We start from the raw sequence: 115,343 nt of genomic DNA on the forward strand, positions 1-115,343 counted from the left end.
GATCCGGCTCGCCCGGGCGGTGCGGCGGCTGGCCGAGCAGGCCGCTTGGCTCGACGGCGAGGTGGAGGCCGCCCTGCGCCACATGCGCGAGCGCGAGGAGGAGATCATCTTCCGGCTCGCCCTGGCGGTCGAGTACCGCGACAACGACACCGGCGATCACACGTGGCGGGTGGCCCGCTACAGCCAGATCGTGGCCGAGGGGCTCGGGCTGGCGCCGGAGATCTGCCGCAACCTCTACCTCGCGGCGCCGCTGCACGATGTCGGCAAGGTCGGCATCCCGGACGGCGTCCTGCTGAAGCCCGGCCGGCTCGACCGGGACGAGTTCGACCTCGTCAAGACGCACCCCGCGATCGGCCGGCGCATCCTGGGCGGGAGCGCCTCCGAGCTGATCCGGCTGGCCGCGGAGATCGCCGAGTTCCACCACGAGAAGTGGGACGGCGGCGGCTACCCGCACGGGCTCGCCGGCGCCGCCATTCCCCTCTCGGCCCGGATCGTTGCGGTGGCGGACGTGTTCGACGCCCTGACTACGGCGCGGCCCTACAAGGACGCGATGCCCTTCGAGGCGGCCCTGGACTGCATCCGCGCCGAGAGCGGCCGCCATTTCGACCCCGACTGCGTGGCGGCGTTCTGCGCGCGATTCCCGGACATCCGCGTCGCCGGCGGGCGGACCCGGGCGGGCATGCGGCCGAGCGCCGGGCCGGTCACGGAACCCTGGGCCCGGGTCCCGACCCTCCTGCGCGAGGTCGCCCCCGCCGCGCCCGACCCGACGGGGTGGCGCGCCGACACCCTCGACAGGATCCTGGAGCCGTCATCGGCCCTGTCGGCGAACCCGGAGACGTTTGCGCCGTTGATCCCCGACCCGCACGGATCACGGACGGAGCCGGACCATGACCCCGACCTGGAAGACGCTGCCGGAGATCGCCCTGGCGCACGGGATCTCCCTGGAGGATGCCCAGCGCCTCGTGGACGGGGCGAACTGCCCGAAGGTCTTCCGCGCGGACGGCACCGTCTACCTCATCTGAGCCCGTCCCATCCGGGCGCGTCCCATGCGGGTGCATCCCATGCGGGTGCATCCCATGCGGGCGCGCCCCGCGAGGCCGTCCCGGGCGGATGACGCGCGGCCCGGCGGGCCCTAACCTGCCGGCATGCGCATCGTCCACACGCCCGATTCGAGCCGGCACGATCCCGAGCGCTACATGCGCCGCGGCGCGCCGATGCCGCATCCCGAGCAGGCGGCCCGCTACGCGATCCTGCGGGACGCGGCCGTCCGGGGCGGCCACGACCTCGCCGAGCCGGCCGATCACGGCCTCGACCCGATCCGGGCGGTGCACGATCCCGACTACGTGGCGTTCCTGGCCGAGGCCTGGGCGCGCCGGGACGCGATCCCCGGCATCGGCGACGAGATCCTGACCGGGGCCTTCGCCCGGCCGCAGATGCACCGGAAGCCCGCCGGCCTCCTCGGGCGCCTGGGCCTCTACACCGCCGACACTTCGACGCCGATCCGCGCCGGCACCTGGGCGGCGGTCTACGGATCGGCGCAGTGCGCGGTCGCGGCCGCCGACGCTGCGCTGGCGGCGGGGCACGCCTACGCCCTGTGCCGCCCGCCCGGCCACCACGCCTACGCGGATTCCGCCGGCGGCTTCTGCTTTCTCAACAACAGCGCCATCGCGGCCGAGCGGATGCGCGCCGCGACCGGCGGCCCGGTGGCGATCCTCGACATCGACGTCCATCACGGCAACGGCACGCAGGGGATCTTCTACGCCCGCGCCGACGTGCTGACCGTCTCGGTCCACGCCGACCCGTCCGACTACTTCCCGTTCTTCGCCGGCTACGCCGACGAGACCGGCGCCGGGGCGGGGGCGGGGTTCAACCGCAACCTGCCGCTGCCGCCGGGCTCGGGGGACGCGCCCTGGCTCGAGGCCGTCGAGGCGGGCCTCGCACTGATCGCCGCGCACCGGCCCCGGGCGCTCGTGGTGGCGCTCGGCCTCGACGCCGCCGCGGACGACCCGATCGGCGCCCTCGCGGTCTCCCGGGGGGGCTTCGTCGGGGCGGCGGAGCGGATCGCCCGGGCCGGGCTGCCCACGGCGCTGGTCCAAGAGGGCGGCTACCTCTGCGCGGCCCTGCCGGACAACCTCGCGGCCTTCCTCGCCGCCTTCGACGCCGCGCGCTAGGCCGAACGCCGCGGGCGCGCAGAAGGTGCCCAGTGCAAGGTGCGCAGTGAAGCTGCGCAGTGAAGGCGTGATGCGATCGTGATCGCCGGGGCGCCGGATCGGCCGCCCGGATATGGTCGACCCGATGCCACAACCGACCTATCAGGGCGGGGCGGGCGCCGCAGACGCGTCCCGGGCGGGAGGAGCGGGCGACGGACGCGGGCGACGTGGGCATGCGCGAGGCGGCCGGCGCACCGTGGCACGCGGGTCTCACCCGGCGCCACTGGCGGATCCTGTGGGGCAGCTATCTCGGCTGGATCTTCGACGGCTACGAGGCGGTGGCCCTGGTCTACGCCCTGCGCCCGGCGCTGGCCTCGATCCTCACCCCCGAGCAGGCCCAGGCGCCGGCCTTCTACGTGGGCCTCGCCATCGGCATCACGCTGCTCGGCTGGGGGATCGGCGGCCTGATCGGCGGGATCGCGGCCGACTACATCGGCCGCAAGCGCATGATGATGGTGTCGATCCTGGGCTACGCGCTGTTCACGGGGCTCACCGCCTTCGCGGAGAGCTTCACGCAGCTCGCCGTCCTGCGCTTCATCACCGGGCTCGCCATCGGCTCGGAATGGTCCACCGGCATCGCCCTCGTGGCCGAGACCTGGCCGAACCGGGCCCGCCCGAAGGGCTGCGGCTTCCTGCAATCGGGCTTCGGCGGCGGCGCGGTGCTCGCCGCCATCGTGTGGGCCGTACTCGCCGCCACCGAGCCCCTGGGCGCGGAATCCTGGCGGATCCTGTTCGCGCTGGGCGCGCTGCCGGCCTTCGTGTGCCTGTACCTGCGCCGGGCGCTGGAGGAATCCGAGCAGTGGATGCGGGCGCTCAAGGCGCAGCGCTGGGCGGCCACCGCGGAGGACGCGGACCGGGCCCCGCGGAGCGCGCGGCGCCCGTTCTCCCTGACGGAGATCTTCCGCGAGCCCGAGAGCCGGCGGCGGGTCCTCCTCGCCACGCTCCTGTCCTTCGCCACCACGGTGGGCTGGTGGGCGGTCTCGTCCTGGCTGCCGGCCTACACGGAGGGGCTCGCCAAGGCCGCGGGCGCGCCGGCCAATGTCTGGGGCCCGCGCATGGGCATCGTCTACAATATCGGGGCGATCGCCGCCTACGTGATCTCGGGCTTCGTGGCCGACGCGATCGGGCGCCGCGCCTTCCTGCTCGTGACCTATGCCGGCTGCATCGCCACGTCGCTCGCCTGCTACCTCTGGACCGGCGGGCTCGTGCCGTTCATGGCGCTCGCCTTCCTGAACGGGTTCTTCACCCTGGGCTTCGCCTTCTCGTGGATGGCGATCTACCTCGCGGAGCTGTTCACCCCGGCGGTCCGGGCGACGGCGTCGAGCGCGGTCTTCAACGGCGCGCGGCTGATCGCCTGGATCTTCCCGATCCTGGCCGGGCAGATCGTGACCGCCTTCGGGGGCGTCGCCGCGGCGGCGCTGACCCTGTCGAGCGTCTACGTGATCGGCCTCGTGGTGCCGTGGTTCATGCCGGAGACGCGGGGCCGACCGCTGCCGGAATAGGCCGGTCCGGCCCCCGCTCGGTCGGAGCGGGGGCCGGTCCTAGTCCTGGTCCTAGTCCTCGTCGTCCTCGTCCTGGTGCCGGCCCTTGAGCTTGGCGAAGACCGAATCGGCGTCGAGCCGCTCCTCGCGGCCGCCGTGATCGTCCTCGTGGTCCCGCTCGTCGGCGTCGCGGGCCGTGGAGACCTCGGTCGGCAGCAGCGAGGCGCCGGATTCGGCCGCCACCGCGGCCGGGCGGTCGGCCGCCGCGCGCTGGACCTCGAAATCGAGGTTGATCTGGGTGGTCAGGCCGAGGGTGACCGGGTCCATCGGCTGGAGCGAGCCCGAGTTCCAGTGGGTGCGCTCGCGGATCTGCTGGATCGTCGACTTGGTGGTGCCCACGAGCCGGATGATCTGCGAATCCTTCAGCTCGGGGTGGTTGCGCAGCAGCCACAGGATGGCGTTCGGCCGGTCCTGGCGGCGGGAGAGGGGAGTGTAGCGCGGGCCCTTGGTGGTGCGCTTCACCTCCGGCAGCTTCACCTTCGAGACGGCGGGCTTGAGCTTGTAGTGCGGCGCCTTCTGGGCCTTCTCGATCTCGTCGCGGGTGAGCTGGCCGGTGGAGACCGGGTCGAGCCCCTTGATGCCGGCCGCGACCTCGCCGTCGGCGATGCCCTTCACCTCCAGCGGGTGCAGCTTGCAGAAATCGGCGATCTGCTCGAAGGCGAGCGAGGTGTTCTCGACCAGCCAGACGGCGGTCGCCTTCGGCATCAGCGGACCCTGGGACATGCTTCTCGTGCTCCGGCCTGGCGGGACGGGGGCCGGGCATCGGGCCGCGGGCTCCGGATGACCGATCCGGATGTCCCGTCTCACGCTGTCGAATGGGGATGACGCACTATAGGCCCGGGCGGGGAGGGGCGCAATCGCGGGCTCGAGGCGCCGACGCGGATTCTCCGGGTCCCGGGAATAATGGCTAAGCTCGTGCCGTGAGCCTGACCGACTCACCCGCGAAGGCCGCGCACGGCCGGTCGCGGCCGGGAGTGCAGAGGATGGTCATCTCTCTGGCATGGTCCAGAAAAGCGAATGGCGAGTGGAGATTGACGCTCCGCCTCGCCATTCCTCTCTGGCCTCGGCAACACCTGAAACGGTGAATGCCAGGGACCGGCGGTAGCCGCCGTCGGTCCCACTCCCGAAGATAACGCAGCCCTTGCGGCGCAACAACGTTCCGGTCCGCCCCTCAGCGGGGGCGCACCCCGTCGAGGAACAGCCGCACCGCCGCCTGCCGCCGCCGCTCCTGCGCCTCCGGGTCGGTGGCGATGCCGTAGAGGGTCGCCTGGGACGACCGGCCGAGGACGAGGCTGAGGAACAGGTCGGCCGCGATCTCCGGATCCGCCACGGCGATCCGCCCGCGCCGCGCGAAGGCGTCGAGCAGCTGCGCCACCGCGCGCACGCCGCGCAGCCAGCCCTCCTCGTGGGCGAGGCGGGCGAGCTCGGGGAACTGCAGCGCCTGGGCCACGAGGTTGCGCTTGAGCATCGCCGCGCCCGGCGACTGCCCGTGGGCCAGCAGGGTGCGGCTGAGATCCTCCAGGGCGGTCTCGAGGTCGTCGCTCCCGCCCTGCGCGGCCTGGGCCTCGGCGGCCGCCGAGAGCGGCGCCAGCCACGCGGCGATCCGCTCGCGCAGGACCGCCTCGAACAGGGCCCGCTTGTCGCGGTAGCGCGCGTAGACCGTCGGCTTGCTCATCCCGGCGGCCTCGGCCACCGCGTCGATGGAGGTGGCGTCGAAGCCGCGCTCCAGGAACAGGGTCGTCGCCACCGCGATCAGGTGCGCCTCGCGCCGGGCCGCCTCCGCGCGGGTCGGCCGGCCGCCGCGCCGCGGGCCCGCCTCCGCCCGCTCGATCTCCGTGACCGTCACCCCGCGATCCTCCTTGCTCACCACCGCCGTTCGTCCTATTAAAACGATACCGTACCGTTTTGATTCTGGCCAGACCCGATGGACGCACGTCGCAGCGACAGCTTCAAGAGCGCCGACCCGGTCGCGGGTGCGCCGGTCACCGCCCCGACCACCGCGGCTGTCACGCCCCCGGTCTCCGCGCCGGTCCCGGCCACCGTCTCCGCACCGGCGCCGCGCCGCCGCCGCGCGCGGATCGTGCTGCCCCTCCTCGGCCTGCTCGCGCTGGGCGGGGTCGGGACCTACGGCTGGCACTGGTGGAGTGTCGGGCGCTTCCTCGAGGTGACCGACGACGCCTATCTCCAGTCCGACAAGGTCACGGTGGCGCCGCGCATCGCCGGCACCGTCGCGGCGGTGCTGGTCGGCGACAACCAGCCGGTGAAGGCCGGGGACGTCATCGCCCGCCTCGACGACCGGTCCTACCGGGTCCAGCTCAGGCAGGCCGAGGCCGAGGTCGAGAAGGACCGGGCGCAGATCCTGGGCGTCGCCTCGGCGATCGTCCAGCAGCGGGCGCAGGTCGCCTCATCGCGGGCCGACCTCGCCAACGCCGAGGCCGCCCTCACCTTCGCGCAGCAGGAATACACCCGCTACCAGAACCTGCTGCAGACCGGGTCCGGCACGGTGCAGCGCCAGCAGCAGGCGGAGTCCGACCTGCGCCAGCGCCACGCCGCCCGCGACAAGGCCGCCGCCTCCCTGGACGCCGCGCAGAAGCAGATCGACAGCCTGCAGGCGCTCGAGGCCAGCACCCGCGCGAGCCTTGAGGGCGCGCAGGCCAAGGTCGAGGGGGTGAGGCTCGACCTGAGCTACACCACCATCGTGGCGCCGATCGACGGCGTGGCCGGCGACCGGGCGCTGCGGATCGGGCAGGTCGTCTCGGCCGGCACCGGGCTCCTGACCCTCGTGCCGATGGGCCGCGACATCTACCTCGTGGCGAACTTCAAGGAGACCCAGACCGGCCGCATGGTCGAGGGCCAGCGCGTCACCTTCACGGTCGACGCCTTCGGCGACCACGCGTTCCGGGGCCGGATCGAGAGCTTCTCCCCGGGCACCGGCTCGCAATTCGCGCTGCTGCCGCCGGAGAACGCCACCGGCAACTTCACCAAGGTGGTGCAGCGCGTGCCGGTGCGCGTCGCCCTCGACCCGTCGGATCCGCTCATCGCCCGCCTGCGCCCGGGCCTGTCGGTGGAGGCCACGGTCCACACCCAGGATCCGGTCGAGCCGGTGCGGCCCGCCCGGCCGAGGCCCGCTCCGGCCCTCGTCAGCGAGGCCCTGCCCCGATGAGTCCGGCCCCGATGAGTCCGGCCCCGACGAGCCCCGTGCCGGCCGTGGCCGTGCCCGAGGCGAAGGCGAGCGCCCGGGACTGGCTCGCCGTGTTCGGCGCGATCCTCGGCGCCTTCACGGCGATCCTCGACATCCAGATCACCAACGCGTCGCTCGCCGACATCCAGGGGGCGCTCGGCGCCTCCACCGAGGAGGGCAGCTGGATCTCCACCGCCTACCTGATGGCCGAGATCATCGTGATCCCGCTCACCGGCTGGCTGTCCTCGGTGATCGGCCTGCGCCGCTACCTCGCGGTGAACACCATGCTGTTCACCGCCTTCTCGCTGGCCTGCGCGCTGTCGACGACCTTGGGCCAGATGATCCTGTTCCGGGCCGGCCAGGGCTTCACCGGCGGCGTGCTGATCCCCACCGCCATCGTGATCGTGCGCACCCGGCTCTCGAAGGCGCAGCAGCCCATCGGCATCGCGCTGTTCGGGCTGACCGCGACCTTCGCGCCCGCGATCGGCCCGACGGTCGGCGGCTGGCTCACCGACAACCTGTCGTGGCACTACATCTTCTACCTGAACCTGATCTTCGGACCCGTGGCGGCGGCGATCCAGCTCGGCGCCTTCGACAGCGTGCCGGCGCGCTGGGGCGAGCTGCTCAAGGGCGACTGGATCGGCATCGGCCTGATGGCGATCGGCCTGCCGGCCCTGACCTACGTGCTGGAGGAGGGCCAGCGCAAGGACTGGTTCGGCTCGCAGGTCATCGTGAACATGTCGCTGCTGGCGGCGGCCGGCATCGCCGGCTTCATCGTCCGCGAGCTCACGACCGAGCGCCCGTTCATCAACCTGCGGGTCCTGGCCAACCGCTCGGTCGGCGGCGCCTGCGTGCTGATGACCGTGCTGGGCGCGGTCTCGTTCGGGTCGATCTACATCATCCCGGTCTACTGCGCGCAGATCCAGGGCTACAACGCCCAGCAGATCGGCTACGTGGTGATGTGGTCGGGCCTGCCGCAGCTCGTCCTCTTCCCGATGATGCCGCTGCTGATGCGGACCTTCGACGCCCGGGTGCTGGTGGTCACCGGCACGCTGTTCTTCATCGCGAGCTGCTGGATCAACGTCGGCCTGACCCACGATGTCGGCGCCGACCAGCTGATCCTGCCGCAGCTGATGCGGGCCGTCGGCCAGCCGCTCTTCACCATTCCGCTGTCGCAGCTCTCCACCGTCGGCCTCGCCCCGCGCGACACCGCGGACGCCTCCGCCCTGTCGAACATGATGCGCAACCTCGGCGGCTCAATCGGCATCGCCATGCTGTCGACGATGATCGACCGGCGGGAGCACTTCCACTTCTCGATGCTGGCCGAGGCGATCACCGTCAACGCCACCCGCACCCAGGACCGGCTCGCGGCGCTCGCCGCCGGGATGCACGCCCGCATCGCCGACCCGCTGGCCGCCAAGGGCGTCGCGCTGGGCCAGCTCGCCGCCCAGGTCCGCCGCGAGGCCTACGTGATGGCCTACGCGGACGGGTTCTGGCTGGTGGGCGTGAGCCTCGTGGCGAGCCTCGCCGTGGTGGCCATCCTCAAGAAGCCGCAGCGCGCCGCCGGGCCCGTGGAGGCGCACTGAGCGGCCGGGGTCCTACCGCCCCGGCAGGTTGTGGACGATCGGGAAGAACGTGTCCTTCCAGTCCTTGGGCTCGGTCTTGATGGTCTTCATCGCGTAGAAGTGCCGGGCCTGGAGCATGATGCCGTAGGGCGTGGTGGAGAAGTTCGTCCCGGGCTCCTTCATGATCTCGACCAGGGTCTCGGGGGGCGTCTTCTCGTTGGTGGCCGCGACGTAGTCCTTGGCGGCCTTCAGCGGATCCCGGGCGATCTCGGCATTGGCCTCGTCGATGGCCGCCACGATGGCGGCGGCGAGCTTCGGGTTGCGGTTGTACCAGCCGGTCCGGGCGTAGAAGATCGCGTTGCTCACCGGCTCGCCGACCATCTCGTAGGAATTGAGCACCTTGTGGATCGCCGGGTCCTGCAGCTCGCGCTGCTGGAACGGCGGCAGCGAGAAGTGGCTGTTGACCTCGTTGTGCGGGCTCGCCAGCGCCGCCACGGCGTCGGGATGGCCGAGCTGGACGGTGAGCGGGTCGAGCTTGGTGGCGTTCTCGGGCCCGAACGCCTTCTTGGCGGCGATCTGCAGCAGCACAGCCTGGGACGAGACCTTCACGGAGGGCAGGGCGATCTTGTCCTTGGACGAGAAGTCCTTGAGTTCCTTCACGTCCGGATTGCGGGTGAGCAGCATCATCGGCGTGGTGCCGACCCCGCACAGGCCCTTCACGTCGCCCTTGGTGCGGTCGTTGAGCAGCAGCATGTTGGTCGAGCCGCTGTCGACGATGTCGATGTTGCCCGAGAGCAGCGCGTCGTTGCCGGCGGCGCCGCTCGTCAGGTTGACCCACTCCACCGTGACGTCCCCGAGGCCCGCGGCCTTGGCGTGCTTCTCGATCAGCTTGTGCTGCTCGGCCAGCACCGCGGGCAGGTAGACGAAGCCCGGCTGCCGGCTGATCCGGACCTTGGCATCGTCGGCCCGGGCGGGGGTGGCGAGCGCCAGCCCGGCCAGCAGGAGGACCGATCCCGCCCGCAGGAGCCGACGGCGGCCCGGCAGCAGCGAGCCCGTCCGAGACGTACGCACCATGACGCTTCTCCCTGTGGCCCGGCGCGATCCTGAGCGGCGCCGGGCTTTCGTTGGACGGGGAGTGGACAGGCTCGGGCCGGCGCGCGCAAGGCCGTCTTCACGCTCCGCTAACGCAGAAGCTGCAAAATATCGCAGGTTGAAATCATCTTCTTGCAATCATCATCGCGGGGGCGCGGGTGAAGATCGGGCTCGGAGCGAAGCTCCACACCATCACGGCCACCGCGCTGGTCGGCATCGTCGCGGTCTCGGGCATCGGGCTCGTCAGCCTGAAATCCCAGGTCGAGCAGGACCGGATGGCCAAGACGCGGAACCTCACGGACGTCGCCTACGGGGTCGCGGCCTATTTCGAGGGCGAGGAGCGGGCCGGGCGCCTGTCCCGGGCGGACGCGCAAGGCGCCGCGATCCGGGCCCTCAAGGCCCTGCGCTACGACGACAAGGAGTACTTCTGGGTCAACGACATGCAGCCCCGCATGGTCGCCCACCCGATCAAGCCCGAGCTGGAGGGCAAGGATCTCGCCGCCGTGCAGGATCCCACCGGCAAGCGCCTGTTCGTCGACTTCGTCGAGACGGTGAAGCGGCAGGGGCAGGGCTTCGTCGACTATTACTGGCCGAAGCCCGGCGCCGACGCCCCCGTGCCGAAGCTCTCCTACGTGCGCGGCTTCGCCCCCTGGGGCTGGGTGATCGGCACCGGCATCTACGCCGACGACACCGCGGCGATCCTGCGGGACGCGGCCTGGAAGGCGGCGGCCGGCATGCTCGTGGTGGTGGCGCTGATCGGCCTGCTCGCGGCGCTGATCGGCCGGCGGCTGACGCGGCCGCTGCGCGCGCTGAACGGCGCCATGCACCGCCTCGCGGCCGGCGAGACCGCCGTGCCGGTGCCGGCACGGGAGCGCCGGGACGAGATCGGCGCCATGGCGGGCGCCGTGCAGGTGTTCAAGGACGCGCTGATCGCCAAGGCCGAGACCGACGCCCGCGCCGCCGCCAGCGCCGACGGGGATGCCCGGCGGGCCGCCGCCCTCGACCGGCTGACCCGGTCCTTCGAGACCCGGGCCGGGACCCTGAGCCGCGGCCTCGCGACGGCGGCCGCCGACCTCGAGGCGACGGCGCGGACGCTGACCGTCACGGCCGCCCACACCACCGAGCGCACCGGCGCGGTGGCCGCGCAGGCGGCCGGCACCTCCGCCGACGTCCAGACCGCCGCGGCGGCCACCGAGGAGATGTCGGCCTCGGTCCAGGAGATCGCCGGGCAGGTGAACCGCGCCTCGGAGATCGCCGGGCAGGCCGCGATCAGCACCCGCCAGGGCGAGGCGACCGTGCGGGCGCTCGCCGCCGGCACCGAGAAGATCGGCGACGTGGTCGGCCTGATCGCCTCGATCGCCGGCCAGACCAACCTGCTGGCGCTCAACGCCACGATCGAGGCGGCCCGCGCGGGCGCGGCCGGGCGCGGCTTCGCGGTCGTCGCCTCCGAGGTGAAGGCGCTGGCCGAGCAGACCGCCAAGGCGACCGAGGAGATCTCCGGCCAGATCGGCCGGATCCAGGGTGAGACCCGGGACGCGGTCGCGGCGATCGGCGCGGTCGGCCGGACCATCGAGGAGATGCGCGGCATCGCGGTCGGGGTCGCGGCCGCCATGGAGGAGCAGAACGCCGCCATCCAGGAGATCGTCCGCGGCGTGGCGAGCGCCGCCACCGGGGCGCAGGGCGTGTCCGAGAACGTCGTCGACCTGCGCCGCGGCGCCGACGAGACCGGCAGCGCCTCCGAGCAGGTGCTGGCGGCCGCACGCGACCTCACCCGCGGCTCGGACGAGCTCGACCACGCCGTGAAGGCCTTCCTGGCCGAGGTCCAGGCTGCCTGAGGGCGCGGCCTGAGGGTGGCCTGAGGGGCGGGGCCCCCGCGGGCGGGCGGGCGGCGCTCAGCCCGCGGAGAAGCCCCGGACCGCGGCCCGCACCAGCGCGTCGATCATCGGCCGCACGTCGCTGACCCCGAGGGGACCCAGGCTGCCGAGATCGGCGAGATAGGTCATGCCGTGGACGCTGGACCACAGCGCCCGCGCCATCACGGGGATCGCCGCCTCGCCGAGGCGGCCACCGTCGCGCAGCACCCCCTCCAGGATCCCGAACAGGGCCGCGATGTCGGCCTGCACCGAGTCCGGCGCCGCCACCGTGCGCCGCTCGAAGATCGCCGCCCAGGCGGCGTGGTGCTCGGCCGCGAAGGCGAGATACGCGTCGGCCAGGCACAGGAGCCGCGCCTCCGTCTCCCGCGACGGACAGGCCGCTAGCGCCCCCACGAGGGTGTCCCGGAGCCGGCGCATGGTGACGGCGTTCGCCTCCAGGCGCAGCACTTCCAGGCTGTCGAACTGCGTGTAGACCGAGCCGACCGCCGTGCCGGCCCGCTCCGCGACGCCGCGGGCGGTCAGCGCCGCCGCGCCGCCCGCGTTCAGGATCGCCACCGCGGCCGCAATCAGGGCCTGGCGATCGGCCGCCCGATCGCCGGGCTCCTTCCGCGGCCGCCCCCTCACTTTTTTATGAACCTCGTTCATTTTATCCCTTGCGGCCCGGCACGTCCCGTGTTTACTTGTTTCATGAACGACGTTCAATCAAATCCGGACGCGGTCCGGCCCGTCGTTCCCGCGAGGTGAACCGTGATGAGGACCCTCTCCTTCCTGATGCGCGGCGTGATCGCCGACAACGCCCAGGCGATCCACGACGCCCATGCCGTGACGATCCTGCGCCAGCAGATCCGGGACGCCGCCGGCGCCCTGGCGACCGCCCGACGGGAACTCGCCGTCGCCATGGCCTACCACGCCGCCGAGGCGCGCGCCCTCGACGCCATCGGCACCCGCATCGACACCCTGTCGGACGGGGCGCGGCGGGCGCTCAGCGACGGGCGCGAGGATCTCGGGACCGAGGCGGCGATCCACATCGCCGCCCTGGAGGACGAGCGGGCCGACCGCCGGGCCGCCGCCGAGCGCTTCGCCGCGGAGGTCGAGCGGCTGAAGGGCCTGGTCGCGCAGGGCGGCGAGCGCCTGCGGGACCTCGACCGCGGGCTCCAGACCGCCCGCACCACCGAGGCGCTGCGGCGGGCCGGACTGGAGGGCCGCCGGGTCACGACCCTGTCGGCGGGGGCGCTCGGGGAGGCCGAGCGGACGCTGGCGCGCCTGCGCGAGCGGCAGGCGGCCGAGGCGGACGTCGCCGCCGCGCTGACCGCGCTCGAGGCCGAGGCCGCGGGCGGGATCGAGGCCGATCTCGAGGCGGCGGGCTACGGCCGCCCCCGCACCGACCCGCGGGCCGTGCTCGACCGCCTCAGGGCCGGCGCCTGACCGGCGCCGCACCGCTTCCCCTTCGATCATTCCTCAGGAGACCGCACCATGACACCGCAGATGCCCCATACCGGCGCCTGGAAGACCTTCACGCTGGTCAGCTTCGCCGTCGCCGCCGCCATGTTGACGTTCGGCATCTTCTTCCTGCCCGCCGACATCTGGATCAAGGGCTACCTCGCCATGGCGTCGCTGTTCCTCACGGGCACGACCTTCACCCTGGCCAAGACCCTGCGCGACGAACACGAGGCGAAGCGGCTGATCAACAAGATCGAGGATGCCGCCACGGAGCGCGTCCTGCGCGAGGTGGTGCCGGGCCGGCTCTGAGGCCCGGCAGGCCCGCGCCCCGACCCGGGCGGCGCGCGTCCGGGGTCGGGGAGGCGGCGCGCGGCGGAGCGCGGCACCTCCCCGGATCGCTCACGCCGCGGCGTCCAGGAACCCGGCCACGACCCGGGCGAATTCCGGGGTCCGCAGGTAGCCGTAGGATTTGTGCCGGTTCTCGGCGCCGTCCGGCCTCCGGTAGGCGTTGATCACCGGTACGTCCCGCACCCGCACCCCGGCGGCGTTCGGCGCGTAGAGGGCCGCGAGGTCGTCGCCCACCGTGGCGATGTCCTGGCGATCCATCAGGTTGGTCCAGGCGGCGAGCGCCGCAGGCACCCGGAGGTCGCCGTGCTCGTCGGCGAGCTTCAGCTTCAATTCGGCGAGCCCGAGGGGCGCGCCGAGGGTGACGAGGTCGCAGCGGGGCATCGGCGTCCCGTCCGCCTCGGCGGCGCGCAGCACGTCGTAGGCGATCAGGCCGCCCATCGAGTGCGCGGCGATCAGCACGCGGTCCGCCGCGGCCGCCGCCAGGGCGTCGCGCAGGCGCGCCCGCGCCGCCGCCCGGAAGTCCGCGTCCTCGTAGTAGCCCCAGAGGTCGTCGAGGCGGTATTCCAGGATCAGGTCGTCCACCGGCGTCAGACCGGCGGCCTCCTGCAGGTGCGACAGGCCGCGGTAGATCCGGTCGGTGAGGGTCGGCTCGGCGCGCTCCGGCTCCCCCGCCGGGGAGGGGAACGGCCCGAGGCCGTGATCGGGGCGGTAGGGCTCGCGGTTGCGGTCGCCCGCGAGCGGCTGCGGGTAGCGCAGGTCGGCCCAGTAGACGAAGGTGAAGGGCAGGTCGGGCTCCGCGACCCGGAGCCCGAGATTGCGGTCGAGCCCCTCGCGGATCGCGGCGCGCCACCAGGCGGCCTTCTCGTCCCGGGGCGGCTTGTTGGCGAGCCCGTGGATGCCGATGATGTGCGTCCGACCCAGTGTCCGCTCCCAGACCGAAGAGAGTGCCGGCCGGGCAAGATAGGGCCGCCCCGCGCGGACGGAACTGCGGCTTAGTTTCCGCGCGGCCCGCCGTCACGCCGCTACCCTCCGCCGTCACCTGGCCGTCACCTCGCCGTCACGCCCGCCGATACCCCATTGCCACGCGGCCGCTCCGCCATAGCTGCGCTGCGGGAACCGGATCGGGCCCGGGGCCTTCTCCCACGACAGATGATCCTGCCGCGCTTGCGTCCCGGTCGCGCGGCCAATGACGAGGACGGTGGCCCGATGCGGCGCGCCCACAGCATGGATTTCGGGGCCGAGATGGTCGGGGGCGGCGTCCGCTTCGCCCTCTGGGCGCCCACCGCCCGGAGCGTCGACCTCGTCGTCGACGGCGTCGACCACCCGCTGCCCGAATCCGGCGGCGGCTGGCGCCGCACGGCCCTGCCGGGGGTGAAGCCCGGCGCCCGCTACGGCTTCCGCGTCGACGGCGACCTCGTCGTGCCCGATCCCGCCTCCCGCTTCCAGCCGGACGACGTCTCGGGCCTCAGCGAGGTGATCGACCCGCGGAGCTTCGAGTGGTCCGACGCGGGCTGGACCGGGCGGCCCTTCGAGGAGGCGGTGATCTACGAGTGCCATGTCGGCACCGCGACGCCGGAGGGCACCTATGCCGGCCTGCAGGCCCGGCTTCCCGACCTCAAGGCGCTCGGCGTCACCGCCCTCGAGCTGCTGCCGCTCGCCGACTTCAAGGGCTCGCGCAACTGGGGCTACGACGGCGTCCAGCCCTACGCGCCGGACGGCGCCTACGGTCGACCGGACGACCTCAAGCGCCTGATCGACGCCGCCCACGGGCTGGGCCTGATGGTCTATCTCGACGCGGTCTACAACCACTTCGGGCCGGCCGGGAACTACCTCCACGCCTATGCCGGGACGTTCTTCACCGAGCGCCACCAGACCCCCTGGGGCGCGGGCATCAACTTCGACGGCAAGGAGAGCGGCGCCACGGTGCGGCAGTTCTTCATCCAGAACGCCCTGTACTGGCTGGAGGAGTATCATTTCGACGGCCTGCGCTTCGACGCCGTCCACGCCATCCTCGACGATTCGCCCCGCCACTTCCTGGCCGAGCTCGGCGAGACGGTCCGGAGGATCTTCCCGAACCGGCAGATCCACCTGATGCTGGAGAACGAGGCCAACCAGGCCCGCTGGCTGGAGCGCGACGCCGCCGGGCGCCCGAAGATACACGACGCCCAGTGGGCCGACGACCTGCACCATTGCTGGCACGTCCTGCTCACCGGCGAGGACGCCGGCTACTATAAAAGCTTTGCCGACAAACCGGTCGCCCACCTGGCCCGCTGCCTCGCCGAGGGCTTCGCCTACCAGGGCGAGCCCTTCCCGACGCTCGACAACCACCCGCGCGGCGAGCCCTCCGGGCACCTGCCGCCCTCCGCCTTCGTGACCTTCCTGCAGAACCACGATCAGGTCGGCAACCGGGCGCTCGGCGAGCGGCTCAACCACCTCGCGGATCCCAAGAAACTCGACCTCGCCCGGGCCGGGCTCCTCCTGGCGCCGCAGATCCCGATGCTCTGGATGGGCGAGGAATGGTCGGCCTCGGCGCCGTTCCTGTTCTTCGTCGACTTCGCGCCCGACGCGGACCTGAACAAGGCGGTGCGCGACGGGCGCCGCCGGGAGTTCAAGAGCTTCGCGGCCTTCGCGGACGACACCTCCAAGATCCCGGACCCGACCGAGGCCGAGACCTTCGCGGCCTCGAAGCTCGACTGGTCCGAGCGGGAGCGCTCGCCCCACCGCGAGGTGCTGGCCGAGACGACGCGGCTCCTGGGGCTGCGCCGCGACGTGGTCGTGCCCCTGGCGAAGTCCGGCTACGACGGCGCCGCCGCCGCGATGCCGCGCCCGGACGTGGTCGACTGCACGTGGCGCTTCGGCGCCGGCACCCTGCGCTTCGTCGCCAATGTCGGGACCGAACCCTTCGCGCTGGATCCGGGCGGTGCCCGGCCGGTCTGGACCAACGCCCCGGACGGGGCCGGACGCGATCTCCCGTCCTGGACGGGCGTGTTCCTGACGGAGTCCCGCGCGTGAGCCGCCTCGAGACACTCGCCGACCTCGTCGGCGTCGCCCCCGGCTACACCGACGCCTTCGGCCAGCCCGTCGAGACGTCGCTGGAGGTGCGCCGCGGCCTGCTGGCGGCCCTCGGCTTCGCGGTGGAGGACGAGGCGGCGATCGCCGCGAGCCTCGCGGAGGTCGAGCGCCTGCGCCGCGGCCTGATCCCGCCGCTCCTGCCGGTGGAGGCCCGCCGGGCCGCCCGGGTGCCGGTGCGCCCGCAGGACGGCGCGCCCCACACCCTGGTCTGGCGCCTCGTCGACGAGCGCGGCGCCGCTCGCGAGGGCCGGGCCAACCCGCAGGGGTCGGAGCCCGGCTTCGAGCTGCCGCCGCTGACCCCGGGCTATCACCGCCTCACCGTCCAGGCCGGGCAGACCCGCGCCGAGGCCTGGGTGATCGCCGCGCCGCAGCGCTGCTGGCGCCCGCGGCCCTACACGGAGGAGGGCGCCTCCGACTGGGGCATGGCCGCCCAGCTCTACGGCCTGCGCTCGGCCACCAATATCGGCATCGGCACCTACGCGGATGCCGGCGAGGCCGCCCGCGAGGCCGCCCTGCGTGGGGCGGCGTTCTTGGGGCTCAGCCCGGTCCACGCCCTGTTCGGCTCCGACCGGACCAAGATCTCGCCCTACTCGCCCTCCTCGCGGCTGTTCCTGGAGACGCTGTTCATCGCCCCGCGCAGCCTGCCGGGGCTCGCGGGCTCCCGGGCCGAGGCGCTGCTCGCCGAGCGCGCGGACGCGATCACGGCTTTGCGCGAGGCCGCCCTCGTCGACCACCAGGGCGTCCACGACGTGCTCGACCCGGTGCTCCGGGCGCTCTGGGCCGAGTCACCGGCCCGGGCCGGCACCGACGCGGGCTTCGAGCAGTTCCGCCAGGAGGGCGGGGAGGATCTCGAAGCGCACGCCCTGTTCGAGGCGCTGTCCGAGCATTTCCGGGGGCAGGGGGCGCACTGGCTGGGCGACTGGCCGGAGGCGTATCGCCGCGTCGGCACGGAGGCGGTCCGAGCCTTCGCGGCGGGGAACGCGGACCTCGTCGGCTACCACGCGTGGCTGCAGTACCTCGCCGACCGGCAGCTTGCCGAGGCCTCCGCGGCGGCGCTTGGGGCCGGCATGCGGGTCGGGCTCTACCGCGACCTCGCGGTCGGCGCCGACCGGGGCGGTTCCGAGATCTGGTCGCATCCCGAGCGCTTCGCCGACAAGGTCTCGATCGGCGCGCCGCCGGACCTGCTCGCACCGAAGGGCCAGAACTGGGGCCTGCCGGCCTTCGATCCGCTGGCGATGGAGCGCGACGGGCTCGCGGCCTTCCGGGCCCTGGTCCAGGCCAACATGCGCCACGCCGGCGCGATCCGGATCGACCACGCCTTCCAGCTCGCCCGCCTGTTCCTGATCCCGCTGGGGGCGGGGGCCCAGGCCGGCGCCTACGTGGCCATGCCGTTCGAGCCGATGCTGGCGGTGCTGCGGCTGGAGAGCCACCGCAACAAGTGCCTCGTCATCGCGGAGGATCTCGGCACGGCGCCGGAAGGCTTCTCCGACGCGCTGATGCGGGCCGGGGTGCTGAGCTACCGGATCCTCGCCTTCGAGCGCGAGGCCGACGGACGCTTCAAGCCGCCCTCGGCCTACCCGCGGGACGCGCTCACCGCCATCACCACCCACGACCTGCCGACCTTCGTCGGCTGGTGGCGCGGGGTCGACACCGACACCCGCCAGTCGCTCGGCCTCTACGATCAGGAGCGGGCCGAGGTCGAGCGGGGCGAGCGCGTCGTCGAGCGCCGCCGCCTCGCCGAGGCGCTGGCGGCCGAGCAGCTGCTGCCCTCCGCCGAGCCGCCGGATTCCGCGCCCTTCGAGGCCGCCGCCCGCTACCTCGCCCGCGCGCCCGCGATGCTCACCGCCGTCCAGTACGAGGACGTGGTCTCGGAACTCGCCCAGGCCAACGTGCCCGGCTCGACCGAGGGCTACCCGAACTGGCGGCGCAAGCTCGACCGGGATCTCGTGGACATCGCCGCCCCCGGCGGGCCGCTGGCGAAGCTCGCGGCGTCCCTCTCGGCCGAGGCGCGGGGCCCGCGCTCGGGCGCCGCGCGGCTCGCCGCGCCGCCGCCGCGCGCGACCTACCGGCTGCAGTTCCACAAGGACTTCACCTTCGCGGATGCGGGCCGGATCGTCCCCTACCTGCACCGGCTCGGGATCAGCCACGTCTACGCCTCGCCGCTCCAGAAGGCGCGGCCCGGCTCGACCCACGGCTACGACATCGTCGATCACGGCGCGATCAACCCGGAGCTCGGCGGCGAGGCGGGCTTCATCGCGCTCTCCGAGACGCTCCACGCCCACGGGATCAAGCTCCTGCTCGACATCGTCCCGAACCACATGGGCGTCGGCGGCTCCGACAATCCGTGGTGGCTCTCGGTGCTCGAATGGGGCTCCCTGTCGCCCTTCGCCGACGCCTTCGACATCGACTGGCAGCGGCTCGGAGCCGGGCGCAACCTCGTGATCCCATTCCTCGGCGACCGCTACGGCGAGGCCCTGGAGAAGGGCACGCTGGAGCTGAAGTTCGACCCCGAGACCGGCGCCTTCAGCGTCTGGCACTACGAGCACCAGCTGCCGATCCGCCCCTTGAGCTACCCGACCATCCTCAACCGGGTGATCGCCGCGATCGGGGCGGTGGACGACGACACCACCGCGGAACTGCTCGCCATCTCCGAGCGGCTGCGGGCGATGTCGATCGATACCGACGAGACCCGCCGCAAAGGCTTCCCCGAGGAGGCCGAGGGGCTGAAGCGCCGGCTCGCCGAGATCTACGGCGTGTCGCCGCTGATCCAGGAGGCCACCGCCAGCACGCTGGCGCTGCTCAACGGCTTCAAAGGCCGCCCGGACAGTTTCGGGCCGTTGCACCGGCTGCTGGAGGCGCAGGCCTACCGGCTGGCCCACTGGCGGGTGGCGTCGAGCGACATCAACTACCGCCGCTTCTTCGACGTGAACTCGCTCGCCGGCCTGCGGGTCGAGCTGTCCGACATCTTCCACCGCTCGCACGAGACCGTGTTCCGGCACGTCCGCGAGGGCCAGATCGACGGCCTGCGCATCGACCATATCGACGGCCTCGCCGACCCGCTGGGCTACGCAAGGGCGCTCCAGGCGGCTGTCGGACCGGGCTTCTACGTCGTCGTCGAGAAGATCCTGGAGCCGGGCGAGCGGCTGCGGCCCTGGCCGGTGGCCGGGACCACGGGCTACGACGTGCTCAACCAGCTCGACGGGATCCTGGTCGACAAGAGCCGGCGCGGGAAAATCGAGCGGCTCTACACCTGGGCCACGGGCTTCGACGAGCCCTACGGCTTCCAGCTCCGCGCCGCCAAGGCCGAGATCCTCGAGATCAGCTTCGCGAGCGAGCTGGAGGTGCTGACCACCGACCTCAAGGAGGTCGCCGACGCCGACCGGCGCACCCGCGACTTCACCGTCAACGCGCTGCGCCGGGCGCTGATCGAGATCATCGCGCGCTTCCCGACCTACCGGAGCTACCTGCCGTCGGATCTGGAGGAGGGCGAGGTCGAGCCCGAGGATGTCCGCCTGATCGAGGGCGCCGTCGCCAAGGCCAAGCGCTGGTCGAGCCTGCCGGACCGCTCGGTCCACGACTTCGCCGCCGACGTCCTGCTCGGTCGGGTCGAGACGGCGGGCCCCGGCCGGCCGGACCCGCGGGTGGTGCTGCGCTTCCGCCGCCGGTTCCAGCAGCTCACCGGCCCGGTCATGGCCAAGAGCCTGGAGGACACGCTGTTCTACCGCTACGCGTGCCTCCTGGGCCTCAACGAGGTCGGCGGCGATCCGGGCGAGTACGGGATCGACGCGGAGCACTTCCACGATCTGCAGATCGCCCGCGCCCGGGACTGGCCGAGCGCCATGATCACCACCGCGACCCACGACACCAAGCGGGGCGAGGATGCCCGCACGCGGCTGCTCGCCCTCTCGGAGATCCCCGAGGAATGGGCCAAGGCCTGGGACTTGTGGCAGCGGGTCGCCGGCCCGCACCTCGCCCGGATCGACGGCGAGCCGGCCCCGGACGCCAACGACCAGTGGATGTTCTTCCAGGCGATCCTGGGCGCCTGGCCGCTGGAGCTTCTGGAGCGGGACGAGGCCGGGGCGATCGCGGATTTCCGGGACCGGCTGATCGCCTACGGCGAGAAGGCCATGCGGGAGGGCAAGCGCCGGTCGAGCTGGGTCAACGTTGACGAGGTCTACGAGGGCGCGGTCAAGCGGCTGTTCACGGCGCTGATCGCCCCGGGGTCGGATTTCCTGAGCGAACTCCGGCCCTTCGCCCGACGGCTCGCCCATCTCGGCATGCTGGCGAGCCTCGGCCGGACGGTCCTGAAATGCACCCTGCCGGGCCTGCCCGACACCTACCAGGGCACGGAGATCTGGGATTTCTCCTTCGTCGACCCCGACAACCGCCGCCCGGTGGATTACCCGGCCCTGGAGCGGATGCTGGAAGAGGGCGGGGCGCCCGCGGAGCTGCTGGGCCACTGGCCGGACGGGCGGGTCAAGCAGGCGACGCTGACGCGGCTCCTCGCCGAGCGGGCCGAGCGCCCGGATTTCTACGCCAGCGCCGCCTACGAGCCCGTCGCGGCCACCGGCGCCCGGGCCGACCACGTCATCGCCTACCGGCGGACCGACCCCGTCCAAGAGGGCGGCGACCTGTTCGTGGCGGTGCCGCGGCTGGTGGCGGGCTTCGTCGGGGAAGCCGTCTGGTCGGGCGAGGCCTTTGCCGGCACCCGGGTCGATCTCGGGGCGGGGACGCGCTGGCGGGACCTCGCCTCGGGGCGGGTGGTGGAGGGGGAGGGGGCCGATCTCGGCGCTCTCCTGCGCGACCTCCCCTACGCGGTGCTGCGGCGGGAACCGTGACCGCGCCGTCATCGCGAGCGGAGCGAGGCGACCCAGGGCAGCGCGACCTGGATCAGCGTGGCGCCGCTCGCAGAGACGGCGGCGGTCCGGGCGCGTCTTCCGGTGGCCCCTCCGCAGCCCTGTCACGCGACTCTGCTGAGACACGTCGGACCGGATCGCGCGGCACAGCCCGGCGGTTCGGGCGTTACGACACTGGGAACGGGAGCCGAGAGGCAGCATGAACGCACCGACCAAAGCCGCTGCGACGTCCGGGGCCGCGGCCGTCCTGCCGGCCGCGCTGGCCCCCCGGGCCGAGGGGCCGCGGATCTACAACCTGTTCCCGCTCCTGGTCGGGCGCGTCTCGGACTGGACGGCCGAGCTGCCGCGGATCGCCGCCCTCGGCTTCGACTGGGTCTACCTCAACCCGTTCCACCAGACCGGCGGCTCGCGGAGCCTCTACGCGGTCGCCGATCCCGAGCGCCTCGACGAGCGGTTCCGCGACCAAGACGGCACGCCCGACGACGAGCAGATCCGCCGCTTCTGCACCGCCGCCGAGGCTCTGGGCCTGTCGGTGATGACCGACCTCGTGATCAACCACACCGCCGACAACGCCCGGCTCGCCACCGAGCGGCCCGACCTGTTCATGAAGGAGCCCGACGGCTCGATCATGCACCCGGCGGCCGTCGACCCGGACGACCCGTCGATCCGCACCGTCTGGGGCGATCTCGCCGAGCTCGACTACCACACGCCCGCCGCCCGGGACGAGCTGACCCGGATCTGGGGTGCCTACGTGGCGCATCTGCAGGGGCTCGGCGTGACGGGCTTCCGGTGCGACGCCGCCTACAAGGTGCCGCCGGAGACTTGGCGCGTCCTGATCGGGGAGGCCAAGGGGCGCGATCCCGCCTGCCTGTTCGCCGCCGAGACCCTGGGCTGCACCTTCGAGGAGGCCAAGGCGACGGCCGGCGCCGGCTTCGACTACCTGTTCAACTCCTTCGCGTGGTGGGACCTGAGGAAGCCCTGGGCGCTCGAGCAGTACGAGCGCCTGCGGGTGCTGGCCCCCTCGATCGCCTTCCCCGAGAACCACGACATGACGCGGCTCGCCGCCGAGATTGGCGGCGGCCCGGAGGCGGTGGCGGCGCACCTGCGCACCCGCTACGCGCTCGCGGCCTTCTTCTCGGCCGGCGTGCTCATGCCGATCGGCTACGAGTGGGGCTACCGGCGGGCGCTGCACGTGGTCGAGACCACCCCGCGCGACCGCGAGAATGAGACCGGCATCGACATCTCCGGCTCCATTCGGGCGATCAACGCCCTGCGGGCGGAGCTGCCGGCCGCCAATGTCGAGGGCGCGCAGATCCGGATCTCGGCCCCCGACAGCGATCTGGTGGCGCTCGCCCGCTTCGACACCGGCCACCCGGCCTCGGCGCGGCACGGGTTGATCGTGCTCTACAACCCGACCGACCGGCCGGTGCCGGTCGAGGCCGGCGCGCTCGTGGCCCGCACCGGCGGGATGCTCGGCGCCTTCGTCGACCGGACCCCGGAGGCCGAGCCGATCGCGTTCCATCCCGGCAGCGCCATCGACCTGATGCCGGGCGAGTTGCGCATCCTCGCGGCCAGCGCCCAGGAGGTCGCCCGCCAGCCGGCGCGCGGCACCCCGGACGGGGAGGGAAGGGTGGTGATCGAGGCGGTCAGCCCCGAGATCGACGGCGGTCGCTCGGCGGTGAAGCGGATCGTCGGCGAGTCCCTGCGGGTCGAGGCCGACATCTTCTCCGACGGCCACGAGATCATCGACGCCGCGATCCTGTCGCGGGTCGCCGGCACCGAGGCGTCTGGAGGCGAGACTTGGCGCGAGGACCCGATGGTCTTCGTCGACAACGACCGCTGGGCCGGGCACTTCCCCCTCGAGCGGAACGCCCGCTACGAGTTCACCCTGATCGCGTGGCGCGACGCGTTCTCGTCCTGGGTGCGCGACACCCTGAAGAAGCGCGCCGCCGGCGTCGACGTGCGGCTCGAGACGATCGAGGGCGTGGCGCTCGTCGGGACCGCGGCCTCGCTCGCCCGGACCCGCGGCGGCCGCGACGCCGAGCGCCTCGCCGCGCTGGTGGCGGCGCTCGCCGCCGAGGAGACCGGCTCGGCGGCCCAGCTCGACCGGATCCTCGCCCCCGACGCGGCGAGCCTCGTGCGCCGGAACGCCGAGCGGGTGAACCTGACCCGCTATCCCGTGACCCTGCCGGTGATCGCCGACCGCCTCGCGGCCCGGTTCTCCGCCTGGTACGAGATCTTCCCGCGCTCCCAGTCGATGGACGTGAACCGCCACGGCACCTTCGACGACGTGATCCGGCGCCTGCCCGAGATCCGCGAGCTCGGCTTCGACGTTCTCTACTTCACGCCGATCCACCCCGTGGGTCGGACCAACCGCAAGGGGAAGAACAACACCCTCAAGGCCGAGCCCGGCGATGTCGGCTCGGTCTACGCGGTCGGCGCGGAGGAGGGCGGCCACGAGGCCGTGCATCCCGACCTCGGCACGCTCGCGGATTTCGAGCGGCTGGTCGCGGCGAGCCACGCCTACGGCATGGAGATCGCCCTCGACTTCGCGATCCAGTGCTCGCCGGACCATCCCTGGATCAAGAACCACCCGGAATGGTTCGAGTGGCGCCCCGACGGCACCCTGAAATTCGCCGAGAACCCGCCGAAGAAGTACGAGGACATCTCGAACGTCCACTTCTACGGGGGCGCCCTGCCCTCGCTCTGGATCGAGCTGCGCGACATCCTGCTCGGCTGGTGCGCGCGCGGCGTGCGCATCTTCCGGGTCGACAACCCGCACACCAAGCCGATCCCGTTCTGGGAATGGGTGATCGGCGAGGTCAACGGCCGCTACCCGGACGCGATCTTCCTCGCCGAGGCCTTCACCCGGCCGAAGATGATGAAGAAGCTCGCCAAGGCCGGCTACCAGCAGAGCTACACCTACTTCACGTGGCGCAACACCAAGCAGGAGCTCACCGACTACGCCCTGGAGCTGGCCGGCGAGATGGGCGAGTACTACCGCCCGAACTTCTTCGCCAACACCCCCGACATCAACCCGTACTTCCTCCAGACCAGCGGGCGGGCGGGGTTCGTCATCCGCGGCACGCTCGCCGCGACCCTGTCGTCGGTCTACGGCATCTACAACGGCTTCGAGCTGTGCGAGGCCGCGCCGTACCCGGGCAAGGAGGAGTATCTCAACTCCGAGAAATACGAGCTCAAGGCCTGGGACTACGACCGGCCGGGCAACATCCGCGAGCACATCGTCAAGCTCAACAGGATCCGGCGCGAGAACCCCGCCCTCTGGGACTTCCGCAACGTGACCTTCACGGGCGCCTGGAACGACAACATCATCGCCTACGCCAAGGCGACGCCGGAGCGCGACAACTGCGTCTTCACCATGGTCAACCTCGACCCGAAGAACCGCCAGGAATGCACCTACGAGGTGCCGCTCTGGCTGTTCGGCCTGCCCGACGACGGCGCCGTCGAGGTCGAGGACCTGCTCCAGGGCTACACGTTCGAGTTGCGCGGCAAGACCCACCGCATCGCCCTCGATCCGGCCGAGCGATCCTGCGTGATCTGGCGCCTCCGGGCGCCGCGGCGGGTTGCGGGCTGAGGCCGCGCGTGGCACTCGGCCATGGCCCTTGAATGCGGCGGCGGGAATTCCCGTCGCCGACCCTCGCACCCGCGCGGCGGCCCGCCGCCCGCGCCCCGGCCGGGTCCCCCGCCGGTCCCGTCAGACTCGACCGATGAGGCAGCGACGCGATGATCGATCGCAGCGACCCGCAATGGTACCGTGACGCCATCATCTACCAGATCCACGTCAAGTCGTTCTTCGACTCGAACAACGACGGGATCGGGGATTTCGAGGGCCTGACCCAGCGCCTCGACTACGTGCGCGATCTCGGCGTGACGGCGATCTGGCTGATGCCGTTCTATCCCTCGCCGCTGCGCGACGACGGCTACGACATCGCCGATTACCGGGACATCAACCCGTCCTACGGGACCATGGAGGACTTCAAGGCCTTCGTGGAGGCGGCGCACGAGCGCGGTCTGCGGGTCATCACCGAGCTCGTCATCAACCACACCTCGGACCAGCACCCCTGGTTCCAGGCCGCCCGCGAGGCCCCTCCCGGCTCGCCCGAGCGCGACTTCTACGTCTGGTCGGACACCGACGAGCCGTACAAGGACACGCGGATCATCTTCCTCGACACCGAGGCGTCGAACTGGACCTGGGACCCGGTCGCCAAGCAGTATTTCTGGCACCGGTTCTACAGTCACCAGCCGGATCTCAACTTCGACAACCCGAAGGTGCTGGAAGCGGTCATCGACGTGATGCGCTACTGGCTCGACATGGGCGTCGACGGCCTGCGGCTCGACGCGATCCCCTACCTGATCGAGCGCGACGGCACGAACTGCGAGAACCTCGCCGAGACCCACGACGTCATCAAGGCGATCCGCGCCGCGCTGGACGCGAGCTACCCCGACCGGATGCTGCTCGCCGAGGCCAACCAGTGGCCCGAGGAGACCGCGCAGTATTTCGGCGACGGCGACGAGTGCCACATGGCGTTCCATTTCCCGCTGATGCCGCGGATGTACATGGCGATCGCCCGGGAGGACCGGCACCCGATCACCGACATCATGCGCCAGACCCCGGAGATCCCGGAGGGCTGCCAGTGGGCGATCTTCCTGCGCAACCACGACGAGCTGACGCTCGAGATGGTCACGGCCGAGGAGCGTGACTACCTCTGGTCGTTCTACGCCGCCGAGCGGCGCGCCCGGATCAACCTCGGCATCCGCCGACGCCTCGCGCCGCTCCTCGAGAACGACCGGCGCAAGATCGAGCTGATGAAGTCCCTCGTCCTGTCGATGCCCGGCACGCCGGTGCTCTACTACGGCGACGAGGTCGGCATGGGCGACAACATCTACCTCGGCGACCGCGACGGCGTGCGCACGCCGATGCAGTGGTCGCCCGACCGCAACGGCGGCTTCTCGCGGGCGAATCCCCAGAAGCTGTTCCTGCCGGCGATCCAGGACCCGATCTACGGGTTCGACGCGATCAACGTCGAGGCGCAGACCCAGGCCCAGACGAGCCTGCTGAACTGGACGCGGCGCATGATCGCGATCCGCAACAACAGCGTCGCGCTGGGGCGCGGCACCATCCAGTTCCTGTACCCGTCGAACCGGAAGGTGCTCGCCTGGATCCGCGAGCACGAGGACGAGCGGATTCTGTGCGTGGCGAACCTGTCGCGCGCGCCGCAGGCGGTGCAGCTCGACCTGTCGGAGTTGCGCACCGCGGTGCCGATCGAGCTGACCGGTGGCACCGAGTTCCCGCCGATCGGCGACCTGCCCTACCTGCTGACCCTGCCGTCCTACGGCTTCTACTGGTTCTCCTTGAGCGCCGCCCGGTCGGGGGTGATCGGCCCGCAGCAGGAGCCGCCCGAGCTGTTCACCCTGGTGCTCACCGGCGGGATCGAGACCCTGATGAGCGGGCGCGAGCGCGTCGCCTTCGAGCGCACCGTGGTGCCGCCGTTCCTGACGAGCCGGCGCTGGTTCGGCGCCAAGGGCTCGCGGATCAAGGCCACGAAGGTCGTCGACTGCGCCGCCCTGAAGGACGTCGACGGCAGCGCGCGCTTCCTGCTGCCGCGGCTGCAGGTGCAGCTCGCCAGCGGCGAGACCCAGGAATACTTCGTGCCCGTGGGCGTCGAGGAGGGCCGCGAGGACGAGACCCTCATGCCCTTCGCGGTGGCGCGGGTGCGCCGGGGGCCGCGCACCGGCCTGCTCTACGGGGCGGCCGGCTCCAACGACTTCGCCGCCTGCCTGATCGACGACATGCGGCAGGCCCGCGAGATCCCCACGGAGACCGGGCGGCTCGTCTTCGCCGTCACCTCGGCCTTCGACCCGGACGTCACGGTCGACGTGGCCGACATCCGCCGGCTCTCGGGCGAGCAGAGCAACACCTCGATCGCCATCGGCTCGAAGATGATGCTCAAGCTGCTGCGCCGCCTGCAGCCGGGCCTGCATCCCGAGATCGAGGTCGGGCGCTTCCTCACCGAGAAGGCGGGGTTCTCGAATACACCCGCCCTGCTCGGCACCCTGGAGCATGTCGCCGAGGACGGCACCCGGACCGCCCTGGCGGTCCTGCAGAAGTTCGTGATGAACCAGGGCGACGCCTGGACCCTGATGCTGGAGGGCCTGCGCCGGGACTTCGAGACCGTGGTGCTCACGCCCGAGAGCGAGGCCGCGACCCCCGAGGAGGCGTTCCAGGCCCACCGGCCCTGGGCCGACCTGCTCGGCCGGCGCACCGCCGAGCTGCACGCGGCGCTCGCCATCGAGACCGACGACCCGGCCTTCGCGGCCGAGCCGTTCACCGGGGACGACCTCGCCGTGCTGGCGCGCGACGCCCGCCACCAGGCCGAGCGCGCCTTCCGGGCGCTCAAGGGCCTCGCCGACCGCGGCCTCGACGCCGGCAAGCCGGCCTGCGCGGAGCTCGGCCAGCGCCGGGGCGAGGTCGAGGCGCTGATCGCCGCGCTCACCGAAGCGCCGGTCCGGGGCGCCCACAAGACCCGCATCCACGGCGACTACCATCTGGGCCAGGTGCTGGTCGCCGAGAACGACCTGATCATCGTCGACTTCGAGGGCGAGCCCTCGCGCCCGGCCGACGAGCGCCGGGCCAAGTCGATGCCTCTGCGGGACGTCGCCGGGCTGATGCGCTCCTTCGCGTACGGCGCCGAGACGGTGATCCGGGAGATCACCGCGCGGTTCGCCGATTCCGAGGAGCGGGCGCGGGACGCGGCGACCGCGTGGCGCGGCATGATCGAGGCGGCGTTCCTCGCCGGCTACGAGACGGCGGTCGAGGGCTCCCGGGCGGCGGTGACCGATCCGGAGAGCCGGACCCGGCTGCTGCGCCTCTGCCTGCTGACCAAGGCGCTCTACGAGGTCGACTACGAGGCCAACAACCGGCCGGACTGGATCGAAATCCCCGCCCGTGGGGTTCTCACCATTCTGGACACGGACGGACACGAGCCCGGAGCATCTGAATGACGGCGATCGACGAGACCTTCGCACGACGGGCCGACCCGGGCACGGGGACGGCGCGGACCGCGGATGTCCCGGGCTCCGGCGCCGCGCAGCCGCCGAGCGTCCACCCGGACGCGGTCGCCGCGCTGATGGCCGCCAACCACGGCGACCCCTTCGCGGTGCTCGGGCCCCACCGGGTCGGGCCGAAGGCCTGGGAGGTGCGCGCCGTGCTGCCCGAGGCGCGGGCCGCCACCCTGGTGATGGACGGCCGCACCGCGCCCTTCGAGAAGCGCCATCCGGACGGGTTCTGGGTCGCCAAGGTCGAGGGCGAGCACCGGCCGCTCTACGAGATCGAGGTCGAGTCCTGGGACGGGACGAAGCGCCGCCGCTACGACCCCTACGGCTTCGGCTCCTCGATCGAGCAGTACGACGTGGCGGCGCTCCGCGAGGTTGGCACCAACCTCGTCTACCGGATGCTCGGCGCGCAGTCGGGGCAGCTCGACGGCATCGACGGCTTCCGCTTCGCCGTCTGGGCGCCCAACGCCCGCAAGGTCAGCGTCGTCGGCGACTTCAACGACTGGGACGGGCGGCGCCACCCGATGCGCCTCTGGCAGGACGGCGGCATCTGGGAGCTGTTCGTGCCGGGCCTCAAGGCCGGCGTGCGCTACAAGTTCGAGATCCGCGGCCCCGACGGGTCCCTGGTCCCGCTCAAGGCCGACCCGGTCGCCTTCGCGGCCCAGCACCCGCCGGAGACCGCCTCGGTCACCCACGGGACGGGCGACTTCGACTGGCGCGATTCCGGCTGGATGAGCACCCGCGGCGCCAAGGACCCGCGCCACGCGGCGATCTCGATCTACGAGGTCCATCTCGGCTCCTGGGCGCGGGTGCCCGAGGAGGGCAACCGCTACCTCACCTACAAGGAACTCGGCGACCGGCTGATCCCCTACGTCAAGGATCTGGGCTTCACCCATATCGAGATGCTGCCGATCACCGAGTTCCCGTTCGACGGGTCCTGGGGCTATCAGCCGGTCTCGCTGTTCGCGCCGACGAGCCGCTTCGGAAGCCCTGAGGACTTCGCGGCCTTCGTGGACGCGGCCCACGAGGCCGGCATCGGCGTGCTGCTCGACTGGGTGCCGGGTCACTTCCCGCTCGACGCCCACGGGCTCGGCCTGTTCGACGGCACCCACCTCTACGAGCACGCCGACCCGCGCCAGGGCTTCCACCAGGACTGGGGCACCTACATCTACAATTTCGGGCGGACCGAGGTCGCGACGTTCCTCGCCGCCAACGCCCGGTTCTGGCTGGAGCACTACCACCTCGACGGCCTGCGCGTGGATGCCGTGGCGTCGATGCTCTACCTCGACTACTCGCGCCGCCAGGGCGAGTGGATCCCGAACCGCTATGGCGGCAACGAGAACCTCGACGCCATCGACTTCCTGCGCAAGACCAACGAGGCGACCTACAGCCACGCCCCGGGGACGATCACGGTGGCGGAGGAATCGACCTCCTGGCCGGGCGTCTCGCACCCGACCTACACGGGCGGCCTCGGCTTCGGCTTCAAGTGGAACATGGGCTGGATGCACGACACCCTGCATTTCATGCAGGAGGATCCGATCCATCGCCGCTACCACCACCACAACCTGACCTTCGGGCTGCTCTACGCCTTCTCGGAGAATTTCATCCTGCCGCTCTCCCACGACGAGGTCGTGCACGGGAAGGGCTCGCTGCTCGGCAAGATGCCGGGCGACCGCTGGCAGAAATTCGCGAATCTCCGGGCCTATTACGGCTTCATGTGGGGGCATCCCGGCAAGAAGCTGCTGTTCATGGGCGGCGAGTTCGGCCAGGAGCGGGAGTGGAACCACGACAACAGCCTGGACTGGCACCTCCTGGACGATCCCCTGCACAAGGGCGTCCAGAGCGTGATCCGCGACCTGAACCGGCTCTACGTCTCGACCCCGGCCCTCTACGGCCGCGACGTCGAGCATACTGGCTTCCAGTGGCTGGTGGCGGACGACCAGGACAACAGCGTCATCGCCTGGGCCCGCAAGGGTGCCAAGCCCGGCGAGGTGGCGATCGTGGTGTCGAACTTCACACCGGTGCCGCGCGAGGGCTACCGGATCGGCGTGCCGCAGGCGGGGTTCTACCGGGAGGCGTTCAACTCGGATGCCGGCGTGTACGGCGGGTCCAACCTGGGCAACCAGGGCGGCCGCCACACCGACGATCAGGCGAGCCACGGCCAGGGGCAGAGCCTGTCGCTCACCCTGCCGCCGCTCGCCACGATGATCTTCCTGCTGGAGGGGTGAGCCCCTCGTCCCGCCCGCGGGGGAAGGCTCCGCGGGCATCCCTCGCGGGCGAGGCGGGTGCCCTCCCCCGCACGGGAGGGGGCATGGCGCGCTCCGTCATCGCGGCCTGCGTCGGCCCTACGCGGCCCTACGCCGCCCGCCAGCGCAGCCCGACGCTGTTGCCGATGGCCCGGCCGTAGAGCCCGGCATAGTCCTCGGCGGCCCGGTCCCAGCCGAAATGGGCCGCCATGGCCCGCCGCCGCATGGCGTTGAGCCGCTTCTTCTGGCCGAAGGCCTCCAGCGCCCGCCACACCGCCGCCCCGAAGGACGCGGCCGAGGCCTCCCCGAAGGTGAAGCCCGTCACGCCGTCCTCGACCGTGTCGGCGAGGCCCCCGGTCCGCCGCACGATCGGCAGGGAGCCGAAGCGCTGCGCGTACATCTGGGCAAGGCCGCAGGGCTCGAAGCGCGAGGGCATCAGCAGGAAGTCGCTGCCGGCGAACATCCGCCGGGCCTGCGCCTCCTCGAAGCCGACATGCACGCCGACCGCGTCGGGATGGCGCTTGGCCAACCCCTGCAGCGCCTGCTCGAACCGGCCCTCGCCCTGGCCGATCACCACGAGCTGGCCGCCCCCGGCCACGATGGTCTCGGCCGCCTGCAGGCTCAGGTCGATGCCCTTCTGGTGCACGAGGCGCGACACGATGGCGAAGAGCGGCCCGCGGGAGACCGCGAGGCCGAATTGCTGGCGCACCGCCTCCGTGTTGGCGCGCTTGCCCTTCCAGTCGTCGATCTCGAACCGCGTGGCGAGGTGCGGGTCGGTTGTCGGGTCCCAGGTCTCGTCGATGCCGTTGAGGATGCCGGCGAGCCGGCCCTGGCCGGCGCGGGTGCGCAGCAGCCCGTCGAGGCCGCAGCCAAGCTCGGGCGTCTGGATCTCCCGCGCGTAGGTCTCGCTCACCGTGGTGACCTGCGAGGCGTAGAAGATGCCGGCCTTGAGGAAGGAGAGCTGCCCGTAGAACTCGGCGCCGTCGACCTGGAAGGCCGCGTCCGGCACGCCGAGCCGGGGCAGGGCGTCCCGGGGGAACAGGCCCTGGTAGGCGAGGTTGTGGATCGTCAGCACGCTCGGGACCCGCCGGCCGCGCCACGCGAGATAGGCCGGGGCCAGAGCCGCCTGCCAGTCGTTAAGGTGCAGGATGTCGGCCGCCCAGTCGGGATCGGCGCCGGTGGCGAGGTCCGCCGCCGCGAGGCTGAGGCGGGCGAAGCGCAGGTCGTTGTCGCCGAAATCGCCGTGCTGGTCGCCGTAGGGCGTGCCGTCGCGCTCGTAGAGGTCGGGGCTGAGCAGGACGTAGATCCGCAGGCCGTCGGCCGCCTCGACCAGGCCGAGGTCGCAGGCGGGAATGCCCGCGAAGCCCTCGAGGCGGGCGACGACCGGGATCTCCGGGAAGGCGGCCCGGACCTGCCGGTAGCCCGGGATCAGGACGCGGATGTCGTAGTGCGGGACCAGGGCCCGGGGCAGGGCGGCCGAGACCTCGCCGAGGCCGCCGGTCTTCACGAAATCCGCCATCTCGGGCGTCGCGTAGAGGATGCGGCGGCGCAGCGAGGCCGGCCGGGCCGGAACCGGCACGGGACCGACGCCGTTCCCCTCGCCGGACGACCACTCGGCGAAGGGACCACCACGGCGCGCATCGAGCATCAGCATTGATCCTGGCCGGGCGGAATGCCCCGGTCTGGCAGTCGACCGGGCAGGCACGGCTGTCACGATCTCAACCACGGCCAATGCTCCTTCGCCGCGACGGTTCCGTTGCGACGCACAAAATAGGCCACCGTGGTGATTAAGCGTCACTTACCTATGTGGCATCGCAGCGAGAAATCGCGCCGCCACGGCGGATTTCGGCCGCTGGATACAGATCTTCGGCCCGGAACGACGGCGCCCGGCGTAACCGGACGGGTCCCGCTCGTCCGTCTTCGCCCGATCGGCGGTGTCCGCCGAGCCCCTGATTCGGTCCCCGGCCTGACGGGTGCCGGAGCCGGGGCGGCCTCGCGTCACCCGGCGCGGCGCAGAATCACCCCCTCGGCGGGCTCCAGCGCGAGGGTGAGGCCGGCCGGCTCGCCCGCGCGCCCCGGACAGGTCGAGAGCAGCACGGTCCAGGCCCCCTCGGGCAGCGGCAGGTCCTGCGACGCCGCGCCGAAATTCAGCAGCACGCGCAGGACGTCCCCGTCGGCGAAGCGCTCGTAGGCGAACACCTCGGCGATCCCGAGCGGCACCTCGCGGTAGCCGCCCACGGCGAGCGCCGCGTGGTCGCGGCGCAGGGCGAGCAGCCGCCGGTGCAGGGTCAGCATCGAGCCCGGATCCGAGCGCTGGCTCTCGACGTTGCAGGCTGCCCAATCCGCCGCCAGCGGCAGCCAGGGTTCGGCCGTGGAGAAGCCGGCCTGGGGACTGTCGTCCCACTGCATCGGCGTGCGCTCCGGGTCGCGGCCGTGCCCGGGCTCGTTGTGCTCCCAGGGATCCCGGGCGCGGTCGGGCGGGATCGGCACGTGGCCGAGGCCGATCTCGTCGCCGTAGTAGAGGGTCGGCGTGCCCCGAAGGGTCAGCAGCAGCATCGCGGCGATGCGGGCCTGGGCCGGCCCGACCCGCGCGGCGATGCGCGGCTGGTCGTGGTTGCCCAGCACCCAGTTCGGCCAGCCGCCCTCGGGCAGGGCCGCCTCGTACTGCGCCACGAGGTCGGCCACCGCGTCGGCCCGCCACGGGGTCTGGATCAGCTGGAAATTGAACGGCAGGTCGGCCCCGGTCAGGTCCGGGCCGTAATAGGCGACGAGCCGCTCCACCGGCAGGTAGATCTCGCCGATCAGCACCCGCTCGCCGTACTGGCGCAGCACCCCCCGCATCCCGGCGATCACGTCGAAGATCTCGGGCCGGTCGGCGGAGTAGACCTGGGTGAAGCGGTTGATCTCGGGCGAGCCCGGCGCGTAGTCGGGATTGGCCGGGTTGTCGCGGAAGCCCGCATCCTTCATCAGGTGCCAGATCACGTCGACCCGGAACCCGTCGACTCCGCGCTCCAGCCAGAAGCGGAGCACGTCGTGCATGGCCGCCCGCACCGCGGGGTTGCGCCAGTTCAGGTCCGGCTGCTCCGCCAGGAAGGCGTGGTAGTAGTACTGGCCGGTGGTCTCATCCAGCGTCCAGGCCGGGCCGCCGAAGTTCGACAGCCAGTTGTTGGGCGGGCCGCCGCCGGGTGCCGGGTCGCGCCAGATGTACCAGTCCCGCTTCGGGCTCGCGCGCGACGACCGGCTCTCGGAGAACCAGGGATGCGCGATCGAGGAGTGGTTCGGCACGAAGTCGAGGATCACCTTCAGCCGGCGCCGATGGGCCTCCGCCACGAGGGCGTCGAAATCGGCCAGCGTGCCGAACAGCGGGTCGATCCCGCAGTAATCCGCCACGTCGTAGCCGAAATCGGCCATGGGCGAGGGGTAGACCGGCGAGATCCACACGGCGTCGACCCCTAGCCATGCGAGGTAGTCCAGCCGCGCCGTGATGCCCGGCAGGTCGCCGACACCGTCGCCGTTCGTGTCCTGAAAGGAGCGCGGATAGACTTGGTAGACGGTCCCGCGCTTCCACCAGACGGTGTCGGTCATGCTGCGCCCCTCGCATCGGCGGCCCACGCTTAAACGCTGACCCGCGCCCTGGCGACCGGCGATGGTTGCGCCGAGAGCGCGCGTTGCGCGCGAAACGCCCCGACGCGGCGTCGCCCAGGGAATGGCTGCGGCCCCCAAAACCTGTGCGCATGCCCCTCACGCAGGGCGACGCCGCGCGGCTGTGCCTGGAATGTCACGCCGCCCTGCCATATCTCCTCCGCCGTGCCCGTGCGCTCCGCCGGAGCGGCGCTGCCACGACTTCGCCGGAACCCGACCGCATCGTCGGACGCTTCGGGGCACGGATCGCCCGTCCGTTCATGCGGCGGCAATCCATCAAAAGAGATAATCCGCCCACGATACCCCCGGCGCTAGAATCCGGGGCGACGACTTTGGGGGACCCGCACGTGTTGAACGATGTTCTGACCCGGCCTGTGCCACAAGATGTCTCGCGCGACGAGCGCGCAACCGAGGCGCCCGCCCCGGCCGCCTGGACCGCCCCGGTGCTGTCCGGCAGCGGCGACGCGGTGGTGGACCTGCGCGAGGCGATCCGCGCCAAGCTCACCTTCATGCTCGGCCGCACGCCCGAGACCGCCCGCCCGCGCGACTGGTTCGCCGCGACGGCGCTGGCCCTGCGCGAGCGGATCGTGGCCGCCGCGCTGGCCTCCGAGCGGAGCGTGCCGAACAAGCGCGTCTACTACCTGTCGCTGGAATTCCTGATCGGCCGGCTGATGTCGGACGCGCTGAACAATCTCGGCCTCACAGAGACGACCCGCGGCGCGCTCCGGGAACTCGGGATCGATCTCGACGCCGTGCAGGACGCCGAGCCCGACGCGGCGCTGGGCAATGGCGGCCTCGGGCGGCTCGCCGCCTGCTTCATGGAGAGCATGGCCAGCATCGGCATCCCGGCCATGGGCTACGGCATCCGCTACGACCACGGCCTGTTCCGCCAGTCCTTCGAGGACGGCTGGCAGCGCGAGGCGCCGGAGACCTGGCTGGCCGAGGGCAACCCCTGGGAATTCGCCCGGCCCGAGGCGACCTACGCGATCGGCTTCGGCGGCACCGTCACGCTGTCCTCGCCGGAGGAGGGCGTGATCCGGCGCCACTGGCAGCCGGCCGAGACCGTGCGGGCGGTGGCCCACGACGTGCCGGTGGTCGGCTGGCGCGGCCGCCACGTCAACGGCCTGCGCCTCTGGAAGGCCGAGGCCGGCGAGCCCGTCGACCTCGCCCGCTTCAACGGCGGCGACCACGTCGGCGCGGTCGCGGCGCGGATGCGCGCCGAGGCGATCTCGCGGGTGCTCTACCCGAGCGATTCCTCGGCCGAGGGCCAGGAGCTGCGCCTGCGCCAGGAATACTTCTTCACCGCGGCCTCGATCCAGGATCTCGTGGCCCGCCACGTGGCCGAGCGCGGCGACGTCCGGTCCCTGCCGGACCACGCGGCGATCCAGCTCAACGACACGCACCCGGCCATCGCGGTGCCGGAGCTGATGCGCGTCCTGCTCGACGTCTACGGCCTCTCCTGGGAGGATGCGTGGCACGTCACCACGCACACGCTGCACTACACGAACCACACCCTCCTGCCCGAGGCCCTGGAGACCTGGCCGGTGGAGCTGATGGAGCGGCTGCTGCCGCGCCACATGCAGATCATCTACCTGATCAACTGGATGCACCTGGAGGAGCAGGCCAAGCACGGCCGGCAGGAATCGGCGGATGCCGCGGCCTACCTCGCGTCGATCTCGCTGATCGACGAGTCGCACGGGCGGCGGGTCCGGATGGGGCACCTCGCCTTCCACGGCGCGCGCCGGGTCAACGGCGTCTCGGCCCTGCACACCGACCTGATGCGCTCGACGGTCTTCTCCGACCTGCACGCGCTGGATCCGGACAAGATCGTCAACAAGACCAACGGCATCACCTTCCGCCGCTGGTTCCACAACGCCAATCCCGGTCTCACCCGGCTCGCCGTGGAGACGGTGGGCGCGGGCGTGCTCGACAATCCCGAGCTGCTCCGGGGCCTGGAGGCCCACGCCGAGGATCCGGCCTTCGTGGCGCGCTACGCGGCCGTGCGCCGGGAGCGCAAGGAGGCCCTGGCGGCGATCATCGCCGAGCGCACCGGCATCGACGTCGATCCGGCCGCGCTGTTCGACATCCAGGTCAAGCGCATCCACGAGTACAAGCGCCAGCTCCTCAACGTGGTCGAGACCGTGGCGCTCTACCAGGCGATCAAGGCCGAGCCGCACCGGGACTGGACGCCCCGGGTGAAGATCTTCGCCGGCAAGGCGGCGCCGAGCTACGTCCAGGCCAAGCTGATCATCAAGCTCGCCTGCGACGTCGCCAAGGCGGTGAACGACGATCCCGAGGTCGCGGATCGGCTGAAGGTGGTGTTCCTGCCGAACTACTCGGTGAGCCTCGCCGAATCGATCATCCCGGCCGCCGACCTGTCCGAGCAGATCTCCACCGCCGGCATGGAGGCCTCGGGCACCGGCAACATGAAGTTCGCCCTCAACGGCGCGCTCACGGTGGGGACCCTCGACGGCGCCAACATCGAGATCCGCGACCATGTCGGGGCGGACAACATCTTCATCTTCGGCCTGGAGGCCGACGGCGTCCGCGCCCGGCAGGCCGAGCCGGACTACGCGGCCCGGGCGATCCAGGCCTCGCCGCGGCTGGCCGCCGCCCTCGACATGATCGCCTCAGGGCGGTTCTCGCCGGAGGAGCCGGGCCGGTTCCGGCCGCTCACCGACGACCTGCGCCGGCGCGACCAGTACCTGCTCACCGCCGATTTCGACGATTACTGGCGGGTGCAGCGGTCGATCGACGCCGCGTGGCGCGATCCCCGCGGCTGGTGGGCGAAGGCGATCCGCAACACCGCCCGCATGGCGTGGTTCTCCTCCGATCGCGCCATGCGCGAGTACGCCGAGGAGATCTGGCGGGTCCGCCTGGGCTGAGTCGCCACCGGCCCGCTCCCGCGCGGGAGCGGGCCTGCGCCGCCCTCAGGCCGCGCGCACGTCGGCCAGGAACCGCCCGACCTCCGCCGAGAGCCCCTCGGACTGACGGGACAAGGCGGTGGCGGCCGTGAGCACGTGGTCGGCCGCGACCCCCGTCCGCTCGGAGGCCTCGGCCACCCCGGCGATGGTGCCGGTCACCTCCGCGGCGCCCCGCGTTGCCTGAGCGACGGTGCGCACGATCTCCCGGGTCGCGGCGCCCTGCTCCTCCACGGCCGCGGCGATCGCGATCGCCACCCCGTTGATCTCGCGGATCCGGTCGATGATCGTGCCGATGGCGCCGACCGCGGATCCGGTCACGCCCTGGATCCGGCCGATCTGCGCGGCGATCCCGTCGGTCGCCCGCGCGGTCTTCTCGGCCAGGGCCTTCACCTCGCCCGCCACGACCGCGAAGCCGCGGCCGGCCTCGCCGGCCCGCGCCGCCTCGATGGTGGCGTTGAGGGCCAGCAGGTTGGTCTGCTCGGCGATGGACGCGATCAGCCGCACCACGTCGCCGATCTCGGAGGCCGCCTGCCGCAACTCGGCCACGAGCCCGGCGGTCTGGTCGGCCTCGCCGACCGCCTGCTGGGCGAGTTCGGACGAGCCGCCCGCCTGACGGCCGATCGCCCGGATGGCGCTGCCGAGCCGCTCGGTCGCGGCCGCCACCGCGCCGATGTTGACCGCCGCAGCCTCGGCCGCCAGCGCCACCGCGCCGGACTGGCTGGCCGTCTCCTGGGCGGTCGCGGTCATCTGGTGGGCGGTGCCTTCGAGTTCGCCCGCGGCGGTCGAGACCCGGTCCACGATCCTGGCCACCGCCGCCTCGAAGGTCCGGGCGAGGCCCATCGTGGCGTCCTTGCGGGCCGCGGCCGCGGCGGCGTCCGCGCGCCGCCGGCCCTCGGCTTCCGCCTCGGCGTTGCGGATGATCAAGCTCCGGATCGCCTCGACCGCCCGGCCGACCGCTCCGATCTCGTCGCCGCGCCGCGCCTCCGGGATCGTGGCCGCGCCGTCGCCCTGCGCCACGCGCCGCAGCGCGGCGACGAGGCGGTGGAGCGGCCGCGTGACACCGACCACGACGATAGCCGCGGAGAGTCCCAGGGCGACGAGCAGGCCCGCCACCGTGGCGCCGATCAGGACCGTCCGGGCCTGCTCGGCCCCCTGCTGCGTGGCGATCTTCGCCTCGCCGAGGCGGGCCGCCGCCGCCGCCTCGTACGCCTGGGCCGCGCGGTCGAACTGCGCCCGGACCTCCCGGCTGGCGACCACGCCGACCTGGATCGCCGCCGGCCGGTCATTCCGGAGCGCGAGGTAGTTGGAGCGGTCGAGCAGGTCGAAATAGTCCCGGGCGACGGTGCCGATCTGGCGCTGCAGCGCCGCGATCTCAGCGCGCCGCGAGCCCTGTTCCAGCGTCTCGATGCCGTCGGCCACGGCCTTGACGGAGGCGTCGTAGCGCTTGCGGAAGAGGGGGATGTCGCCTTTCGGCTCGCCGATGATGAGATTGCGGTTCATGAGCGCCGCATCGACGAATTTTTCGCGGACACGTGAGAAGATCTCGAGCCTCGCGAAATAGTAATCCACCAAAAATCTATTTCTCTCCTCGATCGCTCTGAGTTCTCTGAGCGAGTACGCGGCAGAGGCGGCGCACACGATCACCATGAACAAGAGCGGCGCGGACATTTTTACATGCAGGTTCGCATCGCGCAGGATCCGCATTCCGTTCGATCTCCGCCGGCGTCACCGGCACAGCTTATCACACGCCGCGAAGAGGAATCCACGATCGATCACATCACTCTTCGCGCGCACGAGGACACGAACCGATACAGAGACTGAATTGATAAGTATAGAGATCGAGAAATTGAATGCCATAAAGGTGCGTTATTCAAACGCTCGTGCCTGCATGACTATGCCCGAACGGGGCCGGGGTCAGGCGCCTCGGACGAGCCCGAGCCGCAATCCGACGCGGCACAGGCCGCGCCGCAGCCGGTGAAGCTGGCGCGCGGCGCGCGGGGCGAGGCCGAGTCTGCGCCGGCAGACGACGTGCGACACGCGCCCGATCCGCGGGCCCGGATCCGGCGCGCCCTTGCGCAGGGCGATGTCCGGGCGCTCCGCCGACTGCGCGATCGTCAGCGCGCGCGCCGCCGGGAGAGTCACGCTGCGGAACATCGCGCGCGTGTAGTAGGAGAACGCGTCGTAGGCGACGAGGGTCCGCGCCCGCCCGGTCGCCGGGTCCTCGACCGTCAGCGTGCCCGCCCGCGGCCCGTAGGTCACGAGGAGCCCGATCACGTCGCGGGGGCGCCCCAGGGGAACGGCGACGCGCGTGCCCTCCGGGATCTCCAGGAAGTCCAGCGGGATGCCGTTGCGGCGCAGGGCGAACCCGCAGGTCAGGCCGGGGAGGGCGCGCAGCGGCAGGGCCTCGAACCGGCCCGGCAGGGTCCGGAACCGGTCGATATAGGCCCGGCCCGGCGGCGGCGCGCGCAAGAAGCTGTAGACCAGGGTGCCGTAGAGGTCGGCGCCCGCCGGCGTGACGTGGGTCGCGTCCTTCAGCAGGTAGGTGATGTCGCCCGCGCCCGCGGCCGCCACCGGGGCGGCGATGTCGAGATAGGGGATCCCGTAGAGGGCGCGGTACTCCGCCAGCAGGCCGGCGACGGGCTCGGCCGCGTAGTCGACGCCGCCCTGGTGGAGGTTGAGGAAGGCGACAGGCAGGTCCCGCCGGGCGGTCGCCGCGAGGATGTCGTCGAGATAGGCCCGCATCGTCGCGCCGTCGAAGTAGCGGACGTTGCCGGTGAACAGCTCGAGGAGGACGCGGTCGCAGGGGAGCGCGTCGAGGATCTCGTCGATCAGGGCGGCGATGGAGGGCAGGGAATGGCCGCCCCAGCCGCTGCGGAGGAAGGTGACCGGGCGCCCCTCGGCCTCGGCCAGGGCGTTGGCCCGCTCGACGTAGCCCGGCAGCTCCGTGACGCTGTAGCCGAGGCAGAGGACGCGGATCATCGGGGCTCGGATCGGACTCAGGATCGGCCCCGTGCGGCCGCTCCGGCGCCGGTAGCAGCCGGGCGCCGCCGCGTCGAGGCGACGCCGGTCAGTCGATCACGATCGGGTAGCAGCGGGCGCCCACCGCGGCGGCGAGCACCTGCACGGCGCCGACCGTCGAGTGGTCGCCCGCCACGTGGACCACGTCGGTGGCGCGCAGGCTCGGCAGGTGGGCGCTGAGCGGGCCGGAGCGCACGTCCGGCGGCCGCTGGCGGCCGCGATCGGCGCAGAGCACGATCCGGCCGACGCCGGTGCGGCGCAGCCAGTCCAGGCTCTCGCGCATGTAGAGGTCCAGGGCGTCGCGGGCGCCGACGGCCAGGGCCATCTCGCGGGCGGGCTCGACGTAGCGGGCCGCCCGGGCGATCGCCCAGATCGCGCCGAAGCCGGCGCCGGCCGCCACCAGCACGAGCCGGCCGCCCCCGGGGCGGTACTGCCCCCGGCCGACGGGGCCCTTGAGACGCACCGGCTGGTCGAGGCGGAGCCCGTCGAGGGGATCGCCCTCGGGGTCGCGGGCGACGTGGAACACCACGTCGTTGATCTCGGTCGTGCCGTCGAGCCGCAGGGTCGGGGACAGCGTCCGCGTCGGCAGACCCGCGAAGGTCACCAGTGCCTGGTGGCCGGGCTCGCCGGTCGGGCGCCGGGTCAGGGTCGCGACGATCTCGAGGATGCCGGGACTGAGCCGGCGGATCTCCGTGACCGTGCCCTTGCGGACGGCGACCGGCGGCGGCGGCGCCTCCTCCTGGCCCTGGATCGGGGCGCCGGGCAGGGCCGGGCGCAGGGCCTCGGCCCGGGCCCGCCGGGCCGGGTGCCGGCGGCCGGACGGCGCCGCGCTGCCCTGAGCGATCCCCTGAGCGATCCCCTGGCCGGCGAGCAGGTTGCCGGACTGCGCCTGCAGCGGCGCGATCATGCCCTCGGCCAGCGCCGCCTCCAGCGGCGTGTCGCCGGTCGAGACGCGGACCGACCGACCGTTGACGACGAGCGAGCAGCGCGCCCCCATGGCTCTCCCCCGCATGCCCTGGTGACGGATCAGCGGGCGCGGATCAGGAGCGAGTCGACCAGGGCCGCCCAGCGCTCGCGGGTCGCGCGGACATCGTCGGTCGGGGCCGATTCGGTCAGGAGCTGGCGCTGCGCCCGCAGCGACTCGACCTCCTGCCGCTGGGCCCGGAGTACCGCCTTCATCACCTGCAGCTCGGTCTCGAGGCGGGCGATCGCGTCGGCCTCGTCCCGCGCCTCCGCGTCGTCCGCGGCCTCGTCGGCGTAGGCGTAGGCGTCGGCGAACGCGTCGACGCGGCGCGGGTCGCGGAGGGGCAACCGGGTCCGGACCTGCTGCTCCAGCCGGACCGGCCGGGCCATCAGGCGACGCACGAGGTCCGAGCCGCCTGCCTGCTGGTAACGCCGTGCCGCCTCGGCCATCCGACCCATCCCCTGCGCGGGCGCTGAAGGGCCCGTCTATCAACAGGAGCTTGATCGGACATGGTTAAGGCGAACTTAAACCGATCCGCGACTTTCGCCGGATCGGAGCCCTGCGGCGGCCCTCAGGCCATCCGCACGCGCGCTCGCGCGCCGCTCATGCGGCGTCCGCGGCCGCCGCCTTCATCACTTGGGCGACCAGCGCGTAGGTCTGGGTCCAGGCCTCCCGGACCTCCGGGGTGAAGTCCGCGCCGAGGCCCTGCTCGAGGGTCCACAGCAGGGCCGCCCCCACAGGCGCGTAGTGGGCGTCCTGCGTGCCGTAGGCCACGTGCTTGCGCCCGAGATCCTGGAGCGCGGGCACCACGGTCTCCGGATGGTTCAGGTTGGCCACCGCCAGCCCGAGCATGGCCATCAGCTTCTGCTTCTGCTCCGTCATGTCCGCGGGGAAGAGGGGGCGCACCTGCGGGGCGACCGCGAACAGGCGGCCGTAGAACAGGTCGGCCGCCGTCCCGGCGATCGGCCGCACCTTCGCGAAGCTGTCCTGCACGAGCCTGATCTGGTCCGGAGTCATCGCGTCACCTGCCGCCGCGTGGATCGTTGGTTGGCAGGATACCGGACTGGCCCGTCGGGACCGAATCTCAGGCCGCTTCCGGGGCGGCCCCGACGATCTGGCGGGCCTGCAGCATGGTCATCGGCTCGCCGAAGGCCGGGCCGAGGGCGTACTCGCAGCCGAGACCGGCGAGCGCCTGGGCGTCGGCCTCGGACTCGCAGCCCTCCGCCACGATGGCGAGGTTCAGCTCGCTCGCCATGCGCACGATGGAGCGTAGGATCGCGGTCTGCCCGGTGCCGATCTGGCGCACGAAGGTCGCGTCGACCTTGATCGTGTCGAACGGGAAGCGCTGGAGATAGGAGAGGGCCGAGTAGCCGGTGCCGAAATCCGACAGGCACAGGCCGGCGCCGAGGTCGTGGATCCGCGCCAGCATCTGGGCGGCGTATTCCGGGTTCTCCATCACGAGGCTCTCGCTGAATTCCAGCTTGAGCGAGCCGGGCAGGGCCCCGGAGCGGGCCAGCACGGTCTTCACGTCGTGCAGGAGGTCGTGGCGCAGGAGCTGGCGCGAGGACAGGTTGCAGGCCGCGAAGATCGGCGGCTCGACCTCCAGGGAGCGCTGCCACGCCGCGAGTTCGAGAGCCGTGCGCTCCAGGGCGAAGATGCCGAGATTGACCACGAAGCCGCTCTCCTCGGCGAGCGGCAGGAAGGTCGAGGCGGGGATGCGCCCGAGCTTCGGGTGGTCCCAGCGCAGCACGGTCTCGAACCCCGCCACGGTGCGGTCCTCGAGCCGCACCACCGGCAGGAACAGCACCCGCAGCTCGTTGCGCTCGATCGCCTTGCGCAGGTCGCTCTCCAGCATCAGCCGGTCCGAGCGGTCGGTGCGCATGTGGGCGCGGAACACCTCGATCCGGTCGCCGCCGTTGCGCTTGGCCTGGATCATGGCGATCTCGGCGCTCTTGAACACCTCGTCGCGCTTCAGGTTGGCGCCGGCCTCGTAGAGGGCGAGGCCGATCGAGACGGTCAGGAAGATCTCGCGGTCCGCGTAGGTGATCGGCGTGGCGATCGCCCGGCGGATCATCTCGGCGAAGGCCAGGATCCGGTCGGGGTCGCGCTCGGAGAGGAGGATCACCGCGAACTCGTCGCCGGCGACCCGGGCCAGCGTGTCCTGCGGGCGCAGCAGGCGGCCGAGGCGGCGCGACAGGGTCAGCAGGATCGAGTCGCCCGCCGACAGGCCGATCGCGTCGTTGATGCCCTTGAACCGGTCGACGTCGAGGACGATCACGGTGGGCTTGAGGCGCTGGTCCTGGCCGGCGAAGGCCAAAGCCGCGTCGAGGCGGTCGCCGAACAATTCGCGGTTCGGCAGGCCGGTGAGGCTGTCGTGCACGGCGTCGTGGAGCAGGCGCTCCTCGGCGGTCTTGATCTCGGTGACGTCCGCGATGGTGCCGACCACCCGGATCACCTCGCCGTCGGCGCCGATCACCGGCCGCGCCTTCAGCCGGTACCAGAAGAACGTGCCGGCCTCCGAGCGCAGGCGGAAATCGTGGACGATGCGCCCGCGCCGCTCCTCGATCACCGTGTCGAGGGCCGCCGAGTAGCGCTCCACGTCGAAGGGGTGGAGCGCGCCCAGCCAGTTGGTGGCCGGCCCCTCCAGGGTGCCGCGGGCGAGGCCGAGCTGGCCCTCGATCTCCGGGCCGACGAAGACCCGGTCGGCGGGCACGTCCCAGTCGAACACCACGTCGCCGGCGCCGGTCAGCGCCAGCGCCCGCCGCTCCGTGTCGGAGACCAGGGTGTGGCTGAGGCCGCCGCCCGCGAAGGCGTGCTGGAGCACCGTGAAGCCGATCAGCATCACGATCAGCACGAGGCCGCCGATCAGGGCCGGCTGCACGAGGTCGCTGCCGATCTGGCCGGTGACCGCGAAGCCCGCCGCCGTCACCCAGACGACGAGCAGGAGCCAGGTCGGCACCAGCAGGATCGCCCGGTCGTAGCCGTTATGGGCGGCGAGGTAGACGATCAGCAGCAGGCCGATCCCGGCCACCGCGGCGATCGAGATCCGCGCCACGCCCGCCGCCACCGGCGGGTCGAACACCGCGAGCCCGACGAGGCCCGCCAGGAAGGCGAGCCAGAAGAACGCCACGTGGCTGTAGCGCACGTGCCAGCGGGCGAGGTTGAGATAGGCGAACAGGAAGACCAGCAGCGTCGCCCCGAGCACCGCCTCCGCGGAGGCCCGGTAGACCCGCTCGGCGAGCTCGGTGACCGGGAACACCCGCTGCAGGAAGCCGAAATCGATGCAGGCATAGGCCAGCACCGACCACGCGAGCGCGGCGGCGGCCGGGAAGATGATCGCGCCCTTGACCACGAACACGATGGTCAGGAACAGGGCCAGCAGGCCGCTGATCCCGATGATGATGCCCTTGTAGAGGGTCAGGCCGGCGGTCTTGCGGCGGTAGGCGTCCTGGTCCCAGAGGCGCAGCTGGGGGACGTTGGAGCCGCGCAGCTCGGCCACGTAAGTGACGGTGGCGCCGGGATCGAGCGTGATGGTGAACTGGTCGGCCTCCGGGTTCTCGTCCCGCTCGGGCCGGATGCCCTGGCTCGCCGTGATGGCGGCGATGCGCGAGCCGCCGAGATCGGGCCAGATCACCCCGGAATCGACCAGCCGGAAATGCGGGGCGACCAGGATGCGGTCGATCTGCTCGTCGGTGTCGTTGGTGAGCGCGAACACGATCCAGTCGGGCCGGGCGCCGGCGTCGCGCGCCTTCACGACGATGCGCCGGACGATGCCGTCCTTGCCGGGCGCCGTGGAGATCTGGATCAGGTCGCCGTCGGAGCGGTAGCGCTCGATCGCGGTGGTCAGGTCGATCACCGGCGCGTCGAGGGTGACGCGGACCGCCTCCACGGCCTGTGCGGGCGCGCTCGCGGCGAGCGTGAGCGCGAGGGCACCGACGAGACCGCCGACCAGGGTCAGGAGGAGGGCGAGGATGCGCAAGGGTGTCTTGACTTCCGGCCGTGCGAGCTTCGGCATCGGCCGCCCGGGCGGCCTCGATCGATAGGCGCGGACCTGACCTGGGGCAAGGTCGCCCCGGGGCCGGTCCACCGCCCGCGGATCGCGCCCCTTTGCGGCCAAATCAAGTTGGGCGGGGCGGGGGCCGGCCGTTGCGGGGGGCTCCGCTCGCAAAGACGGTGGCGCGGCGACCGACCGAAGCTGCCCTACGCTCCCCGGAGCGCGCCCGCGATCCTGTCGAGGGCGGGCAGCTTGCGGATCGGGCCGATCGCTGCCAGCGTCGGCGTGCCCTGCAGCATCGCGGCCGCCGCGGCGCGGACGTCCTCGACCGTGACGGCGTCGACCTTGTCGATCACCTCCCCGGCGGGAATCACCCGGCCCCAGGCCAGGATCTGGCGGGCGTTGCGCTCGATGCGCCCGCCCGGCGTCTCCAGGGCCGAGAGCAGTGAGACCTTCAGCTGCGCCTTGGCGCGGGCGATCTCGGTGGCGTCGAGGTCGCGGGCCGCCCGGGCGGTGGCCGCCAGGGTCACGTCGACGAGTTCGGGCAGGTCCGCCCCGGCGGTGCCGGCGCCGATTCCGAACAGGCCGCAATCGGAGAAGGGCCAGTGGAAGGCCTGGATCTCGTAGGCGAGGCCGCGGGTCTCGCGCACCTCCTGCCAGAGCCGCGAGGTCAGGCCGCCGCCCAGCACCTGCGCGAACATGTGGAGCGCGTAGTAGCGGTCGTCCCGGAAGGAGAGGCCCGGCAGGCCGATCACCACGTTGGCCTGCTCGAGCTTGCGCGGCATCCGCCGCTCGCCGCCGCCGTAGATTCCCGGCACCGAGGCGGGGGCGGTCTTGGCCGGCAGGGTCCCGAAATGGCGCTCGGCCGCCGCCACGATCGCCTCGTGGGTCACGGCCCCGGCGCCGGCCACGACGATGCGGTCCGGCGTGTATTCCCGGTCGAGATAGGCGCGGATCCCGGCCTCGTCGAAGCTCCGGATCGTCTCGGGCCGCCCGAGGATCGGCCGGCCGACCGGCTGGTCCGGGAAGGCCGCCTCCGTGAAGGCGTCGTAGACCACGTCGTCCGGCGTGTCTTCGACGGCGGCGTATTCCTGCAGGATGACGCCCTTCTCCCGGGCGAGCTCGCCCGCGTCGAACACCGAGTCGGTGAGGATGTCGCCGATCACGTCGAGGGCGAGGCCGGCATCCTCGCCGAGCACCCGGGCGGTGTAGCTGGTGCCCTCCGTGGAGGTGGCGGCGTTGATCTCGCCGCCGACATTCTCGATCTCTTCCGCGATCTTCTGCGCCGACCGGGTGCGGGTGCCCTTGAAGGCCATGTGCTCGATGAGGTGGGACAGGCCCGCCTCGTCGGCGCGCTCGTTGCGCGAGCCGGCGCCGACCCAGACGCCGAGGCTCGCGGTGGCGACCCCGGGCATCGGCTCGGTCACCACCGTGACGCCGTTCGGAAGCCGCGTGGTGCGCAGGGACGGCGAGGCGGCGTGGGTGGAGAAATGCTGGTTCATCGACGGCTCGTCGCGGAGGGGGCCGGATGCGGCGCGGGTCCCCGCTCCCGCACTGGAGAGGGGGCGCGTCGCGTGACGCGCGCCGGGCTCACGCACCCCTCGTGATGCGGGCGCGCTCGCGGATGAGCGCCTCCAGGGCGGCCTGGTCGTTGGCGACCCGGGTCAGGCGCTCGGGCCGGTCCATCAGGTCGGCGAGGTGCGGGGGCAGGGCGGGGCGCAGGCCGCCGGTCGCCCGGGCGACCGCGTCCGGGAACTTCGCGGGATGCGCGGTGGCGAGCGCCACCACGGGGGTCGCCGGGTCCCGCTCCAGGAGCCGCCGCCCGGCCCGGACGCCGATGGCGCTGTGGGGATCGAGCACCACGCCGGTGGCGGCCTGGGTCAGGGCGATCTCCGCCATGACGTCGGGCTCCGGCACCGCCACGGCGTCGAACTCCGCCCGCACCGTCGCCAGCACCTCGGGGCTCAGCGAGAACCCGCCGGACTGCTTCAGACCGGCCATCAGCCGCGACAGGGACGCGGCGTCGCGCCCCAGCGCCTCGAACAGCAGCCGCTCGAAGTTCGACGAGATCTGGATGTCCATGGAGGGCGAGGTGGTGGGGACCACGCCGCGCAGCTCGTAGGCGCCGTGCTCCAGGGTCCGCACCAGGATGTCGTTGGCGTTGGTGCCGATCATCAGCCGCTCGACCGGCAGGCCCATCTGCTTGGCGACCCAGCCGGCGAGCACGTCGCCGAAATTGCCGGTCGGCACCGCGAAGGAGACCGGGCGGTGGGGGGAGCCCAGCGCCACGGCGCTGGTGAAGTAGTAGACCGCCTGCGCCGCGACCCGGGCCCAGTTGATCGAGTTGACGCCGGACAGCCGCACCGCGTCGGCGAAATCGGCGTGCTGGAACAGGGCTTTGACGAGGTTCTGGCAATCGTCGAACGTGCCGTCGACGGCCAGCGCGTGGACGTTCTGCGCCGGCACCGAGGTCATCTGCCGCCGCTGCACCTCCGAGACCCGCCCGTGCGGGTAGAGGATGAACACGTCGACCCGGTCGAGGCCGCCGAAGGCCTCCACGGCGGCGGAGCCCGTGTCGCCCGAGGTCGCGCCCACGATGGTGGCGCGGGCGCCGCGCTCGGCCAGGACGTGGTCCATCAGCCGCCCGAGCAGCTGCATCGCCACGTCCTTGAAGGCGAGCGTCGGCCCGTGGAAGAGCTCCAGCAGGAACAGGTTGTCGTCGAGCTGGGTCAGCGGGCAGACCGCCGGGTGGCGGAACGTCGCGTAGGCCGCGTCGATCATCCGGTCGAGGTCCGGCCCGGCGACGTCGCCGTCGATCAGCGGGCGCAGCACCCTTTTGGCGGCCTCCGCGTAGGGCCGGCCCGCCAGGGCGGCGATCTCCGAACGGCCGATCTGCGGCCAGGTCTGCGGCACGTAGAGCCCACCGTCGCGGGCGAGGCCCGCCAGGAGCGCGTCCGAGAACGAGAGCGGCGCGGCCGCGCCGCGAGTCGAGACGTGGAGCACGGGGTCCTCCGAGGGAAGGCGCCCCCTCTACACGATGCCGGCGGACCTGTCGAAAGCCGAGCGCCGCCGCTCTGGCTGCCGGGCGCGCACGGGGCGGGGCCGGCGGTTTAACCGGGGCTGAACGGGCCGGTTCAGGGCCGGTTGCCCGGCCGCGTCCTAGAGCCGGACCGCCCCGCGGCCCCCGAGCCGCCGGGGCGGATCCCGTCTCGGAGAGAGCCGACATGACCCGAATCATCGCCCTCGCGGGCGTCGCGGCACTGCTGTCCGGCACCGTCGCCTTCGCGCAGGCCCCGCCGCCGCCGCCCGGCGGCCCGAGGCCCGGCCCCCAGGGCGGCGCGCCACCCCCGCCCCCCGGCGACCCGCGCCGCGGTCCCGGCCCGGACGGCCCCCCGCCGCCTCCGCCTCCGCCTCCGCCGTCGCGGGCCGCCCACATCGTGCTGGAGCGCGGCGACGCGCGGGTCGACGTGAAGTGCGCCGACGACGACACGACCAAGGCCTGCGCCGACGTCACCCTGCAGATGCTCGAGAAGCTCGGGACGTTCCGGCCCTGAGCTCGGCCTCCGCGCCCGCCGTGCCGGCGCCGGGCGCCCCTCGGGGGCGCGCTCTCCTGCGCGCTCTCCTGCGCGCGTCCTCAGGCGCGCGTGCCGGGCGCCTTGGTGAGGCGGCAGCCGGTGATGCGCCACTGCCCGTCCGCGTCGCGGGCGAGGCTGTACTCGGCCGTCCAGTCGACGCCGTACTCGTCCTGGATCGCCACAGACTGGACCACGCCCGCCGGGTCCGTGTCCCGCGCCTCGCCGAAGACGAAGCTGCGGTGGCGGTAGACCGGACGGTACTGGTTCCGGACCATGCCGATGAACAGGTCGGCATTCGGGAACAGGTCCCGGATCCCCGGCGCGGCCTGCTCATAGGCGGTCTGCGCGTCGTCGCGGCCGAGCGCCTGCTCCTGCTTGGCGATGACCGCCCGGGCCGCCGCGCGCCCCGCCTCGTCGGCTGCCACCGGCCCCGCGAGGCCGAGGACGAGGAGCAGGGCGGGCCACGCGCGCATCGCTGTCACTCCGGCAAGGTCCGGCAGGGTCGGACCGAGATCCGTCATCGTCACGGGAAGATGGTCTTCGCCACGCCCACGACAATGTTTGTGACCCTGCCGACAGTGATCGCCGCACCGTCACCGCACCGTGACCGATCATCGCGCCGCGCGGAAGCGCGGGCCGGCGGGAAGGCGCGGCCGGACGGGAAGCGCGCATGGGTTGGGCAGGCATCGCGCCCTGGTTGTGCAAGTCGCTGGAAAGATGGGCATTTTCGCGCCCGACGGGCGCCGCGGGTTTGACCCTCCGCCGCGGTTTTGCGAGCCTCCGGGCGCCGACTCGGTTCCGGGGGGAACCGACCGGGCGGAGCGCGGGACGACGATGCAGAGCCACGCGGACGACAGCGCCGATGCCCGTCCGGCACAGGCCATGAGCGTCGGGGTGTTCATCCCCATCGGCAACAACGGCTGGCTGTTGTCGGAGAATGCCCCGCAGTACCGCCCGAGCTTCGCGCTCAACAAGGCGATCACCCTGAAGGCGGAGGGCTACGGGCTCGACTTCGCCCTGTCGATGATCAAGCTCCGCGGCTTCGGCGGCAAGACCGAGTTCTGGGACCACAACCTCGAATCCTTCACCCTGATGGCGGGGCTCGCCGCCGTCACCACCCGGATCCGGCTGTTCGCCACCGCGGCGACCCTGTGCCTGCCGCCCGCCATCGTGGCCCGCATGGCCGCGACCATCGACTCGATCTCCGACGGGCGCTTCGGCCTGAACCTCGTCACCGGCTGGCAGAAGCCGGAATACGACCAGATGGGCCTGTGGCCGGGCGACGATTATTTTGCCAGGCGCTACGACTACCTGGCCGAGTACGCCCAGATCCTGCGCGACCTGTGGGAGACGGGCGCCAGCGACCGCAAGGGCACGTACTTCCAGATGAACGATTGCCGGCTGAGCCCCCGGCCGCAGGCGCCGGTGAAGATCATCTGCGCCGGTCAGAGCGGCGCCGGACTGGCCTTCACGGCCCAGTACGCCGACTACAATTTCTGTCTGGGCAAGGGGCTCAACACGCCGACCGCCTTCGCGCCCGTGGTGGAGACGCTCGCCGAGGCCAGCGCGCGGACCGGGCGGCGGGTGACCGCCTTCGCCCTGTTCATGATCATCGCCGACGAGACCGACGACGCCGCGATGGCGACCTGGGCGCACTACAGGGCGGGCGCGGATGCCGAGGCGATCGCGTGGCTCGGCGTCCAGGGCGCGGCCGACACCAAGTCCGGCAGCGACACCAACGTGCGCCAGCTCGCCGACCCGACCTCGGCGGTGAACCTCAACATGGGCACCCTGGTGGGCAGCTACGCCAGCGTGGCCGCGATGCTCGACGTTGTCATGACCATCGACGGCGTCGAGGGCGTGCTGCTCGTCTTCGACGATTTCCTCAAGGGCCTCGACGATTTCGGGACCCGGATCCAGCCCCTGATGCGGTCGCGCCGGCACGTGACGGCGGCGGCACTGCCCGAGGTCGCCTGATGGACCGCCCGATGGACCGACCGATGGATCGCCAGATGGATCGCCCCGCCGGTTACCGCGACGCCCAGGGCCGGCACGGCGGCGTCGTCCTGCCGGCCCGCCCGGAGCCGGTCGCCCTCGATCCCGCGACCACGGTCCTCATCGTGGTGGACGTCCAGAACGCCTACGCGAGCCCGGGCGGCTACCTCGACCGGGCCGGCTTCGACGTCTCGGGCACCGGCCCGGTGATCGCCCGGATCGCCCGGGCGGTGGCGGCGGCGCGATCCGCCGGCATCCCGGTCCTGTGGTTCCAGAACGGCTGGGACCCGGCCTATGTCGAGGCCGGCGGCCCGGGCTCGCCGAACTGGCACAAATCCAACGCCCTCAAGACGATGCGGCGGAATCCTGAAGCGAACGCGCAGCTGCTCGCCAAGGGATCCTGGGACTACGCGCTGGTGGACGCCCTGAGGCCGGAGCCCGGCGACATCGTGATGGGCAAGCCGCGCTACAGCGGCTTCTACAACACGCCCCTCGACAGCACCCTGCGGGCCCGGGGCGTGACCACGCTGGTCTTCACCGGCATCGCCACCAACGTCTGCGTCGAGTCGACGCTGCGGGACGGGTTCCACCGGGAGTATTTCGGGATCGTGCTGGCCGACGCCACGCACCAGGCCGGGCCGGAGAGCCTGCAGCGCGCGGCGCTCGCCAACATCGAGACCTTCTTCGGCTGGGTCTCGGACGTCGCCGCCTTCGAGGCCGCCCTCGGGGCGTCCTCACACGCCGGGATCGATACATCCGGCGGTACATCCGGCGGCGATCTGGCCGGATAAGTGCATCGCGCGCCCGGCCGGTGACCGGCAGGGTGCGCGAAGACCGCCGCGACGCGGCCTCCCGCGCGGCCTGCCCGGCCCGGCCGACAGGTCGCGCGCGGGAGGCGCAGGGGAATGCCCAAGCAGGTCGTGATACCGCCGGGGACCGGCAAGCCGCTGGCCCCCTACGTGCCGGGCACCCTGGCCGACGGGATCCTGTACGTCTCGGGCACGCTGCCGCTCGATGCGGAGGCCAACGTGGTCCATGCCGGCGACGCGGCGGCCCAGACCCGCCACGTGCTGGAGACCATCCGGGGCGTGGTCGAGGCCGCGGGCGGCACCATGGACGACGTCACCTTCAACCACGTCTTCCTGGCGGACTGGGCCGACTACGCGGCGATCAACGCCGTCTACGCCGAGTATTTCTCGGGCGAGAAGCCCGCGCGCTACTGCATCCAGTGCGGCCTCGTGAAGCCCGAGGCCCGCGTGGAGATCGCCGCGATCGCCCATATCGGCCGCTGATGAGCCCGCTCCCCCACGCGGTGGCCGGCCCGGCGGGCGGGCGGCCGGTGCTGCTCTCGCCGGGCCTCGGCGGCGCGGCGGGCTACTTCGCGCCGCAGATGGCGGCCCTGACCGCGCGGTTCCGGGTCGTCACCTACGACCACCGCGGCACCGGGCGCTCGCCCGGCCGGCTCGCGCCGGACCACGACGTCCCCGCCATGGCGCGGGACGCGCTCGGGGTGCTGGACGCGGCCGGGATCGACCGGGCCGACGTGGTCGGCCACGCGCTCGGCGGCCTGATCGCCCTCCAGATGGCGCTGGACGCCCCCGGGCGGGTCGGGCGCCTCGTCGTGATCAACGGCTGGGACGCGATGGACCCGGCCACGCGCCGCTGCTTCGCGGCCCGCCGGGCGATCCTGGCCGGGGGCGGGCCGGAGGCCTACGTGCGGGCCCAGGCGATCTTCCTGTACCCGGCCCCCTGGCTCTCCGCGGAGGCCGAGCGGGTCGAAGCCGACGCGGCGCAGGCCCTGGCGCATTTCCCCGGCGCCGAGACCGTGCTGACCCGCATCGCCGCCCTGGAGCGCTTCATCATCGCGGACCATCTCGGGGCGATCGGGCACGAGACCCTGGTCATGGCCGCCCGGGACGACGTGCTGGTGCCCTACACCCGGTCCGAGCGGCTGGCGGCGGCGCTGCCCAAGGCCCGGCTCGCCCTCGCCCCGGAGGGCGGCCACGCCCACAGCGTCACCCGGCCCGAGGCCTTCAACCGGGCGCTCCTGGAGTTCCTGGACCGGGACTGAGCGCCCGCTACGCCCGCAGCGCGATCATCGGCAGCACCACCGCGTCGAGGGCGGCGGCCAGCACCGGGAGCAGGGCCGGCCAGCGCAGGGCCGCCGCGGTGCCGATCCGCCCCCGGGCGAAGGCCAGGATCAGCATCGGCGCCAGCGGCAGCAGGTCCCGGGCCTGCATCCCCCCGAGGCCGCCCGCCGGGGCGAGGGCCTGCGGCAGCACCGCCAGCCAGAGGCCGAGCAGCGCGCAGCCCGAGAGCCACAGCCGCTCCGCGCGCGGGGGCAGGGGGCCGCGCCGCAGCGCGACGGGCGGCACCAGCAGCGCGGCGGCCCAGACCCCGGTGAGGAACCCGGGCAGCGGGACGGGCAGGGACACCAATCCGCCCCCCGCCGCGCCGGGGGGCGGAAGCCCGGGGCTCGCGGCCGGCAGCAGGGCCGGCAGGAAGGCCGGCAGGAGCGCCGGCAGCAGGGCGAGCGCGGCGAGCGGCAGCCGCTCCCGCCAGGCGCGGACGCGTCGCCCCGGGGGCGGGAACGGCACCAGCAGCATCCCCACGAGGGGCGCGCAGGCCGGCCGCGCCAGCACCACCAGGGCGATCGCCAGCGCCGCGCCGGCGCGGCGCGCCGATCCGTGCCGGCCCGTCATCGGCCGGGGGCTGAGCAGCGCGGCCGCGAGCGCCGCCAGCGCCAGGACGGGCCCGTCCGGTCCGGAGGCGGCCGCGAGCGAGGCCGGGAAGCACAGCAGCGCGAACAGCGCGGCCCGGCCCCGGGTCGCCAGGGCCAGGGCGGCGAGCCCCAGGCCCAGGAACGCCGCGATGCCGGCGAGCCGGCCGCAGACGGCGAGGGCGGACGGGGTCTCGCCGGGCAGGCCGATCCAGGCCAGCGCGAGGCAGGCCGGGAAGCCGAGGCCCAGGAAGGCAAGGGCCCAGAACCGGCCGCCCCCGGTGATCGGCAGGCTCACGGCCCCGTCCGGGTCGCGCGGGCGGCCGGCCCCTGCGCGGCGGGCGCGCGGACAGGGCGCGGCATCGCCGGCCCGCTCAAGCGGCGGGCCGCGCGCGCGCGGCCCGCAGGAGGTCCGGCACGAGCCCCGGCAGCGCCGCGGCCAGGAGGCCCGCCGCCCGCAGGACCTCCGCGGCCTCCCGGGGGGAGCGGCGGGCGAGGGCCAGGGCGAGACGCAGGGGCACCTGCGCGCCGAAGCTCGCCGCCGCCAGGCCGAGGGCCGTCGCGGCGCCGTGGTGCTTGCCGGCGTAGAGGATCTGGCTGCGCAGGAAGTAGAACAGCCGCCGCGCCCGCACCTGCCGGGTCGTGCCCTGGCCGACATGGCGGGCGACCGCCCCGGCCACGTGCCGCACCGCGAAGCCCGCCGCCCGGGCCCGTTCGCAGAGGTCGGCATCTTCCCAGTAGACGAAGAAGCGCGGGTCGAACCCGCCGAGGCTCCGGAACAGGTCGCGGCGGATCATCAGGAAGGCGCCCATCACCTGGTCGACGGCGCGGTCCTCCGCGTGGTCCCACTCCAGCAGGAAGTGCGGCCGCACGAGGCCGAGGCGGTCCAGCGCCAGGGCGCGGCCGAGGAGGCCCAGCGCCGAGGGCGCCCGGGCGCAGGAGCGCGCGGTCCGCCCGTCCGGGTCGACGAGCCGCGCGCCCACGATCCCGGTCCGCGGGTCGGCCGCCAGGGCGGCCAGGGCCACGCCGAGCGCGTCGGGCGCGACCTGCGTGTCAGGGTTCAGGAACAGGATCGCGGGGGCGTCGCCGGCGGCGGCGCCCTGGTCGCAGGCCCGGCCGAAGCCGAGATTCGCGGTGTTCTGGATCAGCCGGAGCGGGCGGGGCAGGGCGGGCAGGGTCTCGGTGGAGCCGTCCGTCGAGGCGTTGTCCACCACGGTGACCTGCACGGCCGCGGCGTCCCGCGCGGCCGCGAGGCTCGCGAGGCAGGCGCGCAGCAGGCCGCCGCCGTTCCAGTTGACGATCACGACGTCGAGGGCAGGGCGGTCGGTCACGGCATGTCCCGGGGCAGGTCCCGGGGCGGCCCGAGGCGCCCGAGGGCGCCGTCGCGCGCGGCCGCGAGGAGCCTGAGCAGCACGGCGGGCCGGAAGCCCGAATCCGCCCAGTACAGCCCGGCCTGGAGCGGCAGGTAGGCGGCCTGGGCGAGTTTCCAGCGCGGCGGCACGTGCGGCAGCCGCCACGCGTAGATCGCGTTGCGCAGGTAGGTCGCCATGCGGAACAGGGGCTGGCGCGGCATCGTGATCCCGAAGGCCCGGATCGTCCCGCCGCCCACGCGGTGCGGGATCGCGACGGCGTCGGCTCGGTAGCAGCCGTAGCCGAGGCTCCAGGCACGGAAGCACCATTCGAGCTCGACCCCGTCGATGAAGAAGTCGCCGCGGAACGGCCCGACCCGCGCGAAGGCGTCGAGGTCGACGAGCGAGCCCGAGGTCGCCAGGAACTGCACGGGAGCGAGGCCGTCGCGTGCCGGCGCGCCGGGACGGGGCGGGTAGGCCGGCGCCTTGTGGCCCGGTGCCGGCGCGGGCGCCGGGCCCACCACCGCCGCCGGGATCCCGGCCTCCCGCAGCCGGTCCCGCGCCGCCAGCAGCGCGACGGCGAGATCCGCGGGCGGCTCCGCGTCCTGGTCGAGGAGGAGGAGGGTCCCGCCCCCCGCGGCACGGGCGGCCGCCGCGATCCGGTTGAGCGCCTCGGCGATGCCGAGATTCGTGCCCGCCGACAGCAGGGTCACGCCGGCCCGGGCGAGCTGGTCGGCCGTCCCGGCCGGGAGGCCGCCATTGTCGAAGGCGATCACCGCGGCGTCGCCGGCCGAGGCCAGGGCCCGGACGCGCGCCACTTGGTCCGGCCGCGGCCGGAACAGGGTGATCCCGAGGACGAGGCTGCCGAGCCGCGGGTCGGGCACCGGCCGCGTCCCGGTGACGGGTCCGGTGATGGGTCCGGTGACGGGCGCGGGACGGCCCGTCACGCCCGCTCCACCGCGGCGGTCGCCGCCTCCAGGGCCGCCGTGATGGCGGCGGCCTGCTCGGCGCTGAGCGGGCCGCGGGCGAGCCGCATCTGCAGGGCGAGCTTCAGCCCCTCCTTGGCGCGCACGACCGAGGGCGGGGGACCGTCGCCCCGGGCGGCCTCGGCCTCCGCCATCCGGGCGAGGATCGCCTCGAGGGTCGAGCGGTTGCCGTCCAGGAAGGCCTGCCCCTCGGGCGTTATCGCGTGCAGCCGCTTGGTGCCCTCCCCGGGGGTCACCGTGACGTGGCCGAGTTCCTCCAGGAGGGTCAGCGTCGGGTAGACGGTCCCGGGGCTCGGGCTGTAGGCGCCGCCGACCCGCTCCTCGATCGCCTTGATGATCTCGTAGCCGTGGCGCGGCTTCTCGGCGATCAGGTGGAGGATGACGAGGCGCAGGTCGCCGTGGGCGAAGAAGCGCGCGAGGTCGCCGCGGCCGCCGCGGCCGAACATCCGGCGGTCGCCGGGACCGCGACCCGGGTGGCCGTGGGGCCCGTGCCGTCCGCGGGGGTCGGCGCCCATCGGCCCGCGATGGGCGCGGACGCGGAAGGCGTCGAAGGGATCGGCGTGCAGGCCGTCCGAGACATAGGGATGCATGGAGACGACTCGATTTCGATATGACGAATTTTCAGATATATCGAAATACGGTCGGCAGCAAGGCCCCTCCGCCGGTCCGCGGCATGACCCGCGGCATGGCCCGCGGCATGGCCCGCGGCGCGGACGCCGGCGGCGCCCCGCGGTTTACGGATTCGGCCGGTTCCGCTAGTGCGACTTGTGTCCGACAGGACGATCGCTCCCGCGCCGCCTCGCGCCTCCGACGCTGCCCGCCAGCTGCCGCCCATGACCCGATCAGAGCCCCGCGCCTCGACGGCGCCCGCCCGGCGGGCGGCCGATGGATCCCGCGCCCCGTGACGGCCCGCGGCGAACGCCCCTCCGCAGAGTCCTGAGATGCGCCGCGACTCCGACGGGACCGGCCGGATCTCGGCCCTGACGCGGATGCGACGCCGCCTCGGCCGGCTGCGCGACCCGCTGGCCACGCCGGCGGCGCTGCACCGACGCTGGGCGGGCGCGGCGACCGGCGCGGATCTCGAGGCGCGCCTGATCGCCGCCCTGGCCCCGCACTTTGACACGGCGTTCTACGCGAGTTGGTACGGGATCGCGGCCGACCCGGTGCGCGACTACCTCGTCCACGGCTGGCGCGCGGGCCGCGACCCGCGCCCCGACTTCGACTCCGCCGCCTACCTCGCCGCCCATCCCCACCTCGCCCGCGCCGGCATCAACCCGCTTCTGCACGCCCTGGCGCGCCGCCGCGCCGGGCGTGGCGGGGCCGGCGGGGAGGGGGAGGCGGCCGCCCTGCCGAAGCCCGACACGGCCGAGGCCCACCGCCTCGCCCGCCGCCTCGTCGACGGCGCCTTCTACCTCGCCGGCAACCCCGACCTCGCCGCCGCCGGCGTCGACCCGGTCGACCACTACATGGCCTCCGGCTGGCGCGAGGGCCGCGAGCCGGCGCCGCACTTCGACACCCTGGCCTACTGCCTCAGCCGCGGGATCACCTTCGCCACCCGGAACCCGCTGGTCCACTACGTCCTCCACGGCGGCCCCGCCCGGCCCGACCCGGAGGCCGCGCTCGCCCTGCGGGTCGAGACGCTCGCCCCCTACTTCGACGCCGCCCATTACCGGCAGCGCCTGCCCGGACCGCAGGCCGAGGCGCTGGCCGATGCCTCGGACGCGGCGCTGCTGCGCCACTACGTGGCGGAGGGCTGGCGGGCGCGGATCGGCCCGCGGCCGGACTTCGACCCGGCCGGCTACGTGCAGGCGCGGGCCGGCAGCCGGGCGGTCGCGGACGACCCGTTCTTCCGCTACGTGGCCGAGACCCGGCTGACGGGGGCCGAGCCGTTCGCGGGGCCGCACCGGCTGAACCTGCCGGCGGTGGACGCGGACTGGTACCGGGCGACCTACCCGGACGTGGGCGGGCGCGAGCCGTTCCTGCACTTCGCCGAGGCGGGCTGGCGGGAGCTGCGCGATCCCGGCCCGGGGCGCTCGACGCTGGCGGCGCTGCTGCGGGTCTGCGGGCTGCGGCCGGCGCGGGCGCCGGTCGAGGACACGGGCTGGCTCGGGGCGATCGGGCAGGAGACCCTCGAGCGGGACGCGTTCCTGGACCTGCAGGCGCGGCTGGTGGCGGGGCATTTCGACCACGGCTTCTACCGGGCGCGCTACGGGCTGTCGGAGGCGGAGGACGCGGTGCGCGACTACTGCGACACCGGCTGGCGCGCGGGCCGCAACCCCAGGCCCGACTTCGACGGGCAGGCCTACGCCGACGCGCATCCCGGGATGCGCGAGACGGGCCTCGCGCCCCTCGTCCACCGCCTCGCCACGGCGCTGATGCACGGCACCGACATCGCGGCCGGTGCCTTCCACCCCCGCTACGGCACGCCGGATTCGCGGGAGGCGGCGCTGGCCGACGAGGCCCGGACGGTCGCACCGTTCTTCGACGCCGCCTTCTACGCCAAGCGCAACCCCGACGCCGCCGACGCCCCGCTCGCCCACTTCGTCGCCTACGGGCAGCACGAGGGCCGGGACCCGAGCAAGGCCTTCTCGATCGCGTTCTACCGGGAGACCTACGGGCACCTGCTGGGTCCCGGGGAGTCGCCGTTCCTGCACTACGTGCGCACCGGCCGGGCCGCCGGGCTGATGGGCTGCCCCGAGGATCTCGGCACCTACCCGCCCATGGAGGCTCCGGCGGCCGACGAATGGGACCGCCTGCCCCGGGCCCTGCCCATCGCGCAGGCCCGCGTCGTCGTCATCGTCCCCGTCTACAAGGGCCGCGGCGAGACCCTGCGCGCCCTCCACGCCTGCCTGTCGGCGCCCCAGGCCACCCCCTTCACCCTGCTCGCCGTCAACGACCGCTCCCCCGACCCGCAGCTCACCGCGGACCTCGCCGCCCTCGCCGGCCGCGGCCTGTTCCACCTCGTCGAGAACGAGCGCAACCTCGGCTTCGTCCGCTCGGTCAACCGCGCCCTCGGCCTGCGCCAGGGCCGCGCCGTCGTCCTGCTCAACTCCGACGCTGAAGTCTTCGGCGACTGGCTCGACCGCCTCGTCGCCCACGCTGAGCCTGAGACAGGCCCCTCCGCCGAGCCGCGCCCGCCCGTGGGCAGCGTCACGCCCCTGTCCAACAACGCCACGATCTGCTCCTACCCGCGCTTCAACGCCAACAACACCATGCCGCTCGAGATCGCCCGGCCCGACCTCGACCGCGTGGCCGCGCAGGTCAATCGCGGCCGCGCCGTGCCCGTGCCCACCGGCGTCGGCTTCTGCATGTACATGACCGCCGCCGCCCTCGACGCCGTCGGCGACCTCGACGCCGAGGCCTTCGGCAAGGGCTACGGCGAGGAGAACGACTGGTGCCTGCGCGCCATCAAGGCCGGCTTCGTCAACCTGCTCGCCGAGGACGTGTTCGTCCACCACGCCGGCCAGATCTCGTTCGGGCTCGACGCGGGCGGCGAGTACGACCAGGGCCAGGCAGCGCTGCTCGCCAAGCACCCCGACTATCCGGCCCGGGTCGGGCAGTTCGTCCAGGCCGATCCCGGCCGGCGCGGGCGGGCGCGGCTCGACCGGGCGCGGCTGGCCCGGCACTTCGCCGGCCGGGCGCTGCTGTACGTGACGCACAGCTGGGGCGGGGGCATCCAGCGGCACATCGACGACATGGTCGCGCAGGCCCGGGCCGAGGGCCTGAGCGTGGTGCTGCTGCAGATCGACCGGACCCGCAACCTGGAGGTTCACGTCTCGTATCGCGGCCCCGAGTTCCTGTACCTGCCCAACCTCGACAGCCTGTACCTGCCGCGCGACGCGGCCGAGCTCGCGGAGTTCGTCGGGCAGCTGGCGCCGGTCCTGATCCACGTGCACTCGCTGGCGGGCCTGCGCTGGGCCGCGGCGCGGGCGCTGATGGCGGTGGTGGCGGGCGCGGGGCGGCCCTACGCGTGGACGCTGCACGACTACTCGCCGGTGTGCCACCGCAACCACCTGGTGCAGCCGGACGGGCGCTACTGCGGCCTGGCGCCGGTGGCGGAGTGCCGGTCGTGCCTGGCGGTGGACGCGGACGGGTTCGAGGAGCCGGATCCGGGCGAGCGGCGGGCGGCGTTCGGGGCGTTCCTGGCGGGCGCCGCGCGGGTGTTCGCGCCGTCCTCCGACACGGCGAGCCGGATCCGGACGGTGTACCCGGATCTGTCGGTCACGGTGCGGCCGCACGTCGAGCCGGAGCGGTCGGTGCGCTCGACCGCCCTCCAGCGGCCCGGCCGAATCCGCCGCGTCGCCGTGCTCGGCGCGATCAGCGCCACGAAGGGCGGCCTGTTCCTGCAGGCGCTCGCCACCGACGCGCGGGACCGCGACCTGCCGCTGCACTTCGCGATCGTGGGCTACTCGGACCCGGCCCTGGCGATCGGCCTGGAGCGCGTCGGGGTCGCCCAGACCGGGCGCTATTCCGGGGACCACGAGGCCCTGGACCTGGTCTGGCGGCTCTCGGCCGACCTCGTGCTGCTGCCGGCGATCTGGCCCGAGACCTACTCGTACGCGCTGACCCTGGCGCTGCGCACCGGCCTGCCGGTGGCGGCCTTCGACCTCGGCGCGCCGGCCGAGCGGCTGCGCGCCTACCCGAACGGGCACCTGCTCCCCGGCGCGCTGGCCACCGATCCGGCCGCCTTCAACGACCGCCTGCTCGCCATCGACGTCTCGGCCGCGGGCCGGCTCACCGTGCCGATCCGGGCCGCCACCTACGGCGACCTGATGGGCGACTATTACGGCCTGGACCCGGCGCCGGCCGGGACCGGGCACCCCAGCGACGAGGACGCCGCATGATCTCCGTCAACGAGGACATGAAGCAGGAGATGCTGCGCCGCGGCATCTCGGTGCTGCACCCGGCCCCGTTCGGCCTGCCGGAGGATTGCGTCTTCGAGCCGCCGTGCAGCATCAAGTGGATGGGCGTCGATTACTGCCTCACCATGGGGGCGTTCTCGTACGCGGTCAGCGGCTACTATTTCGGGGCCGACATCGCCCGCTACTGCTCGATCGGCGAGAGCGTCCAGGTCGGGCGCGGCAGCCACCCGGTCCAGTGCGGCTCGACCTCGCCGCTGTTCTACACGCACCACTCGGCCGTGTTCGACCGCATCGACCCGCGGGCGGAGGATTACGAGATCTCCGGCCCGTATCTCTGGCCCAAGCGCGTGCGCATCGGCAACGACGTCTATATCGGCCACGGCGCCTTCCTGATGCCCGACATCACGATCGGCGACGGGGCGGTGATCGGCGCCATGGCGGTGGTGACCAAGGACGTGCCGCCCTACGCGATCGTGGCCGGCAGCCCCGCCCGGATCGTGAAGATGCGCTTCCCGGACGCGCTGATCGAGCGCTACCTGAAGGTGCAATGGTGGCGCTACGCCTTCTGGGACCTGCGCCAGTGCTCGATCACCGACCCGGAGACGTTCATCGACGCCGTCGAGGAGCGGATCGCCGGGGGCATGCAGGAATACCGGCCGGAGCTGATCCCGATCCGGTCGCTGGTGCCGGGCGCCTGAGCCCAGGCACCTGAGGCCGGGCGCCCGCCGGGACGCGCCGCGCGCCGGGGCGTCCGGGGCGGCACGCTCAGCCCGCCAGCACCCGCGCCGCCGCGTCGCCGAGAGCCCGCACGCCGAGGGCGAGGTCGGCGTCGCTGGTATCCTCCGCCCAGTGGTGGCTGATGCCGCCGATCGAGGGCACGAACAGCATCGCGGCCGGCAGGATCCGGGCGACGTTCTGGGCGTCGTGCCCGGCCCCCGACGGCATCACCTGCCACCCGCCGGGGCAGACGCTCTCGGCCGCCTCCGAGAGGGCGCGCATCAGGGCCGGGTCGCAGGGGGCGGGGATCGCCTTGGCCAGGGCCGTCAGCGTGGCCGGGCAGCGCTCGCGCCGGTTCGAGTCCCGCACCAGCGCCTCCAGGCAGGCCTCCATCCGCTCCAGCACGGGCATCGCCACGTCGCGGAACTGGAAATACACCTCGGCCCGCCCCGGGATGATGCTGAAGCCGCCGGGATCCAGGGTGATCCGTCCCGTGGTCCAGGTGCTGCGCGGCCCGCAGACCTTCGGGAATTCCCGGTCGATCGCCGCGAGCAGCCGCACCGCCGAGAGACCCGCGTCCCGGCGCTCCGCCATGGTGGTGCCGCCCGCGTGGTCCTGGTTGCCGGCGAAGTCGATCCGGAACTGCCAGATCGCCACGATGCCGCTCACCACGCCGAGATGCAGGCCGGCGGATTCGAGCTGCGTGCCCTGCTCGATGTGCATCTCGAGGAAGCCGCGGTAGCGGTCCGGGTCGAGCCGCGTCCGGGGCAGGCCGGCGAGGCCGGCGCTCGCGAGCGCCGCGCGGAGCGGCGTGCCGTCGGTGCGGTTGCGGGCCTCGTCGATCTCGGCCTCGGTCAGGTCGCCGATCGCCGAGCGGCTGCCCAGGAAGCCCCCCGAGAAGTGCCCCTCCTCGTCCGCGAAGGCGACGACGTCGACGGGCAGCCCGGCGCGGGCCAGCGCGACCCCGGCCACGACGCCCAGCGCCCCGTCGAGCCAGCCGGCCTCGTTCTGCGTCTCGATGTGGCTGCCGACCAGCAGGTGCGGGCCCGGCCCGCGGTGGCGCCCGAGCACGTTGCCGATCCCGTCGATGGAGGCCTCCAGGCCGCAGGCCTCGAGCCGGGCCATCAGCCAGCGCCGGGATTCCATGTCGTCGGCCGAGAAGGTCGGCCGGTGGACGCCGGTGCGGAACCGGCCGATCTCGCGCAGTTCGTACAGGTCGGCCAGGAAGGCCCGGGTGTCGATCGCGGTCATGGTGAGCCCAGGCGATGAGGCCAAGTGTTGAGGCCGAGTGTTGAGGCCGAGTGAGGCGGCCACGTGGAGAGGCCTCCGGCGGTGCAAGCCCCGTGCGGCCCGCTATTCCGCCGCCGCAGGTCTCGAGGCCGCGCCCTGCGCACCGCCCCCCGCGCCCTCCAGCCAGGCGGCGAGATCGGCCCGGGCCCGGTCGGTGAGCGCGCGCTTCTTCAGCGCCGCCTTCTCGGGTCCGCGCAGGCGCCGGCCGGTCTCGTTGCGGGGGGCCCGCTCGAGCGGCGGGAACAGGCCGAAATTCACGTTCATCGGCTGGAACGAGCGCGGGGCGTTGGCCTCCCCGTCCGCCATCAGGTGGCCGCCGGTGATGTGGGCGATGAGCGCGCCGAGGGCCGTGCTCTGGGGCAGGGGGGCGAGGGGGGCGCCGGCCGCCTCCGCGACGGCGAAGCGGCCGGCCATCAGCCCGACCGCGGCGCTCTCGACGTAGCCCTCGCAGCCGGTGATCTGCCCGGCGAAGCGCAAGGTCGGACGGGCCCGCAGCCGGAGGGTGGCGTCGAGGAGGCGCGGGCTGTCGAGGTAGGTGTTGCGGTGCAGGCCGCCGAGGCGGGCGAACTCGGCCCGCTCCAGGCCGGGGATCATGCGGAAGACCCGCACCTGCTCGGCGTAGGTCAGCTTCGTCTGGAAGCCGACCATGTTGTACAGGGTGCCCAGCGCGTTGTCCTGGCGCAGCTGCACGATCGCGCAGGGCTTGACCAGCGGGTCGCGGGGATTGGTGAGCCCCACGGGCTTCATCGGCCCGTGGCGCAGCGTCTCGGGGCCGCGCTCGGCCATGACCTCGACGGGCAGGCAGCCGTCGAAATAGGGCGTGCCCTCCCACTGCTTGAACCCGATCTTCTCGCCCGCCACGAGGGCGGCCACGAAGGCGTCGTACTGCTCCCGGGTCATCGGGCAGTTGAGGTAGTCCGCGCCCGTGCCGCCGGGTCCCGGCTTGTCGTAGCGGGACTGGAACCACGCCACGTCCATGTCGATCGAGTCGCGGTGGACGATCGGCGCGATCGCGTCGAAGAAGGCCAGCGACTCGGCGCCGGTGAGCCCGCGGATGCCCTCGGCCAGCGCCGGCGCGGTGAGCGGGCCGGTGGCGACGATGCAGGGCCCCCATTCCTCCGGCGGCAGGCCCTCGACCTCCCCGCGGACGAGGGTGACGTTCGGGTGCTGCTCCAGGGCCCGGGTCACCGCGGCGGAGAAGCCCTCGCGGTCGACCGCCAGCGCCCCGCCCGCCGGCACCTGGTTGGCGTCGGCCGCCCGCATGATCAGCGAGCTCAAGGAGCGCATCTCCTGGTGCAGCAGCCCGACGGCGTTGCCCTCCGGGTCGTCCGACCGGAACGAGTTGGAGCAGACGAGCTCGGCCAGCCCGTCGGTCCGGTGCGCCTCGGTGCCGCGCACCGGGCGCATCTCGTGGATCACGGCGCGATGCCCGGCTTCGGCTACCTGCCAGGCGGCCTCGGATCCGGCGAGGCCGCCGCCGACGATGTGGATGGTCTGTGTCATGTCCGAGAATAGCGAAGGACCGCCGTCCGGATCAACGGGCGGCGGTCCTTCGAGGCGTTCGTCTCGGGCGCTGTGACGCGGACGCGGGGATCAGACGCGGGCGACGCCGCGGATCTCGCTGCGGTTGATGCCGAGATCGGCAAGATCGCGGTCCGACAGGCGGGACAGCTGGGTGACGGTGTCGCGGTACCGGAGATAGGCGCGGACGCGGCTCAGGACGCTACGGGCGGCGGACATGGTGTGCTGTGACCTCTGCTCGGGCAGACGATGGCGCCCCATTGCGCATCGCTGCCTCTTGTTGGTGCAACGCACATATAATCGCGCCGCAGCGCAGCAGGAGTCGCAAGGTCAAGCACCAGACCTGCGAAAATCGCATAACCGGCTTAAGAAACCGGCAAGGTTTCCGGATGGTCATTCTTTGTGCGCATGCAGGGCGAAGAAGGGCCTTCCGCACGCGCGAAGGGCGCCCCGCCGGTCGGCGGGACGCCCTGCATGCCGTCTGACGAACTCGGACGGGGGCTCAGTAGAACGGGCGCGGCCCGTAGAAGCCGTAGGGCCGGTAGAAGGGCCGCGGCCGGTAGTAACCGCCGTACCCGCCGTAATAGACCGGGCGCCGCCAGTAGCCGTAGGGCCGGGGGCCCCAGTTCGGCCGGCAGATGCCCCACGGATTGGGATGGAAGCCGGGGCCGCAGCCCCCGGCCGCCTCGGCAGACCCCGCGAGCCCGAGGCCGCCGGCGATCGCGGCGGCCATCACGAGTGCCTTCGCGCGCGGTGCGCTCAGAATCGTCATGACTGGATCTCCTCAACGTTTCCGGCGGATCGGGAGCCGGTCGTTCGAGATTCGGTCCCGCCACCTGAACCGTCGCTGAGCCGTAGGTTGTGTCCGGTACAGGCCCGCGACGGCGCCGCGGCAACGCCGCTCGGAGCGCGAAGGTTGCACGCTCCGGGTCGCGGGCTCAGTGCAGCGAGGGCGTGCGCAGGAACCGCTCCCGATCCCCGGAGACGAGGGCGAGCTTCACGCCGCGCCCCTCCCGGCGGATCGTGAGGGGGACCCGCACCCCGGCCTCGCCCAGGGCCCAGACGCTCCGGAACAGGGCGGCGAGGTCGGCCACCGGCTCGCCGGCCACCGCCTCGATCACGTCGCCGGCCTGGAGGCCGCCGGTCTCGGCCGGGCCGTTATCGGCGAGGCCCATCACGACGATGCCCTCCTCGCTCTCGGTGGCGTAGAGGCCGAGCCAGGGGCGGGGCGGCCGGTCGGCCCGCCCGCGCGTGGCGAGGTCCTCGAGGATCGGCGTCAGCAGATCGATGGGCACGACCATGTTGATCGGCCGCGCCGCGCCGCCGCCGCCCTGCTGCAGCTGCAGCGAGCCGATGCCCAGCAGGTCGCCCTGGGGGCCGATCAGCGCGGTCCCGCCCCAGTGCGGGTGCGCGGGGGCGGTGAACAGGGCCTCGTCGAGGACGTACTCCCAGTAGCCGGCGAATTCCTGCCGGGCCACGACCTCGACGGCGACGCAGCGCTGGCGCCCGCCCGCCCCGGCCAGCACGGCCCGGTCGCCGGTCTTGAGTCCGGCCGAGTGGCCGAGCGGGAGGGCCGGCACGCCGAGATCGCCGAGCGCCTGGACCAGGCCGAAGCCCGTGGCGGCGTCGAAGCCGAGGACGTGGCCGGGCACCGAGCGGCCGTCCCGGGTGGTGAGCCAGACGCTCTCGGCCTCGGTGACGAGGTAGCCGATGGTGAGCACCAGCCCGTCCTCGCGGATCACCACGCCGTTGCCGGCGCGCTCGGTGCCGAGCGTCTCGGCCGTGAACGCGCTGTCCGGGATCCGCGCCGACAGGGCCAGGACCGCGGAGAGCGCCCGGTCGAGGTCGTAGCCGTAATCCGCGGGCCTGGGCTGGGCCTGCGCGGGGATCTTCCACTCGCCCTGCGTCGCCATGACAATCCTTCGGCTCGTCCGCCTGCGCTCCGGTCGGCCCCGGAGCCGCGCCATCGGCACACCATAGGATGTCCGCGCCGCCCGCGTCACCCGCGGCCGGCTGCGACCCGTGGCACGGGCCCGCCCGGGGCGGCCGGCTGCGGCCCGCCGCGGCACCGGCACAAAGAAAAACCGCCCGGCGGAGCCGGGCGGCGCGCCGTCCCGGAGGACGGCCTGTCGGAGATCCGGGAGCCCCCGCCGCGCGGCGGCGGGGAGCCCGGTGTCTCGGAAGGATCTCAGTACTTGCGGACCAGCGGCGCCGGGACCGGCGCGGCGGCCGGGGTCGGCGAGTAGAGCGGCACGATGAACCGGATCCAGCCGTCGGTGGAGTAGTTGTCGCGGGTGCGGCCGAACGCGTTGGTGTACTGCGCGCCGGTCACGACGTCGCGGGCAACGTAGGCCTGGACGGTGAAGATCTTGAAGTCGTAGCCGATGAGACCGCCGAGGGCGAACCGGCCACGGTTCCCGGCCGCGGCGCTGGCCTGGCTGATGTCGAAGTTGTAGGTGCCGTAGGCGATCGGGCCGATCTCGAAGTTGCCGAACTTCTTGGTCGCCGTGAGGTCGAAGTTCAGGGCGTCCGACAGGCGGATCGGGCCGATGGCGGCGCCGACCTGGCCGGGGAAGCGGCCGGGCGAGTCGTAGATGTTGGCGGTCAGGTTGGCGGTGATGTTCCAGCCGTCACCCGTGTAGCTGCCGGCGATGCCGAAGCGGTAGGTGTTGGAGGAGAGCTGCGGCAGGACCGGGGTGGCCGTCGTGCCGTTCGCGGTGATGATCGAGCCGCGGTCGCCGTTCAGGTCGTTCAGGTAGGCGCCGCCGAGCAAGCTGACGCCGAAGTTGTTGCCGAGGTCGAAGGCCCAGATGCCGCCGACGAAGGTGCCGACGTTGATCGAGATGTCCTTGTTGCGCACGCCCGCCGGGTTGCGGGTGAAGGCGAACACGGTCGGGGGCGCCACGAGCAGCTCGACGCGGCCGCCGAACGGCACGAACGGGGTCGACCAGACCAGGACCGGGATGTTGACGGCCGTGTCGGGCGAGTTCGGCGCGTCGGTGCGGCGATAGGTGAACGTGTTGATCGCGTAGAGGCCTTCCGGCAGCGGCGCGCCGACGGCGAGGCCGACCTGCTCACCGGGAACCGTCGTGGTCTGCGCCTGCGCGATCGTCGAGGTCATGCCGACCGTGAGCGCGACCGTGCCGGCCGCGAGCCAGTTCTTCATCATTTTCTCATTCCTTCCCAAGGTCATACGGCGTCCGTCCCGCATTCGGCACTTCCCTGCCGGTCTGCTCGCCTATCGCGGCTGCCGGCTTCGGACCTGCCGAGCGCCCCCACGGAGCCTGCCCGTCTCAACGTCTGCGACTATTCTACAGAGACCTGCGGAAAGACAGTGGAATGCTCGCCGAAACGCCACAACCGGCCGAACCGTTGCGCAAAAGCCGCATTTTTGCGGCGATGCAACACTGTCCACAGACCCTGCTCGAACCGCGGTTTCGGCAAAATATCGTTGAACGGTCAAGCTGTTGCCGGCCCGGGCCGCGGGAGAATCCGGCAAAGGCGGGAAGGTGATCGGGCAGGCCGCCGGTCCGGACGCGCGGGCCGGGATCCGGCTCCGAGCCGGTCGGCGGCGGGTCCGGAGCCGGATCCGGCCGCTCGAATCACCGTCCGCGGGCGCGGGGTCCGGCCGAGACCCGGCAGAAACTGCCGCGCCGGCCCGGGAGCGGGTGATCCGTCGCGTCGGACCCGCGCCCGCACTGCACGGGCGGGGGCGCGTCCGGCACGGTCGCCGGTGCGTGCGATGCCCGCCCCCGGAAGGTCCGCCCCCCTCCGCCGCCCCGCTACTCCGCGGCGCGACCGCGGCTCGCGGGTGAGGCGGGCCGCCGCTCCAGCACCTCGCGCAGGAACCGGCCGGTATGGCTGGCCTTGGCGCGGGCGATCTCTTCCGGCGTGCCCTGCGCCACCACCCGGCCGCCGCCGTCGCCGCCCTCGGGACCCATGTCGATCACCCAGTCGGCGGTCTTGATCACTTCGAGGTTGTGCTCGATCACCACCACGGTGTTGCCCTGGTCGACCAGCTCGTGGAGCACCTCCATGAGCTTGGCGACGTCGTGGAAGTGCAGGCCGGTGGTCGGCTCGTCGAGGATGTAGAGGGTGCGGCCGGTGGCGCGCTTCGACAGCTCCTTGGAGAGCTTCACGCGCTGCGCCTCGCCCCCCGACAGGGTGGTGGCCTGCTGGCCGACATGGACGTAGTGCAGGCCGACCCGCTTCAGGGTCTCGAGCTTGTCGCGGATCGCCGGCACCGCCTTGAACAGCTCGGCCGCCTCCTCGACGGTGGAGTCGAGCACGTCGGCGATGGACTTGCCCCGGTACTTCACCTCCAGGGTCTCGCGGTCGTAGCGCTTGCCCTTGCAGACGTCGCAGGTGACGTAGACGTCCGGCAGGAAGTGCATCTCGATCTTGATGACGCCGTCGCCCGAGCAGGCCTCGCAGCGCCCGCCCTTGACGTTGAACGAGAAGCGCCCGGGCTGGTAGCCCCGCGCCTTGGCCTCGGGGAGGCCCGCGAACCAGTCGCGGATCGGCGTGAAGGCGCCGATATAGGTGGCGGGGTTCGAGCGCGGCGTGCGCCCGATCGGCGACTGGTCGATGTCGATGACCTTGTCGAGGTGCTCCAGCCCCTCCAGCCGCCCGTAGGGGGCCGGGTGCTCCAGGGCGCCGTTCAGCTTCTTGGCGACGGCCTTGTAGAGGGTGTCGATCACCAGGGTGGACTTGCCGCCCCCCGAGACGCCGGTGATGCACGTGAAGGTGCCGAGCGGGATCTCGACGTCCACGTCCTTGAGATTGTTGCCCCGCGCGCCGAACAGGCCGAGCTTGCCCTTCCGGCCCTTGCGGCGGGCGGTCGGGGTGCGCACCGCCATCGCGCCGGTGAGATACTTGGCGGTGAGCGAGGCGGGGTTCGCCAGCACCTCCGCGGGGGTGCCCTGCGCGATGATCTCGCCGCCGTGGATGCCGGCGCCCGGGCCGACATCGACCACGTAATCGGCCTGCAGGATCGCGTCCTCGTCGTGCTCGACCACGATCACCGAGTTGCCGAGGTCGCGCAGGCGCTTGAGCGTGCCGAGCAGCCGCTCGTTGTCGCGCTGGTGCAGGCCGATCGAGGGCTCGTCCAGCACGTAGAGCACGCCGGTCAGGCCGGAGCCGATCTGCGAGGCGAGGCGGATGCGCTGGCTCTCGCCGCCCGAGAGCGAGCCGGAGCCGCGGGCGAGCGTCAGGTATTCCAGGCCGACATCCACCAGGAAGCTCAGCCGGTCGCGGATCTCTTTCAGGATCCGGACCGCGATCTCGTTCTGCTTCGCGGTCAGCTTCCCGGGCAGGTCCGAGAACCAGCGATGCGCCTCGGAGACCGAGAGGGCGGTCACGTCGGCGATGTCCGCCATGGCGACCTTCACGGCCAGAGCCTCGGGTTTCAGCCGCTTGCCGCCGCAGGCGGCGCAGGGCGTCTCGCTCATGAAGCGCCCGATCTCCTCGCGCACGGCGTCCGAGTCGCTCTCCTTGTAGCGGCGCTCCAGGTTCGGGATCACGCCCTCGAAGGGCTTGTTGACCGTGTACTTGCGCAAGCCGTCGTCGTAGGCGAAGCGCACCGCCTGCTTGCCCGAGCCGTAGAGCACGATGGCGCGGGCCGTCTCCGACAGGCTCTGCCAGGGGACGCCCGTCTTGAAGCCGAAATGCTCGGCGAGCGCCTCGAGCGTCTGGCCGTAATAGGGCGAGGTCGACTTCGCCCAGGGGCCGACCGCGCCGCGCTTCAGGCTTAAGCCAGGGTCGGAGATCACCAGCTCGGGATCGATCCGCATCTCGTGGCCGATGCCGCTGCAGGTCGGGCAGGCGCCGAACGGGTTGTTGAACGAGAACAGCCGCGGCTCGATCTCCGCGATGGTGAAGCCCGAGACCGGGCAGGCGAAGCGCGACGAGAAGGTGACGGTCCGCGGCGCCTCGCCCTCGGGGGCGTCGGCGAACACGATCTCGGCGACGCCGTCGGCGAGTTCCAGCGCGGTCTCGAAGGACTCGGCCAGCCGCGAGCCGATATCGGCCCGGACCACGATCCGGTCCACCACCACGTCGATGTCGTGCTTGAACTTCTTGTCGAGCTTGGGCACATCGTCGATGGCGTAGTATTCGCCGTTCACGCGCAGCCGCTGGAAGCCTTTCTTCTGATATTCGGCGATCTCCTTGCGGTACTCGCCCTTCCGCCCGCGGACCACGGGCGCGAGCAGGTAGAGCCGGGTCTTCTCCGGCAGCTCCAGCACCCGGTCGACCATCTGCTGGACGGTCTGGCTCTCGATCGGCAGGCCGGTGGCCGGCGAGTAGGGGATGCCGACCCGCGCCCAGAGCAGGCGCATGTAGTCGTAGATCTCGGTCACCGTCCCCACGGTCGAGCGGGGGTTCTTCGAGGTGGTCTTCTGCTCGATCGAGATCGCCGGCGACAGCCCGTCGATCTGGTCGACGTCGGGCTTGGACATCATCTCCAGGAACTGGCGGGCGTAGGCCGAGAGCGACTCGACGTAGCGGCGCTGCCCCTCGGCGTAGATCGTGTCGAAGGCGAGCGACGACTTGCCCGAGCCCGAGAGCCCGGTGAAGACCACGAGCTTGTCCCGCGGGATGGTCAGGTCGACGTTCTTGAGATTGTGCTCCCGGGCGCCGCGGATCGCGATGACCCGCCGGTCCTCGACGGGGGCCGGCGCGGCGTCGAACAGGGCCTCCAGCTTGGCGTCGATGGCGGCTTCGGTCCGCGCGCCGGGGGAGCTGGATTTCGCGCGAACCGGCTTGGACTCGGGCACCTTGGACTGGGGCGCCTTGGCCGTCGCCGGGGCTTTCGGAGCCGTCTTGGAAGGCGCTTTGGCGGCAGCTTTCGGTGCGGCTTGGGCAGCACCGACGCGGCTTGCGGCACGACTTCCAGCTTGGGCTTTGGCCATGAGGGCGGCGGTCTTTCGAGGCGTCGACCGAGGCATCGACGAAGTCGGACGGATTCGCGCGCGGGCCAGCCGCCGCTCCGGCTCATGTCGAGCCCGAGGGGGCCCGCGGCAAGATGCGGCCGGCGGGACGCAGGCCCGTCATGCGCCGCCCTTGCTAGAACGAAACGCGTACGTCGGCAACCGCTCGGTGAACGCGCCGCCGTCTCCGCGGCCGCAGCGCGGCGGCCCCGATGGCGCCACACGGACGAGGCGCGCGCCGGGCTCCCTCCGCTGCGCGGGACGACGCGGTGCAGCCAACGGCCGCGATCAGAGTCCGGCGGCCCCAGGTTCGCCGTACCTTGATTCGCCAAATTTCGGGATCCGCCAAACCTCGGGTTTCGCCAAACCTTGGCCCACCTTCGGTGTTGCACCGCGGGGGCTGAGATCCACGTCGCCGAATCCCGCCCTCAGATCCACATCCCGACCCGTATCGATGCCAGCGCTCGACCTGACCGCTCCGGTCGCCATCCCCGGGGCCGACGACCGGACCGCGGCCCGGCAGAGGCTGTCCACCCGGCTGCTGTTCCTGATCGTCGGCCTCGCCAACGCCACCTGGGCGCCCCTGGTGCCGCTGGTGAAGGACCGCGCCGGCCTCGACGCGGCGGGGCTCGGCCTGCTGCTCCTCACCTTCGGCGTCGGCTCGATCCTGGCGATGCCGAGCGCCGGGGCCGCGGCCGCGCGGCTCGGCTTCCGGCCGGTCCTGCTCGCCGGCACGCTCGCGATCGGCCTCGCCCTGCCGGTGCTGGCCGTGGGCTCCGGGCTCGTGCCGCTCACCGGGGCGCTGCTGCTGTTCGGGGCCGGGATGGGGGCGGTGGACTGCGTCATGAACCTGCAGGCCGTCGCGGTGGAGCGCGCCGCCGGGCGCCCGATGATGTCGGGCTTCCACGGCCTCTACAGCCTCGGCTGCATCCTGGGGGCGCTGCTGGCCAGCGTCCTGATGGGCACTGGCCTGGGCGCCGGCTGGAGCGTGCTGATCCTGGTCGCCGGCATCGTGGCCCTGTTCGCGGCCGCCTGGCCGGGCATCCTTCCGGCCGGCGGGACAGGGGGAAGCGGCGGGCCCGCCTTCGCGCTGCCCCGCGGCCCGGTGCTGGTGCTGGGCCTGCTCTGCTTCGTGGTGTTCCTGACCGAGGGCTCGGCCCTCGACTGGAGCGCGGTGTTCCTGATCCAGCAGCGCGGGCTCGATCCGGCCTGGGCGGCGCTCGGCTACGCTTCCTTCTCGGTCACCATGACGGCCGGCCGGCTCGGCGGGGATGCGATCGTGGCCCGCCTCGGCCGGCGGCCCGTGGTGATCCTCGGCGGCCTGCTGGCGGCGGCCGGCCTCGCGCTCTCGGTCGTCATCCCGGCCTGGGAGGCGGCGCTCGCCGGCTACGCCCTGGTCGGGGCGGGCTGCGCCAACATCGTCCCGGTCCTGTTCACGGCGGCGGGGCGCCAGACCGCGATGCCCGCGCGCGTGGCGGTGCCGGCGATGACGACGCTGGGCTATGCCGGGGTGCTGGCGGGGCCCGCGCTGATCGGCTTCGCCGCGCAGGCGCTCGGCCTGCCCGCGTCCCTGCTGATCGTGGCGGCGCTGCTCCTCGGCGTGGCGGCGGCCGGCCGGTCCCTGCGGGTGTGACCCCTCACGCCTCGGCGTTGCGCGCCATGAAGGTGGCGGGCGTCCCGTCCTCCGGGTTCACGAAGACGATGTCGGTCGGCGCCCGCCGGGGCGTGTCGATCGACAGGAACACCACCGGGTCCCCGGGCTCGAGCGCCGGCATCGCGTGGACCGTGCCTTTCTCGAAGAACAGGAGCTGGCCCGGGCCGAACGCCGTCTCGGCGGCCGGATCGCCCAGCCAGACCCGGCCCCGGCCCGAGAGGCAGTAGAGGTACTCGTCGCAGGTGGCGTGATAGTGCGGCGGGGTCGGCCGGTAGATCCGGAACACCCGGGCGCTCGCCGCCTCCCGGTCGGTCAGGTAGGTGTCGACCAGGAGGGTCTCGGCGCTGTCGGGCAGACCCGCCGCCAGCGCCGTCACGTCGAAGAGGCCGGTCCCCGCCGCGTCCGCCATCACGTCCTCCTCAATCGGAAAACCCTTCGAGCACGATCTTCCCCCTGGCGCGCCCGCTCTCGACCAGCGCGTGGGCGCGCCGCAGGTTCGCGGCGTCGATCCGCCCGTAATGCTCCCCCAGGGTGGTGCGCAGGCGCCCGGAATCAACGAGGCGGGATATCTCGTCGAGGAGCGCCCCCTGGGCGGCGATGTCGGCGGTGGCGAACATCGAGCGGGTGAACATGAACTCCCAGTGCAGCGACAGGCTCTTGCGCTTGAGGAGCCCGACGTCGAGGCGCTCCGGATCGTCGATCAGGGCGAGGCGGCCCTGCGGGGCGATCAGCTCCACGATCGCGGCGAGGTGGGCGTCGGTGCTGGTCGTGGAGAAGACGAGGCCCGGCGCGCCGATCCCCAGGGCCGCCACTTCCGCCGCCAGGGATCTGGAATGGTCGACCACGTGGTGGGCGCCGAGGTCCCGGCACCAGGCCGCCGTCTCAGGCCGCGACGCGGTGGCGATCACGGTGAGGTCGGTGAGTTCCCGGGCGAGCTGGATCGCCACCGAGCCGACGCCCCCCGCGCCGCCGACGATCAGGATCGCCGGGGCCGCGCCCGGCACCGGCTTGTCCACGTCGAGCCGGTCGAACAGGGTCTCCCAGGCGGTGATCGCGGTGAGCGGCAGGGCGGCGGCCTGCGCCCAGTCGAGGCTCTTCGGCTTGTGCCCGACGATGCGGGCATCGACGCAATGGTATTCGGCGTTCGTCCCCGGCCGGGTGAGGTCGCCCGCGTAGAACACCGCGTCGCCCGCGGCGAAACCCTGGACCTCCGCGCCGGCGGCGACGACGGTGCCGGCCGCGTCCCAGCCGAGCACCTTGGTGCCGCCTTCCTCCGGCTCGGCCCGCCGCCGAACCTTGGTGTCGACCGGGTTCACCGAGACCGCCTCGACCTTCACCAGCAGGTCGCGCGGGCCGGGCTCGGGCTGGGGCAGGTCGAAGTCGACCAGGGCCTCGGGATCGGTGATCGGCAGGGACTTGCGGTAGCCGACGGCGCGCATGGTGATCTCCTCGGAGTGTCGCCGCAGGAGATGCCGCCCGCCTTCACGGGCCGCAAGTACGCACATAAAACGCCACTAGTGCCGGAAATGATACCGTCGGAGACAGCCCATGCCCCGCACCCGCCGCCACACGGGCGCCTGCAGCCCCGGCTGCGCCGTCGAGGCGACGCTCCGGCTCATCGACGGCAAGTGGAAGGGCGTGATCCTCTACCACCTGCTGGAGGGGACCCTGCGCTTCAACGAGATCCGGCGGCGCCTCGCCAGCGTGACCCAGCGCATGCTCACCAACCAGCTGCGCGAAATGGAAGCCGACGGCCTGATCACCCGGACGGTCTACGCCGAGGTTCCTCCGAAGGTGGAATACAGCCTGACCGAGCGGGGGCGGTCCCTCGACCCGGTCATCCGCGCACTGAAGACCTGGGGTGATCTGCACGCGGAATTGGCAGATACCACTCAAAACGCCGCCTGATTGGGCAAACCGGTGCCGAATATGGGCGCGACCACATAACCGGATCTTTATGACTTGGCCGGAAGGTGGCGCATCTCCCGCCGGACGGTTCCAGAACTTCCGATGCCGATCCTCGCCTCGCTCCGCGCCCGCATCCTGGCGGTGGCGCTCGCCCCGTGCCTCGCCTTCGCGGGGGCGGCTGGCCTCGCCGTGTCGGACCAGTGGGCGCGCCGCGCCGAGATGGGCCGGGTGGAGGGCCTGGTCGGCCTCGCCTCCCGGATCAGCGCCTTCGTGCACGAGGCCCAGCGGGAGCGCGGCGCCTCGAGCCTGTTCCTGGGCGCGAAGGGCGCGCAGTTCGGCCCGGAACTGGCGGCCCAACGCGAACGCACCGACGCGGCCCTCGCCGGGCTTCCCGAGGCCATGAAGGCCGCGACGGGCTTCGGGCCGGTCTTCCAGGCGCGCGGTGAGGGCTTCGCGCGGGCGCTGACCGGGCTGGCCGCGCAGCGCCGGGCGGTCGACGCCCTGACGGCGGCCCCGCCGCAGGCCGTGGCCTACTACACGGGCCTGATCGGGGAGGGGCTCGGCCTGGTGCGGGCCATGGGCGGCGCGATCGACGAGGCCGGCCTCGCCGCCCGGGCGAACGCCTACGCGGCCTTCCTGGCGCTGAAGGAGGCCGCCGGCCAGGAGCGGGCCGCCGCCTCGGCGGTCTTCGCCTCCGGCACCCTCGACCTCGCGGCCGCCCGCCGCCTCGCGACCCTCGCGGCCGACCAGGCGACCTATGCCGGCCTGTTCCGGGCCGGCGCCGAAGCGGGGCAGGCGAGCCTGCTCGACGCCGCGGAGGCGACCGAGCCGTCCCGCGCGGTCGCCCGCCTGCGCGCGGGCGTGCAGGAGACGATGCCGGGGACGCCCCCGGCCTTCCGCGACGCGCCGGGGTGGTTCCGCCTCGCCACGCAGCGGATCGACGCCCTCAAGGGCGTGGAGGATCGGCTCACCGCCGACCTGGTGGCGGCCGCGGGGGCGGCGCACGCCCGCGCCGAGCGGATGCTGGCCCTCTGGGCCGCCGGCGGGCTCGCCCTGTTCGCCCTCTCGGCCGGCCTCGCGGTCTGGCTCGGCACGGCCATCGCCCGGCCGCTCTCCCGGATGGCCGGGGTGCTGACCGCGATCGGCCGGGACGCGGGCACGGCCGACCTGACCATCCCGACCGGCGGGCCGCGCGAGGTCCGGGCGATCGCCGCGGCCGCCCTGGCGTTCCGCGACAGCGTCGCCGAGCGCCGGGCGGCCCGGGCCGCGCAGGAGCGGCTCGCCGCCGAGACCGCGGCGGTTCAGCGCGCGGCCGCCCTCGGCCTCGCCGACAGCTTCGAGCGCCAGGTCGGCGGGATCGTCGAGGCCATCTCGGCGGCGGCGGCCCAGCTGGAGGCCTCCGCGCACGGGATGGCGCGGGCCGCCCAGGACACGACCGATCTGAGTCGGGCGGTGGCGGTGTCGGCCGATTCGGCCGCCCGCTCGGCCGACACGGTGGCGGCGGCCACCGAGGAGCTCACCGCCTCGGTCCGGGAGATCGGCGTGCAGGTCGGGTCCTCGGCGGACCTCGCGGCGAACGCCACGCGGAGCGCCGACGGCATGGCCGGGGAAGTCCACCGCCTCGCCCAGGCGGCCGGCAGCATCGGGGAGATCGTCGCGATCATCTCGCAGATCGCCGGCCAGACCAACCTGCTGGCGCTCAACGCCACCATCGAGGCGGCCCGCGCCGGGGAGGCCGGCCGCGGCTTCGCGGTGGTGGCCGCCGAGGTCAAGACGCTCGCGGAGCAGACCGCCAGGGCCACCGAGGAGATCGCCGGCAAGGTCGCGGAGATCACCGGATCGACCGAGGCCTCGGTCCGGTCGATCGGCGGCATCACGGCGGTGATCCGCAACCTCGCGCGGATCGGCGCCGAGATCGCCGCCATGGTCGAGCAGCAGGGCGCGGCCACCGCGGAGATCGCCCGGACCACCGCGCAGACCTCGCAGGACACACGCGGCGTCTCGGGCCACATGGCGGGTGTCGGCGCGGCGGCCGGCACGGCGAGCCAGGGCTCCGCCCAGGTGCTGCGGGCGGCAGCCGACCTGTCCCGGCAGGCGGGCGACCTGCGCGGCGCCGTCGAAGGCTTCCTGGCCCGGGTCCGCGCGGCCTGAAGAGAGGCTTCCGGCGGGTCGAGCCCCCTGGCGGCGTCGGGAACCGTCTCGGCGCGAGGCGGCCCGGGGATCCGATGACGGGCTTGCGGCCGCCACGACACGCCGCGCTCCCTGGGCGGCACGGCGATCCAGGGCTTCGAGGCCGAACGCGCCGACCGCCACGAAGGCTCCGCGCCGGCCGCGAGAGGGCACGGGGACGGTGCACGCCCGGAACCCCGGGGCTTCAGCGCGGGATCCGGGCCGGATCGCCTCCGGGTTTCCGGCTCGGTCGGGAATCAGTCGGGAATCGCGAAACCGATCGACAGACACAGGGCCGCGACGGCCGTCAGGGCCATGGCGGCCTGACGGACCTGACGCCAGCGCGCGCTGCGCGCGCGCTCCTCCGGGCTGGCGCCGAGCTGGAGCTCGTCGTCGAAGCCCGTCACGAAGGATTCGAAACTCGGGAAGGCGCGCCGCGCGAGCCAGATCCACACGCCGACGGCGATCAGGCCGAGGACCCAACCGCCGTAGGTAAACGCATCGTCCAACATCCGGCGCAGCCCTCGAGACGACGCCCCCCTCGCGACTTATTCTACGGGAAGTTGCGAAGATTGCCTAGGCGGAAGAAGGGCTTCCGGTGGCGGTTCCGTGTTTCCGAACGTGTCTCGCCGGGACCGATCGGGTGCCGGTCCGGCCGCGTCCCCGTCGCGCGTCCGTCACGGCCCCGGCGGGTTCCTGTCGCTCCCCTGTCAGTCTCTCGCGCGGCCGAGGGCGTAGAGGGTGATGGCGGCGGCGTTCGAGACGTTGAGGCTGCGGATCGCGCCCGAGAAGGGGATCCGGGCCAGGACGTCGCAGCAGCCCCGGGTCCGCTCGCGCAGGCCCTTGCCCTCGGCACCCAGCACGATCACCAGCGGCCGCGCGATCGTCAGCGCGTCGAGGCTCTCGGGCGCGTCCGAATCGAGGCCGACCCGGGTGAAGCCGCGCTCGCCCAGGGCGATCAGGGCCTCGGCGAGGTTCCGGACGGTCACGAAGGGCACGTGCTCCAGGCCGCCGGAGGCGGACTTCGCCAGGACCCCGGTGGCGCCCGGCGCGTGGCGCGCCGTGGTGACGATCCCGGCGACCCCGAAGGCCGCGGCGGTGCGCACGATCGCCCCGACATTGTGCGGGTCCGTGATCTGGTCGAGCGCCAGCAGCAGCGCGTCGGCGGGCAGGTCGTCGAGGCCGGGCGCGGGCAGGGGCTCGGCCTCCAGGTACAGGCCCTGGTGGACGGCGTCCGGGCCGAGCAGGCGGCCGATGTCGCTCGGCCGCACCAGCTCCGGGGTGATCCGCACGGCGCCGCCGAACTCGGCCTCCAGCCGCGCGGCCGCGTTCTCGGTGGCGAGCAGCCGGTGCAGGCCGCGCTGGGCGTTGCCCAGGGCCTGCACCACGGGATGCCACCCGTAGAGCACGGTCGGCCCGTCGCCGCCCTCCTCCCACGGGCGGGACGCCCCGCCCGGGCGACCTCCGGACCGGGGGGCGGGGCGCCGGGGCCCGTGCGGGCGGGGCCGGGCGGGGCGTCCGCCGGGCGGCCGGGCGTCGTCGCGGCGATCCGTCATCGGGCCGCGATCGGCGAAGGGGCCCTGGGTCGGGCGAGGCTGGGTCGGGCGAGGCTGGGCCAGACGAATTCGGGCAAGGGGGGCATCGGCGCGCTCTTCTCTGAGGGCCCTGTCGGAAGGAGCCGAGAAACCGGGCGGCATCGCGCGCGTCAAGCCGGCATCACACCGGGAACTGCCGGCAGCCCTCGGGGATCCAGGGCCAGGACGATCGACGGAGCGCGCCGGCACGGCCCCGGATTCCGTCGCCGACCCGTCAAGTCGGGACGGTCTTCCCGCGTAGGAATGTGGAAAACGAACTCATATTCCCTTTGTGACCTGTGCATGTGCGGGCGCGACACGGTCGTTCGTCAGAACGAACGGCCTGGTCCGCAGTAGGAAGATTATCTGGACGAATCTCTCAGAGAGTCAGTTCAGCAAGTTATATGGGGTTGCGAATTCCGCATCTGTGCCAGGGCCTTGGCCTGCATTCGCGCATTCGACTCTGCGCCGGCCCGCATCGGACTCTGCGTCGCGGCGTATCCGATTCTGCGCCCGGACGGCCGGTCGGCGTATCGGAATCTGCGCGGCGGCGTATCCGATTCGGCGCGAATCCGGGCCCGGAGCGGTGAATAACGGGGACGGACACCGAGCGGTCCCGCGTATCGGACTCTGCGTGGGATCGCCGGGGGAGCGGGGCCCGTATCGAACTCTGCGCGTGCCGGCCCGGGAGCCGGCCGTGAAGGGAGCAGTGTCGGCCCGCTTTCGGGCGCGTCCCCGCGACCGGGGAAGCGTGGATAGCCGGGACAAGGCCGATCGGACGGGGGCCGCGGCGGGCGAATCGTGGCATGGCAGGATCGGGCCGTCCGTCCGCCTGGCGGATCGACGGCCCGTGTACCGCGGGCCGAGGGGCGATGAGCATCGAGGAGAAGATCGCCGGGATCCACGACCCGGACCTGCGGGCCGAGATCGAGGCGGCGCGCGGCGGCTTCCTGTTCGCGCAGATCGTCGAGCACGTGCTGCACCGTCAGCGCGAGCGCGACGCCCAGGCCGCCCTCCTGGGGGAGGAGGAGAGCCGCCGGGCCGGGCTGTCCCGCGACCAGCGCCGCCGCGACGCGGTGCGCCTCGTGATCGAGAACGAGCCGGCCGTCCCGTCGAGCCTCCAGCACATCCACTCGGTCCTGGCGCTGTGCGGCCTGCCCTACCGGGACCCCGGGCCGGTGCGGGAATTCTCCCGCAGCTACGGCCGCAACTCGCTCAACCTGATCGCCGGCCGGATCAAGGACCCGGAGACCGGCGCCTTCGAGCCCCAGGGGCTGCCCTACGGCCCGAAGGCCCGGCTGGTGCTGCTGCACCTCTGCACCGAGGCCGTGCGCCAGCGCAGCCCCACCGTGAAGGTGGCCGAGACCCTGTCGGGCTTCATGCGGGAGATGGGCTTCGCGGTCACGGGGGGCGAGCGGGGCACCATCCGCCAGTTCAAGGAGCAGCTGAACCGGCTGGCCGCCTGCTCCATGCAGATCGGCCTCTGGGACGGGCGCGACAGCGCGACCACCCTCAACGTCCCGCCGTTCCGCAGCCTGGAACTGTGGCGCCCCCGCGCCGGGGAGGGGGACGACGAGGCCGGCCGCACGGTGCGCTTCGATCCCGAATTCTACGAAACCCTGATCCGGCACGCCCTGCCGGTGGACCTGCGGGCGGCCCGGGCCTTCTCGGGCTCGGCGCGCAAGCTCGACCTGCTGTTCTGGACCGGCTACCGCCTGCGGTCCCTGCAGCGGCCGCTCCGCCTGACCTGGGCCAACCTCCACGCGCAGTTCGGGGCCGAGAACGCCTCGATCCGCAGCTTCCGCCAGGCGTTCAAGGCCGATCTCGCGCATCTGCGCGAGGTGTTTCCGCGGCTGCCGCTGGTGCTCGACGACGGCGGGCTGACCCTGCACCCGGCCGATCCCAGCACGCTGCTCGTGCCGCCTCGCCCTGCGGCTAAGGGAATACGGAAACGCCTCAAGGAATAGAACAGGGATCGCTGACTCTCATTCCCTCAGGGAATGTCTGCCGGACGGAATATGTGAGGGCGGCTATTCCTTGAATGGCGCGGAATGAGATATGTGTTCCGTCCGCCTGGAAGGAACATCACGTGGCCCTGTCGGATTCCGAGATCGCGGCGCGGCTCGCCGCGCTGCGACGCCAGCGCGAGGCGCTCGACCGGGAGATCGCCGATCTCGTCCTCTACCAGGAGCTCGGTCGCCGGTTGGCGGCCGGTGGAGCGGACGCGCGGCCGGACCCGGCCCCGAAGCCCGAACCGCCGGCAGGGCCACGCCGAGACCCGGCCGACGAGCCGCCGCGGGGGCGGGACGTACGGGACGTCCTAGAGGCCCGGTCCGGATCGCTTGCCGACGCGGCGGGCGCGGCCCCCGGGCACTGGGGCGCGCGGGCCGGTCCGGCGGCGCGGTCCGCGGGGGCGCCCGGTCCCGTCGGCGCCGCCGGACCGATCCCGCCGGCGATCGCCTTCACGGAGGACGCCGCCGGCGCCCGCCGCTACGGCCGGGCCGTGGTGCAGGCGGCCTGCGCGGCGATCGCGCGGGCGGGCCGGCCGCTGCACGCGGCCGAGATCCTGGAGGTGCTCGCCGGGCAGGGCTTCACCCTTCCCGGCCGGGATCCGGTGGCGGCCCTGAACACGCGCCTGTGGAAGCGGTCCGGGCCGGGCGGCCCCCTGAACCGGGTCGCCGAGGCCACCTACGCCCTGGCATCCATCCCGGGATCCGCCCCGGCATGGCCGGGGCCGGAGCCCGCCTGAGGGGCGCCGGTCACGAAGACGTGAGGCCGGACCCCGCCGGCTCCCCCATATTGGGGGGGCGCCGCGACGGGCGATCTGCTTGGCTGCGCGCCGGCAGACGGCGTCCCGGCCGGGGAGGACGTGCATGAACAGGATCGGCCGTGATCGGATGATCGGGCGGGCGCGATGACCGCGGCGCTCGCCGCGCCGGCCACGCAGGTCTGCGCCTTCATGCTCGGCTGCGCGCTGATCCACGTCGCCCGCGGCCACGCCGATCTGATCACGCGGCTCCTCGCCGTCACGGCGGTCGGCGCGGCCGTGCTGGTGCTTCTCGTCGCTTCCCTCGACTACGCGCCGGAAGGCGGAACCTTCGACGAGGTCACCGTCTACGCGGCCTCCTGATCCGGGCCGCCCGATCCGGCCGCTTGGCCCATCAGGGGCCGCTCAGTTGACCAGGCAGAAGCCCTGACCGGTGCCAATCCGGCGCTCCTGCGCGCACCAGGGCTTGGACGCGCCGGGGCCGGTCGCCGGAACCTTCAGGCTGGCGGTCGTCTGCGCGGGGTCGGCGGCGGTGCCGCGGAGGGTGAGGCTGCCGACGGGCACCCGGCCGGGCGCGGGCCGGAGCGCGACCGGATCGGAGCCGGCCTCCGCTCGCGATCCCGGCGCGACCGCGCCGTCCGGTGCCGGGAGCGCGGGGCTCGCCGCCACCGGTTGCACCGGGTCGGGCGGGCTCAGGGTCGCGAGGCCGGGCATGTCCTGCGCCGCCGCGGCGCCGCACAGGACCAGGCAGGCGGCCGAGGCCGCGAGGAACCTGATCATCGACGAAGCTCCTGACGAGAACCATTCCGCCGGCCGGTCCCGCGGGCCGGACCTGCCGTGAGGCTGAGTCTGGCCTCCCGCTCGTTAAAGGGGCGCGAAGATTCAGGATTAACCGGTTTTGAAGATCGCCGTCTCCCCGGAGGCGGACAGCCTTGACGGCCCGCGCGGCGGGCCGCCGTCGTCCGGGAATGGAGGCCCGGCGACCGGGTGCGGACGCGGCGCGGAGCCGCTCCCGATCGCGCCGGGAACGGCTCCGCGCCGTCGTTTCGGGCCGTCGGTTCGGGCCGTGTCGCCGCGAACCGCCCCGGGTGGGCGGCGCGCCCTCCGCCCGACGGGTCTCGCCGCCGGCGGAGGGCGCCAGGGTCCTCAGTGCGCCGGGGCCGCCACCGCGGCGGCGAGCCGGTCGTGCGGGACACCCGACCCGCCCACCACCGCGATCCGGCTGCCGCCGGCGCTGCGCCGGCTCGCCCAGTCGCCGATCATCTCCAGGCAGGTGTGGTCGATGGCCGCGAGGTTGTCGGTGGCGAGGCGGACCTCGCCGCCCGCGGGGGTCCGCTCCAGGGCCGCCGTGAGGCTCGGCAGCTGCAGGAAGGTCGCCGCCCCCGACAGGCGCAGCTCCGGCACGCCGGGCACTTCGGGGGCCGCCGCGTGCTCGATCCGGAGCCGTCCCTTGCGCAGGCTCGGCAGGGCCTGGATCAGGCTCAGGGCGAGGCCAGTGAGCACCCCGGTGAGCAGGTCCACCGCCACCACGGTGGCCATCGTGGCGAGCCAGATCGCCGCGGTCAGCCAGCCGTAGCGGGCCTGCAGGTGCAGGGCGTGGGCCGGGCTCGCCAGCCGCCAGCCGGTGACCACCAGGATGCCGGCGAGGCTCGCGGTCGGCACCAGGGCCAGCAGCCAGGGCAGCGCGAGCAGGAACGCCAGGATCCAGGTCCCGTGCATCACCGTGGCGGCGCGGCTGACGGCGCCCGCCTGCACGTTGGCCGACGAGCGCACGATCACCCCGGTCATCGGCAGCGCGCCGGCGAGCCCGCAGATCAGGTTGCCGATGCCCTGCGCGCCGAGTTCGCGGTTGAACTGGGTGCGGGGACCGTCGTGCATCCGGTCGACGGCGGCCGCCGATAGCAGGCTCTCGGCGCTGGCGATCACCGCGATCACCAGGGCCATGATCAGGATCTCGGCCTCGGCGAGGCGCGCCCAGGCTTCGGCCGCCGGCAGGGCGAGGCCGGAGAACAGGGCCTCCGGCACCGCCACGCGCTTGACGGCGAGATCCCCGAATCCCGCCACGAGGCTGCCCGCCAGCACGCCGACGAGCGCCCCGGGCAGGAGCCGGAGCCGCGCCGGGCGCAGCCGCTCCCAGGCGATCATCGCCGCGATGGTGATCCCGCCGACGATCACGGCCCCGGTGCGGTCGCCCGTGCCGCTGACGAAGTTGAAGAACGCGGCCGGGATCGCCACGAGGTTGTCGAGGCCGCTCGCCCGGGGGAGGGCGTCGGTCAGGACGTGGATCTGGGCCAGCACGATCAGGATCCCGATGCCGGCCAGCATGCCGTGCACCACGGCCGGCGAGATCGCCCGGAACCAGCCGCCGACCCGCAGGGCGCCGGCGACGAGCTGGACGAGGCCCGCCACCACCAGAACGGGACCCAGGGCGTCGAGACCGTGCGCCTGCACGAACCCGTAGACGATCACGGCGAGCCCGGCGGCGGGCCCGCTGACCTGGAGCGGCGAGCCGGCGAGGAGGCCGACCACGATGCCGCCGACGATGCCGGTGATGAGGCCGCGCTCCGGCGGCACGCCGGACGCGATGGCGATGCCCATGCACAGGGGCAGCGCCACCAGGAAGACCACCACGGAGGCGGGCAGGTCCCGGGCGAGGCTCGCCCGGACGGCGCCGTCCGGGGCGAGGGCGCTCTGCAGGCTCGTGGTCAGGCGGCCGGGGGCGCGCATGGTCAGGCCGCCTGCAGGCGGCTGCTGGCGGAGGAATCCTGCGCCACGGGCATGTCGGCCCCGGCGATCGGCCGGAATTGCCCGCTCGCGCCGTCGTAGGCCAGGAGGGCACCGGTCTCGATCTCGAAGAACCAGCCGTGCAGCCGCAGGGAGCCCTTGGCCAGGGCGGCGGCGACGCTCGGATGGGTGCGCAGGTTGGCGAGCTGGACCACCACGTTCTCCAGGGCCAGGGCGTGGTGGCGGGCCTGGGCGTCCATCCCCTCGGGATAGGCCTCGCAGACGATCCGCTCGGCGGCCTCGGCGTGGCGCAGCCAGGCCGCGACGCTGGGCATCCGCTTGAGCAGGTCCCGGTTCATCAGCCCCTTCATGGCGCCGCAATCCGAGTGGCCGCAGACCACGATGTCGCGCACGCCGAGGGCCACCACGGCGTACTCGATCGCCGAGGAGACGCCGCCGACCACGTCGGAGGCCGGGGGCACGATGTTGCCGGCGTTGCGGCAGACGAACAGGTCTCCGGGTCCCGCCTGGGTGATGTGCTCGGGCGAGACCCTGGAATCCGCGCAGGCGATGATCAGCGCGCTCGGGTGCTGACCGTCGCGCACCAGCTGCTGGTACATCTGCCGCTGGCCGGGGAAGACGCTGCCCTGGAAGCTGGCGATGCCCTGGATGAGGTTGTTCATGAAGGGTCCCTGAGGCCGGGAGAACCGGAAGGCGAGAACGGGGAAGGGCGATGCGCCGGAGCGCGCAGCGGTGTTCGGTCGGCTCCGCCCGGCCGGAGGTGCCGGGCGGCGGGTGTCGGTGCCGGGTGTCGGTGTCGGGTGTCGCGTCGGAGGCCCGGCCTCCGACGTCTCAGCGACGGACCCGGCGGCGCTCCGCGGTTCCGGAGGCCCAGTGCGGGTCGACGACCTGGCCGCGCGCCACGGTGGCCCCGGCCCTGTCGTGAACCATCGGCGCCCCGAGGAGCTGCCCGGACCCGGAGCGCTGCGAGTGCAGCGAGCGCGGGTCGTGGTGCGGGTCGTTGATGTAGGAGCTCATGTGGCCGCCGCCGGCAGCCTGCCGGCTCCCGCCGCCGCCTTCGCCCGCCTGCGCCGCCAGGGGCGCTCCGAGGATTCCGACCACGAGGCCGAGGGCGAGGCCGAAGGCGGGACCGGCCGCGCGGCCGCGAACCGGGAGATGTCGGGACTGGGTGCGGGACTGGATCATGACGTTTCCTCGCTGTTCGACTTGTGGCGAGGGACACCGCATCCCTGCCGATAAGTCGACCCTAGTCTACATTTTCGGAATAGCGTGTGCGCATCGGCACATTGTATCGACGAAAGCTTTAATCCGTGGCGTAAGTACTATCGTGTGCGTCCGCGCACGTCTTTGTCCATCTTGAGAGAGCGGCCGGGATTAAGGACAGATCTGGCGCCGACGGCGCGGAGCGTGTCCTTCAGGAGCGTGTCCTTCCGGCGCGAGTCCGCGGCGCGCAGGGCCGCGCGGCCGCCCTCGCATCGCGGACGCGCGCGCTGTCGGGTGCGGTCGGGACGACGGCCGCCCGGGCCGGAGCGGGGTCAGGCCCGTCCGGTGTGGAGACGCGCCGCGGGCAGGGGATTGGCCGCCACGTAGACGAGGCCGCCGGCCTCGTAGGTGAGGCTGGCGGTCCTGCCTCCGGCGAGGCCCCGCTCGAGCAGGCGGGTGCCGAACCCCTTCCGCGACGGCGAGACGACCGGCGGGCCGCCGCACTCGCGCCAGGTCAGCCGCAGGGTCTCGGTGTCCGGACCCGCCTCCACCGTCCAGGCCAGCGCGGCCCGCCCGCCCGGAACCGACAGGGCGCCGTGCTTGACCGCGTTGGTGCACAATTCGTGCAGGATCATCGTGAGCGCGAGGGCGCCCTCGGGCGGCAGCCGCAGGTCGGGGCCGTCCAGGGTGATGCGCGGGGTGTTCGCACCCGGAGCGTCCCGGTCCGCAGGGTCACGATCCGAAGTCTCCCGACCGGAGGAATCCCGGTTCGAGGGATCGCCGCCCGCGGGGTCCGGACCCAGGAAGGGCCGCACCGCCTGGGCGGCGATGCCGCGCAGATCCGCGCTCGCCCAGCTCTCGCGGGTCAGGATGTCGTGGGCGCGCGACAGGGCGAGGAGCCGCGCCTCGAAGGCGTCGCGCCCGGCCGCCGCGCCGGCGCCCAGATTCTTCAGGCTCTGCGCCGCCATCGCCTGCACGGTGGCGAGGGTATTCTTCACCCGGTGATTGAGTTCGTCGATCAGCAGCCGGTGGGTCTCGGCGCGCCGGGCCCGCTCGTCCGCCGCCGCCGCGAGGGCGTCGGCGATCGTCGCGCCCTCGCGCACGAGGGAGCGGGGCAGCGTCGGCAGGGGCTGGTCGCGGCCCAGGGTCTCGGCGGCGGCCGCCAGATCCAGCAGGGGGCGGGCGATCAGGCCGGCGAGCAGCCACGCGAGCAGCGCCGCCGCGAGGGCCACCGCGCTGCCCGTCGCCAGGATGCCCCCGCGCAGGGCCGCCACCGAGGTCAGGGCCCGGTCGGCCGTCTGCCGCACCACCACCTGCCAGCCGAGGCCCGGATAGTCGCGGTGGCCGGCCGTGGACGCGCGGGCGCTGAGATACGCGGCGTCGTCCGGCCAGGGGCCGACCCGGCTCGTGCCCTCCGGATCGAGGGGCCGGCCGCCCGCCAGGACCGAGCGGGGCAGGGGGGCGCCCTGCAGGGCGGGCGGCCCGAGGAGCACGGTGCCGTCGCGGGACAGGATCAGGATCTCGGCGCCCTGGCGGTGGCCCCGGAGGCCAGCCTCGAGGATGCGGGCCATGTCGCGCGCCCAGGTCCAGTCGAGATGGGCGGCCAGCACCCCGAGGACGCGGCCGTTCGGCGCCCGCACCGGCGCCGCGACGTCGAGGAGCCGCAGGGGCTCGCGCGACGCCGCGCGCGCGGCGGCCTCGTCCGGGGGCATCAGCGCCTCGAGGAGCTTGGCCGGGTGCACGTCGCCCACGTAGGGGCCCGCGCGGCCGCCGCGGAAATAGTCGCGGCCGGAGACGTCGGCGCCCTCCAGGGCGCCGGTGCTGGTGACGGAGAAGCGCCCGTCGGCGTCGATCAGCCCGATGATCGAGTAGGCCGGGTAGGTCGCCTGGAGCCGCTCCATCACGGCGCGCTTGGCGGCCGTTCCGGTCCCGGGATCGCGCAGACTGTCCGAGGCGGCGGCGATCTGGATGTCGCGCCAGCGCTCGAACATCCCGATATCGAGGCCCCGGGCCATCTGACCGGCGATCTCGGCGAGCTGGCCGCCGACCTCCGCCTCGAGCCGTCGGGTCGCCTCGCGGCTCACCAGGGCGGCGAGCGTCAGGGTCGTCAGGAAGCCGAGCGTGCCGAAACCCAGGGCCAGCACGACGCGCAGCCGCGGCGCGCGCCACCGGTCACGCCATCCGCCGCGGCGGCCGGTCCGGTCCGCGGGGCCGGCGCAGGGCGCCGCAAGGGATTCCGATCGCGCGACCGCTTGCATCCGATCTCCCTGGGATCGGCCGGCTCCCGGTGGAGGGAGATCGTGCCCGCGATCCCGTCTCAGCACGCGGGGCAGGCCTCAGCAAGGCGGAAACGGGCCTCGGCGATGCAGAATTTCTATCGGGAGTTGCAAATCTGCACGCCGTCGTCCCCCCGCCTCGTCCGGGTGCGGTCCGGGCTGCCGGCCGGGGCCTCAGTCCTCGAGAAGGGCGTGGGCTGCCCGGACCAGGAGCCCGCCCGGCCGGCGCAGGGCGTCGAGCACCGAGAAGTGCTCGGCCCCGGGGACCGGCAGCAGGGAGCCGGGGGCGTGGGCCGCCGCCCGCAGGGCGTGCAGGTTGCGGGCGTCGTGGATCAGCGCCGGCAGTTCGCGGGAGCCGTAGGCGATGCAGAGCGGCTTCGCGATCACCGGGAGCCGCAGGGGCGACAGGGTCTCGATCTCGCCGTCGGTGAGGCTCAGCTTGGCGTCCAGGGAGGTCTGGCGGATCGGCGCGAGGTCGTAGACGCCGGAGATCGCCAGACCCGCCGCCACCGCCGGATGGCCGAGCTGCATCGCGGTGAGCAGCCCGCCCGCCGACCAGCCCGACAGGATCAGGGGACCGCGGATCCCGCGCGCGGCCCCGTGGGCGGCCAGCCAGTCGAGGGCCGCGCCGATCTCCGCCACGATCCGGGAAAGGCCCGCCTCCGGCGCCAGGGTGTAGCCGACCATCGCCACCGACCAGCCGGCGGCGTTCGGGCCCTCCGCGAAGCAGGCGAACAGCTCCCGGGCGCCCCGCTGCCAGTAGCCCCCGTGGATGAAGACCAGGCAGGGCGCCGCCGCGTCCCGCGCCGGGTAGAGGTCGAGGGCGTTGCGGGCGCCGGGGCCGTAGGGCACGTCGAGGCCGGCCGGATGCGCCGCCCGATAGGCGGCCGAGGCCGCGTCCCGGGCGGCCACCTGGGCGGCGCTGTCGGCCACCGCGCGGGTGTTGTCGTAGCAGGCGTCCCGCGCCTCCTGCGCGAGGATGTCCCAGCGGCGGCGCGGATCCGCGGGGGTCGGATCGTCCAGGCGGAACTCCAGCACCATCGTGTCCGTCTCGGGCCGCTGCGGTCGCCCGCACCATGGCAGGCGGCCGGGCCCGGGTCGAGGCGGTTCAGAAGCCGGGCGCGGCACCCGGGACGGTGCCGCCGTAGCCCCAGCCCGTGAGCGGCGGCGCCGCGACCCGCTCGCGCGTCGCCGGCGCGACCGTGCGGGCGAGGGGCCGGGGCCGCTGCCAGACCCGCCAGAGCGGACGGTCGCGCGCCGCCATGCGGGCGAGGGTCAGGTCCATGTCGGAGGCCGCGCGGTGATGCGGTCGCCCGGCGGGGGGCGCGGCCTGCCGGCGGGCCTCGGCCGGGGCGGCCAGCAGCGGGGCCGTCGGCAGGAGGAGCGTCGGCAAGAGGAGCGTCGACAAGAGGAGCGTCGACAGGAGGACGGCGAGGATCGGGGCGGGACCGGGACGCATGGTCGGGGCTCCGGGACGAGCGGGCCGAAGGGGCCCTACCCGGCGGCTACGCCCGAACGTCGTCCCGGTTCCGGGTCTGCGCCGCCGGGCGCCGGGCATTGCCCTGGATCCCCGGAAGGCCGAGAACTCCGGCGGACGCCGCGCCCCTCCGAAACCGATTCGGGAGGGGCGGTGTGCCGGCCGCGGCCCGGCCAAGACCTAGCCAAGACCCAGCCAAGACCCAGCCAAGACCTCCCCAAGGCCTCCCCACGACATGGGATCCATGACAGAGTCCGCACAGACCGCCACGCCGCGCCCCGGCACGCCCGATCCGGCGGCGCTGCTCGCCGCGCTCGTCGCCTTCGACACGGTGAGCGCCCGCTCGAACCTGCCTCTGATCGACTGGGCGGAGGCCTATTGCCGCGACCTCGGCGCCGCGGTCGAGCGGGTGCCGGATCCGACGGGCCGGAAGGCGGCGCTGCTGGTCAGCGTCGGGCCTTTCGAGACGCGCCCCGGCTACGTGCTCTCCGGCCACAGCGACGTGGTGCCGACCGACGGCCAGCCCTGGTCGTCGGACCCGTTCGTCCTGCGGGAGGAGGGCGGGCGGCTCTACGGGCGCGGCACCTCCGACATGAAGGGGTTCCTCGCGGTCTGCCTCGCGCTCCTGCCCGAGATGGTCGCGGCGGAACTCGCCACCCCGATCCACATCGCGATCTCGTACGACGAGGAGATCGGGTGCCTCGGCGTGCGCCCGCTGATCGCCCGGATGCTCGAGCGCGTGCCGCGGCCGCTCGGCTGCTTCGTGGGCGAGCCGACCGGAATGGACGTGGTGGTCGGCCACAAGGGCAAATCGGCCGCCCGCCTCACCTTCCGCGGCAAGGCCAGCCACTCGGCCCTGGCGCCCCAGGGGGTCAACGCGGTCGAGTACGCCGCCCGCTTCATCGAGCATGTCCGCCTGTCGGCGGAGGCCATCGCCCGGGACGGCGCCCGCGACGCGCTCTACGACGTGCCCCACACCACCGGCCTGTCGAGCGTGGTCCGGGGCGGATCGGCGCTCAACATCGTGCCCGACAGCTGCAGCGTCGAGTTCGAGTACCGGGCGATCGGCGCGGACGATGCCGCCGCGCTGGCGGCGTCCGCGATCGCCTACGCCACCGGGACGCTGGCGCCGCTGATGCGGGCCGGCGATCCGGCCTGCGGCGTCGCGGTCGAGCCGCTGATCGATTATCCGGGCCTCGACACCGATCCGGAGGCGGCGATCGTGACCCTGGCCAAGCGCCTCGCGGGCCGCAACGGCCACGCCAAGGTCTCGTACGGCACGGAGGGCGGGCTGTTCGAGCGGCTCGGCGGCGTGCCGGCCGTGGTGATCGGGCCGGGCTCGATCGCGCGCGCCCACCGGGCGGACGAGTACGTCACCCGGGACGAACTCGCGGCCTGCGCGGGCTTCGTGCGGCGGCTGATCGGCGCCTGCGTGACCGGCTCCGCGGCGGCGTCCCAGGGTGCGCTCCCGGGCTGAACCGGCCTCCGCGCCGGTCGGGCGCGCCGCCGGTCCGCGGAGCCTCCGCCGCGCGGCGCGATCTCACCAGGGCGATCTCACCAGGGGATGCGGCCGAAGCGGTCGACCAGCCGCCGGTACTCGGCCTCGCTCTCGGCCCTCGACGTCCCGCCCTGGCCGACATCCGAGCTTCCGGAGCCCGGATGCACGAGGCGGCACACCAGCGGCAGGACGAAGCCGTGCCGCACGAGCTGCACGTTGGGGCCGCCGAGCTGGAGGACGTTGGCGAGCCACGGGCGGACCAGGGAAGCGTGCTGCAGCGTGACGGGCGCCGTCGCCTCGACGAGGTGGGCGCGGCGCAGGCCGGTCTCGGCGAGGCGGCCGAGCCACTCGTTGTCGTAGTGCCACTTCGCGGCCGGGCTGATCGCGCCGACCTGCGCGAAAGTGGCCCGCCGCATCAGCCAGCCCGACGGCGTCGCGAAGTCGTTGATCCGCACCACCTCGCCGGCCTCGTCGGTCTCGAGCTGCGTCGAGGAGACGAAATCGAAGCGGTCCAGGGCGCGGACGGCGACGCCCAGATAGGGCGGCAGCCAGCGATCGTCGTCCTCGAGGAAGCCGACGAGGTCCCAGCTGTCGTCGACGGCGGCGATGGCGGCGTTCAGCGCGGGGATCTGGCCCTTGCGCGCGCCGCGCGCGAAGGTGACCTGCGGGTGCGCGGCGAGCCGTGCCGGGATCTCGGTCCCGGGATCGGTCCCGACGAAGAAGTGGATCGTCGCCGGCCGGTCGAGCTCCTGGGCGTTGGCGCTCGCGATCGCGTGCTCCAGGAAGTACGGGCCGGCCTCTCCGGCCAGGGTCGAGGGTTTGAGCCGCGACGGCGTGATGATCGCGATTCGCATGGTCAAGGCTCGCCGGTTCTGCGGATACGGTTTGCGGTCCGGTTCCCCCGATCCGCGCGCCGTCACGCGTGATCACCGCGCGTCGACCGAGAGAGACTTGCAGAACTGGAGCCGAGACGGGACCGTGCCTGTCAAGTCTCGGACGATCGGTTCGGGTAGAGTTCAATAATGATCGAAAAAATTTCGAGCTACTGTATACATCGAGATCGATCGATCGGCCGAGAATCGATCCGAAATTCCGGAAATTTCCGGTGTTCCATTATTTTCGCGAAACGGCTTGAATCATTGTTGCCGCGATGCCACCCTCGCTCGAAGAAGCGCGGCATGTCGGGCGGCGGAGCTCCTCCCGGCCGGCACCGGCCCGTCGCCGAGGAAACCTTCGCGCCGCTCGCGGCTTGGATCAGCGCCTTGGATCACCGCCTTGGATCAGCGGTCCGCACCGGGCCGGGTTGAGGGAGACCCTTCAGAGCATGGCCAGCCTCAGCGTCGCGATCGCGTTCGGCGTCCGCCTGCTCCTCGTGCTGCTGTTCCTGCCGTTCAGCGCCCTCGACAAGATCCTGAACTTCAGGGGCGCGGTCGGGCAGGCGCGGCAGGCCGTGCACGCCACCGCGCCCGCGGCGGCGCTGATCCTGATCGGGCTCTGCGTCGAGATCGGGATGTCGCTGTGCATCCTGACCGGGACCGCCGACCGGGCCGCCGCCTTCGTGCTCGCCGGCTATTGCGGGGTGACGGCGCTGCTGTGGAAGCAGTTCTGGGTGCCGGGGGATTTCTGGGCCGGGGGCAGGGGCCGCGAGCTGTTCTGGGACTTCCTGAAGAACTTCGCGCTGGCGGGCGGCTTCCTGCTCATCACCTTCGGCACCGGCGCCGGGACGGTCCAGGACTTCCTCGCCGATCCGCTCGGATCGACCCATCCCTACGCGATCGCCGACCGGGCCCGGCCGTAGCGGGGCGCGGTCTGCGGGGCTCGGCGCGGCGAGGTCCTCAGCCCTTCGGCACGGTGGCTTCCATGGACGGGCGGCGCTCGAACTCCGCGTACCAGGCGGCGACCGCCGGGCGGCCCTCGCGCCACGCGAGATCGGGGAAGCGCAGGTCCAGGTAGCCGAGCGCGCAGCCCAGCGCGACCGTGCCGATATCCAGCGCCGGCATCCCGCCGACCAGGCTCTCGAACCGGTCCAGCGCCGCGCGGATCTTGCCGACCTGACCGGCCTCCCAGGCGTCCCAGCGGTGGGGCTCGGGACGCAGCACCCGCTCGTAGCGGGTGAGCAGCGCCGCATCGAGCAGGCCGTCGGCGAGCGCCTGCCGGGTCAGCGCGTCCCAGCGGGCGGCGCCCTCGGGGAACAGGCGCGGGCCGGCGGAGAGGTTGTCGAGATACTCGCAGATCACCCGGCTGTCGTAGAGGGCTGTGCCGTCCTCCAGCACCAGGGCGGGGATCTTGCCCAGCGGATTGTGGGCGGCGACCTCCGCGGAGGGGCCGGTCGGCGAGGCCCCCGCGACGGTGACGGCGATCCGGTCGATCAGTCCCGTCTCGTGGGCGAGGACCAGCACCTTGCGGGCGTAGGGAGAGGCGGGGGAGTAGAGGAGCTTCATCGGACCGTCCCGGTTTGGTCTCAGGCGCCGTGATCGCGGCGCCGGGACCTTGCACCGATACCGCGGGGAATCCAGTCCCCGGCGCCCCGCCGGAGGCTCAGACCTTCCGGGTCATCCTGGCGCCGGCATGGACCACCCGGCTGCGGCTCCGGCCCGGGCTCGGGCGTCGCACCCGCATCCGCTGGCGCCAGACGAGGATGGCGCTCGCCACCCGATCGAGGACGAGCATGCACAGGCTGCCGACGATGGCGAGCACGCAGGCGGCCCCGATCAGGACGCCCCAGATCCCGGGGGCCGGGATGATCATCAGGCACAGGAGACCGAAGACGGCCGCGCCAGGTATCCACTTCGCCATCGCGCCGTCCGCCTGAACCAAGGGTGTCGCTCGGGCACAAGCTGCACCGAGACCCTTAAGAGGGTTGGTTCGACTGGTGTGTAGGCGAATAGTTTTGTCTCTAGAAGATATGAATCTGTCAGTCTCGGTTTATGTACGGTAAATACGGCGGTGAATATGGTCGGTCATCGGCGTCCCGGGACCTGATCTCAATCCACCAGCGACAAGGTCCGTCCGGCGCTGACCAGATGGTAGAAGCGGCCGTCGAACATCTGCATCACCGCCTCGGTGGCGGCGTGCGATTCCGGGCGGATCGACGAGGCGAGGCAGGCGTCCAGGGCCGCCTGGTCGGGGAAGTCCATCTCCAGGATCATGGCGATCGGCCGCGCGTCGTCGTCCTTGGAGACGAGGCGCTGGACCCGCACGGCGGTGACGCCCGGGAACCGCCGCCAGAACGGCTCCAGCTCGTCCCGGACCCGGCGGAAGAACTCCTCCTCCCGCCCGTCGCGCACCGTGCCCTCGTAGATCGCGGTCCTGGTCAGCATCGGCCGTCCCCCGGAAGTCCCCGTCAAACCCCCGGGTCAACCGCCGGCGGCGGGGATCGCTCCCCGCGATGATCCGGCAGCGCTCCGGCAGCGCTCCGGCAGCGCTCCGGCAGCGCTCCGGCGGTGACAACGCGCACCGGCTGTCGGCGGAATTGGCCGCCGGCGGGACGGACGGGCTTCTCCCCCGCGGCCGGTCGGCGTATCCAGGGACAGCCCATCGTGACGATGCGGGAGAGACCGGGATCTTCCCAGCAGAGGGGACCCGGCGCCGACGGAGCAACCGCCCCGGAAACTCTCAGGCACCGGAACCGTGTCGTCAGGGCGATCTGGAGAGTGGTGCAGCGGGCTGAAACCGTGGGCACCCGCCGAAGGGGACGTCCGTGCCTCGCCTCGCCAGGGCGGGTCGGATCAAGCTCTCAGGCACCGGGACAGATGGGGCGCGCAACCGGCCGACCGCTCGAGGGCGGCCTCCACGCGTCCAGTCCCGGAGTCCAAGCTCATGACCCACATCGCCGTGATCGGCGCCGGCATCACCGGCGTGACGACCGCCTACGCGCTCGCCCAGCGCGGCTACCGCGTCACCGTCCTCGACCGGCAGCGCTACGCCGCCATGGAGACCTCCTTCGCCAATGGCGGCCAGCTCTCGGCCTGCAACGCCGAGGTCTGGAACAAGCTCTCCACGGTGATGCAGGGCCTGCGCTGGATGCTGCGCCGGGACGCGCCGCTGCTGATGAATCCCAAGCCCTCCTGGCACAAGCTGTCGTGGATGGCCGAGTTCGTCCGCGAGATCGCCCATTACCGGGAGAACACCGTGGAGACGGTGCGGCTGGCCCTGAAGGCCCGGGAGGCCCTGTTCGCCATGGCCGAGGCCGAGGGGATCGACTTCGACCTGAAGACCCGCGGCATCCTGCACTTCTACCGGGACCGGGCGAGCTTCGAGAAGGCGACCGCCGTCAACGCCCTGCTGCGGGAGGGCGGCCTGGAGCGCTACGCCGTGACCCCCGAGGAGATCCGGGCGATCGAGCCGACGCTGGCCGGGCGCTACCACGGCGGCTTCTTCACGCCCTCGGACGCCACCGGCGACATCCACAAATTCACCCGCGGCCTCGCGGCCGCCTGCGCGCGCAAGGGCGTCCGCTTCGTCCAGGACGCCAGCGTCGAGACGATCGCGCCCGGGGAGGGGGGCTACGCCGTCGGCTGGCGCGAAGCGGGCCGGCCGGCCGGCGACGCGCGGGTCCTGCGGGCCGACGCGGTGGTGGTCTGCGCGGGCTGCGCCAGCCGGCACTTCGCGGCGATGCTGGGCGACCGGGTCAACGTCTACCCGGTGAAGGGCTACTCGATCACCGTGAACCTGCTGACCCCGGAGGCGCAGGCGGCGGCCCCGGAGGTGAGCATCCTCGACGAGGCGGCCAAGATCGTCACCAGCCGCCTCGGCGACGAGCGCCTGCGGGTCGCCGGCACCGCCGAGTTCAACGGCTTCAACCGCGACATCCGCCACGACCGGATCGAGCCGCTGGTCGACTGGACCCGCGAGCAGTTCCCGCGCGTCGACACCGACCGGGTGGTGGCCTGGAGCGGGCTGCGACCGATGCTGCCGACCATGCTGCCCAAGGTCGGCCGCGGCCGACTGCCCGGAATCTTCTACAACACCGGGCACGGCCATCTCGGATGGACCCTCTCGGGCGCCACCGCCGAGCTCGTCGCCGGGGCGGTCGCCGCCGAGCACGCCCCGGAGCCGACGATCCTGCCGCTCGCGGCCTGACCCGGGTCTCCGAAGGGCCCGAGGCCCTTCGGCAGGTTGTCAGGGCAGAGCCCTGACGCGCAGCGCGGCGCGCCGTCCCATCCTCGAACAGGGGGCGCGCCGTCGAAGATTATTTTGTATTCTCTTTCCGAACCACCCCGGAACCCGAGCCGCGATGCCCTCGTCTCCCGCCTATCTCGACCCCGCGACCGGAGCGACCTACCCGATCGAGACGCCGCGCTGGCGCTCCGAGACGGGCGGTCCGCTGATGATCACCGACCTGCCGGGAATCGGGCGGGCGGAGATCGACACGGGCCGGCGCTCCCTCTGGCGCTACGCCGCCGCCCTGCCGGTGGCGGTGGCCGACCCGGTCACGCTGGGCGAGGGCTGCACCCCGCTGGTGCGCCGGCCCTGGCGGGGCGGCCACGCCCATTTCAAGCTCGAGTGGTTCGCGCCCTCCGGCAGCTTCAAGGACCGGGGCGCCGCCGTGATGCTGTCGATCCTGCGCCAGCAGGGGATCGACGCGGTGCTGGAGGATTCCTCCGGGAACGGCGGCGCCGCGGTGGCGACCTACGCGGCGGCCGCCGGGATGCGGGCCAAGATCCTGGTCCCGGCCTCGACCTCGCCGGCCAAGACCGTCCAGATGCGGGCCGCCGGCGCCGAGGTCGAGCTGGTGCCCGGCACCCGCCAGGACACCGCCGACGCGGCCGTCGCCCAAGCGGAGTCGATCTTCTACGCCAGCCACAACTGGCAGGCCCATTTCCTCCAGGGCACCAAGACGCTGGCCTACGAGCTGTGGGAGGATCTGGGTTTCACCGCGCCCGACGCCGTGATCATCCCGTGCGGGGCCGGCAGCAACATCCTCGGCTGCGATATCGGCTTCTCGGAGCTGCTGCGCCGGGGGGCGATCGCCCGCCTGCCGCGGCTCTACGCGGTCCAGCCGGCCCATTGCGCCCCCCTGCACGCGGGTTTCGAGGCCGGCGCCGCGGATTTCGTGCCGGTCACCCCGCGCCCGACGCTGGCCGAGGGCGCCTCGATCGCCCAGCCGGTCCGCGGCCGGGAGGTGCTGGCGGCGCTCCGCCGGTCCGGCGGCGGCACCGTGGCGGTCTCCGAGGAGGCCATCGAGGCCGCCCTGATGGAGCTCGCCCGCTCGGGCCTCTACGTCGAGCCGACCTGCGCCATGGCGGCGGCGGCGCTCACCGACCTCACCGCGCGCGGCGCGATCCGGCCCGGGGAGACCACCGTGGTGGTGCTCACCGGCACCGGCATCAAGGCGACGCCGCGCATCGCCGAGCTTCTGGGCCTCGCCCCGTAATCCCGGCCCCCACGAGATCCGCACGCGTTCAGGAGGACACACCATGCGCAACAACATCCCCGCCACCGTCGGGATGCCGGTCGAGGAGGTGGACACCCCCTGCCTGCTGGTCGACCTCGACGCCCTCGAGCGCAACGTCGACACGCTCGGACGCTTCATGAAGGCGCACGGCCTGCGCCACCGGGCGCACGCCAAGACCCACAAGTCGTCCGACATCACGGTCCTGCAGATGGAGCGGGGCGGCGCCTGCGGCGTCTGCTGCCAGAAGGTCAGCGAGGCCGAGGCGCTGGTGAGCGCCGGCATCCGCGACGTGCTGGTCTCCAACCAGGTGGTGGCGCCGAAGAAGATCGAGCGCCTCGCGGCGCTCGCCACCCGCGCGCGGGTGCTGGTCTGCGTCGACGACCTCGGCAATGTCGACGACCTCTCGGCGGCGGCGGTCCGGTACGGCGTCACCCTCGAGTGCCTCGTGGAGATCGACGTCGGCGCCGGCCGCTGCGGCGTCGCGCCGGGCGAGCCCGCCGTGGCGATCGCGAAGAAGATCGCGGCGGCGCCGGGCCTGCGCTTCGCGGGCCTGCAGGCCTACCAGGGCAAGGCCCAGCACGTGCGCGATTTCGGCGAGCGGAAGGCCCTGATCCAGACGGCGATCGACGAGACGAAGCGCACCGTCGACCTGCTCAAGGCCGAAGGGCTCGACTGCGCCATCGTGGCGGGGGCCGGCACCGGCAGCTTCGCCATGGAGGGCGGCAGCGGCGTCTACAACGAGCTGCAATGCGGCTCCTACGTCTTCATGGACGCGGACTACCAGCGGGTGAAGGACGCGGACGGGCGACCGATCGCGGAGTTCGAGAACAGCCTGTTCATCTACACGGCGATCATGAGCAAGGCGAAGGCGGACGTCGCGATCTGCGATGCCGGCCTGAAGGCGCAGAGCATCGACAGCGGCCTGCCGGTGGTCTTCGGCCGGGACGACGTCGAGTACGTCAAGTGCTCGGACGAGCACGGGGTGATCAGCGATCCCGGCAACGTGCTGAAGCTCAACGAGCGCCTGAAACTGATCCCCGGCCATTGCGACCCGACGGTCAACGTCTACGACTGGTACGTGGGCGTGCGGAACGGCCGGGTCGAGGCGATCTGGCCGGTCACCGCCCGCGGCATGACGTTGTAACGGGATTCCGAAGGGCCGAGGCCCTTCGGCGGGGCGTCGGGGCGGCGCCCCGACATCGGGCTCCGCCCGATACCCGCGAAAGGTCTCGACCTTTCGAAACCATGACTCGGGAGGTCCCTGAATCCATGCGCTTCATCTCCGAGGAGGACTCCGCCGCCCTGGTCGATCACGCCATGGCGTTCGACGCGGCCCGCGCGGCGCTGATCGCCGCGGTGGCGCCGGGGACCACCCTGTTCCCGGCGGTGCTCGGCCACGGCTCGGAGCCGACCAACCGGTTCTCGATCAAGTCGGGCTCCACGGCGGACTATGCCGGCCTGAAGGTCGGCTCGTTCTGGCCCGGCAACCCGGACCGGGGCCTGCCCCGGCACAATTCGGTGATCCTGCTGTTCGACCAGGCCGTCGGCCGGGTCGACACGGTGATCGAGGCCGGGCGGGTGAACGCCTACCGGACCGCCGCCGCCGACGCGGTGGCGGCGAGCGTCCTGGCGCGGCCGGACTCGGCGGTGCTGGCGGTGTTCGGGGCCGGCAACCAGGCCGAGTTCGAGTGCGCGGCGCTCGCCCGGATCCTGCCGATCCGGACGGTGCTGGTCGTCGCCCGGGACGCCGCCAAGGTCGCGGGCTTTGCCGAGCGCCTGGCGGGGCAGGGGGCCTCGGGGATCGACGTGCGGGCGGCCGCGCCCCGGGAGGCCTGCGCGGCGGCCGACGTGATCGTCACGGCGACGCCGGCCCGCGCGCCGCTGTTCGAGGCCGACTGGGTCCGCCCCGGCACGCACGTCGCCGCCATGGGCGCGGACGCGAAGGGCAAGCAGGAGCTGCCCCCCGCCCTGCTGGAACGAGCCGCCCTGTTCTGCGACCTGCCGGAGCAGTCGCGCACCATCGGCGAGTTCCAGCACGCCTCCGCGGACGCCCAGGCCGGAATGCGGGCGCTCGGCGACGTGCTCCGGAGCGGGGAGGGGGGCCGGACGGATCCGGAGGCGATCACCGTGTTCGATTCCTCCGGCATCGCCCTGCAGGACCTGACCATCGCCCGGGCGATCCTCGCCAAAGCCGACGCGCGCCTGTAGGGGGAGGCCGGCGCCGGCCCTCCCCGCCCCGGCGGAGGACGGCATGCAGGACAGGCAGATCCGGGTCATCGGCATCGGCACGGGCGATCCCGAGCACCTGACCCTCCAGGCGGTGCGGGCGCTCGCCGACGTCGACGCGGTGTTCGTCCTCGACAAGCGCGCCGAGACCGCCGACCTCGTCGAGATCCGCCGCCGGATCTGCGCGACCCATATCGCCAAGCCACACCGGTTCGTCACCGTCGAGGACCCGCCCCGGGAGCGCCGCCCGGCCGATTACGGGCGCACGGTCGAGGCCTGGCACGCGGCCCGGGCCGAGCGGCTGGAGGCGGCCTTCGCGGCCCATCTCGGGGCCGGGGAGGTGGGGGCGATCCTGGCCTGGGGGGACCCGGCCCTCTACGACAGCGTCCTGCGCATCCTCGACCACATCCTCGCCCGCGGGCGCGTGCCGTTCCGGCGGCTCGTCGTGCCCGGGCTGTCCAGCGTGCAGGTCCTCGCCGCCCGCCACGGCGTCCCGCTGAACGGCATCGGCGGGTCGGTGCTGATCACCACCGGCCGGCGCCTCGCCGCGGGGTGGCCGGCGGAGGCGGAGAGCGTCGTGGTGATGCTCGACGGCGACCCGGCCTTCGCGCATCTCGACCCGGACCTGACGATCCACTGGGGCGCCTATCTCGGCAGCCCGGACGAGATCCTGGTCTCGGGCCGGCTGGGCGACGCGGGCGAGGAGATCCGCCGGGTCCGCGCCGAGGCCCGGGCCCGGCACGGCTGGATCATGGACATCTACCTGCTGCGCCGTGACCGCGCCGCCACGGACAGGGCCGGCGCGGCCGGCTAGACCGCCGCCATGCTGCGCCTGCGGGACTACCAGCGCGCCAGCCTCGACGCGCTCTCGGCCACCTGGGCGCGGGGAGGGGCGGACGACGCGGCGCCCGGCCACCTGATCGTGCTGCCCACCGGGGCGGGCAAGGCGCTCGTGATCGCGGCGCTGGCCCGGGAAACCCTTGAGGAGAACCCCCTCGCCCGGGTGGCGATCGTCACCCACAGCCGCGAGCTGGTCGCCCAGAATTTCTCCGAGCTGACCCGGTCCTGGCCGGGGGCGCCGGCCGGGATCTTCTCGGCCGGGCTCCGGCGGCGGGAGGCCGGGGCGCAGGTGCTGGTCTGCGGCATCCAGTCGGTGGCCGACCGGCTCGACACGGTGGGCCCGCGCGACCTCGTGATCGTCGACGAGGCCCACCTGATCCCCCGCGCCGCCGATACCCGATACGGCCGCTTCCTGGCTGGCCTGCGCGCGCGGACCCCCGGGCTGCGGGTGGCGGGCTTCACGGCCACGCCCTATCGGCTCGATTCGGGCCGGCTCGACGAAGGCGAGCACCGGCTGTTCTCCGGCATCGCCTACGAGGCCGACACGTTCACGCTGATCCGGCGCGGCTTCCTGGCGCCCCTCGTCTCCAAGGCGACCCTCACCCAGCTCGACGTCTCGGGGGTCGGCCGGCGCGGGGGCGACTACATCCCGGGCGAGCTGGAGGCGGCGGTCAACCGCGACTGGATCACCCGGGCGGCGGTCGCGGAGCTCGCGGAGTACGGGCGTGCCCGCCGGGCCTGGCTCGCCTTCTGCGCCGGCCTCGCCCACGCGGAGGCCGTGCGCGACGCGGTGCGGGCGGAAGGGTATTCCTGCGAGAGCGTCTCGGGCGAGACACCCCGCCGGGAGCGCGACCGGATCGTGGCGGCGTTCCGGGCGGGAAAAATCCGCTGCCTGACCTCGGTGGGCGTGCTCGGGACCGGTTTCAACGTGCCCGAGGTCGATCTCGTGGCGCTGCTGCGCCCGACCCGCAGCACCGGCCTCTACGTGCAGCAGGTCGGCCGGGCGCTGCGCTGCGCGCCCGGCAAGGCCGACGCGCTGATCCTCGATTACGCCGGTCTGGTGCGGATGCACGGGCCCGTGGACGCCGTGACGGTCCGGAGCGCCACCCAGGGACTGGGCGGGGCAGGGGCCCCGCGCGCCAAGCCCTGCCCCGGCTGCGGCGCCCTGATCGCGCTGAACGCCTCCACCTGCGAGGCGTGCTGGACCGAGCCGGAGGCGGACCCGGACGCCGAGGCCCCGCACGAGGCCGCCGCCGACGACGAGCTGGCGATCCTCTCGGCGGATCCCGGGCTGCCCGGTCCCGAGCCGGCGGGCCCTGCCCCGGTGGCGGAGGTCGGCGGGCAGGAGGCTGCTCGGCAGGAGGTTGCCTGGCATCCGGTCACGGCCCTGAAGCTCGAGGCCGCACCCGACGGGCTCGACCTCGTCCTCGGCTGGCGGGACGGCCCCGCCGAGGCGGCGTGGCGCGTCCGCCTGCGGCCCGAACGCAGCGGCTACGAGCGGGAGAAGGCGGTGTCCTGGTGGCGCGGCCTCGGCGGCGGCCGGGACGCGCCAATGAGCGCCGCGGAATTCCTGGAGCGCGCCGCGCTCCTGGCCCGGCCGGCCTCGATCCGGATCCGGCCGGGCCGGCTGTCGGAGCATATCGACTGTCGGACCCGGGATGGCCGGATCCTCGGCGACGTGCGCCGCTTGGGCGGGCGCGCCGCGTGAGGCGGCGCGAGTCGCGGCGGGGAGGGGGCTCGGACCGCCCTCGCCCGATCCGGATGCCGCCGAGCCGAGCGGGCCTTGACGCCGGGCCGCACCGCCCGGATCCGGAGGCGGCCGGAGACGAGATCCCATCCGGGCTCGCAGCCGGCCACTCACAGCGGCTCAGCCGGCGGACCACCCCTCACCCAGCCCGATTTGCTCGTTACATTCCATAATATATCTTATGCGAACAATGGGGCAGGTGTGGGGGCTGGGTTGTCGGGTGCTGGGCGCCTCGGCCTGGAGGCCGCGCGGTTGGATCAGGGCTGCTGATCGGACGTCAGATCGAGGCCGCAGGGTTGAAAGGCCGCGCGCCGCCGCCGGGCATGTTCGGCTCCGACCCGGGCCGCTACGCGCCCGTCGTCGCGCGCGACGCGGCGTGATCGCCGCGGCGGGCGCGGGGACGAAGGGGCCGACGGGCGCCGAAGTCCGACGCTCCCGGGCAGGGCGGTCGGGTCAGGGGCCGGAGGCCCCTCCCCGCGGCGGACGGACTGGAACGACGCACGGCCGAGCGCTGCCGCGGCGCTCCGGCTAGCTCAGCGTCGCGCGCGGTGGCTGCCCGGCTCTTCGGGCGTGGCCGCCCGCGAACCCGGCGGCGGCGATCTCCGACGCGCCCGCGCGGTCCTGTCCGCGCGGGCGAGGGCACCTGCGCGTCCGGCCGGGCTCACCGGTCCCCTGCCCTGCCTGTCTGACCTGCCTGTCTGACGGCTCCCGAGCCGGATGGCCAACCCGGCGGGCCCACCCAGGCCGGCGGTGCGCGCACCGCGTCAGCGCATCACCGACACGCTGGTCAGCCAGAGCCGGCAGAGCCGCGGCCAGAGGGCGACCGGCGCCTCCGACCGGCCGATCCCGAAACCGTGGCCGCCGACCGCGAAGCGGTGGTACTCGACCGGTACGCCCGCTTCGCGGCAGGCCGCGTCCAGGATGCGGCTGTGCTCCGGGCTGATGACCGCGTCGTCGTCCGCCTGCACGAGGAACAGTGTCGGGCAACCGGACCGGATATGGGTCTGGAGCGACCAGTCCCGGCTCGCCGCCGGGCTCGGGGTCTCGCCGACGAGGGACCGCCGGGTGGTCGTGCGGTCGTAGGGCGGCTCCAGGCTCACCACGGGGTAGATCAGCGTCGCGAAGTCGGGCCGCGCCGACAGGTCGTCGGCCGCGTCGACGGGGTCGTAGGCCTGGAACGCGGAGCGCGCGGCGATGAGGCCGCCGAGGTGCCCGCCGGCGGAGAAGCCGAGCACGCCGACGCGGGCCGGGTCGATCCGGAAGCGCGCGGCCGCGGCGCGGATCAGGCGCAGGGCCCGCTGCCCGTCCTGGAGCGGCGCCAGGGGGCCCGCCGCCCAGCCCTCACCCGGCAGGCGGTAGGTGAGCACGAAGGCCGTGATGCCCTGCGCGGCGAGCCAGAGCGCGGCGGGGAGCGCCTCCTTGACCATCCCGATCCGGGCGTAGCCGCCGCCGCCGGCGACGAGGACCGCCACGCCGGTCGGCGTCTCCGGGGCGTACACCTCCAGGACCGGCACGGCGACGTTCTTCACGGCGCCGCTGTCGTCGCGGACCGGCGGACCCTGCGGACCGCCGCCGCCCGGCGGCTCGCCCGGCCAGAGCGGGATCCGCTCCGGCGCCCCGACGGCGTCGGCCCCCCGCGCCGACAGGACGGCCGAACCCGCGGCCAGGGTGAGGAGCAGAGAGCGGCGGTCGGGCACGAAACCGGGCATGGGCCCCCTCGCGACGGGCGCGGTCCCGTGCGGCCCGGTAGGCAAGACCGCCGTGCCGGATCGGTTCCCGGTCGGGCGCCGGTCCGGGGCTACAGGACCCGCGGCAGCAACCGGCCGAGGAGATCCCGCCCCGGGAACCGGACCGGCGGCATCCGCAGGTCCGGCGCCGGCTCATCGCCGGGGATCGGCCCCTCGGCGAAGCGGGCCCCGGCGGACCAGAACCCGTCCCGCCGCGTGCCGATCATGCCGAGCCCGACGGGCTCCCGCGTCGCGTCGGGGCGCAGCCGTCCCGCCGCCCAGACGCGCTGCCAGCACCGGCGCCGCGACAGGTCGGCGTCCCGCCAGCCCAGCCGCGCGTAGCCGGCCGCCGCGAAGACCCGGTCCCCGGCGAAGTCCTCCGGAATCCAAACCCAGCTCGAGAACACGTGGACCGTGTCGGCGCGGAAGCTGGCCGGATCCACCGCCCGCGTGTAGGCGCTCAGAGCCGTCGCTCGGTGCCGGCCGACATGCCGGCGCAGGCGCCCCGGCAGCGCCAGCGCCTCCGGGAAGGCGGCGGCGTCGAAGCGGGTCGGTGCCGCGCCGCGCTCCAGCGCGTAGACGCTGTCCACGAGGTGCATCCAGGGTTCGAGATCGACCTCCCAGGCCTGCTCCACCGGCGCGAACCGGCGGACCCGTCCCTCGATCAGCCGGTCGGCGACGCGCCGGGCGGGCTCGGGAACCCAGTCCGGCCCGGCCTCGGTCACGCGGAGCAGCGTCGCGGGCCCGTGCGCACGGACCGCCTCGGCCAGGCGGGCGAAATCGGCCTCGGGCTCGTCGCGGCCGACCTTGCGCACCAGGATCTTCGACCCGTCGGCGAGCTCGTCCAGCAGCTTGCGCTTGAGATGGGCCAGCCGGCCGTACTCCCGCTCCAGCAGCACCTCCGGCTCGATCGAGCCGGCCGGGTGCCCGGTATTCGCCCAGATGTTGTAGGCGACGCTGTGGCAGTAATAGGTGCCGCCGGAACTCACGGAGAGCCGCAGGTCGCCCGGCACGCCGAAATCCGCGAAGCCGCAGCGCAGGCCGCGGATCAGGTCCTCCATGGGCGTGTAGGAGAAGCGCAGCAGGCCGGAAGGCTCGACCCCGCCGTAGCGCTGCACGAACCCGAACTCGCAATTGTCGCCGAGGCTCCGAAAGGCGTGGAGCCGTTCGGCGAGGAGCGCCGCCGTCGTCCTGTTCTCGGTCACTGCATCCGCTCTGTCTCGCCGCGCCCGTCGCACCCCGATCGCGGCGGGGTAGGGCCATTGTCCAGTCCCCGCCCCCTCGTCGGGGCGCGCCCCACGCTCAGCCGGCCGGGGGCGCCTCCGGGGTTACCTCCAGGGGCACTTCCAGGCGGAAGCAGGCGCCCTTCTCTCGGGCCGGGATCGTCAGGCTGCCGCCGAGCTGGCGCGTGAGGCTGCCGACCACCCGCATGCCCAAGCTCTTCGAGCTGCGCCCGATCTCGAACCCCGCCGGAAGGCCGATCCCGTCGTCGGCAACCTCGACCACGAGCCCCTCCGGCCGCCGCTCGGCGCGGACCCGGATCTCGCCGCCCGCCGGGTGCGTCTCGGTCGGGTAGGCGTATTTCAGCGCGTTGGTGACGAGTTCGTTGACCAGGAGGCCGATGGGAATCGCCCGGTCGGCCGAGATCCGCTGCGGGCAGGCCGTGCAGGTAAGCCGCTGACCCGGCACGCCGCTGGCGAGGTTGGCCACCAGCTTCTCCAGGAAGGGCGCGAGGTCGAGCTCGCCCGGCACCCCCTCCCCTTCACCCTCTACCTTGTCACCTTGCCGCCAGAGCTGGTCGTGCACGCCCGCGATCGCCTCGACGCGGCTGCGCGCGTCCGACAGAGCCGCCTGAACGGCGGGTTCCTCGGCGGCCCGGGCCTGCAGGGCCAGGAGGCTCGCCACGATGGCGAGGCTGTTCTTGACCCGGTGGCTCATCTCGCGGGCGAGCAGGTCCTGCCGGGCGAGGGCGGCCCGCAGCAGGCTCTCGGTGCGCTGGCGCTCGATGGCGCCGCCGAGCAGGTTGGCGAAGCCCTGCATGAAGGCGATGTCGGCCTCCGCGAACATGCCCTCGCGGGTATCGTCCACCTCCAGCACCCCGAAGGCGCCGTCTCGGTTCTCGATCAGCACGTTGATCGCCCGGCGGATGCCGTGCTCGGCCATGAGCTGCGGCGTGCGGAACCGGGTCTCGTCGGCGAGGTGGTTGGAGATCACAGGCCGGCCGGTCTTGAGGGCGAATCCGGCCGGGGAGGCGAGATCGGCCCCGATCCGGGCCTTGCCGATCACGTCGGGCCCCCAGCCGACACCGGCCCGGACCAGCAGGGTGTCGGCGCCGCGCCGATATTCCAGGGCCTTGCAGAACTCGGCGCCCATGCCCTGCGCGCACAGTTCCGCGGCCCGCTGCAGCAGGTGGTCGACATCGGTGCCGCGCAGGGCCTCGACACCGAACTCCGACAGGATCGCCTGCTGGCGCAGGCGATAGTCGAGATCGGGCGGCGCGGGCGCGCGGCGCGGCTCGGGGCTCGGTTCCACTTCGGTCTGGTCGGTCTGCGGAGTCATGGAGGGCGGCAGGGTAGCAGGAAGGTGGCCCCGGCGCGAAGCGTCGTCGCCCGGAGGAGCGCACCCGTCCTCGCACCCGTCGCCGCGAGTGTCGTCGTACGTGTCGTCGCACGTGTCGTCGCACGTGTCGTCGCACCCCGGCGGCCGCCCGGACCCCCTGGCCCCGTACGGCGTTCGTCCGTCGAGCACGCTTCGACGAACGCGTGGAGAAACGCGCGGAGGAACGCACGCATGGCCGACGACCTGAACGGACTCTCCGACAAGGCCCTCTCGATCCTCGCCTTCGCGGCCTATCACCGGCTCGTCAGCGGCGAGACGGTCACCTCGGTGATCCGCCGTGACGGCGCCGGCCACGAGGCCGACCCGGAGGGCGTGAAGGAGCTGGAGGGGCGCGGCCTCGTCACCGCCGGCGAGAGCGCCATCGACCTCGGCGAGACCGCGCAGGCGGCGGTCGAGACGATGGTCGCAGCCCTGCGGCGGGAGGTCGGCCGCTGAGTGCGGCATCCCGGCCGTGGAAACCCGGGAACGCGCCCGCCGCCGGGCGCCTTTCCCCGCATCCACGATGGAGACGCGCATGACCGCCAAGGCGAAGGTGAAGACCGGGGACGATGTCACCTACAAATGGGGCAAGGGCACCGTCTCGGGCGCGGTGACCAAGGTCCACACGCGGGACGTGGAGAAGACCATCAAGGGCAACACGGTGAAGCGCGAAGCCTCGAAGGCCGAGCCCGCCCTCGAGATCAAGACCGCCAAGGGCAAGACCGTGCTGAAATCGGCCTCTGAGGTTCGGGTCAAGTCGGCGTAAGCGCGCAACCTTCGCGTGCCGTGATCTTGCGCACATCGCTTTCTGCTTAAGGTCTCGCCGGAAGCGGGGCGGCGGCTATCTGTAACGGTTCCAGCCTCGGTAGCCGGGACCCCCGCATGACCATTCCCCTCAGGCTCACCCTGAACGGGCAGCCGCGCGAGATCGCCCTCGACGATCCGCGCGTCACCCTCCTCGATCTCCTGCGCGAGCGCCTCGGTCTGACGGGCGCCAAGAAGGGCTGCGACCGCGGCCAGTGCGGCGCCTGCACGGTCCTGGTGGACGGGCGCCGGATCAACAGCTGCCTGACCCTCGCCGCGAGCCTCGACGGCGCCGAGATCCTGACCATCGAGGGGCTCGCCGAGGGTGACCGGCTGCACCCGGTCCAGGCGGCCTTCATCGCCCATGACGGCTTCCAGTGCGGCTTCTGCACGCCGGGCCAGATCATGAGCGCGGTCGGCCTGATCCGCGAGGGCCAGGCCGGCACCGATCCGGAGCGCATCCGCGAGGGCATGAGCGGCAATCTCTGCCGCTGCGGCGCCTACGCGGGGATCCTGGACGCCGTGCAGGACGCGGCCGCCCGGACCTCGGAGCAGCGGGAGGACGCGGCGTGAGGACCTTCGACTACATCCGCCCCGCGAGCGTGCCCGAGGCCGTGGCGGCCGGCCAGCAGCCGGGCACCGCCTTCCTCGCCGCCGGCACCAACCTCGTCGACCTGATGAAGGGCGGTGTCGCCACCCCGGAGCGGGTCGTCGACATCACCCGCCTCCCCGGCCTCTCGGCCATCGAGCGGCTGCCGGACGGCACCGCCCGGGTCGGGGCCCTGGTCCGCAACAGCGACCTCGCCCACGACCCGGCCTTCGCCAAGGCCTACCCGATGGTGGCCGAGGCCCTGCTGGCCGGCGCCTCGGCGCAGCTGCGCAACGCCGCCACGGTCGGCGGCAACCTGATGCAGCGCACCCGCTGCCAGTACTTCACCGACGCGGTCTCGCCCTGCAACAAGCGCGCGCCCGGCTCCGGCTGCGCGGCCCTGGGGCACGCCACCCGCATCCACGCGGTCCAGGGCTGGAGCGAGCACTGCATCGCCACCCACCCGTCCGACTTCTGCGTGCCGCTCGCCGCCCTCGACGCGGTGGTCGAGATCGCCGGGCCGGACGGTGCCCGGGAGGTGCCGCTCACCGCGTTCCACCACCTTCCCGGCGACCACCCGGAGCGGGAGACCGCTCTGCGGCCCGGCGAGCTGATCACCGCCCTGCGCCTGCCCCCCGAGGCGGCCGCGTTCCGGGGCAATGCCCGCTACCTCAAGGTCCGCGACCGCACCTCCTACGCCTTCGCGGTGGTCTCGGCGGCGGCCGCCCTCACCCTGGAGGCCGGCGGCCGGATCGGACAGGCCCGGCTCGCCCTGGGCGGGCTGGCGCTCAAGCCCTGGCGGGTGGCGGAGGCTGAAGCCGCGCTCGCCGGGCAGGCACCCTCCCCCGAGGCCTTCGCGAAGGCCGCCGAGGCCGCGCTCGCCGGCGCCAAGCCCACCGGTGAGGCCAACGCTTTCAAGGTCGAGCTCGCCCGCCGGGTGGCGATCCGCGCGCTGACCCAGGCCGCCGCGGGCACGCCCGCCCGGATCCCGGCCCTCCCCGCTTCCCCGTTCGGCATCGTCTGACCCTGCCCCCGGTCGGCGGCTCCAGGGCCGTCTTTGCGAGCGGAGCGAAGCAACCCAGGCGGCGCCACGATGCCCGGCGTCGCGCTGCCCTGGGTCACTTCGCTGCGCTCGTGATGACGGAGCGGGTCACCGCAACCGAAGGCTTCAACCGGAACCCTTTGAGGAGACCCGCATGACCGCGACCTCCACGCCTGCATCGAACCTTCCCGCCGGCGCGATCCGGCACGGCTCCAGCATCGGCCAGCCGCTGACCCGGCGCGACGGCCCGCTCAAGGTGACGGGCCAGGCCCGCTTCTCCGCCGACAACCTGCCCCCCGGAACCCTCCACGCGGCGCTCTGCGTCGCCCGGATCGCCCGCGGACGCGTCACCGGCCTCGACGTGGCCGCCGCGGAGGCGCATCCCGGCGTCGTCGCGGTGATGCGGCCGGGGCACGCCCCGACGCTCGCCAAGGACCCGGACGCCAAGGACGGGCCGTTCACGTTCCGCCTCGACCTCCTGCAGAACGACCGCGTCCGCTACGCCAACCAGCCCATCGCCGTGGTGATCGCCGAGACCCTGGAGGCGGCCACCGAGGGCGCCCGGCTGCTCGCCCCGACCTACGCGGCCGAGACGCCGCGGATCGGGCTCGATTCCGGCGAGGCCTTCACGCCGGATTCGGTCGGCGTCGGCGCGCCGCCCGTCGAGACGGACGGCGACGTCGAGGCCGGACTCGCGGCCGCGTCCAAGGCGATCGCCGCCACCTACGAGACGCCGGCCCAGTATCACAACGCCATGGAGCCCCACGCGGCGGTGGCGAGCTGGGACGGGGACCGGCTGACGCTGTTCATGCCGACCCAGGCGCTCGCCATGTCGCAGGCAAGGCTCGCCGGGCTGTTCGGCATCGGCCCCGACGACATCCACATCGAGAGCCCCTATCTCGGCGGCGGCTTCGGCTCGAAGGGCGTCCCCGCCGGGCCGCAGGTGCTCGCCTGCATGGCGGCGAAGCTCGTCGGCCGGCCGGTGAAGCTCGTCCCGACCCGCACCCAGATGTACGGCCCGATGGGCCATCGCGGACCGACCCGGCAGACCCTCCGGCTCGGCGCCGACGCCTCCGGCAAGCTGACGGCCCTCGACCACCACATCCGCACCGCCTCGTCGAGCTTCGACGACTTCTTCGAGCCGGCGGGCCGGGCGACCAGCACCCTGTACGCGAGCCCGGCCATCGCCATCCGGCACGAGGCCGTGCGGCTCGACACCGGCACGCCGCTGTTCATGCGCGCGCCCGGCGAGGCGACGGGCAGCGTCGCCCTGGAGAGCGCGCTGGACGAGATGGCCCACGAGCTCGGCATGGACCCGCTGGAGTTCCGGCTCGCCAACTACGCCGAGGTCGAGCCGATCACCGGCAAGCCGTTCTCCTCGAAGGCCCTGCGGGACTGCTACCGGCGCGGCGCCGAGGCCTTCGGCTGGGCCGGTCGCCCGCTGCAGCCCCGCCAGACCCGCGACCGGGACGGGTTCCTGGTCGGCACCGGCATGGGCACCGCCACCTTCCCGGCGCTGATCTTCGAGGGGATGGCCCGGGCCGAGATCCGCGCCGACGGCACCGGCACGGTGGAGCTCGGGGCGATCGACATGGGCCAGGGCTCGTGGACGGCGCTCGCCCAGATCGCCGCCGACGGCCTCGGGATCGGGATGGACGCCCTCACCTTCCGGATGGGCTCGTCAGACCTGCCGAATGCCGGCATCGCGGGCGGCTCGGGCCACACCGCCACGGCGGGCGGCGCGGTCCACGCGGCGGCCGGCGACGTGATCCGGCAACTCGCGGAGCTCGCCACCAACGACCTCGCCTCCCCGCTCTACGGCGCCGGCAATGCCGGCGTGACCGCCGCGGGCGGGCGGCTGACCCGGCGCGACGACCCGGGCCGGAGCGAGTCCTTCACCGACATCCTCCGGCGGGCCGGCCGGTCGCGCATCGAGGGCCAGGGCAAGGCCGGCGCCGACCCGGCCGCGCAGGCCTCCTACGCCATGCACGCCCACGGCGCGGTCTTCGCCGAGGTGAAGGTCGATCCCGATCTCGGCCAGATCCGCGTGAGCCGCCTCGTCGGCGCCTTCGCGGCGGGCCGGGTGATCAACCCGCGCCTCGTCCAGAGCCAGTATTACGGCGGGATGATCTGGGGCCTGTCCTTCGCCCTACACGAGCGGGCCGAGATGGACCCGCGCACCGGCCGCTTCCTCAACGACAATCTGGCCGAGTACCACGTGCCGGTGAACGCCGACGTGCCCGCCATGGAGGCGATCCTGGTCCACGAGGACGACGCGGTGGTGAACAACCTGGGCGTGAAGGGGGTCGGCGAGATCGGCATCACCGGCACGGTGGGCGCCATCGCCAACGCGGTCTGGCACGCCACCGGCGTGCGGGTCCGCGAGATGCCGATCACCCTCGACAAGCTGCTGGGCTGATCCAGCGCGCCGGTCGCGTGGAACCGGTCCCGGGCGCGTCGCGCCGCCCGGGTTTTTTTAGTATGGGGCATGCCACCCGGCGGCCGGCGGCCGCCGCAGCAGCGCGGAGACCGGCATGCCCCTCACCAGCGACATCGGCGGCGTCGTCCCGATCGCGCCGACCCCGTTCCATCCGGACGGCCGGATCGACGAGGTCTCCCTCGACCGGATGACCGACTTCTTCGGGGCGGCCGGCGTCGACGGCCTGACGATCCTCGGCCAGCTCGGCGAGGCCGGCAAGCTCGACCACGCGGAGGGAATCGCTGTGGCGCGGCGCGTTCTCGGGCGCACCCGGCTGCCGGTGATCGTCGGTGTCACGGCGCCGGGCTTCGCGGCCATGCGGTCGCTCGCCCGGGAGGTGATGGAGCTGGGCGCGGCCGGGGTGATGATCGCGCCGCCCAACACGCTCCGCACCGATGACCAGGTGGTCGGCTATTTTCGGAATGCCGCCGAGGCCGTAGGCCCGGACGTGCCCTTCGTGCTTCAGGACTATCCCCTCACCTTCTCGGTCCAGATGACCCCCGGCGTGATCCGCCGGATCGTGTCGGAAAACCCCTCCTGCGTGATGCTCAAGCACGAGGACTGGCCGGGACTGGAGAAGATCTCGACGCTGCGCGGCTTCGAGGCGGACGGCTCGATGCGCCACATCTCGATCCTGGTCGGCAACGGCGGTCTGTTCCTCGATTTCGAGACCGAGCGCGGCGCCGACGGGGCCAATACCGGCTACGCCTTCCCGGAGATGCTGGTCGACGTGGTCCGCCTCGGCCGGGCCGGCGAGCGCGACGCCGCCCACGACCTGTTCGACGCCCACCTCCCCTATCTCCGCTACGAGCAGCAGCAGGGCCCGCTGGGGCTCGCGGTCCGCAAATACGTTTTCATGCGCCGGGGGATCTTCGCGTCCGACGCGCAGCGCAAGCCGTCGCAGGCGCTGACCGCGCAGGCGAAGGCCGAGGTCGAGTACCTGCTGGGCCGCCTCGCCCGCACCGACGCGCGGGCCCGGCTCGCGGCCTAGAACGCCCTGCCCTGCCCTGGCCTGCCCTGGCCGGAAGGCCGGGGCTTCGCCGAAGCCGCCTCGCCCGCTCCGGCGGGCGGGGCGCCACGGCTCACTCGAGCCTGAAGGCGATGACCGAGTCCCCCGGCGTGGTTCCGAGCGAGCCGTGCCCGCCCGCTGCGATCACCACGTACTGCCGGCCGTCCCTGCCGCGATAGGTCATCGGGGTGGCCTGGCCGCCGGCCGGCAACGTCGTGGACCACAGGATCTCCCCGGTCTGCATGTCGTAGCCGCGGATGCGGTCATCGAGCGTGGCGGCCGTGAACGCGACGCCGCCCGCCGTGGTCAGGGTGCCGCCGTGGGCCAGCATGCCCATCTCCAGGGGAAGCGGGACGGCCAGACCGCCGACCTTCTGCCCCGCGACCGTGCCGTTGCGGCGCTTCCAGGCAACGGTGCCGTCGGCGAGATTCACGCCGACCCGCACGCCCCAGGGCGGCGCGCTGCACGGGATGCCGAGGGCGGAGCGCATGTGCGCGATCGAGATCGCGTAGCGGCCGCCGAGATTCTCGTTGACCGGGCTCGCCTCGGGATCGGCACCGAGGAGGCGCCTCTCCGGCTCGCCCGGCGGGCGCGGGAGCAGGCGGTAGATGTAGGGCAGGTATTGCGGCGTCGCGATCATCCAGTGATGGACCGGATCGACCGCCACCGACCCCCAGTTGAACACCCCGATATTGCCGGGCCAGACGATCGCGCCCTCCGACGTCTGGGGCGGCGTGAACGGGTTGCCGTCGTAGCGGTTCGACCGGAAGGCGAGGCGGCACTGGATCTGGTCGAAGGGCGTGACGCCCCACATGCCGGCCTCCGTCAGCGGCGCCGGCGTGAGGCGGAGGGACGACATCGGCTGGACCGGGGACGGCGTCTCCCCCGGGATGTCGGTCCGGGTCGAGACCGGAACCGCGGAGACCGGCCGGACCGGGGCGCCGGTGCGGCGGTCGAGGACCCAGACGTTGCCGACCTTGGTGGGGATCAGGATCGCCGGCACCGTCCCCTCGCCCTGCGGCAGGGTGAGGAGGACCGGCTGGGACGGGTTATCGCGGTCCCACAGGTCGTGATACGCGGTCCGGAACGCCCAGCGCAGCGCGCCCGTCTCCAGATCCAGCGCCGCCAGGGCGTCGATGAGGGCCTCGTCCGCCTTCGACCGGGCCACGCCCACCTGATCGGGCGCCCGGTTGCCGAATGGCACGTAGACGAGCCCCAGCGCCTCGTCGGCCGAGAACTGCGTCCAGGCCACCGCCGAGTTGGGCTCGTACGACTCGCCGGGCCGCAGCGGCGCGGTCGCGTCGGGCTTGCCGGCGTCGAACTTCCAGACGATCGCGCCGGTGCGCACGTCGAAGGCGCGGATCACGCCCGAGGGGTTGTCCGCGTAGTAGTTGTCGGCGATCGCGCTGCCGAGGACGATGAGGTTCCGGGTCACCAGCGGCGCCGAGGTCTGCTGATAGGCGGCGCGCCGGAGGTTCGGCATCTGCGACTTCAGGTCGACGAACCCGTCCGCCCCGAAGGTCCTGCACGGGGCGCCGGTCTCGGCGTTCAGCGCGTAGAGGCGGGCGTCGACCGAGGCCGCGATGATCCGGCGCGGGCACTCGGCGACCGCGGCCGCGACGGCGGCGGCCCGGTCGGCGTCGGTCTCGGCGGGTGGCGCGTAGCCGGCCGAGTCGTTGTAGGACACGCCGCGGCAGGTCTGGTGCTGGTACTGGCCGTCCCGCGCCATCTTCGGGTCGAAGGCCCAGACCAGCCGGCCGGTCTCGGGCTCCAGGGCCTGGACGATGTTGTGCGGCGTGCAGAGGTAGAGCAGCCCGTTCACCTTGATCGGCGTGGCCTCGAAGGTGAATTCCTTCGGATCCGCCCGGCTGTCGCCGCGCAGGTCGCCGGTATGGTGCTCCCAGGCCACGGCGAGGCCCCGGACATTGGCGGTGCCGATATCCGCCAGCGCCGAGTAGCGCTGGCCGAGATTGGTGCCGCCATAGGCGACCCAGTCGTCGGCCGGATAGGGAACGCCGCTCGGATCGACGGCGGCCGGCCCCGCCCCCGCGACCTTCGGCAGGCTGCCCCGCGTCTCGACCGGGTCGACGAACCAGGACGCGGCGCCCGAGGCCGCGATCAGCAGGACGACGACCCGGAGGGCGAGCGGACCGTTCCCGAGGCCGGGCGTCCAGGGCCGTTCGGGCGCGTCGCACAGGCGCCGCACCACGGAGGGCAGGCAGAGCACGAGCCCGACGAGGAGGAGCAGGCCCCCGCGCGGGATCCATTGCCACTTGTCGAATCCGACCTCGCCGAGCGTCCACACGAAGGCCGCCGCCAGCACCAGGGCGTAGATCCGGAGGCCGTTCTGGCGTCGCCGGACCAGCTCGACGCCGGAGACCAGCACGCCCAAGCCCAGGGCGACGTAGAACCAGGACCCGCCCGCGAGGGCCAGTGTCAGACCGAAGCTCGCGAGGGCGAGCCCGAGCAGCGCGATCGACAGCGCTATCGTTCCGAGTGCCACGGCGGTGGTATCCGCTTCCTGAGCCGGCCGGTCACGGCGGCGCCGGAAGCTGAGCCCCCACGGCGCCGCCGCATGCCCGACGGCTTATCGCCGCCGTAGCTGTCCCAAGGCTGGACAAGGCTGCCGGGCGCCGCCGCTCACGCCCCGGCCCGGTCCTCCGGACGCAGGGTGACCCTGTCGCCGTCGCGCAGCGAGGCCGGCGGGCCCACGACGACGCGCTCGCCGCCGTTCAGACCGTCGCGCAGCTCCAGGAGCGTGCGGGTCTGGCGGAAGATCGTGACGGGGTGCATCCGCACCACGCCGCCCCCGTCCCCGGCCGCCTCGACCACGGCCACGCGGGTCCCGTGCTGGTCGAAGATCAGCGCGTCGTTCGGCACCGTCACGGCGGGCGAGACCCGCGGGATCTCCAGCGTGATCGTGATGTAGAGTCCCGGCCGCAGCGCCCCGTCGGGGTTGGGGATGTCGACCTGCGTGACCAGCGTGCGCGCGGCCGAGAGCAGCGTCGTCGACGAGCGCGAGACCGTGCCGGGGAAGATCCGACCCGGGATCTGCGCCACCTCGACCGAGGCGGCCAGCCCGTCGCGGACGCCGTCGGCGGCGTAGAGCGGCACGTTCACCGCCATGCGCAGTACGTCGTCCCGGTTCAGCGTGAGGAGCGGCGCCCCCGTATTCGTGTCCGCCGTGACCGCGTCGCCGACGTCGTTGTTGCGGGCCGTCACCACCCCGTCGAAGGGCGCGCGGATCTCCTCGAAGCCGGTCAGGACCTTGAGCCGGGCGACCTGCGCCTCCTGGGCGGCGATGTTGGCCTCCGCGACTTTCACGGCGGCCCTGGCGGCGTCGACGTTGGCGGTCTGCGCCAGCACCCCGGCCTGGGAGGTGTCGGCGTTCTGCCGGGTCTCGACCCCGGTGCCGGCCAGCGTCGAGGTCCGCCGGTTGGTCACGTCGGCGAGGTGGCGGTTGGCCTCGGCCTGGTCCACCATCGCCCGCGCCTGGATCAGCGCCGCCTGGAGCTGCAGCACCTGCGACTGGGCCTGGACCAGCTGCTGGTCGAGGTCGGGCGCGCTGATCCGGAACAGCAGGTCGCCCGCCTTCACGTGCGAGCCGATATCGACCTTGCGCTCGACGAT

The 115,343-nt window shown here is 73.2% G+C and carries 88 protein-coding genes and 2 riboswitches (2 of these 90 only partly in view); of the genes, 41 read left to right on the forward strand and 47 right to left on the reverse strand.

What is annotated here, in order from left to right:
- The 3 genes from C4T42_RS09290 to C4T42_RS09300 form a co-directional block, all read left to right on the forward strand.
- Positions 1–1,114 carry the 3' portion of an HD domain-containing phosphohydrolase gene (locus tag C4T42_RS09290; RefSeq protein ID WP_103985023.1) on the forward strand. Its footprint begins 353 nt before the window's first position, so the window shows 1,114 of its 1,467 coding nt (coding positions 354–1,467); its start codon lies beyond the left edge, outside the window; its stop codon occupies positions 1,112–1,114.
- Between the two features lie 31 nt (positions 1,115–1,145).
- The gene (locus C4T42_RS09295) at positions 1,146–2,171 is read left to right on the forward strand and encodes a histone deacetylase family protein (RefSeq protein WP_042669790.1); all 1,026 of its coding nucleotides are present in this window, start codon (positions 1,146–1,148) and stop codon (positions 2,169–2,171) included.
- A gap of 212 nt (positions 2,172–2,383) precedes the next feature.
- Entirely contained in the window at positions 2,384–3,712 is a 1,329-nt protein-coding gene (locus C4T42_RS09300) for an MFS transporter (protein ID WP_103985024.1), read from the forward strand.
- 51 nt (positions 3,713–3,763) lie between these two features.
- On the opposite strand, the gene C4T42_RS09305 is transcribed toward C4T42_RS09300, so the two are convergent.
- Complete coding sequence (locus C4T42_RS09305; RefSeq protein ID WP_020093323.1) at positions 3,764–4,474, reverse strand: cell cycle transcriptional regulator TrcR; 711 nt, start codon at positions 4,472–4,474, stop codon at positions 3,764–3,766.
- Between the two features lie 448 nt (positions 4,475–4,922).
- Positions 4,923–5,597: a TetR/AcrR family transcriptional regulator gene (locus C4T42_RS09310; RefSeq protein ID WP_103985067.1), complete on the reverse strand. Its 675-nt coding sequence runs from the start codon at positions 5,595–5,597 to the stop codon at positions 4,923–4,925.
- Positions 5,598–5,675: 78 nt separating this feature from the next.
- Here C4T42_RS09310 and C4T42_RS09315 point away from each other — a divergent pair, with 78 nt between their 5' ends.
- Both C4T42_RS09315 and C4T42_RS09320 read left to right on the forward strand, forming a co-directional pair.
- Complete coding sequence (locus tag C4T42_RS09315) at positions 5,676–6,914, forward strand: HlyD family secretion protein (RefSeq protein WP_020093325.1); 1,239 nt, start codon at positions 5,676–5,678, stop codon at positions 6,912–6,914.
- Between the two features lie 11 nt (positions 6,915–6,925).
- On the forward strand, positions 6,926–8,518 hold the full coding sequence (locus tag C4T42_RS09320; RefSeq protein ID WP_103985025.1) for a DHA2 family efflux MFS transporter permease subunit: 1,593 nt from the start codon (positions 6,926–6,928) through the stop codon (positions 8,516–8,518).
- A 12-nt stretch (positions 8,519–8,530) separates the two neighbouring features.
- Here C4T42_RS09320 and C4T42_RS09325 read toward each other — a convergent pair whose 3' ends face one another.
- The gene (locus C4T42_RS09325) at positions 8,531–9,571 is read right to left on the reverse strand and encodes an ABC transporter substrate-binding protein (protein WP_020093327.1); all 1,041 of its coding nucleotides are present in this window, start codon (positions 9,569–9,571) and stop codon (positions 8,531–8,533) included.
- A 176-nt stretch (positions 9,572–9,747) separates the two neighbouring features.
- Between C4T42_RS09325 and C4T42_RS09330 the strand changes: the two genes are divergently transcribed.
- Entirely contained in the window at positions 9,748–11,424 is a 1,677-nt protein-coding gene (locus tag C4T42_RS09330) for a cache domain-containing protein (RefSeq protein ID WP_020093328.1), read from the forward strand.
- A gap of 57 nt (positions 11,425–11,481) precedes the next feature.
- On the opposite strand, the gene C4T42_RS09335 is transcribed toward C4T42_RS09330, so the two are convergent.
- Positions 11,482–12,108, reverse strand: a complete 627-nt coding sequence (locus tag C4T42_RS09335) for a TetR/AcrR family transcriptional regulator (protein WP_103985026.1) — start codon at positions 12,106–12,108, stop codon at positions 11,482–11,484.
- A gap of 105 nt (positions 12,109–12,213) precedes the next feature.
- On the opposite strand from C4T42_RS09335, the gene C4T42_RS09340 reads away from it, so the two are divergent.
- Positions 12,214–12,888, forward strand: a complete 675-nt coding sequence (locus C4T42_RS09340; RefSeq protein WP_020093330.1) for a PspA/IM30 family protein — start codon at positions 12,214–12,216, stop codon at positions 12,886–12,888.
- Positions 12,889–12,936: 48 nt separating this feature from the next.
- Complete coding sequence (locus C4T42_RS09345; RefSeq protein ID WP_020093331.1) at positions 12,937–13,212, forward strand: YiaA/YiaB family inner membrane protein; 276 nt, start codon at positions 12,937–12,939, stop codon at positions 13,210–13,212.
- Between the two features lie 90 nt (positions 13,213–13,302).
- Here C4T42_RS09345 and C4T42_RS09350 read toward each other — a convergent pair whose 3' ends face one another.
- Entirely contained in the window at positions 13,303–14,172 is an 870-nt protein-coding gene (locus tag C4T42_RS09350; RefSeq protein WP_103985027.1) for a hypothetical protein, read from the reverse strand.
- Positions 14,173–14,457: 285 nt separating this feature from the next.
- On the opposite strand from C4T42_RS09350, the gene treZ reads away from it, so the two are divergent.
- From treZ to glgB, 5 genes are all read left to right on the forward strand, one after another.
- Positions 14,458–16,263, forward strand: coding sequence for a malto-oligosyltrehalose trehalohydrolase (treZ, locus tag C4T42_RS09355; RefSeq protein WP_103985068.1), 1,806 nt, complete (start codon positions 14,458–14,460; stop codon positions 16,261–16,263).
- On the forward strand, positions 16,260–21,161 hold the full coding sequence (locus C4T42_RS09360; protein WP_103985028.1) for a malto-oligosyltrehalose synthase: 4,902 nt from the start codon (positions 16,260–16,262) through the stop codon (positions 21,159–21,161). Before treZ ends, C4T42_RS09360 begins: the two co-directional genes overlap by 4 nt.
- A gap of 217 nt (positions 21,162–21,378) precedes the next feature.
- Positions 21,379–24,774: a maltotransferase domain-containing protein gene (locus C4T42_RS09365; protein WP_103985029.1), complete on the forward strand. Its 3,396-nt coding sequence runs from the start codon at positions 21,379–21,381 to the stop codon at positions 24,772–24,774.
- 149 nt (positions 24,775–24,923) lie between these two features.
- Positions 24,924–28,202 (forward strand): maltose alpha-D-glucosyltransferase, encoded by a 3,279-nt coding sequence (gene treS, locus C4T42_RS09370; protein ID WP_042672719.1) that lies wholly within the window; start codon positions 24,924–24,926, stop codon positions 28,200–28,202.
- Positions 28,199–30,481, forward strand: coding sequence for a 1,4-alpha-glucan branching protein GlgB (gene glgB / locus C4T42_RS09375; protein WP_103985030.1), 2,283 nt, complete (start codon positions 28,199–28,201; stop codon positions 30,479–30,481). The genes treS and glgB overlap by 4 nt, the downstream gene beginning before the upstream one ends.
- A 127-nt stretch (positions 30,482–30,608) precedes the next feature.
- On the opposite strand, the gene glgA is transcribed toward glgB, so the two are convergent.
- Both glgA and C4T42_RS09385 read right to left on the reverse strand, forming a co-directional pair.
- Complete coding sequence (glgA, locus tag C4T42_RS09380; RefSeq protein ID WP_103985069.1) at positions 30,609–32,147, reverse strand: glycogen synthase GlgA; 1,539 nt, start codon at positions 32,145–32,147, stop codon at positions 30,609–30,611.
- Positions 32,148–32,497: 350 nt separating this feature from the next.
- Positions 32,498–34,084, reverse strand: a complete 1,587-nt coding sequence (locus tag C4T42_RS09385) for an alpha-amylase family glycosyl hydrolase (RefSeq protein WP_103985031.1) — start codon at positions 34,082–34,084, stop codon at positions 32,498–32,500.
- Between the two features lie 431 nt (positions 34,085–34,515).
- Here C4T42_RS09385 and C4T42_RS09390 point away from each other — a divergent pair, with 431 nt between their 5' ends.
- Complete coding sequence (locus C4T42_RS09390; RefSeq protein ID WP_103985032.1) at positions 34,516–37,026, forward strand: glycogen/starch/alpha-glucan phosphorylase; 2,511 nt, start codon at positions 34,516–34,518, stop codon at positions 37,024–37,026.
- 45 nt (positions 37,027–37,071) lie between these two features.
- On the opposite strand, the gene C4T42_RS09395 is transcribed toward C4T42_RS09390, so the two are convergent.
- The 8 genes from C4T42_RS09395 to thrC all read right to left on the reverse strand — a co-directional run bounded on the left by C4T42_RS09395 (position 37,072) and on the right by thrC (position 48,044).
- The gene (locus C4T42_RS09395; RefSeq protein ID WP_181049156.1) at positions 37,072–38,769 is read right to left on the reverse strand and encodes a methyl-accepting chemotaxis protein; all 1,698 of its coding nucleotides are present in this window, start codon (positions 38,767–38,769) and stop codon (positions 37,072–37,074) included.
- A 210-nt stretch (positions 38,770–38,979) separates the two neighbouring features.
- Entirely contained in the window at positions 38,980–40,044 is a 1,065-nt protein-coding gene (locus tag C4T42_RS09400; protein ID WP_103985034.1) for a hypothetical protein, read from the reverse strand.
- 88 nt (positions 40,045–40,132) lie between these two features.
- Positions 40,133–41,080 carry a hypothetical protein gene (locus tag C4T42_RS09405; RefSeq protein ID WP_020093343.1) on the reverse strand — a complete coding sequence of 316 codons (948 nt, stop codon included), beginning with the start codon at positions 41,078–41,080 and terminating at the stop codon, positions 40,133–40,135.
- Between the two features lie 29 nt (positions 41,081–41,109).
- A complete protein-coding gene (locus C4T42_RS09410; RefSeq protein WP_042675778.1) occupies positions 41,110–41,496 on the reverse strand; it encodes a hypothetical protein in 387 nt (128 codons plus the stop codon).
- 154 nt (positions 41,497–41,650) lie between these two features.
- Complete coding sequence (locus C4T42_RS09415) at positions 41,651–42,064, reverse strand: globin family protein (RefSeq protein ID WP_091677354.1); 414 nt, start codon at positions 42,062–42,064, stop codon at positions 41,651–41,653.
- A 67-nt stretch (positions 42,065–42,131) separates the two neighbouring features.
- Positions 42,132–45,062, reverse strand: a complete 2,931-nt coding sequence (locus C4T42_RS09420; protein WP_020093345.1) for an EAL domain-containing protein — start codon at positions 45,060–45,062, stop codon at positions 42,132–42,134.
- A gap of 185 nt (positions 45,063–45,247) precedes the next feature.
- Entirely contained in the window at positions 45,248–46,543 is a 1,296-nt protein-coding gene (locus C4T42_RS09425; protein WP_103985035.1) for a pitrilysin family protein, read from the reverse strand.
- A gap of 88 nt (positions 46,544–46,631) precedes the next feature.
- Positions 46,632–48,044, reverse strand: a complete 1,413-nt coding sequence (thrC, locus tag C4T42_RS09430; RefSeq protein WP_103985036.1) for a threonine synthase — start codon at positions 48,042–48,044, stop codon at positions 46,632–46,634.
- A 221-nt stretch (positions 48,045–48,265) separates the two neighbouring features.
- Here thrC and C4T42_RS09435 point away from each other — a divergent pair, with 221 nt between their 5' ends.
- Complete coding sequence (locus C4T42_RS09435; RefSeq protein WP_103985037.1) at positions 48,266–48,595, forward strand: hypothetical protein; 330 nt, start codon at positions 48,266–48,268, stop codon at positions 48,593–48,595.
- A gap of 80 nt (positions 48,596–48,675) precedes the next feature.
- Here C4T42_RS09435 and C4T42_RS09440 read toward each other — a convergent pair whose 3' ends face one another.
- The gene (locus C4T42_RS09440) at positions 48,676–49,089 is read right to left on the reverse strand and encodes a DUF4864 domain-containing protein (protein WP_103985038.1); all 414 of its coding nucleotides are present in this window, start codon (positions 49,087–49,089) and stop codon (positions 48,676–48,678) included.
- A 409-nt stretch (positions 49,090–49,498) separates the two neighbouring features.
- Here C4T42_RS09440 and rutA point away from each other — a divergent pair, with 409 nt between their 5' ends.
- From rutA to rutD, 4 genes are all read left to right on the forward strand, one after another.
- A complete protein-coding gene (gene rutA, locus C4T42_RS09445) occupies positions 49,499–50,593 on the forward strand; it encodes a pyrimidine utilization protein A (protein WP_103985070.1) in 1,095 nt (364 codons plus the stop codon).
- Between the two features lie 23 nt (positions 50,594–50,616).
- Positions 50,617–51,402: a pyrimidine utilization protein B gene (gene rutB, locus C4T42_RS09450; protein ID WP_280177384.1), complete on the forward strand. Its 786-nt coding sequence runs from the start codon at positions 50,617–50,619 to the stop codon at positions 51,400–51,402.
- A 114-nt stretch (positions 51,403–51,516) separates the two neighbouring features.
- Positions 51,517–51,903 carry a pyrimidine utilization protein C gene (rutC, locus tag C4T42_RS09455; RefSeq protein WP_103985039.1) on the forward strand — a complete coding sequence of 129 codons (387 nt, stop codon included), beginning with the start codon at positions 51,517–51,519 and terminating at the stop codon, positions 51,901–51,903.
- Positions 51,900–52,682, forward strand: coding sequence for a pyrimidine utilization protein D (rutD, locus tag C4T42_RS09460; protein WP_181049159.1), 783 nt, complete (start codon positions 51,900–51,902; stop codon positions 52,680–52,682). Before rutC ends, rutD begins: the two co-directional genes overlap by 4 nt.
- A gap of 7 nt (positions 52,683–52,689) precedes the next feature.
- On the opposite strand, the gene C4T42_RS09465 is transcribed toward rutD, so the two are convergent.
- The 4 genes from C4T42_RS09465 to C4T42_RS09480 all read right to left on the reverse strand — a co-directional run bounded on the left by C4T42_RS09465 (position 52,690) and on the right by C4T42_RS09480 (position 56,255).
- The gene (locus C4T42_RS09465) at positions 52,690–53,628 is read right to left on the reverse strand and encodes a DUF2142 domain-containing protein (RefSeq protein WP_103985041.1); all 939 of its coding nucleotides are present in this window, start codon (positions 53,626–53,628) and stop codon (positions 52,690–52,692) included.
- Between the two features lie 76 nt (positions 53,629–53,704).
- Entirely contained in the window at positions 53,705–54,661 is a 957-nt protein-coding gene (locus C4T42_RS09470) for a glycosyltransferase family 2 protein (RefSeq protein WP_020093355.1), read from the reverse strand.
- Positions 54,658–55,626: a glycosyltransferase family 2 protein gene (locus C4T42_RS09475; protein ID WP_181049157.1), complete on the reverse strand. Its 969-nt coding sequence runs from the start codon at positions 55,624–55,626 to the stop codon at positions 54,658–54,660. The genes C4T42_RS09470 and C4T42_RS09475 overlap by 4 nt, the downstream gene beginning before the upstream one ends.
- A complete protein-coding gene (locus C4T42_RS09480) occupies positions 55,623–56,255 on the reverse strand; it encodes a PadR family transcriptional regulator (protein ID WP_103985042.1) in 633 nt (210 codons plus the stop codon). The genes C4T42_RS09475 and C4T42_RS09480 overlap by 4 nt, the downstream gene beginning before the upstream one ends.
- Positions 56,256–56,606: 351 nt before the next feature.
- Between C4T42_RS09480 and C4T42_RS09485 the strand changes: the two genes are divergently transcribed.
- Positions 56,607–60,509, forward strand: a complete 3,903-nt coding sequence (locus C4T42_RS09485; protein WP_103985043.1) for a glycosyltransferase — start codon at positions 56,607–56,609, stop codon at positions 60,507–60,509.
- Positions 60,506–61,225, forward strand: a complete 720-nt coding sequence (locus C4T42_RS32720; protein WP_042671319.1) for a CatB-related O-acetyltransferase — start codon at positions 60,506–60,508, stop codon at positions 61,223–61,225. The genes C4T42_RS09485 and C4T42_RS32720 overlap by 4 nt, the downstream gene beginning before the upstream one ends.
- Before the next feature lie 67 nt (positions 61,226–61,292).
- Here the strand turns inward: C4T42_RS32720 and C4T42_RS09495 are convergent, their stop codons facing one another.
- The 7 genes from C4T42_RS09495 to uvrA all read right to left on the reverse strand — a co-directional run bounded on the left by C4T42_RS09495 (position 61,293) and on the right by uvrA (position 70,966).
- Positions 61,293–62,495 (reverse strand): Zn-dependent hydrolase, encoded by a 1,203-nt coding sequence (locus C4T42_RS09495; protein WP_091677322.1) that lies wholly within the window; start codon positions 62,493–62,495, stop codon positions 61,293–61,295.
- Positions 62,496–62,597: 102 nt separating this feature from the next.
- Positions 62,598–64,037, reverse strand: a complete 1,440-nt coding sequence (trmFO, locus tag C4T42_RS09500; protein WP_042671323.1) for a methylenetetrahydrofolate--tRNA-(uracil(54)-C(5))-methyltransferase (FADH(2)-oxidizing) TrmFO — start codon at positions 64,035–64,037, stop codon at positions 62,598–62,600.
- Between the two features lie 90 nt (positions 64,038–64,127).
- Positions 64,128–64,274 carry a DUF1127 domain-containing protein gene (locus C4T42_RS09505; protein WP_020095497.1) on the reverse strand — a complete coding sequence of 49 codons (147 nt, stop codon included), beginning with the start codon at positions 64,272–64,274 and terminating at the stop codon, positions 64,128–64,130.
- 283 nt (positions 64,275–64,557) lie between these two features.
- A complete protein-coding gene (locus C4T42_RS09510; RefSeq protein ID WP_020095498.1) occupies positions 64,558–64,827 on the reverse strand; it encodes a hypothetical protein in 270 nt (89 codons plus the stop codon).
- Positions 64,828–64,993: 166 nt separating this feature from the next.
- The gene (locus tag C4T42_RS09515; RefSeq protein ID WP_020095499.1) at positions 64,994–65,968 is read right to left on the reverse strand and encodes a S1C family serine protease; all 975 of its coding nucleotides are present in this window, start codon (positions 65,966–65,968) and stop codon (positions 64,994–64,996) included.
- 275 nt (positions 65,969–66,243) lie between these two features.
- Entirely contained in the window at positions 66,244–67,224 is a 981-nt protein-coding gene (locus C4T42_RS09520; protein ID WP_020095500.1) for a transporter, read from the reverse strand.
- Between the two features lie 613 nt (positions 67,225–67,837).
- Positions 67,838–70,966, reverse strand: coding sequence for an excinuclease ABC subunit UvrA (gene uvrA, locus C4T42_RS09525; protein ID WP_103985044.1), 3,129 nt, complete (start codon positions 70,964–70,966; stop codon positions 67,838–67,840).
- A gap of 472 nt (positions 70,967–71,438) precedes the next feature.
- Between uvrA and C4T42_RS09530 the strand changes: the two genes are divergently transcribed.
- The gene (locus tag C4T42_RS09530) at positions 71,439–72,617 is read left to right on the forward strand and encodes an MFS transporter (protein WP_083916121.1); all 1,179 of its coding nucleotides are present in this window, start codon (positions 71,439–71,441) and stop codon (positions 72,615–72,617) included.
- A gap of 4 nt (positions 72,618–72,621) precedes the next feature.
- Here C4T42_RS09530 and C4T42_RS09535 read toward each other — a convergent pair whose 3' ends face one another.
- Positions 72,622–73,047 (reverse strand): cupin domain-containing protein, encoded by a 426-nt coding sequence (locus C4T42_RS09535; protein WP_042671331.1) that lies wholly within the window; start codon positions 73,045–73,047, stop codon positions 72,622–72,624.
- Between the two features lie 10 nt (positions 73,048–73,057).
- Complete coding sequence (locus tag C4T42_RS09540; RefSeq protein WP_042671333.1) at positions 73,058–74,077, reverse strand: zinc-binding alcohol dehydrogenase family protein; 1,020 nt, start codon at positions 74,075–74,077, stop codon at positions 73,058–73,060.
- Positions 74,078–74,186: 109 nt separating this feature from the next.
- On the opposite strand from C4T42_RS09540, the gene C4T42_RS09545 reads away from it, so the two are divergent.
- Both C4T42_RS09545 and C4T42_RS09550 read left to right on the forward strand, forming a co-directional pair.
- A complete protein-coding gene (locus C4T42_RS09545; RefSeq protein ID WP_020095505.1) occupies positions 74,187–74,546 on the forward strand; it encodes a helix-turn-helix domain-containing protein in 360 nt (119 codons plus the stop codon).
- Positions 74,547–74,648: 102 nt separating this feature from the next.
- Positions 74,649–76,697 (forward strand): nitrate- and nitrite sensing domain-containing protein, encoded by a 2,049-nt coding sequence (locus C4T42_RS09550; RefSeq protein ID WP_103985045.1) that lies wholly within the window; start codon positions 74,649–74,651, stop codon positions 76,695–76,697.
- A 275-nt stretch (positions 76,698–76,972) separates the two neighbouring features.
- Here the strand turns inward: C4T42_RS09550 and C4T42_RS09555 are convergent, their stop codons facing one another.
- Both C4T42_RS09555 and C4T42_RS09560 read right to left on the reverse strand, forming a co-directional pair.
- Positions 76,973–77,227: a hypothetical protein gene (locus tag C4T42_RS09555; protein ID WP_026605300.1), complete on the reverse strand. Its 255-nt coding sequence runs from the start codon at positions 77,225–77,227 to the stop codon at positions 76,973–76,975.
- A gap of 198 nt (positions 77,228–77,425) precedes the next feature.
- Positions 77,426–78,271: an RNA methyltransferase gene (locus C4T42_RS09560; RefSeq protein ID WP_083916122.1), complete on the reverse strand. Its 846-nt coding sequence runs from the start codon at positions 78,269–78,271 to the stop codon at positions 77,426–77,428.
- Positions 78,272–79,161: 890 nt separating this feature from the next.
- Between C4T42_RS09560 and C4T42_RS09565 the strand changes: the two genes are divergently transcribed.
- From C4T42_RS09565 to C4T42_RS09575, 3 genes are all read left to right on the forward strand, one after another.
- Positions 79,162–80,256, forward strand: a complete 1,095-nt coding sequence (locus C4T42_RS09565) for a replication protein RepA (RefSeq protein WP_091677303.1) — start codon at positions 79,162–79,164, stop codon at positions 80,254–80,256.
- Positions 80,257–80,378: 122 nt separating this feature from the next.
- Positions 80,379–81,038 carry a hypothetical protein gene (locus C4T42_RS09570; RefSeq protein WP_020095510.1) on the forward strand — a complete coding sequence of 220 codons (660 nt, stop codon included), beginning with the start codon at positions 80,379–80,381 and terminating at the stop codon, positions 81,036–81,038.
- Between the two features lie 165 nt (positions 81,039–81,203).
- Entirely contained in the window at positions 81,204–81,419 is a 216-nt protein-coding gene (locus C4T42_RS09575; protein WP_103985046.1) for a hypothetical protein, read from the forward strand.
- A 42-nt stretch (positions 81,420–81,461) separates the two neighbouring features.
- Here the strand turns inward: C4T42_RS09575 and C4T42_RS09580 are convergent, their stop codons facing one another.
- The 7 genes from C4T42_RS09580 to C4T42_RS09610 all read right to left on the reverse strand — a co-directional run bounded on the left by C4T42_RS09580 (position 81,462) and on the right by C4T42_RS09610 (position 88,739).
- Positions 81,462–81,836 carry a hypothetical protein gene (locus tag C4T42_RS09580; RefSeq protein WP_091677294.1) on the reverse strand — a complete coding sequence of 125 codons (375 nt, stop codon included), beginning with the start codon at positions 81,834–81,836 and terminating at the stop codon, positions 81,462–81,464.
- A 366-nt stretch (positions 81,837–82,202) separates the two neighbouring features.
- A complete protein-coding gene (locus C4T42_RS09585; protein ID WP_244603194.1) occupies positions 82,203–83,783 on the reverse strand; it encodes a SulP family inorganic anion transporter in 1,581 nt (526 codons plus the stop codon).
- A 2-nt stretch (positions 83,784–83,785) separates the two neighbouring features.
- On the reverse strand, positions 83,786–84,463 hold the full coding sequence (locus C4T42_RS09590) for a carbonic anhydrase (protein WP_020095513.1): 678 nt from the start codon (positions 84,461–84,463) through the stop codon (positions 83,786–83,788).
- 169 nt (positions 84,464–84,632) lie between these two features.
- Positions 84,633–84,986, reverse strand: coding sequence for a hypothetical protein (locus tag C4T42_RS09595; RefSeq protein ID WP_244603195.1), 354 nt, complete (start codon positions 84,984–84,986; stop codon positions 84,633–84,635).
- Positions 84,987–85,336: 350 nt separating this feature from the next.
- The gene (locus C4T42_RS09600; RefSeq protein ID WP_103985047.1) at positions 85,337–87,262 is read right to left on the reverse strand and encodes a sensor histidine kinase; all 1,926 of its coding nucleotides are present in this window, start codon (positions 87,260–87,262) and stop codon (positions 85,337–85,339) included.
- Between the two features lie 192 nt (positions 87,263–87,454).
- Positions 87,455–88,321 carry an alpha/beta hydrolase gene (locus tag C4T42_RS09605; RefSeq protein ID WP_103985048.1) on the reverse strand — a complete coding sequence of 289 codons (867 nt, stop codon included), beginning with the start codon at positions 88,319–88,321 and terminating at the stop codon, positions 87,455–87,457.
- 67 nt (positions 88,322–88,388) lie between these two features.
- On the reverse strand, positions 88,389–88,739 hold the full coding sequence (locus tag C4T42_RS09610) for a hypothetical protein (protein ID WP_103985049.1): 351 nt from the start codon (positions 88,737–88,739) through the stop codon (positions 88,389–88,391).
- A 262-nt stretch (positions 88,740–89,001) separates the two neighbouring features.
- Here C4T42_RS09610 and argE point away from each other — a divergent pair, with 262 nt between their 5' ends.
- The gene (gene argE, locus C4T42_RS09615; RefSeq protein ID WP_103985050.1) at positions 89,002–90,234 is read left to right on the forward strand and encodes an acetylornithine deacetylase; all 1,233 of its coding nucleotides are present in this window, start codon (positions 89,002–89,004) and stop codon (positions 90,232–90,234) included.
- A 77-nt stretch (positions 90,235–90,311) separates the two neighbouring features.
- Here the strand turns inward: argE and C4T42_RS09620 are convergent, their stop codons facing one another.
- Positions 90,312–91,109 (reverse strand): glycosyltransferase family 2 protein, encoded by a 798-nt coding sequence (locus tag C4T42_RS09620; RefSeq protein WP_103985051.1) that lies wholly within the window; start codon positions 91,107–91,109, stop codon positions 90,312–90,314.
- A gap of 470 nt (positions 91,110–91,579) precedes the next feature.
- Here C4T42_RS09620 and C4T42_RS09625 point away from each other — a divergent pair, with 470 nt between their 5' ends.
- The gene (locus tag C4T42_RS09625) at positions 91,580–92,053 is read left to right on the forward strand and encodes a DoxX family membrane protein (RefSeq protein WP_042673314.1); all 474 of its coding nucleotides are present in this window, start codon (positions 91,580–91,582) and stop codon (positions 92,051–92,053) included.
- 37 nt (positions 92,054–92,090) lie between these two features.
- Here the strand turns inward: C4T42_RS09625 and C4T42_RS09630 are convergent, their stop codons facing one another.
- From C4T42_RS09630 to C4T42_RS09640, 3 genes are all read right to left on the reverse strand, one after another.
- Positions 92,091–92,696, reverse strand: a complete 606-nt coding sequence (locus C4T42_RS09630) for a glutathione S-transferase (protein ID WP_091981296.1) — start codon at positions 92,694–92,696, stop codon at positions 92,091–92,093.
- Positions 92,697–92,793: 97 nt separating this feature from the next.
- Entirely contained in the window at positions 92,794–93,051 is a 258-nt protein-coding gene (locus C4T42_RS09635; RefSeq protein WP_103985074.1) for a hypothetical protein, read from the reverse strand.
- A 188-nt stretch (positions 93,052–93,239) separates the two neighbouring features.
- Positions 93,240–93,575 (reverse strand): hypothetical protein, encoded by a 336-nt coding sequence (locus tag C4T42_RS09640; protein WP_056529955.1) that lies wholly within the window; start codon positions 93,573–93,575, stop codon positions 93,240–93,242.
- Between the two features lie 218 nt (positions 93,576–93,793).
- Positions 93,794–93,896, forward strand: a riboswitch (glycine riboswitch).
- A gap of 3 nt (positions 93,897–93,899) precedes the next feature.
- Positions 93,900–94,009, forward strand: a riboswitch (glycine riboswitch).
- Between the two features lie 65 nt (positions 94,010–94,074).
- On the opposite strand from C4T42_RS09640, the gene C4T42_RS09645 reads away from it, so the two are divergent.
- The 6 genes from C4T42_RS09645 to C4T42_RS09670 all read left to right on the forward strand — a co-directional run bounded on the left by C4T42_RS09645 (position 94,075) and on the right by C4T42_RS09670 (position 101,426).
- Positions 94,075–95,337 (forward strand): D-amino acid dehydrogenase, encoded by a 1,263-nt coding sequence (locus C4T42_RS09645; protein WP_042673311.1) that lies wholly within the window; start codon positions 94,075–94,077, stop codon positions 95,335–95,337.
- A 154-nt stretch (positions 95,338–95,491) separates the two neighbouring features.
- Positions 95,492–96,631: a pyridoxal-phosphate dependent enzyme gene (locus C4T42_RS09650; RefSeq protein ID WP_091677280.1), complete on the forward strand. Its 1,140-nt coding sequence runs from the start codon at positions 95,492–95,494 to the stop codon at positions 96,629–96,631.
- A gap of 43 nt (positions 96,632–96,674) precedes the next feature.
- Positions 96,675–97,796 (forward strand): DSD1 family PLP-dependent enzyme, encoded by a 1,122-nt coding sequence (locus C4T42_RS09655; RefSeq protein ID WP_056529946.1) that lies wholly within the window; start codon positions 96,675–96,677, stop codon positions 97,794–97,796.
- Positions 97,797–97,921: 125 nt separating this feature from the next.
- On the forward strand, positions 97,922–98,860 hold the full coding sequence (locus C4T42_RS09660) for an ornithine cyclodeaminase family protein (protein ID WP_091677276.1): 939 nt from the start codon (positions 97,922–97,924) through the stop codon (positions 98,858–98,860).
- A gap of 43 nt (positions 98,861–98,903) precedes the next feature.
- The gene (gene cobF / locus C4T42_RS09665; protein ID WP_103985052.1) at positions 98,904–99,692 is read left to right on the forward strand and encodes a precorrin-6A synthase (deacetylating); all 789 of its coding nucleotides are present in this window, start codon (positions 98,904–98,906) and stop codon (positions 99,690–99,692) included.
- Between the two features lie 9 nt (positions 99,693–99,701).
- Positions 99,702–101,426: a DEAD/DEAH box helicase gene (locus C4T42_RS09670; RefSeq protein WP_103985053.1), complete on the forward strand. Its 1,725-nt coding sequence runs from the start codon at positions 99,702–99,704 to the stop codon at positions 101,424–101,426.
- Between the two features lie 803 nt (positions 101,427–102,229).
- Here C4T42_RS09670 and C4T42_RS09675 read toward each other — a convergent pair.
- The 3 genes from C4T42_RS09675 to C4T42_RS09685 all read right to left on the reverse strand — a co-directional run bounded on the left by C4T42_RS09675 (position 102,230) and on the right by C4T42_RS09685 (position 105,751).
- Complete coding sequence (locus tag C4T42_RS09675; protein ID WP_103985054.1) at positions 102,230–103,174, reverse strand: alpha/beta hydrolase; 945 nt, start codon at positions 103,172–103,174, stop codon at positions 102,230–102,232.
- Positions 103,175–103,263: 89 nt separating this feature from the next.
- Positions 103,264–104,397: a hypothetical protein gene (locus C4T42_RS09680; RefSeq protein WP_103985055.1), complete on the reverse strand. Its 1,134-nt coding sequence runs from the start codon at positions 104,395–104,397 to the stop codon at positions 103,264–103,266.
- Positions 104,398–104,494: 97 nt separating this feature from the next.
- Complete coding sequence (locus tag C4T42_RS09685; protein WP_026605307.1) at positions 104,495–105,751, reverse strand: histidine kinase dimerization/phosphoacceptor domain -containing protein; 1,257 nt, start codon at positions 105,749–105,751, stop codon at positions 104,495–104,497.
- A 231-nt stretch (positions 105,752–105,982) separates the two neighbouring features.
- Between C4T42_RS09685 and C4T42_RS09690 the strand changes: the two genes are divergently transcribed.
- The 6 genes from C4T42_RS09690 to C4T42_RS09715 all read left to right on the forward strand — a co-directional run bounded on the left by C4T42_RS09690 (position 105,983) and on the right by C4T42_RS09715 (position 111,695).
- Positions 105,983–106,246, forward strand: coding sequence for a hypothetical protein (locus C4T42_RS09690; RefSeq protein WP_103985056.1), 264 nt, complete (start codon positions 105,983–105,985; stop codon positions 106,244–106,246).
- Between the two features lie 79 nt (positions 106,247–106,325).
- Positions 106,326–106,556: a DUF2945 domain-containing protein gene (locus tag C4T42_RS09695; RefSeq protein ID WP_103985057.1), complete on the forward strand. Its 231-nt coding sequence runs from the start codon at positions 106,326–106,328 to the stop codon at positions 106,554–106,556.
- Between the two features lie 116 nt (positions 106,557–106,672).
- Positions 106,673–107,167 (forward strand): (2Fe-2S)-binding protein, encoded by a 495-nt coding sequence (locus tag C4T42_RS09700; RefSeq protein ID WP_042673359.1) that lies wholly within the window; start codon positions 106,673–106,675, stop codon positions 107,165–107,167.
- Positions 107,164–108,207, forward strand: coding sequence for a xanthine dehydrogenase family protein subunit M (locus tag C4T42_RS09705; RefSeq protein WP_103985058.1), 1,044 nt, complete (start codon positions 107,164–107,166; stop codon positions 108,205–108,207). Before C4T42_RS09700 ends, C4T42_RS09705 begins: the two co-directional genes overlap by 4 nt.
- Positions 108,208–108,379: 172 nt before the next feature.
- The gene (locus C4T42_RS09710; protein WP_103985059.1) at positions 108,380–110,644 is read left to right on the forward strand and encodes a xanthine dehydrogenase family protein molybdopterin-binding subunit; all 2,265 of its coding nucleotides are present in this window, start codon (positions 108,380–108,382) and stop codon (positions 110,642–110,644) included.
- Positions 110,645–110,759: 115 nt separating this feature from the next.
- The gene (locus tag C4T42_RS09715) at positions 110,760–111,695 is read left to right on the forward strand and encodes a dihydrodipicolinate synthase family protein (RefSeq protein ID WP_103985060.1); all 936 of its coding nucleotides are present in this window, start codon (positions 110,760–110,762) and stop codon (positions 111,693–111,695) included.
- A 91-nt stretch (positions 111,696–111,786) separates the two neighbouring features.
- Here C4T42_RS09715 and C4T42_RS09720 read toward each other — a convergent pair whose 3' ends face one another.
- Positions 111,787–114,216, reverse strand: a complete 2,430-nt coding sequence (locus C4T42_RS09720) for a membrane-bound PQQ-dependent dehydrogenase, glucose/quinate/shikimate family (protein WP_103985061.1) — start codon at positions 114,214–114,216, stop codon at positions 111,787–111,789.
- Positions 114,217–114,353: 137 nt separating this feature from the next.
- Positions 114,354–115,343: the 3' portion of an efflux RND transporter periplasmic adaptor subunit gene (locus tag C4T42_RS09725; protein ID WP_103985062.1), read on the reverse strand. Its footprint extends 279 nt past the window's final position; the window shows 990 of its 1,269 coding nt (coding positions 280–1,269); its start codon lies off the right edge, out of view; the stop codon is at positions 114,354–114,356.

Source organism: Methylobacterium sp. 190mf, from assembly GCF_900107945.1.
Taxonomy (GTDB): Bacteria; Pseudomonadota; Alphaproteobacteria; order Rhizobiales; family Beijerinckiaceae; genus Methylobacterium.

Excerpts from the sequence above, each read along its gene's own strand:
- C4T42_RS09630 (WP_091981296.1), bottom strand. The coding sequence starts at position 92,696 with ATGAAGCTCCTCTACTCCCCCGCCTCTCCCTACGCCCGCAAGGTGCTG.
- C4T42_RS09645 (WP_042673311.1), top strand. The coding sequence starts at position 94,075 with ATGACCCACATCGCCGTGATCGGCGCCGGCATCACCGGCGTGACGACC.
- C4T42_RS09300 (WP_103985024.1), top strand. The coding sequence starts at position 2,384 with ATGCGCGAGGCGGCCGGCGCACCGTGGCACGCGGGTCTCACCCGGCGC.
- C4T42_RS09585 (WP_244603194.1), bottom strand. The coding sequence starts at position 83,783 with ATGCGCGCCCCCGGCCGCCTGACCACGAGCCTGCAGAGCGCCCTCGCC.
- C4T42_RS09690 (WP_103985056.1), top strand. The coding sequence starts at position 105,983 with ATGGCCGACGACCTGAACGGACTCTCCGACAAGGCCCTCTCGATCCTC.
- C4T42_RS09515 (WP_020095499.1), bottom strand. The coding sequence starts at position 65,968 with ATGGCGACGCAGGGCGAGTGGAAGATCCCCGCGCAGGCCCAGCCCAGG.
- C4T42_RS09505 (WP_020095497.1), bottom strand. The coding sequence starts at position 64,274 with ATGTCCGCCGCCCGTAGCGTCCTGAGCCGCGTCCGCGCCTATCTCCGG.
- rutC (WP_103985039.1), top strand. The coding sequence starts at position 51,517 with ATGCCCAAGCAGGTCGTGATACCGCCGGGGACCGGCAAGCCGCTGGCC.
- C4T42_RS32720 (WP_042671319.1), top strand. The coding sequence starts at position 60,506 with ATGATCTCCGTCAACGAGGACATGAAGCAGGAGATGCTGCGCCGCGGC.
- C4T42_RS09400 (WP_103985034.1), bottom strand. The coding sequence starts at position 40,044 with ATGATCCGCGTCCTCTGCCTCGGCTACAGCGTCACGGAGCTGCCGGGC.
- rutB (WP_280177384.1), top strand. The coding sequence starts at position 50,617 with ATGGATCGCCAGATGGATCGCCCCGCCGGTTACCGCGACGCCCAGGGC.
- C4T42_RS09575 (WP_103985046.1), top strand. The coding sequence starts at position 81,204 with ATGACCGCGGCGCTCGCCGCGCCGGCCACGCAGGTCTGCGCCTTCATG.
- treZ (WP_103985068.1), top strand. The coding sequence starts at position 14,458 with ATGCGGCGCGCCCACAGCATGGATTTCGGGGCCGAGATGGTCGGGGGC.
- C4T42_RS09635 (WP_103985074.1), bottom strand. The coding sequence starts at position 93,051 with ATGGCGAAGTGGATACCTGGCGCGGCCGTCTTCGGTCTCCTGTGCCTG.
- C4T42_RS09555 (WP_026605300.1), bottom strand. The coding sequence starts at position 77,227 with ATGTTGGACGATGCGTTTACCTACGGCGGTTGGGTCCTCGGCCTGATC.
- C4T42_RS09595 (WP_244603195.1), bottom strand. The coding sequence starts at position 84,986 with ATGATCCAGTCCCGCACCCAGTCCCGACATCTCCCGGTTCGCGGCCGC.
- C4T42_RS09685 (WP_026605307.1), bottom strand. The coding sequence starts at position 105,751 with ATGACTCCGCAGACCGACCAGACCGAAGTGGAACCGAGCCCCGAGCCG.
- C4T42_RS09580 (WP_091677294.1), bottom strand. The coding sequence starts at position 81,836 with ATGATCAGGTTCCTCGCGGCCTCGGCCGCCTGCCTGGTCCTGTGCGGC.
- C4T42_RS09415 (WP_091677354.1), bottom strand. The coding sequence starts at position 42,064 with ATGACTCCGGACCAGATCAGGCTCGTGCAGGACAGCTTCGCGAAGGTG.
- C4T42_RS09510 (WP_020095498.1), bottom strand. The coding sequence starts at position 64,827 with ATGACGATTCTGAGCGCACCGCGCGCGAAGGCACTCGTGATGGCCGCC.
- C4T42_RS09395 (WP_181049156.1), bottom strand. The coding sequence starts at position 38,769 with ATGCGGATCCTGCGCGATGCGAACCTGCATGTAAAAATGTCCGCGCCG.
- argE (WP_103985050.1), top strand. The coding sequence starts at position 89,002 with ATGACAGAGTCCGCACAGACCGCCACGCCGCGCCCCGGCACGCCCGAT.
- C4T42_RS09655 (WP_056529946.1), top strand. The coding sequence starts at position 96,675 with ATGCGCAACAACATCCCCGCCACCGTCGGGATGCCGGTCGAGGAGGTG.
- C4T42_RS09620 (WP_103985051.1), bottom strand. The coding sequence starts at position 91,109 with ATGCGAATCGCGATCATCACGCCGTCGCGGCTCAAACCCTCGACCCTG.
- glgA (WP_103985069.1), bottom strand. The coding sequence starts at position 32,147 with ATGCTCGATGCGCGCCGTGGTGGTCCCTTCGCCGAGTGGTCGTCCGGC.
- C4T42_RS09405 (WP_020093343.1), bottom strand. The coding sequence starts at position 41,080 with ATGGGGGCGCGCTGCTCGCTCGTCGTCAACGGTCGGTCGGTCCGCGTC.
- C4T42_RS09480 (WP_103985042.1), bottom strand. The coding sequence starts at position 56,255 with ATGCATCCCTATGTCTCGGACGGCCTGCACGCCGATCCCTTCGACGCC.
- C4T42_RS09385 (WP_103985031.1), bottom strand. The coding sequence starts at position 34,084 with ATGACCGACACCGTCTGGTGGAAGCGCGGGACCGTCTACCAAGTCTAT.
- C4T42_RS09600 (WP_103985047.1), bottom strand. The coding sequence starts at position 87,262 with ATGCAAGCGGTCGCGCGATCGGAATCCCTTGCGGCGCCCTGCGCCGGC.
- C4T42_RS09485 (WP_103985043.1), top strand. The coding sequence starts at position 56,607 with ATGCGCCGCGACTCCGACGGGACCGGCCGGATCTCGGCCCTGACGCGG.
- C4T42_RS09410 (WP_042675778.1), bottom strand. The coding sequence starts at position 41,496 with ATGGCCGAGGCGGCACGGCGTTACCAGCAGGCAGGCGGCTCGGACCTC.
- C4T42_RS09590 (WP_020095513.1), bottom strand. The coding sequence starts at position 84,463 with ATGAACAACCTCATCCAGGGCATCGCCAGCTTCCAGGGCAGCGTCTTC.
- uvrA (WP_103985044.1), bottom strand. The coding sequence starts at position 70,966 with ATGGCCAAAGCCCAAGCTGGAAGTCGTGCCGCAAGCCGCGTCGGTGCT.
- glgB (WP_103985030.1), top strand. The coding sequence starts at position 28,199 with ATGACGGCGATCGACGAGACCTTCGCACGACGGGCCGACCCGGGCACG.
- C4T42_RS09340 (WP_020093330.1), top strand. The coding sequence starts at position 12,214 with ATGAGGACCCTCTCCTTCCTGATGCGCGGCGTGATCGCCGACAACGCC.
- C4T42_RS09425 (WP_103985035.1), bottom strand. The coding sequence starts at position 46,543 with ATGAACCAGCATTTCTCCACCCACGCCGCCTCGCCGTCCCTGCGCACC.
- C4T42_RS09700 (WP_042673359.1), top strand. The coding sequence starts at position 106,673 with ATGACCATTCCCCTCAGGCTCACCCTGAACGGGCAGCCGCGCGAGATC.
- C4T42_RS09550 (WP_103985045.1), top strand. The coding sequence starts at position 74,649 with ATGCCGATCCTCGCCTCGCTCCGCGCCCGCATCCTGGCGGTGGCGCTC.
- C4T42_RS09560 (WP_083916122.1), bottom strand. The coding sequence starts at position 78,271 with ATGACGGATCGCCGCGACGACGCCCGGCCGCCCGGCGGACGCCCCGCC.
- C4T42_RS09295 (WP_042669790.1), top strand. The coding sequence starts at position 1,146 with ATGCGCATCGTCCACACGCCCGATTCGAGCCGGCACGATCCCGAGCGC.
- rutA (WP_103985070.1), top strand. The coding sequence starts at position 49,499 with ATGAGCGTCGGGGTGTTCATCCCCATCGGCAACAACGGCTGGCTGTTG.
- C4T42_RS09535 (WP_042671331.1), bottom strand. The coding sequence starts at position 73,047 with ATGGCGGACGCGGCGGGGACCGGCCTCTTCGACGTGACGGCGCTGGCG.
- treS (WP_042672719.1), top strand. The coding sequence starts at position 24,924 with ATGATCGATCGCAGCGACCCGCAATGGTACCGTGACGCCATCATCTAC.
- C4T42_RS09320 (WP_103985025.1), top strand. The coding sequence starts at position 6,926 with ATGAGTCCGGCCCCGACGAGCCCCGTGCCGGCCGTGGCCGTGCCCGAG.
- C4T42_RS09315 (WP_020093325.1), top strand. The coding sequence starts at position 5,676 with ATGGACGCACGTCGCAGCGACAGCTTCAAGAGCGCCGACCCGGTCGCG.
- C4T42_RS09660 (WP_091677276.1), top strand. The coding sequence starts at position 97,922 with ATGCGCTTCATCTCCGAGGAGGACTCCGCCGCCCTGGTCGATCACGCC.
- cobF (WP_103985052.1), top strand. The coding sequence starts at position 98,904 with ATGCAGGACAGGCAGATCCGGGTCATCGGCATCGGCACGGGCGATCCC.
- C4T42_RS09565 (WP_091677303.1), top strand. The coding sequence starts at position 79,162 with ATGAGCATCGAGGAGAAGATCGCCGGGATCCACGACCCGGACCTGCGG.
- C4T42_RS09520 (WP_020095500.1), bottom strand. The coding sequence starts at position 67,224 with ATGATGAAGAACTGGCTCGCGGCCGGCACGGTCGCGCTCACGGTCGGC.
- C4T42_RS09365 (WP_103985029.1), top strand. The coding sequence starts at position 21,379 with ATGAACGCACCGACCAAAGCCGCTGCGACGTCCGGGGCCGCGGCCGTC.
- C4T42_RS09610 (WP_103985049.1), bottom strand. The coding sequence starts at position 88,739 with ATGCGTCCCGGTCCCGCCCCGATCCTCGCCGTCCTCCTGTCGACGCTC.
- C4T42_RS09305 (WP_020093323.1), bottom strand. The coding sequence starts at position 4,474 with ATGTCCCAGGGTCCGCTGATGCCGAAGGCGACCGCCGTCTGGCTGGTC.
- C4T42_RS09345 (WP_020093331.1), top strand. The coding sequence starts at position 12,937 with ATGACACCGCAGATGCCCCATACCGGCGCCTGGAAGACCTTCACGCTG.
- C4T42_RS09335 (WP_103985026.1), bottom strand. The coding sequence starts at position 12,108 with ATGAACGAGGTTCATAAAAAAGTGAGGGGGCGGCCGCGGAAGGAGCCC.
- C4T42_RS09440 (WP_103985038.1), bottom strand. The coding sequence starts at position 49,089 with ATGCGCGCGTGGCCCGCCCTGCTCCTCGTCCTCGGCCTCGCGGGGCCG.
- C4T42_RS09435 (WP_103985037.1), top strand. The coding sequence starts at position 48,266 with ATGACCCGAATCATCGCCCTCGCGGGCGTCGCGGCACTGCTGTCCGGC.
- C4T42_RS09545 (WP_020095505.1), top strand. The coding sequence starts at position 74,187 with ATGCCCCGCACCCGCCGCCACACGGGCGCCTGCAGCCCCGGCTGCGCC.
- C4T42_RS09530 (WP_083916121.1), top strand. The coding sequence starts at position 71,439 with ATGCCAGCGCTCGACCTGACCGCTCCGGTCGCCATCCCCGGGGCCGAC.
- C4T42_RS09715 (WP_103985060.1), top strand. The coding sequence starts at position 110,760 with ATGCCCCTCACCAGCGACATCGGCGGCGTCGTCCCGATCGCGCCGACC.
- C4T42_RS09695 (WP_103985057.1), top strand. The coding sequence starts at position 106,326 with ATGACCGCCAAGGCGAAGGTGAAGACCGGGGACGATGTCACCTACAAA.
- C4T42_RS09675 (WP_103985054.1), bottom strand. The coding sequence starts at position 103,174 with ATGCCCGGTTTCGTGCCCGACCGCCGCTCTCTGCTCCTCACCCTGGCC.
- C4T42_RS09670 (WP_103985053.1), top strand. The coding sequence starts at position 99,702 with ATGCTGCGCCTGCGGGACTACCAGCGCGCCAGCCTCGACGCGCTCTCG.
- C4T42_RS09650 (WP_091677280.1), top strand. The coding sequence starts at position 95,492 with ATGCCCTCGTCTCCCGCCTATCTCGACCCCGCGACCGGAGCGACCTAC.
- C4T42_RS09420 (WP_020093345.1), bottom strand. The coding sequence starts at position 45,062 with ATGCCGAAGCTCGCACGGCCGGAAGTCAAGACACCCTTGCGCATCCTC.
- C4T42_RS09495 (WP_091677322.1), bottom strand. The coding sequence starts at position 62,495 with ATGACCGCGATCGACACCCGGGCCTTCCTGGCCGACCTGTACGAACTG.
- C4T42_RS09605 (WP_103985048.1), bottom strand. The coding sequence starts at position 88,321 with ATGGTGCTGGAGTTCCGCCTGGACGATCCGACCCCCGCGGATCCGCGC.
- C4T42_RS09325 (WP_020093327.1), bottom strand. The coding sequence starts at position 9,571 with ATGGTGCGTACGTCTCGGACGGGCTCGCTGCTGCCGGGCCGCCGTCGG.
- C4T42_RS09710 (WP_103985059.1), top strand. The coding sequence starts at position 108,380 with ATGACCGCGACCTCCACGCCTGCATCGAACCTTCCCGCCGGCGCGATC.
- trmFO (WP_042671323.1), bottom strand. The coding sequence starts at position 64,037 with ATGACACAGACCATCCACATCGTCGGCGGCGGCCTCGCCGGATCCGAG.
- C4T42_RS09640 (WP_056529955.1), bottom strand. The coding sequence starts at position 93,575 with ATGCTGACCAGGACCGCGATCTACGAGGGCACGGTGCGCGACGGGCGG.
- C4T42_RS09625 (WP_042673314.1), top strand. The coding sequence starts at position 91,580 with ATGGCCAGCCTCAGCGTCGCGATCGCGTTCGGCGTCCGCCTGCTCCTC.
- C4T42_RS09540 (WP_042671333.1), bottom strand. The coding sequence starts at position 74,077 with ATGCGCGCCGTCGGCTACCGCAAGTCCCTGCCGATCACCGATCCCGAG.